General features: G+C 51.4%; 94 protein-coding genes and 1 tRNA gene. 70 read left to right on the plus strand and 25 right to left on the minus strand.

What is annotated here, in order from left to right; translation table 11 throughout:
• Positions 1–484, minus strand: a 484-nt coding sequence (locus TH19_RS18240; RefSeq protein ID WP_147250790.1) for a GAF domain-containing protein, incomplete at its 3' end; no start/stop codon positions are given.
• Positions 485–750: 266 nt separating this feature from the next.
• On the opposite strand from TH19_RS18240, the gene TH19_RS18245 reads away from it, so the two are divergent.
• The 5 genes from TH19_RS18245 to TH19_RS18265 are packed head-to-tail and all read left to right on the plus strand — an operon-like array spanning position 751 to position 6,085.
• Complete coding sequence (locus TH19_RS18245) at positions 751–1,770, plus strand: ABC transporter substrate-binding protein (RefSeq protein ID WP_114103802.1); 1,020 nt, start codon at positions 751–753, stop codon at positions 1,768–1,770.
• Between the two features lie 13 nt (positions 1,771–1,783).
• Positions 1,784–3,262 carry a sugar ABC transporter ATP-binding protein gene (locus TH19_RS18250; protein WP_114103803.1) on the plus strand — a complete coding sequence of 493 codons (1,479 nt, stop codon included), beginning with the start codon at positions 1,784–1,786 and terminating at the stop codon, positions 3,260–3,262.
• Positions 3,259–4,185, plus strand: coding sequence for an ABC transporter permease (locus TH19_RS18255; protein WP_114103804.1), 927 nt, complete (start codon positions 3,259–3,261; stop codon positions 4,183–4,185). The genes TH19_RS18250 and TH19_RS18255 overlap by 4 nt, the downstream gene beginning before the upstream one ends.
• Complete coding sequence (locus TH19_RS18260) at positions 4,182–5,183, plus strand: ABC transporter permease (protein WP_220151757.1); 1,002 nt, start codon at positions 4,182–4,184, stop codon at positions 5,181–5,183. Before TH19_RS18255 ends, TH19_RS18260 begins: the two co-directional genes overlap by 4 nt.
• Positions 5,180–6,085: an SMP-30/gluconolactonase/LRE family protein gene (locus TH19_RS18265; RefSeq protein WP_114103805.1), complete on the plus strand. Its 906-nt coding sequence runs from the start codon at positions 5,180–5,182 to the stop codon at positions 6,083–6,085. The genes TH19_RS18260 and TH19_RS18265 overlap by 4 nt, the downstream gene beginning before the upstream one ends.
• 24 nt (positions 6,086–6,109) lie before the next feature.
• On the opposite strand, the gene TH19_RS22950 is transcribed toward TH19_RS18265, so the two are convergent.
• Positions 6,110–6,442 (minus strand): substrate-binding domain-containing protein, encoded by a 333-nt coding sequence (locus TH19_RS22950; RefSeq protein WP_220151758.1) that lies wholly within the window; start codon positions 6,440–6,442, stop codon positions 6,110–6,112.
• A complete protein-coding gene (locus TH19_RS22955; protein WP_220151759.1) occupies positions 6,432–6,887 on the minus strand; it encodes a type 1 periplasmic-binding domain-containing protein in 456 nt (151 codons plus the stop codon). The genes TH19_RS22950 and TH19_RS22955 overlap by 11 nt, the downstream gene beginning before the upstream one ends.
• Positions 6,888–6,890: 3 nt before the next feature.
• Here TH19_RS22955 and TH19_RS18275 point away from each other — a divergent pair, with 3 nt between their 5' ends.
• From TH19_RS18275 to TH19_RS23280, 3 genes are all read left to right on the plus strand, one after another.
• The gene (locus TH19_RS18275) at positions 6,891–7,094 is read left to right on the plus strand and encodes an HlyD family efflux transporter periplasmic adaptor subunit (protein WP_114103806.1); all 204 of its coding nucleotides are present in this window, start codon (positions 6,891–6,893) and stop codon (positions 7,092–7,094) included.
• Positions 7,095–7,185: 91 nt separating this feature from the next.
• Positions 7,186–8,133 (plus strand): IS630 family transposase, encoded by a 948-nt coding sequence (locus TH19_RS18280; protein ID WP_114103807.1) that lies wholly within the window; start codon positions 7,186–7,188, stop codon positions 8,131–8,133.
• 16 nt (positions 8,134–8,149) lie between these two features.
• Complete coding sequence (locus tag TH19_RS23280; RefSeq protein WP_473774334.1) at positions 8,150–8,386, plus strand: beta-barrel domain-containing protein; 237 nt, start codon at positions 8,150–8,152, stop codon at positions 8,384–8,386.
• 530 nt (positions 8,387–8,916) lie between these two features.
• On the opposite strand, the gene TH19_RS18285 is transcribed toward TH19_RS23280, so the two are convergent.
• The 4 genes from TH19_RS18285 to acnA all read right to left on the minus strand — a co-directional run bounded on the left by TH19_RS18285 (position 8,917) and on the right by acnA (position 14,336).
• A complete protein-coding gene (locus TH19_RS18285; protein WP_114103808.1) occupies positions 8,917–9,144 on the minus strand; it encodes a hypothetical protein in 228 nt (75 codons plus the stop codon).
• Between the two features lie 454 nt (positions 9,145–9,598).
• Entirely contained in the window at positions 9,599–10,501 is a 903-nt protein-coding gene (locus TH19_RS18290) for a GntR family transcriptional regulator (protein WP_114103809.1), read from the minus strand.
• A gap of 15 nt (positions 10,502–10,516) precedes the next feature.
• Positions 10,517–11,665 (minus strand): 2-methylaconitate cis-trans isomerase PrpF family protein, encoded by a 1,149-nt coding sequence (locus tag TH19_RS18295; RefSeq protein WP_114103873.1) that lies wholly within the window; start codon positions 11,663–11,665, stop codon positions 10,517–10,519.
• Between the two features lie 10 nt (positions 11,666–11,675).
• Positions 11,676–14,336 carry an aconitate hydratase AcnA gene (gene acnA / locus TH19_RS18300; RefSeq protein WP_114103874.1) on the minus strand — a complete coding sequence of 887 codons (2,661 nt, stop codon included), beginning with the start codon at positions 14,334–14,336 and terminating at the stop codon, positions 11,676–11,678.
• A gap of 325 nt (positions 14,337–14,661) precedes the next feature.
• On the opposite strand from acnA, the gene TH19_RS18305 reads away from it, so the two are divergent.
• The 4 genes from TH19_RS18305 to TH19_RS18320 all read left to right on the plus strand — a co-directional run bounded on the left by TH19_RS18305 (position 14,662) and on the right by TH19_RS18320 (position 18,570).
• Positions 14,662–15,651, plus strand: coding sequence for a Bug family tripartite tricarboxylate transporter substrate binding protein (locus TH19_RS18305; RefSeq protein ID WP_220151760.1), 990 nt, complete (start codon positions 14,662–14,664; stop codon positions 15,649–15,651).
• Positions 15,652–15,719: 68 nt separating this feature from the next.
• The gene (locus TH19_RS18310) at positions 15,720–16,151 is read left to right on the plus strand and encodes a tripartite tricarboxylate transporter TctB family protein (RefSeq protein ID WP_114103876.1); all 432 of its coding nucleotides are present in this window, start codon (positions 15,720–15,722) and stop codon (positions 16,149–16,151) included.
• 11 nt (positions 16,152–16,162) lie between these two features.
• On the plus strand, positions 16,163–17,698 hold the full coding sequence (locus tag TH19_RS18315) for a tripartite tricarboxylate transporter permease (protein WP_114103810.1): 1,536 nt from the start codon (positions 16,163–16,165) through the stop codon (positions 17,696–17,698).
• A 143-nt stretch (positions 17,699–17,841) separates the two neighbouring features.
• Positions 17,842–18,570 (plus strand): transporter substrate-binding domain-containing protein, encoded by a 729-nt coding sequence (locus tag TH19_RS18320; protein ID WP_114103811.1) that lies wholly within the window; start codon positions 17,842–17,844, stop codon positions 18,568–18,570.
• Positions 18,571–19,252: 682 nt separating this feature from the next.
• Here the strand turns inward: TH19_RS18320 and TH19_RS18325 are convergent.
• A complete protein-coding gene (locus tag TH19_RS18325; RefSeq protein WP_114103812.1) occupies positions 19,253–19,987 on the minus strand; it encodes a response regulator transcription factor in 735 nt (244 codons plus the stop codon).
• Positions 19,968–21,173 (minus strand): sensor histidine kinase, encoded by a 1,206-nt coding sequence (locus TH19_RS18330; RefSeq protein WP_114103813.1) that lies wholly within the window; start codon positions 21,171–21,173, stop codon positions 19,968–19,970. Before TH19_RS18330 ends, TH19_RS18325 begins: the two co-directional genes overlap by 20 nt.
• A 443-nt stretch (positions 21,174–21,616) precedes the next feature.
• Between TH19_RS18330 and TH19_RS18335 the strand changes: the two genes are divergently transcribed.
• From TH19_RS18335 to TH19_RS18355, 5 genes are all read left to right on the plus strand, one after another.
• Positions 21,617–22,729, plus strand: coding sequence for a substrate-binding domain-containing protein (locus TH19_RS18335; protein ID WP_114103814.1), 1,113 nt, complete (start codon positions 21,617–21,619; stop codon positions 22,727–22,729).
• Positions 22,730–22,803: 74 nt separating this feature from the next.
• Complete coding sequence (locus TH19_RS18340; RefSeq protein WP_220151761.1) at positions 22,804–24,369, plus strand: sugar ABC transporter ATP-binding protein; 1,566 nt, start codon at positions 22,804–22,806, stop codon at positions 24,367–24,369.
• Complete coding sequence (locus tag TH19_RS18345; RefSeq protein ID WP_114103816.1) at positions 24,366–25,391, plus strand: ABC transporter permease; 1,026 nt, start codon at positions 24,366–24,368, stop codon at positions 25,389–25,391. The genes TH19_RS18340 and TH19_RS18345 overlap by 4 nt, the downstream gene beginning before the upstream one ends.
• Before the next feature lie 9 nt (positions 25,392–25,400).
• A complete protein-coding gene (locus tag TH19_RS18350) occupies positions 25,401–26,402 on the plus strand; it encodes an ABC transporter permease (protein WP_114103817.1) in 1,002 nt (333 codons plus the stop codon).
• 39 nt (positions 26,403–26,441) lie between these two features.
• Positions 26,442–27,413 (plus strand): SMP-30/gluconolactonase/LRE family protein, encoded by a 972-nt coding sequence (locus tag TH19_RS18355; protein ID WP_258548034.1) that lies wholly within the window; start codon positions 26,442–26,444, stop codon positions 27,411–27,413.
• A gap of 28 nt (positions 27,414–27,441) precedes the next feature.
• On the opposite strand, the gene TH19_RS18360 is transcribed toward TH19_RS18355, so the two are convergent.
• Entirely contained in the window at positions 27,442–28,494 is a 1,053-nt protein-coding gene (locus TH19_RS18360; RefSeq protein ID WP_220151762.1) for a LacI family DNA-binding transcriptional regulator, read from the minus strand.
• Positions 28,495–28,793: 299 nt separating this feature from the next.
• Between TH19_RS18360 and TH19_RS18365 the strand changes: the two genes are divergently transcribed.
• The 13 genes from TH19_RS18365 to TH19_RS18425 all read left to right on the plus strand — a co-directional run bounded on the left by TH19_RS18365 (position 28,794) and on the right by TH19_RS18425 (position 44,010).
• Entirely contained in the window at positions 28,794–29,774 is a 981-nt protein-coding gene (locus TH19_RS18365) for an NAD-dependent epimerase/dehydratase family protein (protein WP_114103818.1), read from the plus strand.
• Positions 29,775–29,822: 48 nt separating this feature from the next.
• A complete protein-coding gene (locus TH19_RS18370; protein ID WP_114103879.1) occupies positions 29,823–30,806 on the plus strand; it encodes a substrate-binding domain-containing protein in 984 nt (327 codons plus the stop codon).
• Between the two features lie 12 nt (positions 30,807–30,818).
• Positions 30,819–31,895 (plus strand): Gfo/Idh/MocA family protein, encoded by a 1,077-nt coding sequence (locus tag TH19_RS18375; RefSeq protein WP_114103819.1) that lies wholly within the window; start codon positions 30,819–30,821, stop codon positions 31,893–31,895.
• Positions 31,896–32,029: 134 nt separating this feature from the next.
• Entirely contained in the window at positions 32,030–32,977 is a 948-nt protein-coding gene (locus tag TH19_RS18380; protein ID WP_114103820.1) for a sugar-binding protein, read from the plus strand.
• 99 nt (positions 32,978–33,076) lie between these two features.
• Complete coding sequence (locus TH19_RS18385) at positions 33,077–34,594, plus strand: sugar ABC transporter ATP-binding protein (RefSeq protein WP_114103821.1); 1,518 nt, start codon at positions 33,077–33,079, stop codon at positions 34,592–34,594.
• 3 nt (positions 34,595–34,597) lie between these two features.
• Positions 34,598–35,581 (plus strand): ABC transporter permease, encoded by a 984-nt coding sequence (locus TH19_RS18390; protein WP_114103822.1) that lies wholly within the window; start codon positions 34,598–34,600, stop codon positions 35,579–35,581.
• 64 nt (positions 35,582–35,645) lie between these two features.
• On the plus strand, positions 35,646–36,386 hold the full coding sequence (locus TH19_RS18395; protein WP_114103823.1) for an ATP-binding cassette domain-containing protein: 741 nt from the start codon (positions 35,646–35,648) through the stop codon (positions 36,384–36,386).
• A 26-nt stretch (positions 36,387–36,412) separates the two neighbouring features.
• Positions 36,413–37,408 (plus strand): ABC transporter permease, encoded by a 996-nt coding sequence (locus tag TH19_RS18400; protein WP_114103880.1) that lies wholly within the window; start codon positions 36,413–36,415, stop codon positions 37,406–37,408.
• A 1,021-nt stretch (positions 37,409–38,429) separates the two neighbouring features.
• The gene (locus TH19_RS18405) at positions 38,430–39,065 is read left to right on the plus strand and encodes a TnsA endonuclease N-terminal domain-containing protein (protein ID WP_147250791.1); all 636 of its coding nucleotides are present in this window, start codon (positions 38,430–38,432) and stop codon (positions 39,063–39,065) included.
• Complete coding sequence (locus tag TH19_RS18410) at positions 39,062–41,149, plus strand: Mu transposase C-terminal domain-containing protein (protein WP_114103825.1); 2,088 nt, start codon at positions 39,062–39,064, stop codon at positions 41,147–41,149. Before TH19_RS18405 ends, TH19_RS18410 begins: the two co-directional genes overlap by 4 nt.
• On the plus strand, positions 41,142–42,092 hold the full coding sequence (locus tag TH19_RS18415; RefSeq protein WP_181846472.1) for a TniB family NTP-binding protein: 951 nt from the start codon (positions 41,142–41,144) through the stop codon (positions 42,090–42,092). The genes TH19_RS18410 and TH19_RS18415 overlap by 8 nt, the downstream gene beginning before the upstream one ends.
• Complete coding sequence (locus TH19_RS18420) at positions 42,079–43,632, plus strand: TniQ family protein (RefSeq protein WP_181846473.1); 1,554 nt, start codon at positions 42,079–42,081, stop codon at positions 43,630–43,632. The genes TH19_RS18415 and TH19_RS18420 overlap by 14 nt, the downstream gene beginning before the upstream one ends.
• Positions 43,633–43,722: 90 nt before the next feature.
• Positions 43,723–44,010: a type II toxin-antitoxin system TacA family antitoxin gene (locus tag TH19_RS18425; protein ID WP_114103828.1), complete on the plus strand. Its 288-nt coding sequence runs from the start codon at positions 43,723–43,725 to the stop codon at positions 44,008–44,010.
• Between the two features lie 47 nt (positions 44,011–44,057).
• On the opposite strand, the gene TH19_RS18430 is transcribed toward TH19_RS18425, so the two are convergent.
• Positions 44,058–44,312, minus strand: a complete 255-nt coding sequence (locus TH19_RS18430; RefSeq protein ID WP_114103829.1) for a type II toxin-antitoxin system prevent-host-death family antitoxin — start codon at positions 44,310–44,312, stop codon at positions 44,058–44,060.
• A 182-nt stretch (positions 44,313–44,494) separates the two neighbouring features.
• Between TH19_RS18430 and TH19_RS18435 the strand changes: the two genes are divergently transcribed.
• From TH19_RS18435 to TH19_RS18445, 3 genes are all read left to right on the plus strand, one after another.
• Positions 44,495–44,572, plus strand: a tRNA-Ile gene (locus TH19_RS18435).
• A gap of 296 nt (positions 44,573–44,868) precedes the next feature.
• Positions 44,869–45,807, plus strand: coding sequence for a GGDEF domain-containing protein (locus TH19_RS18440; protein WP_147250792.1), 939 nt, complete (start codon positions 44,869–44,871; stop codon positions 45,805–45,807).
• 218 nt (positions 45,808–46,025) lie between these two features.
• Entirely contained in the window at positions 46,026–50,657 is a 4,632-nt protein-coding gene (locus TH19_RS18445) for a CHASE domain-containing protein (RefSeq protein WP_114103831.1), read from the plus strand.
• Positions 50,658–50,749: 92 nt separating this feature from the next.
• Here the strand turns inward: TH19_RS18445 and TH19_RS18450 are convergent, their stop codons facing one another.
• From TH19_RS18450 to TH19_RS18465, 4 genes are all read right to left on the minus strand, one after another.
• Positions 50,750–52,801 carry a response regulator gene (locus TH19_RS18450; RefSeq protein WP_114103832.1) on the minus strand — a complete coding sequence of 684 codons (2,052 nt, stop codon included), beginning with the start codon at positions 52,799–52,801 and terminating at the stop codon, positions 50,750–50,752.
• Between the two features lie 33 nt (positions 52,802–52,834).
• Complete coding sequence (locus TH19_RS18455) at positions 52,835–53,341, minus strand: hypothetical protein (RefSeq protein ID WP_147250793.1); 507 nt, start codon at positions 53,339–53,341, stop codon at positions 52,835–52,837.
• A 661-nt stretch (positions 53,342–54,002) separates the two neighbouring features.
• Positions 54,003–54,857, minus strand: a complete 855-nt coding sequence (locus TH19_RS18460) for an N-acyl homoserine lactonase family protein (protein ID WP_114103834.1) — start codon at positions 54,855–54,857, stop codon at positions 54,003–54,005.
• A 1-nt stretch (position 54,858) separates the two neighbouring features.
• On the minus strand, positions 54,859–56,046 hold the full coding sequence (locus TH19_RS18465; protein WP_114103835.1) for an MFS transporter: 1,188 nt from the start codon (positions 56,044–56,046) through the stop codon (positions 54,859–54,861).
• A 184-nt stretch (positions 56,047–56,230) separates the two neighbouring features.
• Here TH19_RS18465 and TH19_RS18470 point away from each other — a divergent pair, with 184 nt between their 5' ends.
• Both TH19_RS18470 and TH19_RS18475 read left to right on the plus strand, forming a co-directional pair.
• On the plus strand, positions 56,231–56,800 hold the full coding sequence (locus tag TH19_RS18470; RefSeq protein WP_147250794.1) for a TetR/AcrR family transcriptional regulator: 570 nt from the start codon (positions 56,231–56,233) through the stop codon (positions 56,798–56,800).
• A gap of 41 nt (positions 56,801–56,841) precedes the next feature.
• Positions 56,842–57,768, plus strand: coding sequence for an AraC family transcriptional regulator (locus TH19_RS18475; protein WP_114103837.1), 927 nt, complete (start codon positions 56,842–56,844; stop codon positions 57,766–57,768).
• Between the two features lie 70 nt (positions 57,769–57,838).
• Here the strand turns inward: TH19_RS18475 and TH19_RS18480 are convergent, their stop codons facing one another.
• The 4 genes from TH19_RS18480 to TH19_RS18495 form a co-directional block, all read right to left on the minus strand.
• Positions 57,839–58,192 (minus strand): carboxymuconolactone decarboxylase family protein, encoded by a 354-nt coding sequence (locus tag TH19_RS18480; protein WP_437128966.1) that lies wholly within the window; start codon positions 58,190–58,192, stop codon positions 57,839–57,841.
• Between the two features lie 190 nt (positions 58,193–58,382).
• On the minus strand, positions 58,383–59,654 hold the full coding sequence (locus tag TH19_RS18485) for an MFS transporter (RefSeq protein ID WP_220151764.1): 1,272 nt from the start codon (positions 59,652–59,654) through the stop codon (positions 58,383–58,385).
• 59 nt (positions 59,655–59,713) lie between these two features.
• Positions 59,714–60,472, minus strand: coding sequence for an SDR family oxidoreductase (locus tag TH19_RS18490; RefSeq protein WP_114103839.1), 759 nt, complete (start codon positions 60,470–60,472; stop codon positions 59,714–59,716).
• A gap of 77 nt (positions 60,473–60,549) precedes the next feature.
• Positions 60,550–61,440 (minus strand): SDR family NAD(P)-dependent oxidoreductase, encoded by an 891-nt coding sequence (locus tag TH19_RS18495; protein WP_258548035.1) that lies wholly within the window; start codon positions 61,438–61,440, stop codon positions 60,550–60,552.
• Positions 61,441–61,464: 24 nt separating this feature from the next.
• Between TH19_RS18495 and TH19_RS18500 the strand changes: the two genes are divergently transcribed.
• From TH19_RS18500 to TH19_RS18580, 17 genes are all read left to right on the plus strand, one after another.
• Positions 61,465–62,451 carry a GlxA family transcriptional regulator gene (locus TH19_RS18500; protein WP_258548036.1) on the plus strand — a complete coding sequence of 329 codons (987 nt, stop codon included), beginning with the start codon at positions 61,465–61,467 and terminating at the stop codon, positions 62,449–62,451.
• A gap of 135 nt (positions 62,452–62,586) precedes the next feature.
• Positions 62,587–63,294, plus strand: a complete 708-nt coding sequence (locus TH19_RS18505) for an SDR family oxidoreductase (RefSeq protein WP_258548037.1) — start codon at positions 62,587–62,589, stop codon at positions 63,292–63,294.
• Between the two features lie 148 nt (positions 63,295–63,442).
• On the plus strand, positions 63,443–64,174 hold the full coding sequence (locus tag TH19_RS18510) for a glycine betaine ABC transporter substrate-binding protein (RefSeq protein WP_114103841.1): 732 nt from the start codon (positions 63,443–63,445) through the stop codon (positions 64,172–64,174).
• Between the two features lie 59 nt (positions 64,175–64,233).
• On the plus strand, positions 64,234–65,187 hold the full coding sequence (locus TH19_RS18515) for a DMT family transporter (protein ID WP_181846474.1): 954 nt from the start codon (positions 64,234–64,236) through the stop codon (positions 65,185–65,187).
• 131 nt (positions 65,188–65,318) lie between these two features.
• Positions 65,319–66,212 (plus strand): LysR family transcriptional regulator, encoded by an 894-nt coding sequence (locus tag TH19_RS18520; protein WP_220151765.1) that lies wholly within the window; start codon positions 65,319–65,321, stop codon positions 66,210–66,212.
• A 157-nt stretch (positions 66,213–66,369) separates the two neighbouring features.
• Positions 66,370–67,392, plus strand: a complete 1,023-nt coding sequence (locus tag TH19_RS18525; protein WP_473774333.1) for a zinc-binding alcohol dehydrogenase family protein — start codon at positions 66,370–66,372, stop codon at positions 67,390–67,392.
• Positions 67,331–68,533 carry an L-dopachrome tautomerase-related protein gene (locus TH19_RS18530; RefSeq protein ID WP_220151766.1) on the plus strand — a complete coding sequence of 401 codons (1,203 nt, stop codon included), beginning with the start codon at positions 67,331–67,333 and terminating at the stop codon, positions 68,531–68,533. The genes TH19_RS18525 and TH19_RS18530 overlap by 62 nt, the downstream gene beginning before the upstream one ends.
• A 17-nt stretch (positions 68,534–68,550) precedes the next feature.
• Positions 68,551–68,862, plus strand: coding sequence for a putative quinol monooxygenase (locus TH19_RS18535; protein ID WP_114103843.1), 312 nt, complete (start codon positions 68,551–68,553; stop codon positions 68,860–68,862).
• Positions 68,863–69,041: 179 nt separating this feature from the next.
• The gene (locus TH19_RS18540; protein ID WP_181846475.1) at positions 69,042–69,494 is read left to right on the plus strand and encodes a c-type cytochrome; all 453 of its coding nucleotides are present in this window, start codon (positions 69,042–69,044) and stop codon (positions 69,492–69,494) included.
• 229 nt (positions 69,495–69,723) lie between these two features.
• Entirely contained in the window at positions 69,724–70,185 is a 462-nt protein-coding gene (locus TH19_RS18545; protein WP_114103845.1) for a (2Fe-2S)-binding protein, read from the plus strand.
• A 3-nt stretch (positions 70,186–70,188) separates the two neighbouring features.
• Complete coding sequence (locus TH19_RS18550) at positions 70,189–72,360, plus strand: xanthine dehydrogenase family protein molybdopterin-binding subunit (RefSeq protein ID WP_114103846.1); 2,172 nt, start codon at positions 70,189–70,191, stop codon at positions 72,358–72,360.
• 97 nt (positions 72,361–72,457) lie between these two features.
• Complete coding sequence (locus TH19_RS18555; RefSeq protein WP_114103847.1) at positions 72,458–73,456, plus strand: XdhC family protein; 999 nt, start codon at positions 72,458–72,460, stop codon at positions 73,454–73,456.
• A gap of 11 nt (positions 73,457–73,467) precedes the next feature.
• On the plus strand, positions 73,468–74,037 hold the full coding sequence (locus tag TH19_RS18560; protein WP_181846476.1) for a nucleotidyltransferase family protein: 570 nt from the start codon (positions 73,468–73,470) through the stop codon (positions 74,035–74,037).
• A 414-nt stretch (positions 74,038–74,451) separates the two neighbouring features.
• Positions 74,452–76,242: a PAS domain-containing sensor histidine kinase gene (locus TH19_RS18565; RefSeq protein ID WP_181846477.1), complete on the plus strand. Its 1,791-nt coding sequence runs from the start codon at positions 74,452–74,454 to the stop codon at positions 76,240–76,242.
• A gap of 47 nt (positions 76,243–76,289) precedes the next feature.
• The gene (locus tag TH19_RS18570) at positions 76,290–76,895 is read left to right on the plus strand and encodes a response regulator transcription factor (RefSeq protein ID WP_258548038.1); all 606 of its coding nucleotides are present in this window, start codon (positions 76,290–76,292) and stop codon (positions 76,893–76,895) included.
• 95 nt (positions 76,896–76,990) lie between these two features.
• Entirely contained in the window at positions 76,991–77,365 is a 375-nt protein-coding gene (locus TH19_RS18575; RefSeq protein WP_220151767.1) for a response regulator transcription factor, read from the plus strand.
• A gap of 349 nt (positions 77,366–77,714) precedes the next feature.
• Positions 77,715–79,445: a methyl-accepting chemotaxis protein gene (locus tag TH19_RS18580; RefSeq protein WP_181846478.1), complete on the plus strand. Its 1,731-nt coding sequence runs from the start codon at positions 77,715–77,717 to the stop codon at positions 79,443–79,445.
• Between the two features lie 807 nt (positions 79,446–80,252).
• Here the strand turns inward: TH19_RS18580 and TH19_RS18585 are convergent.
• Positions 80,253–80,939: a transporter substrate-binding domain-containing protein gene (locus TH19_RS18585; RefSeq protein WP_114103853.1), complete on the minus strand. Its 687-nt coding sequence runs from the start codon at positions 80,937–80,939 to the stop codon at positions 80,253–80,255.
• A 117-nt stretch (positions 80,940–81,056) separates the two neighbouring features.
• Here TH19_RS18585 and TH19_RS18590 point away from each other — a divergent pair, with 117 nt between their 5' ends.
• Complete coding sequence (locus TH19_RS18590; RefSeq protein WP_114103854.1) at positions 81,057–81,710, plus strand: GntR family transcriptional regulator; 654 nt, start codon at positions 81,057–81,059, stop codon at positions 81,708–81,710.
• 20 nt (positions 81,711–81,730) lie between these two features.
• Here the strand turns inward: TH19_RS18590 and TH19_RS18595 are convergent, their stop codons facing one another.
• From TH19_RS18595 to TH19_RS18605, 3 genes are all read right to left on the minus strand, one after another.
• Entirely contained in the window at positions 81,731–82,768 is a 1,038-nt protein-coding gene (locus tag TH19_RS18595; protein ID WP_114103855.1) for an AbrB family transcriptional regulator, read from the minus strand.
• A gap of 102 nt (positions 82,769–82,870) precedes the next feature.
• Entirely contained in the window at positions 82,871–84,844 is a 1,974-nt protein-coding gene (locus TH19_RS18600) for a tripartite tricarboxylate transporter permease (protein ID WP_114103856.1), read from the minus strand.
• Between the two features lie 86 nt (positions 84,845–84,930).
• On the minus strand, positions 84,931–85,998 hold the full coding sequence (locus TH19_RS18605; protein WP_181846479.1) for a Bug family tripartite tricarboxylate transporter substrate binding protein: 1,068 nt from the start codon (positions 85,996–85,998) through the stop codon (positions 84,931–84,933).
• A 605-nt stretch (positions 85,999–86,603) separates the two neighbouring features.
• Between TH19_RS18605 and TH19_RS18610 the strand changes: the two genes are divergently transcribed.
• From TH19_RS18610 to TH19_RS18645, 8 genes are all read left to right on the plus strand, one after another.
• Positions 86,604–88,199 carry a thiamine pyrophosphate-binding protein gene (locus tag TH19_RS18610; protein WP_114103857.1) on the plus strand — a complete coding sequence of 532 codons (1,596 nt, stop codon included), beginning with the start codon at positions 86,604–86,606 and terminating at the stop codon, positions 88,197–88,199.
• An 11-nt stretch (positions 88,200–88,210) separates the two neighbouring features.
• Positions 88,211–89,593 (plus strand): MmgE/PrpD family protein, encoded by a 1,383-nt coding sequence (locus TH19_RS18615; protein WP_114103883.1) that lies wholly within the window; start codon positions 88,211–88,213, stop codon positions 89,591–89,593.
• A gap of 161 nt (positions 89,594–89,754) precedes the next feature.
• Positions 89,755–91,143 (plus strand): FAD-dependent tricarballylate dehydrogenase TcuA, encoded by a 1,389-nt coding sequence (tcuA, locus tag TH19_RS18620; RefSeq protein ID WP_258548039.1) that lies wholly within the window; start codon positions 89,755–89,757, stop codon positions 91,141–91,143.
• Positions 91,127–92,257, plus strand: coding sequence for a tricarballylate utilization 4Fe-4S protein TcuB (gene tcuB, locus TH19_RS18625; protein ID WP_220151769.1), 1,131 nt, complete (start codon positions 91,127–91,129; stop codon positions 92,255–92,257). Before tcuA ends, tcuB begins: the two co-directional genes overlap by 17 nt.
• Positions 92,258–92,503: 246 nt before the next feature.
• Positions 92,504–94,180, plus strand: a complete 1,677-nt coding sequence (locus TH19_RS18630; RefSeq protein ID WP_220151770.1) for an FAD-dependent oxidoreductase — start codon at positions 92,504–92,506, stop codon at positions 94,178–94,180.
• A 37-nt stretch (positions 94,181–94,217) separates the two neighbouring features.
• Positions 94,218–95,996: a thiamine pyrophosphate-binding protein gene (locus TH19_RS18635; protein ID WP_114103884.1), complete on the plus strand. Its 1,779-nt coding sequence runs from the start codon at positions 94,218–94,220 to the stop codon at positions 95,994–95,996.
• 28 nt (positions 95,997–96,024) lie between these two features.
• On the plus strand, positions 96,025–96,393 hold the full coding sequence (locus tag TH19_RS18640) for a cupin domain-containing protein (RefSeq protein ID WP_114103861.1): 369 nt from the start codon (positions 96,025–96,027) through the stop codon (positions 96,391–96,393).
• 20 nt (positions 96,394–96,413) lie between these two features.
• On the plus strand, positions 96,414–97,226 hold the full coding sequence (locus TH19_RS18645; RefSeq protein ID WP_114103862.1) for an IclR family transcriptional regulator: 813 nt from the start codon (positions 96,414–96,416) through the stop codon (positions 97,224–97,226).
• 31 nt (positions 97,227–97,257) lie between these two features.
• Here TH19_RS18645 and TH19_RS18650 read toward each other — a convergent pair whose 3' ends face one another.
• A complete protein-coding gene (locus tag TH19_RS18650) occupies positions 97,258–98,262 on the minus strand; it encodes a LysR substrate-binding domain-containing protein (protein ID WP_114103863.1) in 1,005 nt (334 codons plus the stop codon).
• 173 nt (positions 98,263–98,435) lie between these two features.
• On the opposite strand from TH19_RS18650, the gene TH19_RS18655 reads away from it, so the two are divergent.
• The 9 genes from TH19_RS18655 (at position 98,436) to TH19_RS18695 (ending at position 111,704) form a co-directional block, all read left to right on the plus strand.
• Entirely contained in the window at positions 98,436–99,707 is a 1,272-nt protein-coding gene (locus TH19_RS18655) for an ABC transporter substrate-binding protein (RefSeq protein ID WP_181846480.1), read from the plus strand.
• Between the two features lie 90 nt (positions 99,708–99,797).
• On the plus strand, positions 99,798–100,676 hold the full coding sequence (locus tag TH19_RS18660) for a branched-chain amino acid ABC transporter permease (protein WP_114103886.1): 879 nt from the start codon (positions 99,798–99,800) through the stop codon (positions 100,674–100,676).
• Positions 100,666–103,209 carry a branched-chain amino acid ABC transporter ATP-binding protein/permease gene (locus TH19_RS18665; RefSeq protein ID WP_258548040.1) on the plus strand — a complete coding sequence of 848 codons (2,544 nt, stop codon included), beginning with the start codon at positions 100,666–100,668 and terminating at the stop codon, positions 103,207–103,209. The genes TH19_RS18660 and TH19_RS18665 overlap by 11 nt, the downstream gene beginning before the upstream one ends.
• Before the next feature lie 20 nt (positions 103,210–103,229).
• A complete protein-coding gene (locus tag TH19_RS18670; RefSeq protein WP_220151772.1) occupies positions 103,230–104,687 on the plus strand; it encodes an aldehyde dehydrogenase family protein in 1,458 nt (485 codons plus the stop codon).
• 45 nt (positions 104,688–104,732) lie between these two features.
• A complete protein-coding gene (locus tag TH19_RS18675) occupies positions 104,733–105,455 on the plus strand; it encodes an SDR family oxidoreductase (RefSeq protein WP_114103866.1) in 723 nt (240 codons plus the stop codon).
• A gap of 570 nt (positions 105,456–106,025) precedes the next feature.
• Positions 106,026–106,943, plus strand: coding sequence for a sugar ABC transporter substrate-binding protein (locus tag TH19_RS18680; RefSeq protein ID WP_181846481.1), 918 nt, complete (start codon positions 106,026–106,028; stop codon positions 106,941–106,943).
• A 32-nt stretch (positions 106,944–106,975) separates the two neighbouring features.
• On the plus strand, positions 106,976–107,989 hold the full coding sequence (locus TH19_RS18685; protein WP_114103868.1) for a TAXI family TRAP transporter solute-binding subunit: 1,014 nt from the start codon (positions 106,976–106,978) through the stop codon (positions 107,987–107,989).
• 25 nt (positions 107,990–108,014) lie between these two features.
• Complete coding sequence (locus TH19_RS18690; protein ID WP_114103869.1) at positions 108,015–110,183, plus strand: TRAP transporter permease; 2,169 nt, start codon at positions 108,015–108,017, stop codon at positions 110,181–110,183.
• Between the two features lie 87 nt (positions 110,184–110,270).
• The gene (locus tag TH19_RS18695) at positions 110,271–111,704 is read left to right on the plus strand and encodes a hypothetical protein (protein ID WP_147250795.1); all 1,434 of its coding nucleotides are present in this window, start codon (positions 110,271–110,273) and stop codon (positions 111,702–111,704) included.
• A gap of 121 nt (positions 111,705–111,825) precedes the next feature.
• On the opposite strand, the gene TH19_RS18700 is transcribed toward TH19_RS18695, so the two are convergent.
• Complete coding sequence (locus TH19_RS18700) at positions 111,826–112,704, minus strand: amidohydrolase family protein (protein WP_114103871.1); 879 nt, start codon at positions 112,702–112,704, stop codon at positions 111,826–111,828.
• Positions 112,705–112,851 lie beyond the last annotated feature (147 nt).

Consider the following 112,851-nt stretch of genomic DNA (forward strand, 5'->3'; position numbering starts at 1 on the left):
AAGCATAGAAATAGGGGGCCAGCATGTCTGCCAGTATACGGATCTGTTCCAGATGGCTCTGGTTATAAAAATCTTCCTTTTTGGAAGAACAATTCAATGAGCCAACCACCTCGCCAAGGACCTTCATCCCGACGCTGACGCGACTGCGAAGTTCATGGTCGATAATCGGGGCACTTACCGCACCGGGGAAAAGGAAACGCTGGTCCTGAAGCGCATTTCCCGTCAATAGATGGTCCGTCTTACCCAGCAAAATGTCGCGAATGGGCGCTCTGTGCACGTTCGAGCGCATCTTGCTCCAGGCCGTTTCGACACCGACCTCATAGGCCGTTGCCCACCTTTTGTCGGTATCAATCAGGCATACATCAAGGTGATCAAACTCGATAATCTTCTCGATCTCGGTTTTGACTGAACTTAAAGCCGAGTGAATATCGAGATTGCCCGCAAGTAAATTGGATATGCGAAGGTAATGAGCAAGATCCGACATGGGTGGTTTCCTCCAGCGCGTCGATAATATTCACACGTATTTCCCTTGTCTTGCGGGAACCCGCAGATCTTATGTGTAACCCCGCATCACAGGTGCGGCCATCGCCCTTTACAGTTGATAATCTGTTCCTGATAATCACCGCACAAAAAGAACAATGCTAGAATAAGAAACGATCTTCGCTGAGAAGGGCAAAGCCCAAAACTCTAAAACGAAGAATGATAACAATCATACACATGACGTGATCCTCATCACGTCAGGGAGGAAATATGAAGATCAAGTCAATGCTGCTCGGCGTTGTTGCCGGGGCTATTATCACGACGTCCGGAAGCACCGTTGCCTTTGCTGATACATCAGACAAGCGGATTGCTCTTTCCAATAACTATGCCGGAAACTCCTGGCGTCAGGCAATGCTTGAAAGCTGGAACAATGTCGCATTTGCTGCAGTTCACGAAGGCGTGGTTGATGCTGCAGATGCGTTTACGACATCTGAAAACCAGGCAACCGAACAGGCTGCGCAGATTCAAAACATGATCCTGCAGGGATATGATGCGATTGTAGTGAACGCAGCATCTCCGACCGCAATCAATGGTGCGATCAAAGAGGCCTGCGATGCCGGGATTACCGTTGTGTCTTTTGACGGTATCGTGACTGAACCCTGCGCATGGCGTATCGCCGTCGATTTCAAGCAGATGGGGCGTGACCAGGTCAAGTATCTTGCAAGTCGATATCCAGAAGGCGGAAATCTTCTAGAAATTCGCGGACTTGCAGGTGTTTTTGTTGATGACGAAATCAGTGCTGGTATCCACGAAGAAGTTGCAAACACCAACTTCGAAATCGTTGGTTCTGTTCACGGTGACTGGGCCCAGGATGTAGCACAAAAGGCGGTTGCAGGCATCCTTCCGAGCTTGCCTGAAATCAAGGCCGTCGTCACCCAAGGCGGTGATGGGTATGGTGCCGCGCAAGCCTTCAAAGCTGCTGACCGTCCGATGCCGACGATTGTGATGGGTAACCGTCGCGATGAGCTGCAATGGTGGTTGGAACAGAAAGAAGCAACTGGCTATGAAACGACCTCTCTTTCCATTGCACCGGGGGTAAGTACATTGGCCTTCTGGGTGGCACAGCAGATTCTTGATGGTGCTGACGTGCCAAAAGATCTTACCGTTCCCTTCCTCCGCGTTGATCAGGAAAGTCTCGAGGAGATTGTCAAGGAAACACCAAACGGTTCCGTAGCCAATGTGGAATACAGCCTTGAAGACTCTAAAAAAGTGATCCAGGCCGCGAAGTAAGGCAAGCAGGGTCATGATTCAAAACAAAAAAGTGATCGGCACCCATGAGGTGCCGATCATAACCTTGGCGGAAGTCGCTGTCTCATTTGGTGCCGTTAAGGCACTGAGCGATGTGGATTTCAGGATAATGCCCGGCGAGTGTGTTGGCGTCGTCGGACATAACGGGGCTGGCAAATCAACGTTTGTGAATGTCATCAACGGGCGGTTGTCACCAACAAGCGGTATTGTCAACTATGCTGGTGATAATGCTCAGGCAGACTTCAGAAATGCTGACCGAGCCAGAACTGTCGGAATACGTAGCGTATTTCAGGAACTATCGTTGTGTCCAAACCTGACAGTGTTGGAAAATCTGCGCATTCCGTATCGGAACATGCCGTTAAAGAACTGGCGGAAAGAGGCCGGACAGGTCGTTAAGAAATCGCTTGATGAGATATTCCCGGGCAACGGTATCAATCCTTATAGTGTTGTTGCTGACCTGCCGATTGCCGAGCGTCAGATGGTTGAAATTGCAATTGCTTTTTCCCAAAGGGATATTGACGCACGATTGGTGATCCTGGATGAGCCAACATCCTCCCTTGATGGCTCTATTGCAGAGCAATTGCTTAGTTACATCAAAAGGTTCTGTGAGGAAGGTGGGTCAATTATCTTTATTTCCCATATGCTTGGGGAAATTTTTGACGTAGCAACCCGTATCGTAGTTATGAAGGATGGCCGTATCATCGACGATAATTTGGTCTCCAAATTTTCTCGCGATACGCTTGTTGATGCGATGGGACATGTTGTCCCCGATACGCCGGAAATTCAGGTCGCCAAAAAGAACAGATCATTTGGTGAGGAAGTTCTGCGCATGGAGAATGGGCTTAGCGCGCGCAAGGGAGAAATTATTGGTCTTGCCGGTCTTGCAGGTCACGGACAAGCAGAAGTTCTGGCCGCATGCACCTTGGCGCGGTCATCAGACTGGCTGGCATCACGTAATCCACAGGTTGTATTCGTTGCGGGTGATCGTGCCCGTGATGGTCTGATGCCACTGTGGTCTATCATGCGCAATCTGAGCTTACAGACACTTGTTGAATTCAGCCGTGGTTTTTGGATCAACCGTATCAAGGAAGCCAGCCTGGCTGATCGTTGGCACAGCAAAATTGGTATCAAAACCGACAACCTCATGAACCCGATCCTGTCACTTTCTGGCGGGAATCAACAAAAGGTTCTGTTTTCACGGGCATTGGCCTCGTCCGCTCCAATTGTGGTGATGGACGATCCGATGCGTGGCGTGGATGTCGGAACAAAGATGGAAGTTTATCGTATGATCCGCAGTGAAGCGGAGAAGGGGCGGACTTTCCTTTGGTATTCAACGGAAACCGATGAAATTCTGGAATGCGACAGGGTATTTGTTTTTCGGGAAGGGGAAATCGTAAGTGAGCTTACGGGCGATGAAATCACCGAAGATAACCTGCTTCGTACGTCGTTTGCCATGCAGGAGAGTATTCAATGAACCGGGAACACTTGCGGGCTCTTTTACCATTTATGTCCTTGGCCATCCTATTGGCGGCTGTTTTCTACATGCAGCCGCGTGCCATGAGTTATTTCGGTCTTAATCTGCTGTTTAATCTCGCAATTCCCGTAGCCTTGGCAACTGTGGCACAAATGATGATCCTGATGATCAACGACATTGATTTGTCGATCGGCACCTTCGTCAGCTTCTGTGCCTGTGTCACCGCCACATTTGTGCAAAGTGATCCGGTTATTGGCTATGCGATTCTAGCAGGTGCCATTCTTGTTTATGCAGGTATGGGGGCAATTATCCATGTGCGCAAACTTCCGGCAATTGTTGTGACACTCGGCATGTCATTCTTCTGGGCGGGGATGGCAATCCTGATACTGCCGTCGCCGGGTGGTTCTGCACCTGATTGGCTGCGCACCATGATGACTGCGAAAACACCATTTTTGCCAGTGGCAATCATTGCACCGATCATTATTGGCCTAAGCATGCATTATTTCGTCAAGCGTTCCGCACTTGGGGTTTTATTGCGCGGTGTTGGCGGCAATGAACAAGCGATCGAAAGATCAGGGTGGTCGGTATTGCGTCTGAAGGCTGTCGCCTACGGAATTGCCGGGCTCTTATGCGTTCTGTCAGGAATGGCTCTTGTTGGTTTAGCAACCTCCGCAGATGCCAATATCGCTTTGCGATACACGTTGTTGTCAATTGCGGGGGTGATTCTTGGTGGTGGTGAGTTCACAGGCGGCAGAGTTTCACCGATTGGTGCCGTGGTTGGTGCGCTGACTCTTACGCTTGCGGCCAGTTTTCTGTCATTCCTTCATTTGTCGTCTGATTGGCAAATCGGTGCCCAAGGCGCAATCCTTATACTGGTTCTTGCTGCAAGACTTATCTTCACGCGGCGCGAGGCGACTATATGAAAATGATAGAAAATAAGATTGATGCGCATGCAACGCATTCTGCTCTCGTGCGTGGGCTTGTCAGTTTTGCTAAAAAGCAGTGGATATGGGCCTATTTTGCAGCAGGCGCGACCTATTTTGTCACATTGCTTGTTGTCCCGACGGGCGGCGGTGCGGGCGCATTGCTTTATGCCGCACTAACCTTTGCGTCCTTTGCCGTCATTGTGGGTGTCGGGCAAATGTTTGTCGTAACCTTGGGCCCAGGAAACGTCGATCTGTCCATTCCGGCGACAATGACACTGGCCGGGACGCTGGCACTTAAATTCATGGACACTGATAGCAGTCTCGTTGTTCCGGGTATTTTGATTGCCATTGGTGTCGGCCTGGCGTGTGGATTGTTTAACTTTTCTCTGATTCTGGTGCTACGTATTCCGCCAATCATCGCGACCCTATCTTCGTCATTTTTGTTTCAGTCATTGGCGATCTGGTCGAACCGGGGACTTCGTATCAAGCCACCTGAGGTGCTTGCGAACTTTTCGACCGGCGGCTTTGGCGGCGTTCCAAACGTTGCGATTATTGCTGTTCTTGTTTCGATTGTCGGCTGGTTCGTATTGGAACGAGCGATTGCCGGGCGTTGGATATCTGCGGTTGGACAAAATCAACGTGCCGCTCGACTGGCCGGTGTTCCCGTTAATGCCGTTAGACTTGGTGTCTATACCGGTTGCGCGGTACTGGCGGGACTTACTGGTTTCATCCTGGCTTGTTTTTCTGGCGGCGCGAACCTCAACATGGGAACAGAATACATGTTGATGTCTATTGCTGTAGTGGTAATTGGCGGGTCCTCAATTGCAGGGGGTAATTCAAATGTTCCTGGGATTTGGGGCGCAGCATTGTTCATGTTCCTGATTGTATCGATGTTGAACTCGTATGGGCTTGGTGCAGGTGTTCGCCTGATGCTGACCGGTTTGATCATCGTTTCAGTCGTAGCATTGGCCAGCAGGACAGGAAGGCGGCCATGAACGGACCATACGAGATTGTTGATAGCCGGTTTCGTGACCTTGTTCTGGCAAATGTAAGCTTGCGCAAGCTTTCCTCCGGGCATCTCTGGACAGAGGGCCCGGTTTGGGTCCCTGCGCATCAATGCTTGCTGTTTTCCGACATCCCGAACCAGAAAATCTATCGTTGGATGTGTGACGGATCGGTCAATGTTTTTCGCGACCAGTCAAACTTTGCCAATGGCAACACGATTGATTTGAATGGCCGTCTTGTGACTTGCCAGCACGGCACAAGATCGGTTACCCGCACGGAGCATAATGGTTCGATCACGATGCTTGCGGATGGGTTTGAAGGGTATCGGCTTAACGCGCCGAATGACGTTGTCGTCAAATCCGACGGATCAATCTGGTTTACAGATCCGACTTACGGGATATTGTCGAACTACGAGGGGTATAAGGCGGCACCAGAGCAGAAATACAACAATGTATTTTGTCTTGATCCGGCCACGGGCACGTTAACCAGTGTCACATCGGAGTTTCATCAGCCAAACGGGCTGGCATTTTCCAATGATGAAAAGCTGCTTTACATCGCAGAATCAGGAAGCAGCCATGACAGTTCAATTCCGGCGGTCATTCGTGTGTATGACGTTGTGAACGGCAACCGGCTTGAGAACGGTCGTGATTTTGCCACGATCGATAAAGGTTTGCCGGACGGGATCCGAATTGATTGCCATGGAAATGTTTGGAGTTCAGCTGCGGATGGTGTGCATTGCTTTGATCGCGCAGGCATGTTGCTTGGCAAGATTCTGGTGCCGGAAACTGTATCGAATTTAACGTTTGGCGGCGCGCGCGGAAACGAGATACTGATGACGGCAACGACAAGCGTTTACGCCATCCACGTCAATAGCGAGGCATTGGTTCGATAGGTTTTCCAGGTGCTGCAACCAGGATCAGCCGTTTTGTTTTGGGTTTTCAACGGAGTCGCGTTCGACCATCAGGCATTCAACCTTGATTTGGTTTGGTGAGGCCAAAAGATCGCCCACGCTATCGATCAGGAGTTCGGCACTGATTTCACCCATTTCGTAGTGGGGTAGAATCAGAGTCGTCAGGGCAGGGTGCGTGTGCTGGGCAATTTCGCGGTCGTCAAAGCCGATCACGGCTACATCGTCCGGGATGCTTTTCCCCAATTCGCGCAGCGCGTCATAACAGCCCAGCGCCATAAGGTCATTGGCGCAGAAAGTTGCGTCTGGCGGGATATCCAGTGCCATGAGTTCATGAGTCATCGAATAACCTGGTTGATGGTTCCCAGTTCCCCGGACGGACAAGAGTTGGGTCAAACGGTATATCGTTGCTGGAAAGTGCCTGGCGGTATCCTTTGAGACGGTCGCGCGAGGCATCGACACCTTTCTGGCCATTGATGATCGCAATACGTTTGCGACCAGCTTGTATCAGGCGTTCAGTTGCTGCCCGTCCCCTTGCAAGTCGCCCGGCAAAACTCCGTGCAGATTGCGCTTTAATCAAGGCCAAAATTGCCAAAAGTAGGGAGCTCCTGCCGCTTCTGGTCGAGAGGAAGGATCTATTTCCGGACTCATTTCGGACGGGATCAGCACCAAGCCGGTCTGGCTTGAGGTCAAACAACAAACACTCGAAGAACTTCTGGATGCGCGCAACAAGTTCGAAACTGCGGTGATTACCCTGCGCAAAGCCGAAAGCCGCTAAGATCGCCATCAATTGCGCGCCCCGGTCAGCGGCACGATTCGGCAATTGGCGGTCCATACCGTACGCGGCGTTGTCTCGCCAGCCGAGTGTCTGATGGTGGTGCCCGACGATGTGGAACTCAAAGCGGTTGCCAAGGTGCAAAATAAGGATGCCGGTTTTGTTGCGATAGAGCAGGAAGCTGTGATCAAGATCGATAGCTTCTCCTTCACTCGCTAGAGCGTTTCACGGTTTTTCCGAATCGATATGGGATTCCCAAGAGGGTTGAATTGTGATTCAAGATGAATGCTGGGTAAGGAGGCCAGCATTCATGACCCGTCCTTATTCGAATGATCTTCGAGAGCGTGTTGTTTCTGCGGTTCGAGCCGGAGAAAGCTGTCGGGCAGTTGCAGCCCGTTTTGGAGTTGCGGTTTCAACTGTGGTGAAGTGGCACCAGCGTTACCGTTCCACCGGAAGCGTCTCACAGGGCAAGATTGGCGGCCATCGCAAACGTGTGCTTGTCGAGCATCGAGACTTCATTCATGAGCAACTCAAACGAACGCCACACCTGACACTTCATGGGCTTAAAGACATGCTTGCCGAGCATGGTGTGACTGTCTCGCATCAGACCGTATGGCAGTTTCTCAGAGATGAGGGACTACGCTTCAAAAAAACACTGTTCGCCCTTGAACAAGCGCGCTCCAGCGTTGCCCGCCAGCGTCGGCGCTGGAAGTCCTTGCAAAGAGTGATTGATCCGGAGCGGCTGGTTTTCATTGACGAGACCTGGATCAAAACCAACATGGCTCCGCTCCGGGGATGGTGTCCCAAGGGACAACGATTGGTCGGCTATGCACCACATGGGCACTGGCGAACAATGACCTTCATTGCCGCCCTGCGCCATGATCAACTGACAGCCCCTTGCGTGTTTGATGGGCCGATCAATGGCGCAAGTTTTTTGGCCTATGTTCAGCAGCAACTGCTTCGGGGACTGCGCCCGGGTGATATCGTGGTCATGGACAATCTTGGTAGCCACAAATCTCGCGCCGTCCGCGACAGCTTGAAGGCAGCCGGTGTCCGCTCATGGTACCTGCCACCTTACAGCCCCGACCTTAATCCTATAGAGCAAGCCTTCTCAAAGGTTAAGCACTGGATGAGAGCTGCTCAGAAACGAAACATTGAAGATACCTGGCGTCATCTCGGGCAAATTGCTGGAACCTTCTCACCTGACGAATGCGCCGCTTACTTCAGGAATGCCGGGTATGGTTCCGTGAAAACATGAAGTGCTCTAAGGAAAGATTGACGGCAAGGTCAAAAGCATCTCGCGCGATGCCATTCAGGACGAAGATCTGGGGCTGGTCTATGAGGTCCGGGCGACCCTTGATGGCTCGAAAATCTTCGCTGATGGACGGATAGTCAAACTGGTACCGGGAATGACGGCCTCTGTTGAGGTGAAGACTGGGAAACGACTGATTATTGAGTTCCTACTCTCGCCTGTGATGAAGTACGGGGATGAGGCGCTTCGAGAGCGATAACTCTTGGTGCACAACATCTCTTGGCATTGAGACGCTACAAATTCTGAAAATGTCACCTTTTCTGTCAATTTTGCAGTTTTTTGTCAGCTTATGTGTCAATCCATGTCAACTTATCTGGCAATCTGAAATGCTAAGCGATTGATTTCTCTGCATGTCGAAAGTCATCTTTTATGGCACCTGACATCCTCCCAAAATCCGCAAGCGCTTGATCTCGCTTTGCATCGGACTTCTCCAAGTTCGGTGGATCACCACATGGTTAGACTGTATCTTTGGCTTATCTTTGTCAAAGGATGCGCGATACACGCGATTTGGTCAGACACTTTGGCTGTGCTTCTGTGGGCGGTCAAGTAAGGGATGTGGCGGCAACGTAAGATCTTATAAAGCAGCTTCTGCCTTTCTCCTGCGCCAAGTGAATGAGGCCACGCCGCCGGTATTGTTGATGGGTGTACCAGCGGCGTGCAAACATGTTGTTGCAGTCGGTGCAGATTTTCAGGCGCCATTTACTGCATCCTTGTGTACCGAACAGCACCTCACCAGAAATGGGGCATTGGCCATCGATCCGGGAGCGGAACCAGATCATTCCAGTCCGCGCCTTTGAGGATGTGGCGAAGATAGGCGCGCTCGAGCGTCCGCATCGGTTTGTGAACACGAAATTTGCGCCATTCTGTGTTAACGCCATCCGGGAAGCGCGGCCGCGGATAGTCGCAATGACGCTCGGCGATCTTCTGTCCCTTCTGCTTGCGATAGGTACGTGACATCACGCGTCTCCTAAGTTGAACCCTAGAAGACGTCGAGCAGCAGATAGAAAAAGCCGGCGGGTGATATGGTGCAACCCGAGCACATACAAACACCCGGTTCGCACAAGGACGTTCCGGGAGCATTGAGGGGCGCAGGCAAAGCGATGTCAGCTAAATTTTTGAACCGTTACTATAAGCGTGATGTGACCCGCAGACAAGCGGTCGGCTGTTGGCAAGGAGCATGCGACACGCGTTTACGCAGGTCCGGCGGCGTACCGATCGTTTCGGGGCTGATTTTGTCCGTTAATTGAGGTTTCCAGACAAAGTAAACCTGAGCTCCTGCAAGAAAGTGGATTCATGCAGCAACCGCCCAAATTGTCATAATTCGGGGTTATCGATCTACAACGTCTATTTCTGGTCATGCGAAGCAGTCGTAGTTGATGACATGTGCTAACTTGGCCGTTCTAAGGCATAATCAGGAGCGCGATGAAAAGATGTTTGGCTGCGCTTTCTCTTCCGATGCACCTCCTATATGCCGCCTGAGAAGTTCCGCAGCCTTCGTATTGTTGCCGGTCAATAGGGCGTCAATAATCTCAAGATGCTGTTCCGTTTGCCGTTTGACGCGTGCACGATCAATCGTCTGACGATATTCAACAAGACGTCTAAGTTGGTTTTGTTTGGCAACTGATTGTGCAAGAAACCGGTTACCTGACATCTCAGCGAGACTTTCATGGAACTGCGAGTTGGCCTCAAACAGTTCAATTTGCCCGAGTGTTTCAAAGCCCTTGTCGTGAATGAATTCTTGCTGGGTTTTTAGGTGCTTCAAAACCGTAATATTTGCTTTGAATCCTTCCGCCTGTAAGCCTGCTGGTTCAAGAATCTGACGAAGTGCATAGCTTTCCCGATAGGCTTCGACCGAGTCAATCATTGGTAGAAACAACCAACCGTTTCCGGCCTTGCGTTCAATCCAGCCTTCGGATGAGATACGTCCGAGGACGCGACGCAAGCTATATCGCGGAACGTCGTAGCGCCGCATTAATTCGGCTTCGGTGACTTTTTCCTCCAGGGTTGACGCAAGTCGATCTGCCGCGATGGCAAGATATATGCGTTCATCATCTGCTTCTGGTGCATCTGAAATGCGATCCAAGGCATCGTTAGGTACAGAAAGCAGAAAGAACCCACGATTTGGCCGTTTCTCTAAAAAGCCTTGATCTGAAAGATAGTTGAGCGCCGCGCGGATCGGGCCGCGCGACGTTCCTAGCAAATGTTGTAAGGATGTTTCGGTGAAGTGATGCCCTGCTTCCAAGCCGGATGTACGCGCAAATAGTAATATACGTTGCGCAAGTTGAATATGTAGCTGATTTGGGACAACACTCATGAATGCCTGCTTTATTTATTGATCGGCCAACCGTGCCGGTACTGCAACGCTTCCTTTCATTAGGCAGCGTGCTGTTCGGAATACACTAGCATAGTCAACGCTCCAACCATCAACTTGATCGACCTTCGCACTCACCCCGACAACCCCGGAAGGATTGCCAACACGAATCTCTGCGGTGTTGGGCGTGCTTGAGGACATGGCATGGGGGATCGTTCCTTTAATTAGAGAAGCAACACCGGCACACATCGCACCTGTAAGGGTAATGGCCTTATGGGCGCGTTCCATTGAAAGCATGTTGATGCCAATGTCATAGTCGTTCTTGTTAAAGGCCGAACTATCGAGTGCAACAAACGCATTAGGGCGCGACGCAATAGCGATTTTGGGATTTGCCAGTCCTGCGGTTCCAGGTGTGTTTGCAAGCCCCATCAAAACAGCAGCCTTCCGCCTGATGTCATCAAGAGTTGCCATCAGACCAGGTAAAGTTTCTATCTCGTCGGGGTGCCGTAGACCTTGCAGGTTAAGATCTTCTGCTGCAACAAATGCAACCGGGTTACTCGCATCGATCATGGAGATACTGAGCTTACGTCCGTTATCCATGACAATTTGGTCAACGACGTTTCCCGTCGGGAGCAGGCCGGATGTAATCGACCCGCCGGGAGACTTGAAATCAAGTCGAATTCTCGCCCCGCTGCCAGAGACTCCAGCTATTGCCAGTTCTCCCTCAACCAGCGGCTTGCCATGTCGAACAGGAACCTGCGCGTGAATTATTTTACGCGTATTGACCTGATGAATTCGGACCGATGTTATGCCGTCTGTTGCAGAAATTAAGCCTTCCTCAATCGCGAATGGACCAACAGCAGAGCTCAGGTTGCCACAGTTCGCGCCGCGGTCGACAACAGCCTTGTCGACTGCAACCTGGGCAAAAGTGTAATCGATGTCGGCATCCGGGTGAGTTGAAGGGCCGATGATCACTGCTTTTGACAGAGATGAGACACCACCACCCATACCGTCAAGCTGTCGACCGTTCGGATCAGGGCTCCCCATTGCTGCGAGGAATATCTCATCCTGTCGTTCAATTTCTGCAGGTAGGTCTTTGGCATGAAAGAACAGGCCCTTGCTAGAGCCGCCGCGATAAAATGAAGCTGGAATAAAATACTGGTTCATGGCGTTTTCCTCAGGCGTTAACCGTTGACACATATTCGCGCCAAACAGCAGGCAAAATGCCGCCCTCCAGCCAATATTCGAGCTCTTCTTCAGTCTCGATACGAACAGTCAGGTTGATGCTGGACGTGTCGCCGTTCTCTCGGTGAACAAGGCATTGTAGGGTTGAGCGAACTCCAACTGATTGTTCGAGATTGAGCAAATCAAACGTTTCAGTTCCATCAAGGTTCAGAGCATTTGCATTGGTGTCGGCAGGCAGTTCTAGTGGAAGAACGCCCATACCAACGAGGTTGGTGCGGTGAATCCGCTCAAAGCTCTCCGCGATAACTGCTTTGACGTTTAGGAGCGCCACACCTTTTGCTGCCCAATCTCGGGAAGACCCACATCCGTAATTCTTGCCGGCCACAACAACAAGCGGGACATTTCTTTTCTTGTAGATTTCAGCGGCATCGAAAACCGACATTTGTTTGCCTTCAGGCATCAGTTTAGTGATGCTTCCTTCTGTACCTTCGACGATTTTATTCTTGAGGCGGATGTTTGCGAATGTCGCCCGAACAGCTATTTCATGGTTGCCGCGGCGCGTGCCATACGAGTTGAAGTCTCTTTTCTGCACACCCTTACCAAGCATGAAGTTCGCGGCTGCTGAATGATCGGCAATCGCACCGGAAGGTGAGATATGATCTGTGGTGATAGAATCACCCAGGATAGCCAGTGGTCGCATTCCCTTGATGTCTATCACCTCATTTCGGTGTGGTGAGAGCTCGTCAAAGTACGGTGCCTGACGGATGTAAGTGCTGTCCGCCTTCCAGGAGAACTGGCTTCCCGGCTTCTCAGACAATGAAACCCATTTATCATCGCCGTCAAAAATCTCATTATATTTCTCAACAAACAACTTCGGGTCGTAGGCTGTCGAGACAATCGACGAAATTTCTGTCGCTGACGGCCAGATGTCAGCAAGGAAAACAGGGGTGCCGTGACGATCTTGACCTAGCGGTTCGGTCCGCAGGTCTATATTGAGATTGCCAGCAATTGCATAGGCAACGACCAAAGCTGGGGACGCCAAATATGCGGCACGAACGTTGGGGTGAGTTCGTCCTTCAAAGTTACGGTTACCCGACAGTACTGCTGTTGCGAGAATCTTCTCGTTATCAATGGTCTCGGCCAAGGCTTCATCAATTGGCCCAGACATGCCGTTGCATGTTGTGCAGCCAAACCCGACAACCTGGAAGCCAAGTTTGTCGAGGTGAGATTGCAAGCTAGTGTTTTCTAGGATCGCGGCAACAACTTGGCTACCGGGTGCTAACGAAGTTTTCACCCAAGGCTTGACGGTTAAACCTAGCTCTGCTGCACGTTTTGCAAGCAAGCCCGCACCGATCATGTTGATTGGATTGGAGGTGTTGGTGCAACTGGTGATTGCGGCGATGACAATGTCCCCGTCCTTCAAGCTATAGCCTTTTGAAGGGATATTTGTTTCTGCCTGCAGGTCACGGTGAGAGTTTATTGACTTCTGGAGTGTCTGGAACGCTTGTTTGGCATTGCTCAAAGAAATTCGATCTTCTGGCCTCCACGGTCCCGCAATCGAGCTTTCAACTTCAGAAAGATCAAATTGAACGACTTGCTCAAAGACTGGTGCGGAAGATTTGCTGTCGCGCCACATCAATTGTGCTTTGGCATATGCTTCGACCAAGGCAATGTGTTCTTCCGTGCGACCGGTCATTCGCAGATAGTCTGAAAGACGCTCATCTGGCGGGAAATACACGCAAGTTGCACCAAATTCCGGTGCCATATTTGCAATCGTACCGCGGTCTGCAACAGGCAAGCCATCAAGGCCTTTGCCAAAGAATTCAACAAACTTTCCGACAACACCTACCGCCCTTAGGCGCTCGGTAATTGCCAGGACAATATCTGTTGGCATAACGCCTTCAGGAATTGTGCCGGTGATTTCGACGCCAACTACTTCGGGAATCGGAAGTGAAACAGCGCGTCCGAGCATGACGGCTTCCGCTTCGATGCCGCCAACACCCCAACCAAGAATACCCAAACCATTAATCATTGTTGTGTGGCTGTCTGTGCCAACAAGGGTATCGGGGTATGCCCAAGTGCCATCATCGGTCTCATCAGTCCAAATCACCTTGCCCAGATACTCCATGTTGATCTGGTGCATGATGCCTTTTCCGGGCGGGACAACACGTAGCTTGTCGAAACTGGTTTGGCACCAGCGCAAGAAACCAAAGCGTTCTACGTTGCGCTCATGCTCCAGTTCGAGATTAATTTTTCGTGCTGCATCACTGGCAGACACATCGACGCGCAATGAATGGTCAATGACCAGGTCTGCCGCAACGCGTGGGTTCACATCAGACGGATTGCCGCCAGCCTTGGCGACCGCATCTCGCAGAGAGGCGAGATCAACCATCAACGGAACACCAAGAAGATCTTGCAAAAACACTCGAGCGGGGAAGAAGGGAATCCCTTCTCCTATCCTTCGGTTTACTAGAGAATCGATATTTTTCGCGTGATCTTCGTGCCGGTGTGCGTGCCGTAACTGGTTTTCCAGTACGACTTTCAGCGCTATGGGCAAGCTCTCGCAGCCTGCAATTTCTGAAATCGGCATATAGAGGTACCGCTTTCCAGAGACATCTAACTCTCTGTTTTTATGTGGATTTGTGCGGGACATGAATTCCTCCTTGGTCAAATTCTGAAACATGATTGTCATATGTGTTGACATAAAACAAGTCATATGTTTTCACTTATGACAATAAGAGCAAGCGAACGATATCTCGGAATGAACCGAGAAATCGCAGCAGCTGCAGCAGAGAGCGACCAAGAAACGAGGAAGAGGCTTGGTGTCCGTCCATGTCGTCAAGTAACCGAAGTGTCTTGTATCGGATGAAGTCGGTACTTCCCGTTTCACCAAACGATAATCAGAGAGTCGGATCCGTGCCGTGAAATGAACGGGTCTGGAAAAGGGAACGCTTTTGTTCCAATTCATCGGGAGGAAAATGATGAAATCAATTCGAGCTTTGTGCGTAACTGGTCTCATTGCCTTTGCCAGTGGCGGGGCAACGACGGCTTTCGCATTCGAGCCAGAAAGCCCTCAATGTATTGCTCCGTCAGGTGCTGGTGGCGGCTGGGATTTCACTTGCCGCCAAGTTGGTAAGGCGATGCAAGATCAGAAGCTTATCTCAAGCACGATGCGTGTTGTTAATGCTGCAGGCGGCGGCGGCGGAGTTGCCTATGCCGAAGTTGTCAACAAAATGAATGACGACAATGATCTGATTGTTGCAGCTTCTTCTGCTACTGCCACGCGTCTCGCTCAAGGTGCATATCCTGGAAACACGATGGACCAGGTTCGTTGGGTAGGAACAATCGGCGCTGACTACGGTGTTATCGGTGTAGCTGCCGATTCTCCGGTTAATTCGTTGACCGAGCTAATGGACCAGATCAAGCAAGACCCATCATCTGTTAACTTTGCGGGCGGCTCAGCTGTTGGTGGATGGGATCATCTCAAAGTTCTTCTTGCTGCCAAGAAGTCCGGAATCAGCGATGTACGGAAAGTAAAGTATGTTGCGTTTGATGGTGGTGCAGAAGCTGTGGTTCAGATCATGGCTGGTACTGTCCAAGCCTTTACCGGTGATGCCTCTGAGGCAAAAGGTTTTGTTGAGTCAGGGGACCTGAAAGTTCTCGCCATTCTCGCGCCAGAACGTCTCGACGGTGAATTTGCTTCGTTCCCGACTGCAAAGGAACAGGGCATTGATGTTGTTGGTGCGAACTGGCGTGGTTTTTATGCGCCATTGAATATGTCTGAAGAGGCGTATGACTTCTGGGTGAACTCTGTAGGCGAAGTTTATGCATCCGCAGAGTGGAAGAAAACCATGGAGGCAAACGGATTGGCTCCACTGGATCTTCGCGGTGCCGAGTTTGAAGACTTCGTTCGTGCTTCGGTCAACGATATCGAAAGCCTCTCGAAAGAGATCGGCCTGATCAAGTAATCCATCTACCGCGCTAGCGTCCGCCAACTTGCAAGTTGGCGGACCACTCTACAACAGGAGTAAAATTCGTGAGCGATCGCGTGTTTGGCGGAATTGGACTGCTTTTGGGGGTTTTCTTCATCTGGCAGGCCACACTCATTCCGCTCAGTTTCATCTCTGACCCAATTGGGCCCAAGACATTCCCAATCATTCTTGGCGTAGTGCTTTCATTATCCAGCGTCGCGATCATGCTTCTGCCCGGCGGCAGCGCAGACTGGCCGGGAATGAGAACCTTTGCCGAACTTTCAGCGGCAGTTGCCGTATTAATTGCGTATTCGTTTGTCTTGCCACTGGTTGGTTTCGTCGTCTCGACAATCTTTGCCGCATTCTACCTTTGCCTGCGTCTTGGAGCTCCATTGAAAGGAGCTGCCATTGGGGGAGTATCGATCTCTTTGGGGATTTATGCACTTTTCCATTTGGTGCTAGGCCTATCACTAGCGCGAGGCCCCTGGGGCTTTTGAGGATTGGATAAATGTTAGAAACTCTCTCGTCTCTCGCTGACGGCTTCGGTGTTGCATTGACATTCCAATGCCTCGCTTTGGCTTTCCTCGGTTGTCTCTTGGGTACTGTGATTGGTGCATTGCCGGGCTTAGGTCCATCTAACGGTGTTGCTATATTGATTCCTCTGGCTTTTAGCCTAGGATTGGCGCCTACACCGGCACTCATCCTTTTGACCAGTGTGTACTACGGCGCAATGTATGGCGGACGAATTTCGTCAATATTATTGAACATACCCGGTGACGAGCCTGCCATGATGACCACACTGGATGGTGTTCCAATGGCACGTAAGGGCCAGGCAGGCGAAGCTCTCGCATTGTCTGGGTTTGCTTCGTTCTTCGGCGCTTTCTTTGCGACTTGGGGATTGGTGTTTTTGGCGCCATTGCTGGTTAAGGTTGCGCTTCTTTTCGGACCTGCAGAGTATTTTGCCCTCTTCGTGCTTGCGTTCGCCACACTGGGCGGCGTGGCCAGTACTAATCAGGCCAAAGCCGCATTTGCAGCAGCGCTTGGTCTGGCGATTGCAATGATTGGTGTTGATAGTCAGACAGGTGTACCCAGGTTCTCGTTCGGGCAAGTACACTTTTATGACGGCATCGACTTTCTTGTTGCTATTGTTGGCCTTTTTGCGCTGTCAGAAGTGTTTGTTTTCCTTGAACACAAGTCTTCGCTGAAAAAAAGCGACACGTCTGGTATCAAGCTTGGCAGAATCACGCCGCCTTTGTGGATGCTAAGAAAAACGTTTCCCACCATGTGCCGCAGCACGCTATTTGGTTTCTTTGCTGGCGTGCTTCCTGGTGCTGGAGCATCTCTGGGGTCGTTCATTTCCTATAGCTTTGAAAAGCAACTCGTTGATCGCGAGAACACATTTGGAAAAGGCGATCCACGTGGTGTTGTTGCGCCAGAAGCAGGAAACAATGCTGCGGCAGGTGGTGCACTGGTCCCGATGTTGGCTCTTGGCGTGCCGGGCTCGGGAACGACAGCTGTTCTGCTGGCAATGCTTCTTGCATTGAACATCACACCCGGACCTTTGCTCTTCCAGAACAACCCTGATGTTGTTTGGGGTCTAATCGCCGCACTTTTCATCGGCAACTTTATGTTGTTGGCGCTTAATATTCCGCTTGTTGGAATGTTTGTTCGAGTGCTGATGATTCCGACGCATTACCTCATGCCAGGTGTTGCTATGATCTCATTTGTTGGGATTTACGGTATCTCGGGATCAACATTTGATCTGATCGTGATGGTGGTGTTCGGTGTCGTCGGTTGGGTCCTGCGTAAACTGGACGTGCCACTTGTCCCTGTAATTCTCGGTGTACTTCTCGGAAACCTGATGGAGCAGAACCTTCGGCGAGCGATGACAATCTCCGATGGTGACTGGGGTATCTTGTTTGCGTCCCCGCTATCAATTGGGATTTGGACCGTGGCGGTCGTTGGTTTCATCCTGCCTATTTTTATGGCGCGTCGCCTGCGCAGAAAACTGGAACGAGAAGTTACCGCATCAGACGTTGACTAAACGCTCGAAAAGGATCCCACAACCTTCTCGGGTAGGCCGCCTGTACCGACGTGATCGATGGATTGTTACGCCCAACAAACCACATTGCGCCTTACAGGCGGCCATTTTTTTAGCCGTTGTTCCACATCAACTGGATTGGTCAGATGAAAGAGATTAAGCAATCACTTGCTCCTTATGGAACGCTAAGAGCAGCAATTAACCTTGGTAATAACGTTTTAGCAGAACAAGGCGATGAAAATGCTCCCCCGTCCGGGATATCTGTAGAGCTTGTCCGCCAAATTGCATCGGACTTCGATCTCCCTGTTGAGTATGTCATTTTCAATTCTGCACGTGAGGTTGTAGAAGCTGCCGGGCAGGATGTCTGGGATATCGCATTTCTTGCACGTGATCCCAAACGCGCAGAAGCGATCTGGTTCTCGGAACCTTACCTTTTAATTGAGGGTAGTTACTTGGTTCGAGAAGAGTCGGACTTTCAGAGTAACGCCGACGTTGACCAGCCCGGTACACGGATCGCTGTTGGCAAAGGAGCAGCTTACGACCTGTATCTGTCTCGAACGTTAGAGTTTGCGACCCTGCTGCGTGCCTCGACGACACCGGGTGCGGTCGATCTGTTTATAGAACAGAAACTTGAGGCTGCCGCTGGGGTGCGTCAGCCCCTACAAGCTTTTGCGGAACAGACACCAGGGTTTCGAGTTTTGTCTGAGAGTTTCATGACCATCGAACAGACGGTTGCGCTGCCGGTTCGATACGCAGCATTGGAAGTGGGAATTAACCAAATTATCTCGGAAAACCTCCAGAGCGGTTTTATCCATGCACTTGTGGATCGGTTCGATAAAAGGCAGGCCATTGTACCAGAAACATTTGGTACTTAGTCCCCATCGTTGCAGATGTTGTTGGAACTCGCGGCTATCGGATGCAACAGAAACTTCAACGGCTTATAAAAACAGTAACGTGGCTCGAGAAAACGCCAATCAAACCAAGGTGGTTAATACAATTGTTGATGAAGAAATTCGGGTGCTGGGGAGATGTTTGCAGTCAAGATCCAGAAAAAAATGCGGAATTTGTCGAAGCTCTTAAACGTGGTTGAAGTAGTGTTCCCAGTTTGATCGTCTGTTTTGGGTTGGGGGCCATGCCAGAACGCAAGTTGTAGTCGAACATAGGAACATGACTGGCGTACACAGTGCGACGGTCTTTTTTTGAGCTTTGAATATAGAATTGAGAGAGTTGTCATCTTTTCTGTCAAGCTATGTCAACTTATGTGATAATCGGAAGCTCTAAGTATTTGATTTTTCTTATGTCGAATGTCATCATTTGTGGCGCCTGACAGCGGAGCAGTGATTGCAAAGGTAGTCACTGCTCCATCGCTTCACAAATTCCTGCCTCAAATCAGTCAGAGTTGCTTTCCGCCCGAATTGTCATAATTCGGGGTTAATGAACATCAGTTGGGCTATAGCGCGAGGCTCAGGACTCAATGGGCCGAAACCGAGCTCACATAGTGTTCTTTATCAATCTGACGAACCACTTTTAACCAGAAAGGTGGAATGGGTTCTGAGCCTAACGTTGAGAAGCAGGAGCGCGCGCAAGCCAGTCGCCAAGCTCTTTGTTGGCAGCAATCAATCCTTCGCGATTGATCACCTTGCGTGCAATGGCACTGGAGACAGCGCGTGTTCGTTTGTTCAGCACAATGCCCATTTCGTTCTGGTCCTGCGACTCTACTTCGAGTTTGTCATAGAGAGATAATAAACGGTTCTGGACAGTACGGAGCGACAGTTTCCGGCGCGCGGCAATAGCCTTGTCAGGCAGCCCTAGCGCCAAATCAAGTAAGATCAGATATTCAAATTCTGTCAGAGCACTGCGGGAGCGCATTTGCTGGGCCTGTATCTGGTGGACTTCGCGATCAACCACAATCTGGGCTTCGACAAGGACGGCGCGCAAAGCCAGTCGCATCTTGTCCTGTGTCGCGGTTTTCAGAACATATCCATAGGCCGCCTGATCCGGAACAATTCGCGTAATCCCGCGCAAATATGCCTCATCAGAATAGTTTGACCAGAACAGAATACGGGTGTCAGGACGTTCTGCCCAAATGGTTCGCGCGGCTTCGATGCCGTTATGTTCCTTCATGCGCAGGTCCATCACGACTGCCGAAATTTGATGCCGGTGGGCTAGGGTTTCGGCCTCCTTGCCGTTATGTGCAACAAGGATTTCATCAAATTCTGGCAAGGCTTGTTCAACGATTTCCATCAGGAAATCTGCATGCATGTTGTCATCTTCAACCAGCAATATTTTCATTCATCTTTTCTCCTTCTTGTCTGGTCGGTTGATGCAACTGAATTGTTACCTGTGTGCCGTCCGAGGTTGAAAGGTCATACTTTGCACCGATCAGGCGGGCGCGCGTTTTCATATGTTCCAGGCCACTGGGGGGCTTTCTCGGATGTGGCTGGAAGTTTCCGTTGTCCGAGACCTTGATGGTCAGGCAACCATCAACACTTTTGGCAATCGAAACAGAAACAAGAGATGCATTTGAATGCAGGACCGCGTTATTGATGGCTTCCTGACATATGCGAAAGACCGCGATACGTGTTGTTTCAGGCAGCAGGTCAATCGCGCCGTCTGTCTGATCATCCACTTTGAACTGCATGACGCTGTCATAGCTTACGGCGCGTTCGAGATGCGTCTGGACAGCATGATGGAAGCCAAACAGGTCAAGAATGGAGGGGATAGAGGTATCAATGATATCGCGCAGTCCCTGGATCATGTTTTGGACTTGCTGTTGCAATCTTAAGTACTGTGCTTCGCTCAGGCCGGGGCGGAGGTCGCGGGCGATGCGTGTCAGATCGGCCAAAGTTTGATCATGCAGATCCATCCCAATGCGCTGGCGCTCGGCTTCGAGTGCGTCTGTAAGGCTTAGTGCGCCTAGACGCAAGCCTTCTTCACGGGCAAGGATTTCGGCACGAATGATGGCTTCCTTGTTGGCCTTCTCATTGGCACGCAAAGCATAGAAATAGGGGGCCAGCATGTCTGCGAGGATACGGATCTGTTCCAGGTGGCTCTGGTTATAAAAGTCTTCCTTCTTCGAAGAACAATTCAACGAGCCAACGACTTCTCCCAGAACCTTCATCCCGACACTGACGCGACTACGAAGTTGATGGTCAATAATCGGGGCGCTTACCGCGCCGGGGAAAAGGAAGCGCTGGTCCTGAAGGGCATTTCCCGTCAGTAGATGATCTGTCTTACCCAGCAAAATGTCGCGGATGGGGGCTTTTTGTACGTGCGAACGCATTTTGCTCCAGGCTGTTTCAACGCCGACCTCGTAAGCCGTTGCCCAGCTTTTGTCCGTGTCAATCAGACATACATCAAGGTGATCAAACTCGATAATCTTCTCGATCTCGGTTTTGACCGAACTTAATGCCGAGTGAATATCGAGGTTGCCCGCTAGTAAATTGGATATGCGAAGGTAATGAGCAAGATCCGACATGGGTGGTTTCCTCCAGCTCTTCGATAATATTCACAGGCGTTTCTCTTGTCTTGCGGGAACCCGCAACCTGGATGCGTATCACCGTATGCGTTCTGCGGAAACTGCTCTTTACGATTTAATCAGACAATATGATGATTGCGCCATGGTTTTGTGTTTGCCGATGAAGGCATTTACGGGCCCTTGCCGTTCAACGGCACAGAAGTAAACAAAAGAAATAAGTCACATGCTGACATCAGGGGGGGGAATGCCCGGTCCGCTCAGGTCCTGAGTGAGAACGAGTTCTCTCTGACAACCATTTGAATTTCCGTCATTTCTGTTCGTTGATCAGAAGTGTCTGATCCGGCATGCGGCAAACGAGACGTCAAGAACTTGCACAATGCGGGCAGGGGCGCTGACCTGCTTAGGAAGCGATAAAGAACAGCGTATCCAACGGGAGGACTACCATGAAAAAACTACTGACTATGACGACCGCCGCTGTCGCGTTGATGGTGGCTGGACAGGTTGCGTCTGCCGGCCCGAATACCGTTGCTGGTCCCGGTGCCGATCCGTCGTGCTTCACGCCGGTGTCCGATGATACAACCTATTTCCAGTGGCCTGCACGTGAAGGGCCTTACAAAATTGCACTTGTGAATGGCTTTATTGCCAATGACTGGCGTGTTCAGATGATTGCGGTGGCCAAGGCCTATGCCGCACAGCCGGAAGTTGCTGCCGAAATCGAAGAATTCAAGGTTGTTTCTGTCGGAGAAGACATCGCGGCACAGATTGCAGCCGCCAACAACTTTATCGATCAGGGCTTTGACGCAATTATCATTAACGCCAACAACACCCGCGCGTTCGGATCGGTGGTGCGTAAGGCCAACGAAGCCGATGTCGTCGTTCTGTCGTTTGACAATGTGATTGATGATCCCAACCAGATTGCGATCAATGTTGATCAAAAAGGTCTGGGCATGTCGGCCGGTAAGTTCCTTCTTGAGCAAAGCGGTGATGGCCCTGCCAAGTTCCTGCATGTGCGTGGTCCGGCAGGGCAACCTGTAGATATCGCACGCAATGAAGGTTTCCTTGAGGTCATCAAGGAATCCGGACGCGACATCGAAGTCGTTGACGTCGTCGGAAACTGGGCGCCTGGTGATGGCCAGAAAGTGACGGCAGATGCCATTGCTGCGGGCGGTATTTTTGACGGGATTTATGTTCAGGGTGGTTCGCAAGGTGTTGCGACAGCGATGCTTGATTCAGGTGCTTTCAAGGCCCCGATTTCCGGGGAAACCGAGAACGCGTTTCGTCAGCTTTGCAACAGTGCAGGTCTTGCCTGCCAGTCAGGCGGTACAGGCCCGGCACAATCATCTGTGACGATTAAAACCGCGATTGCGGCCCTGAAAGGTGAAGTGGTTCCATCCGGAATTGCCCTGCCGACGTCGATTTCCTATTCACCCTTCAAGGAGGGTGTCGAGATGTTCCCGAAACTGCCGGGTAGCTTCTTTGCAGGCAACAATTTCGAGGCTTGCAACATTGGCTTTACGGCAGAAGAGATCGCGTCTCAGACAGGCGAGAACAACTAACAACAATAAAAGGCCGGATACCGTCGATGTCAGGTTTGGCATCGACGGTGTTCAATAACGTTAGGAAAACTGCCGTGTCAGAGCGCAAATCTCCTTATCTATTATCCATGTCGGGCATAACCAAACGCTACGGCGGTGTCCGGGCACTTGAAGATGTTAGTTTCGATACGCAGCGTGGATCAATTCATGCGCTGTTGGGTGAAAACGGGGCTGGGAAGTCGACCCTGATCAAGATCCTTTCGGGCGTCGTGCAGCCAGATAGCGGCACGATAGAAATCGATAGCAAACAGGTGAGCTTTGCAAATCCGCAACAGGCCAATGATCTTGGCGTGTCATGCATATTTCAGGAATTGTCCCTGTTGCCGGACCTGACCGTTGCCGACAATATTGGCATCACTCGTCCGCCACGTAAATTCGGGATGATTGATTACCGCGCTCAGCGGCGTATCGCCGAAGAGGCGCTTGCGCGGGTCGGGGGCGAAAACATTGACCCGATGGAAACCGTCAGCAATTTGTCGCTTTCCCGCCGTCAGATGGTGGAAATTGCCAAGGCACTGGCCCGTAATCCCAAAATTCTGATCCTTGACGAAGCGACATCCGCGCTGACCGCGGCCGATGTCGAAAAGGTCTACAAGATGCTTCATCGGCTTCGCGATGAAGGGATGGCGATCATCTATATTTCACACCGCATGCCCGAAATTGCCGAACTGGCAGACACCTGCACTGTCTATCGCAATGGTACCAAAGTCGAGACATTCAAGAACGGTACGAAATCGGACAGTGCCGTTGTCGAGATGATGATCGGTCGCGAATACAGCAGTGTCTATCCAGCCAAAAGTATCAGACCAGTTGCCTCCGAACCAATTCTGAAGGTGATGGACTTTTCATGGAACGATGAACTGAATGGCATCAATCTGGAAATGCGGCCGGGTGAAATCGTTGGGCTTGGCGGTTTGGACGGGCAGGGACAACGTCAACTGCAATTGGGGCTGTTTGGCACCCTGATAGGGGCAACCGGGTCGATGGAGATCAATGGTGATCCGGTAAAACTGAACAGCCCGAAAATGGCGAAATCAGATGATATTGGTATTGCGCTGGTGCCTGAAGACCGCAAATACGAAGGCCTGATGTTGTCAATGACCGTGCGCGAGAACCTGTCCTTCGCTGCGGTTGAAAAAATGAGCCGGATGGGCGTTGTGGATACACGCGCAGAAGAAAACGCAATCGACGAGATGGTCGAGCTTCTCAAGATCAAGGCAGACGGCATTGACGGACCTGTCGGGGCGTTATCCGGAGGGAACCAGCAAAAAGTCGTGATCGGCAAGTGGCTGATGACCAAGCCACGCATCATTCTGTTGAACGATCCGACACGTGGAATCGATGTTGGCACCAAGCAGGAAATCTATCAGCTTTTGCAGAAATTGGCGGCAGAAGGGTGTGCGATTCTTTTGTATTCCACCGACTACGATGAGCTGATTGGTTGCTGCGACCGTGTGCTGGTCATGTATGACGGCAGGATTGTTCGAACCCTTGCCGGAGATGATCTTAACGAAACAAATCTGGTTTCAGCCGCGCTTAACCTGCCGGAACAGGCAGCGACCCGACCTGAACCAAAAAAAATACAGGGAGCGTCGCTATGAATGTGAGCTCAGAACCAGCAGATCTGGTTTCTCGACAAAGGTATTTCGGCTGGGTTGGCCGCTTGTCCGCGGCGCAACGCGGTGTTCTGATCGCAATGCTGATCTTTGCCGCGATGTTCATTGTGTATGGATGGAAGCAGGCGGCGGGCCTTACGCCGAACATGATAAATACTGCGGCCAACAAAGGCGCATTGCTGGCACTTGTTGCCATGGCGCAGACCTTGCCGGTCATTACCCGTGGACTGGATTTATCGGTGGGCGCGACTTTCGTTCTGGCAAACTGTCTGGCATCAACGATTGTTGTTGGCGGACCGGTGGCAACCACGTTCGGCATATTTGGTGTGCTGTTGCTTGGGCTGGCATGTGGTGCGGTAAATGGTGTGATTATCGTTTATGGACGGTTGCAGCCCCTGATCGCGACGCTGGCCACCAGTGCGGCTTATTTCGGTATTGCGCTTGCCATCCGGCCGCAACCGGGCGGGTTGGTAAATTTTGAACTTGCCGACTTCATGACCCGTTCGACATTTGCCGTGCCGCATACTGTTTTGCTGCTGCTGGCTGTCGTTGTGTTCATCTGGATTCCGTATCGCCGATCGGTTCTGGGGCGAGCGGCGTTTGCCATCGGTTCATCCGAGCAGGCGGCATATATGTCGGGCATCCCGATCAATCGGGCAAAGATGCTGGCCTATACACTGAGCGGCTTGTTGGCATCCATCGGTGGCATCCTGTTGACGGCGCTGACCTATTCCGGGGCGGCGAAGATGTCAATTGCCAACGAGTACACGCTTAATTCCATTGGGGCTGTCGTTATTGGAGGCACGTCATTGTTTGGCGGTGTTGGCAGTGCTGTTGGCTCGATTTTTGGTGCGTTTGTGATGCGGACTGTTGGTGATCTGCTGATCGTGTTTGACATCAACCCTGTCTTGCAGCCGCTTTTCGTCGGCGTCGTACTGCTTGTTGCGGTCAGTCTCGGTTCGCTGCGCGTCCTGAGAATCAAGAACAGACTAGATATTTATCGGTAAGGCGGAAAAATGAGTGTTTCAGGCGTAATCGCAAGGCAGTTTGATCGGGCAACGCTTATTGCGTTTGGTTGTGTGGTTGTTTTGCTTCTGATCGGGGCCATGGTTGAACCGGCCTTTCTGTCTCCGAAATATTTGATCCAGCAGCTTCATACCGCATCCTTCCTTGGTGTGGTGGCAAGTGGTGTGATGCTGGTTATTCTGTTGGGACATATCGATCTGTCCATTCCCTGGACCATCGGTGTGGGGGGCATGATGGCGACTGGTGCCACCGGGTTTCTGGGGCCGGAATGGGGCGTTACACTTGCCGTTCCATTTGGTGTTCTGTGTGGTGCGCTGATCGGGACGGTTAATGGGCTGGGTGTGGCCTATCTGCGGGCGCCGGCCATGATCTTTACACTTGGCATGAATGCGGTCGCGCAAGGTCTTATGGTTTATCACACCGGTGGTTTTGCACCGCAGGACCGCGCAACTGAATTCATGCGTGAACTGGCCGTCGGACATTTCATTCCTGGCATTCCCAATCCGCTTCTGATCTGGATTGTTTTGGGGGCTGCGATTGTTTTCATGCTGAACCGGTCGGTTCTTGGTCGACGGATTTATGCAGTAGGAAATCAGGAACGGTCCGTCTTTTTGAGTGGCGTTGATACGCGCAAGGTCATTCTGGCGTGCTTTATTTTTTCCGGTGCGTGTGCTGCGCTGACCGGTGTCTTGTTGGCAGGATGGGCAAACCGGTCCTATCAGGCCATGGGTGATCCGTACCTGTTGCCGACGATTGCGGCGATTATTCTTGGTGGAACCAATGTTTTGGGCGGTCGTGGCAAATATGTTGGAACGATTGCAGGCGTGATCTTGATTACAATCTTGCAATCGATGCTGTCGGTGGTTCAGCCACAACGGTATTTCGCCCAGCTCGGTGTTGATATTCCTGCCGATACATTCCGGCAGGTGGTCTTTGGCGTGGTGATCATTGGAATGTTGTTGATCTATGGTCGGCAACAGTTGGTGCGCTGATCGCTTGATGGCATTCAGACACTGCTTTCTTGTTACAAATTGAATTTGGCAAAGGAATGTCTCTTGGCTAGCAGTGCCGCAGATAAATTTGGTGATGTGATCGGTATGTTCGAGCCCTATCAGGTTCTGGACTGTCGGTTTCGCGATCTTGTTCTGGCTAATGTACGTCTCAGGAAACTGTCCGGCGGGCATTTATGGACGGAAGGTCCTGTATGGTTTCCGGCTCATCAGTGCCTTTTGTTTTCGGATATTCCGAACCAGAGGATTTATCGCTGGATGTGCGACGGATCGGTCAATGTGTTTCGGGACAGGTCGGATTTTGCCAATGGCAATACTGTCGACAGGCTTGGTCGGTTAATCACCTGTCAGCATGGGACAAGATCGGTTACCCGTACCGAACATAATGGGGAAATTACAACTTTGGTCGCCGAATTTCAGGGAAACAGGCTCAATTCACCCAACGATGTTATCGCCAAAACAGACGGAACGATCTGGTTTACCGATCCGACATACGGGATTTTATCGGACTATGAAGGTTACAAGGCAACGCCGGAACAGGAATACAACAATGTCTTCTGCCTTGACCCGGAAACCGGAATTGTAACGAGTGTGGCGCGGGATTTCACCCAGCCGAACGGTCTTGCGTTCTCCAATGATGAGAAACTGCTTTATATCGCTGAGTCCGGCAGTAGCCATGATGACAAAATCCCGTCAGTCATTCGTGTTTACGATGTTACAGGCGAGAACAGATTGGAGAATGGACGTGATTTCGCAAGAATTGACGATGGGTTGCCCGATGGGCTGCGTGTAGATTGCTATGGCAATATCTGGTGTTCCGCGAAGGACGGGGTTCACTGTTTTGCCGCGGACGGGACATTGCTTGGTAAAATATTTGTTCCCGAAACAGTCTCAAATCTAACGTTTGGCGGTGCGCGCGGGAACGAGTTGCTGATTACTGCAACTACAAGCCTTTATGCAATTCATGTCAATAGTCACGTGATGTTCCGATAGCAAACCCGGCAAAGGCGAGGTGGTGCGCCTATGCGTTTTTTGGTGGTGCCTCAACAGAATCGCGTTCAACCATCTGGCATTCGACTTTGATCTGGTTCGGGGTCGCAAGCAGGCCGCCGATACTGTCGATCAACATCTCTGCCCCTATTTCCCCCATTTCATATTGCGGGAGAACCAGGGTCGTCAGGGCAGGGTGCGTGTGCTGGGCAATTTCGCGATCGTCAAAGCCGATCACGGCGACATCGTCCGGGATGCTTTTCCCCAGTTCGCGCAGGGCGTCATAACAGCCAAGTGCCATCAAATCATTGGCGCAGAAAATTGCGTCTGGCGGATTGTCGAGGGCCATTAGCTCATGAGTCATGGAATAACCGGTTGATGGTTCCCAGTTTCCTGATCGCACAAGGGTCGGGTCAAAGGGAATATCGTTACTTGTAAGTGCTTGCCGGTAACCTTTGAGGCGATCACGCGATGCGTCGACACCTTTTTGGCCGTTGATGATGGCAATGCGTTTGCGGCCGGCATGTATCAATCGTTCTGCCGCAGCCCGCCCCCCCAGAAGGTCGCCGGGCAGGACAGACGGAAGGGTGCGGGTACTGTCATAGCAATTGACCAGAACAGTGGGATTCTTCGAAAATTCCACCGGCAACTCAACCAGACGGGTCAGAATCGTACCATAGATAAATCCGATAACATTCGAGTCCGCCATCTGGTTGACGATACTTGCCTCGATCAATGCGTTCCCGTGGCTGACTGCAAGGCAAACATTGATTCCGTACTCAAGAGCCTTGTTATGGGCGCCTTCAAAGGCAAGTGCCATCCACGGGTCGGTGCTGATTTCGTCTGCTATGAATATGATTGTCGAACGCGCTTTGTTGCTGGGCGGTACCTGGCTGTCCCGACGCACGAGCTGATAGCCAAGTTTGCTGGCCGAATCGATGACACGCTGCCGCGTCGCTTCGGTCAATTTGGCAGGGCTGCCATTCAGCACCAGCGATACCGTAGCCTGGGATACGCCGGCCATCGAGGCAACATCCATCATCGTGGGCCGGTTTTTGCCACCGTAATGTTTCTTTTGCGACATGAATTCGATCTGCCTTTGGTCTTTGGCCCAAACAATCTTTGGCGACGGTTGAGTCAGATGACCCGAAAACTGCGGTTCAAAGTGCTGTTAATTCTGCGAGTTGAATGGTTCGGCACATGCATGCCGCACCAATTCGATATTGGTAATACCTTTTCAGCTTCTTCAAAACAACCCGTCTAGGCGCGGCGGCGGAAGAATTATTAATGATCGAAACGCGACATTGATTCGATCACCATGCTGAAGGTCTCTTGACTAAATATTATTAATTAATATTATTAATTCAATAGGGAGGGGGATTAATGAAGATTTTAGTCACCGGTGCGACGGGAAAGGTCGGTAGGGCTTTTCTAACAGCATTTCTTGATGACGACCGCTATGCGTCTGCGAAGGTTGTGGCGCTTTGCCATAATCGTGGACTCGATGCGGGGGATAGAGTTGAAGTTGTCTCCGGCTCGCTTTCTGATCCGCAAGCTGTTGCGCACGCGATGGACGGCGTGACGCACGTTCTTCATATGGCGGCCGTGAAAGAAAGCCCGGATCTGGTTATTGATGTCGCAATCAAGGGCATGTTTTTACTGCTTGAGGCGGCGCGTCAGTCGTCAACCCTGAAGCAGTTCGTTCTGATCAGCGGGGATTGTACGGTCGGGCATATCTTCAAAGAATATTCCGCGCCGATTAATGAAGTCTCGCCGCGGAAGGCCTATAGCGGTTGTTACGCGCTGACCAAAGTGCTCGAGGAAGTCATGATCGAGCAATATCAAATTCAGTACGGCCTGAACGGTACAGTGCTGCGTGCGCCCTGGATCATGGAAAAAGATGATTTCAAATATGCCCTGTCATTTGGCGAGGAGCAATTTGGCGGGCCTGCCTGGAGCGACTTGATAGGTGCAGACAAGGCGATGCGCCTTGCCAGGGGGGATTTTGTCCCGCTCATGCGTGACAGAACGGGCGCATCTCTTAAGCGTAACTTTGTGCATGTGGATGATCTGGTTATGGCGCTTATGGCCGTTTTGGATCATGCCGGTGCAATGCAGGAACTTTTCAACATCGCGATGGACGAGCCGGTCGATTACGCGCAGGTCGCCGAATATCTTGCGCGAACGCGTGACATGGAAGCTGTCGAAATACCTACGCCGTTTCATAGCAACTGGCTTGATAACACAAAGGCGCGGCACGCCTTAGGTTGGCGGCCGCAAGTAGATTTCGAGGAGATGATCGAGCGGGCCTGGGCATATGAAAGAAGCCCGAGCGATCCTCGGAAAATCTGGTATCCGGGGTAATCAATTCCGGGCCAGACCAACTAGGGAGAGCTAAACGTGAAACATAAAATGTTACTAACTCTCACATCTGCGCTCATTCTTGCGACAGGTGTTAGCACTGCAAATGCCGATGGGAAAAAGACATTGGCTATTGTGGTGAAAGGCTTGGATAACCCGTTCTTCGAGCAAATCAACCTGGGTTGTCAGAAGTGGATGTCGGAGAACATGGACTCTGAATACGAGTGTTTGTACACCGGGCCCGCATCCAGTGCTGATGAGGCTGGCGAGGTTCAGATCGTCGATGATCTGTTGACCCGCGGTGTTGCCGCAATCGCAATTTCGCCGTCAAATGCGCCGGCGATGGCAAACCGAATTCGTCAGATCAACCCGAATGTGCCAGTGATGACGATTGATGCCGATTTCCTTGAAAAAGATCGCGACTTGCGTGCGACCTATCTGGGGACTGACAACTATCTGATGGGTGTCAAAATGGCCGAAGAAGCCATGATGCTTAAACCGGATGGGGGATCGGTATGTTTGCAGTTGGGGAACGTTGCGGCGGACAATATCAACGCGCGTGCTTCTGGCTTCCGCGACACGATTTCAGGGACTAAGGGCACGGAGCGCCTTGCGAACAGCAATGGCTGGACGGAAATTGAAGGGTGTCCGGTCTTTACCAATGACCAGGTCGATCTTGCTAACCAGCAGATGGCCGACACCTTCACGGCAAATCCCGATCTTGATGCCTTTATTCTGATTGGCGGCTGGGCACAGTTTGCGCCGCAAGCCTATGCCCAGGTTACCGATCAGGTCATGGATCGGCTGAAATCCAAGGAACTGATCCTGGTTGCGGGCGATACGCTTCCTCCGCAAACCCAGGCATTCCGCGACGGGCGCAGTCATGCGCAGGTCGGTCAGCGTCCGTTTGAGATGGGGTATCGGGCACCTGACGTGATGATCGAACTGATCAATGGCAAAAAGGTAGATGATCCACTCTATACGGGACTGGATGTTTGCAATCAGTCGGATCCGGGCTTTTGCGCGGATAACTAATACCAATCCTTGATGAACTGGGCCGGATTTGTTGATCGGATCCGGCTCGATTTTTATCCGGACTTACACAGGGCCGAAGACAACGTGACAAAAACAAAAATCAACTGGGGCATTCTTTCGACGGCCAATATCGGCGTGGAGAAAGTTATTCCGGCAATCAAAAAATCACCCTCGTCGAATGTGCTGGGGATTGCATCGCGCAATGCGGGGCGATCGGCGAGGGTGGCCAATGACCTTGGAATTCAGAAGTCTTATGCGTCTTACGAGGCGTTGATTGCTGATCCGGAAATTGATGCGATTTACAACCCGTTGCCAAACCATATGCATGTCGACTGGACGCTGGCTGCAGCACAGGCGGGTAAGCATGTGCTGTGTGAAAAGCCCATCGGACTAAATGCACGCGATGCAGAACGGCTACGCGCGTGTCCGAAAAATGTGCTGGTCGCAGAGGCCTTTATGGTGCGCTACCACCCGCAATGGATACGTGTGCGCGAGATGGTCAGAAGCGGCGAGCTTGGTGAGGTCAGGGCGATCCAGGCGGCATTCAGTTACTTTAACGATGATGCTCAGGATATCCGCAACAGGCCAGAGGCCGGCGGCGGTGCCGTCATGGATATCGGTTGCTATCCGATCACGGCGGGCCGTTTTTTGTTCGAAGACGAGCCGGTGCGCGTCATGGCCCTGATCGATCGAGATCCCGTATTCAAAACCGATCGGATGGCGAGTGTGGTTGCGGACTTCGGCGGCGGTCGGCAATTGTCATTCATGGTTTCGACGCAACTGTGCCCGTATCAGACCTTGAATGTGTTTGGCACGAAGGCGCGGGCCGAAATCATGATCCCCTACAATGCGCCGGCAGATAAAGAAACCGCCCTGATTATCGATGCGGGCGAGAGCCTGGATGGCAGTCTGGCTGGCTGCGAGATCGTGCCTGCGTGTGATCAGTATACCGAACAGGCGGAAATGTTTGCGCAGGCCATTCTGACAGGAAGAGGTTTGCCATACGGCATCGAGGATTCGATTGCCTCCATGCGTGTTCTTGACGCGGTTTTTGCGAGCGAAGAGCAAAAAACGTGGGCCAATCTGTGATTAAAACCATCAACTTACGCAACCGGGGGTGAAAAACGCTTGATCCATAATTATTAATGATATTATTAATTATGAGCCGCACAGATAATTTATAAATACAGTCGTGCGGATTGTTAATCGGGAGGATTAAACGCATGAAATTTGCAACAACATTCGCAACCCTCGGTCTGTCAATGGTTCTGGCTGGCGGGGCGTTCGCACAAGAAAAGCAGCAGCTTGCATTCGTGGTGAATGCTGCTTCGGACTTTTGGAAACTGGCAGAAGCAGGGGTCGAGGCCGCACAGGCAGAACTCCCCGAATATGAGCTGCAGTTCCGGTATCCTGCACAGGGAACGGCAGCACTTCAGAATGCGCTGATGGATGATTTGGTTGCCGGGGGGACTGATGCGATCATGATTTCGTCTGCCGATCCAAAGAACTCTATTGATGCGTTCAATCGCATTGCGGCCCAGGTGCCGCTCTTTACCACCGACAGTGATGCCCCGCAAAGTGATCGCATCGCCTATCTTGGATCATCCAACACTGCCGCTGGCGTGCAGGCTGGTGAAATTGCCGTGAAAGCACTACCAAACGGTGGGAAATGCATGGGCTTTGTCGGGTTCCTTGGCGCCGACAACGCGATTGAGCGTATCGCCGGTTTCCGTCAGGCGGTTGAAGGCAGCGGTATCGAGCTTGTCGATGTGCGTGGTGATGATGTTGATTTTGCGCGTGCGCGATCAAACGTCGATGACGTGCTTGCGGCAAATCCCGACATTGATTGCATGGTCGGGTTCTATTCCTACAACCCGCCGAAAATTTACGAAGCATTGCAGGCTGCTGGCAAATTGGGGCAGGTGACCGTTATTGCCTTTGATGAAGACCCTGTAACGCTTGGCGCGGTTCGTGAGGGCAGCTTTGCTGGCACTGTTGTTCAGGACCCGTACCAGTGGGGGTATCAGGGCATGCACCTGATGGCGGATTATCTTGAGGGCGATATGTCGAAGGTGCCCGCAGATGGCTTGATCATCGTGCCGACCCAGGTGATCGACAAATCCAATGTCGATGAGTTCGAGGCTGTCGTTAAGGAAAGAATAGGCGGGTAATTTTCTTCCCCCTGCCTAGCGAGCGGGCGTGTGAAATCTGCGAGTGCGCCTGCTCGCACCTTTCCAACGATGTCGAATGGACATTGGGGAGCCGAATATATGAGTGCAGTGCATGGGCTTGATCTGCGACTTGAAGGTGTCACCAAGGTTTATCCCGGTGTGGTGGCCCTTAATGATGTTTCATTGCAGATCAAAGCTGGCGAAGTTGTTGGACTTCTTGGTGAAAACGGGGCTGGTAAATCAACCCTTATGAAGATTCTCGGTGGGCTGATTGCGCCGACATCCGGGAAAATTATTCTTGATGGTCAAGAGTATGATGCGTTTGACGTCAAACAGTCCCAGCAAGCAGGGATCGCGTTTGTTCATCAGGAACTGAATGTTTTTGATAACATGGATGTGACGGCTAACATCTTTCTTGGCCGTGAGAAAGTTCGCGGGCCGTTCCGTCTGACCGATCATCGGGCAATGCAGGACTTGGCAAAGCCGCTGCTGGATCTTGTCGGTGCACGGTTCAAACCGGATACGCCGGTTTCATCCTTGTCACTGGCAGAACGTCAGCTGCTTGAAATCGCAAAGGCGTTATCGATGAATGCAAGGCTTGTCATCATGGACGAGCCGACTTCCAGCCTTACGCTTTCCGAAACCAACATGTTGTTGAAGGTCATTGCCGATCTGAAAGCGCAAGGAATTGCGGTCGTTTATATTTCCCATCGGCTAAGCGAGGTTGAAGAATGCGTGGATCGTGCAGTCGTGCTGCGAGACGGGCATAAAGTTGGTGCCCTTGAACGCGATGAAGTTACGCACGACGCGATGATCCGCATGATGATCGGGCGGGAGCTCAAGGCGCTTTATACGCCACCCGCGGTCGCTGCGACCCGACCTGTGCTTGAAGTCAAAGACCTTTCGACCAAAGGCAAACCGGACCGTCCGGCCAGCTTCGAGTTGAAGGCTGGCGAAATTCTTGGTGTCGCCGGGCTCATCGGTGCCGGTCGGACGGAATTGGCGGAAGTGATCTTTGGCGTGGGGGAAAAGCTCGGCGGCAAGGTGCTGATTGACGGCCTTGAGGTGAAGGTAAATAGCCCTGCGGATGCAATCGCAGCCGGGCTCTATCTGGTGCCGGAAGATCGCAAACGGGCCGGGCTGATTCTGGAGTTCCCGACTTTGGAAAACGTCACAATGGCCAACCTTCCAGCCTTCACTTCGCGCGGGCTGGTCTCGCGGGAGAGGCAGATCGAGGTCGCGGAAGCGCAACGGGTGGCCCTGTCAATCAAGACCCAGGATGTGCGCCGTGCAGCCAACGAGATGTCTGGTGGAAACCAGCAAAAAGTCGTTCTGGCGAAATGGTTGTCGATGAATCCGAAGGTCATCATTTTCGATGAACCCACGCGCGGCATTGATGTGGGGGCGAAAGCCGAGATTTATGGATTAATGCGATCGCTGGCGGATCGCGGAGTTGGGGTGATGATGATATCGAGCGACATGGAAGAGGTGATCGGAGTGTCTGACCGCATTGTCGTCATGAAAGACGGCGTGATCACAGGGGAATTGCCCAGATTGAAATTTTCCGAAAGCAACGTGCTCAATCTTGCCGTTGGCAAAGTGCTGGAAGAGGCCTGAACAATGCAAAAAAAAGATATCGGTCTTGGCGTGCTGATTATTGTGGTTGGTGCAATCGTTTACATGCAGAACCCGTTATTCCTGTCGCCGATCAACCTTGGAAATACCGCGAACCTTATTGGTTTGTTTGGTCTTTTTGCGATCGGACAGGGCTTCGTCATTATGACCGGTGGTATTGATCTTTCGGTCGGTTCAGTGATTGCCCTTCTGGGGGTTTTGTTTGTCGATATGGTCGGGAAATTTGATGTCGCATGGCCAATAGCTGTTGCGATTACAATAGGTCTGGGCGTGCTGATCGGGTTGGCCCACGGGATTTTGATCACCCGATTTAGGTTGCAACCATTTGTTGTCACGCTATGTGGTCTTTTGATCTATCGCGGCATTGCCAGGGGGTACACAGCAGAGTCTACAGCCGGGTTCCCGTTCGGTTCGAGCTATCCCCAGTTGGAATGGTTGACAATTGGGCGGAGTTTTGGGGTTCCCCATTCCTTTATTGCCATGCTGATTGTTGCGGCTGTGATGTGGGTTGTGCTGCACCATACCGTATTTGGGCGGCACCTGTGTGCGGTTGGGAAAAACGAAGAAGCAGCACGGTTCTCAGGGATAAATACCCGCTTCGTTACAATTGCCGCATATGTCATTTGCGCGGTTCTGGCCTCCATTGCGGCGATCTATTTCGCAATGTTCACAAAGTCCGTGCAACCGTCTTCGCATGGCAATTTCTATGAGCTTTATGCAATTGCTGCAGCGGTGCTTGGGGGATGTTCGCTTCGTGGCGGAGAAGGATCGGTCATTGGCATTGTTCTGGGTGCGGTATTGCTCCAGGAACTTCAAAACCTTGTCAATCTGCTCGGAATTCCGTCTTCGCTGAACTTCGCAGTGATGGGGGCGGTGATTTTGCTGGGTGTTCTGGCGGATCAGCAATTTGCAGCCTATCGCACCAGAAGAAATACCGAAAGGGCGCTGGGTTTGCTGCAAAAGCCATAAACCACAAAAGAAAACCGTCTGCTTGTTACCACATTAGGTGGATCAGCAGATATGGGGGGTGTTCATGAATGTGCTTGAACTTAAAAATATATCCAAACGTTATGGCGCCATACAGGCACTTGATAGCGTGTCACTTGCCATTGCGCCGGGCGAAGTTGTCGGACTTATGGGCGATAACGGTGCGGGGAAATCCACCTTGGTCAAGGTGATTGCGGGCAACTTTGCCCCGACGTCGGGCGATATCCTTATTTCCGATAAGAAAGTGGCGTTTAACAAACCGTTGGATGCACAGAAAGCCGGTATCGAGGTCGTTTATCAGGATCTGGCGATTTGCAACAATCTGAGTGCAGCATCGAACGTATTTTTGGGGCGTGAACCGACCCGCAGGATAGGGCCGATCAAGGTTGTTGATTATGCCTTCATGCGCAGCAAATCCGCCGAACTGTTTGCGCGCTTGAAATCGGAAACCCGTCCCCGTGATCTGGTGCACAAAATGTCCGGCGGGCAGCGTCAGGCCGTTGCAATCGCACGAACCCTTTTGAGCGATGCCAAGATCGTCTTGATGGACGAGCCAACGGCTGCGATCTCCGTTCGGCAGGTGGCGGAAGTCCTCAATCTTATCCGGCAGCTTAGTGATCACGGTATCGCCGTCGTTCTGATCAGCCACCGAATGCCCGATGTCTTTGAGGTCGCAGACAAGGTTGTTGTCCTAAGGCGCGGCGAACTTGTTGCAGACAAAAAAGCATCGCAGTCTTCGCCAGAAGAAATTACGGGCCTGATTACTGGCGCGATTGAGCACGCATGAGTGGACATGAAAAAGGAACAATGAACATGGCAACGCCGACTCTTGCTGAAGTCATCAATCGTTCTCAGCACCACGGGCTGATCGCGCGGATCACAAGCCAGCAGATTTTTTGGGTGTTTATGGCGGCTGTTTTTGCCTGCCTGGCATTGACGATCCTTACCGACAGTTTCGCAACAGAGCGCAACCTGTTCAATGTCACCCGCAATTTTGCGTTTGTCGGGATCATTGCGCTTGGCATGACGGCGGTTATTGCCTCCGGCGGGATTGACCTTTCTGTTGGCTCTACGCTGGTGATCTCTGCGATGACTGTCAGCGTCATCATGTCCGCAGGAATGCCGTTTTGGCTCGGTTGTATTGCCGCACTTGGCATCTCGTTGCTTGTCGGGGCGGTTAATGGCGTGCTGATTGCCTATGCGAAAATGCCGCCATTCGTGGTGACGCTTGGCATGCTGTCGGTTGCGCGCAGTCTGGCAATGGTGCTTTCTGATAACAAGATGATCTATGAGTTCGGGCCGGATCACGACTTCTTGCTTTGGCTTGGGGGCGGTTCGACGCTTGGTCTTCCGCATCCGTTGATCATCATGGTGATTCTGGCGTGCCTGACGGCGTTCGCGTTTAGGCATTTACGTTGGGGCCAGCATTTGTTCGCGATTGGCGGTAACGAAAACGCAGCGGTTCTGACCGGTATTCCCGTCGCGCGCATCAAAGTCAGCGTTTATATGTTTTCGGCCCTGATGGCAGGTATTACCGGGGTCCTGGAAGTTGGCTGGCTCGGTGGGGTTACGACCAATCTTGGTCAGGCGATGGAGTTGACCGTCATTGCCGCCGCTGTCATTGGCGGTGCCAATCTTGCGGGTGGTGGTGGCACTGCGTTTGGTGCCGTGGTCGGTGCTTTGTTGATTGAAGTGATCCGCAACAGCCTTATTTTACTTGGTATCAGCACGTTCTGGCAGGGAACGTTTGTCGGATCGTTTATTGTGATAGCCGTGGCATTTGATCGCTTTAGGCAGAGAAGGTCGTAGACTTACAAAAGTGCTATTAGAGAAATGTCGCCTTTTCTGTCAATCCTGCAGCTTTTTGTCAGCTTATGTGTCAATCCGTGTCAACTTATGTGGCAATCGGAAATTCTAAGTATTTGATTTTGCTGTATGTCGAATGTCAGCTTTTGTGGCACGTGACAGTCACGTGCCAGAAAAGCTGACATTTTCGCCAGAAAAGCTGACAATCTTGCCAGAAAAGATGACACTGGTCGCATGCAGACTCTGGTGAGGCGTACTGTTCGGGATAGCTTTTCTTTTGAATAGACCCGTTTCCCACTTGACGAAGTGTTCTGTGATACTGCAGGCGCTATCTCACACGTACAGTCTGTTCAAAAGCTGCGAATAGTCAGCTATTCCATCAGGCGTTAAGTTCGTAGAAAACACTTCCAACGCAATCATTCGACTTCAAACATGAAGCCTTGCTTGAATGTTAGCTGTCGAGTCCCAACTCGAGGCCGAGCAGGTAATAGTTTCGAAGCCGAAAGATCTGATGCGGTCAGAAAAATAATTTAATCTAATTTGGCTTTCTACTCGACAAGATAAGATTCGATTTTGAAGTATTATTAGAGAGCTTAGAGGAGAGGGAATTACACAAAAAACATTGTGTTACCCTCGGCCATTGGCATGAGAATTTGCTGGGTATTGGTCCCTGTATTTTCATTTTGCAAATTTTACATTGTATTAGGCCCTCGCTTGAACATCTTTTTGGGAGCACCACAATACCACGATGTTCGAGACCTTATTTCTGAACAGAGGAAGTACTCTTGGTATGGGGGGCTTGACCTTTAGGTGGTCAGTCGGAAACATTCTTTCCAACGAAAACAACTCATGAGGCCCAAAACGCAAAAACCGCCCCAGAATGTCTGAGACGGTTGGTTACGTCGCTAACGCGATAAGATGTGAGAAGTCTCTCCTTTAGCACGTTTCCTTCCCCTCAGGCAAGCACTGCGTGTCAAGCACGCCACAGGATCACTTTGCCTAAATTCAGCCTGAGGAGAGAAATATGCGTGAACCAGCACGTCGGGTTGTAACCCCGAGTAAAGGCCGTGTTGTCGGTCGTTTTTTTAGTGGAAAGAACAAACGCCACGTTCCGTGGGAGTCCCAGCTCGAGCGGGACTGTATGCGGGTCTTGGACATTTTGCCGGAAGTGGAAGCCTACTGGTCCCAACCTTTTGGGCTGATGTACGAGCATTATGGCAAGGTAAAAACCTACTATCCCGATATTGAGGTGAAAACCCGGACAGGCCGCAAGATTATCGAAGTGAAGCCAAACAGTAAGCTCATCAAGTCCGGAATATTCGATCGGTTCGAGGTGATACGAGATCTGCTTCGCGAAAAGGGATATTCCTTCGAAGTATGGACTGAAGATCAAATTCGCCCGGAACCTTTGCTCTCAAACGTCAAGCTATTGCAGCCCTATCGGCTTCTGGGGGGAACATTATATTCCGTCATCGCGATTGCGCGTGCATTTGAAGGAAAAGAGCGCATTACCATTCGAGAGCTTGCTCGAAAAATTAGCGCGGATGAAGCTTTGGAAGCCGTGTTGCCTTACATCGCTGAGGGTAAACTTTGTGTCGATCTCCACCAGCCGATTACTGAGGACAGCCTCGTCTGGTTTTTCGAGGAGGCGGAGCAATGACATCGATTCATATCCCAATGAACACACGAATTCGATTGGAGGAGTCGGTTTACAAAGTCACATGTCATACCGAGGGAGGGGAACTGAACCTAACCTGTTGTCAAACAGGGGAGCCTCGTTTGATATCCACACATGAGTTGGTCAGAAAGATTATCGACGGTGCGGCTTCGATAGATCAGCAAGTTCCTGAAACGTCGATCAATGTGAAAGATCAGCATGAAAAGCGGTTTGATGCATTTAATGAGCGGGATAAGGCAGTTGCCCGAGAACGGCTGAGTTACGTCGAAAAAGTGGACGAGCACCTTTTCGAAAGCAACGTAACAACTGCAATAAATGACGTAATCCGAGATGCACAGCTGTCTGGTATTACTGTACCCCCAAGTTTCCGGGCAATTTGGAGGTGGTATGATGCCTGGATCAAGGGCGGGCGGAACATTACAGCTCTCCTTCCGCGGCACCATGTGAAGGGACGACGGCAGTCATCTCTATGCAACCGATCATTTGAAATACTTCAGGAAGTTATTGAAGACCACTACCTCATCCGTACACCAAAGACAAAACTCAGCGTTTTCAGGTTGTTTAAAGGCCGGTTGGTAAAAGAGAACAAGCTTCATCCAGAAGCTGGGCGCATGCATATACCTTCTGCGCGAAGTATCTATCGTTTTCTTGCAGGCCTAAATCCCTACGAAGTGAAGGAGGCTCAGAAAGGGCGAAAAGAAGCTGACAAAGTTTTTGCCCCTATCGGAGCGGGCGTCGTCGCGAGATTTCCGCTGCAGGTTGTCCAGGTCGATCACCACCTGATGGACATGATCCTCGTACTACAGACGGGGAAGGTTATAGGGAGGCCATGGTTAACATTGGCCTTGGATCTATTCAGCCGCATGCCTGTTGGGTTCTACATTAGCTTTGAAGCGCCGAGCTATGTTGCGGTGATGCATTGCTTGAAGCATGCAATCTTGCCAAAAGCGGATTATCTCAATCACGTGTTGTCACAGATCAAAGGTCAGCCGGGTACCGTAATAGACGCCAAGTTCTCTTCAGACTGGCCGTGTTTTGGCTTGATGGACACTTTGGTGCTCGACAATGGTTTGGAATTCCACTCGCAAGATTTGCAAGATAGTTGCAGCCAACTAGGCGTTTCTTTGGAGTACAACCCGGCTCGGACACCTCACTACAAGGGAGCAGTTGAACGTTTCTTCGGGACGTTAAATTCCAAGCTGATCCACACCCTGCCAGGCACCACATTCTCCGATCCTCGACAGAGAGGAGACTATCAGTCTGAGAAGGCAGCTTGTCTGACGATTGAGGATCTAGAGTTCCTGCTAACTAAATTCATCGTCGATGACTACGCTCTTACAACTCACTCGACGCTGGATCAGCTTCCGCTAAAGAAATGGCAGGATGGCGTGCAGAAACATCCAGTTCGCTTCATTTCCGATCAGCAAGACTTAACTGTGTTGCTATTTAAGATGAAGGCCAGAAAATTGACTAGGGCTGGCGTCAAGATCATGGGATTGAGCTATCAGTCAGAAGCCTTGCAATTGCTTAGGCAGCGTCTGATGCAAAATGTATCGGGGAAGCCGGCTAACCCGGATGTTCGCGTCAAATTTGATCCCGAGGACTTGTCGACGATCTTCGTCGAGGATCCACATGCGAAAATTTTCCTTCCAGTCAAATGTATCTACGAGACTTATGCGTCACAACTATCGATTTGGCGTCATCGCCTTGTCCGTAGGGCAATGCTCAAGCAAGACTTAGATCTGCGAAGATCGGCTGAGGATGAATTTCTTGAAGTCCGCCAGTCACTGTTCGACGTAGCTGAAGACATCATTCAAAGCGGACAAAAGCGGAAACGTAAGGCTGCGAACCGGGTTCGTAACGAGGAGAAAAAGGCTGGCAACGATAATGGCCCGCTGCTCGCTTCCAATCAGTTCATCGACGATAGTGAAGACGTCATCCCAGATGCTGAATTTACTTCACCATTTCAGTCGCCTGAGGAACTTGAGGAAGAATTAAAGCGACGAGGTTGGAAAACTTCTCGAGCAGGCATGCAGCGTCTTGATGAGGGTGAAGCTAATGAATGAGTTCGAAAGGCGCCTTACCGCAAAGCAGGCTGTCAAAATCGCCGCATTTCGCGACCGCAGGATTGCACATGACGCGTTTCAGGGGGCATTGACCAAGATTGCCAATTTCCACCAGTCCGGGCGCCATGCTGCCCGTCCGGGGATTCTCACAATGGTTGGTGAAACAGGAGCTGGTAAGACCTCCATTATTGAAGATTACTGCAAGCTTCATAACAAGGAGGGGAAGTTCAAGAAGGTCTTGTTCATTATTGTGCCTGAAAACTGCACTGTGAAGAACCTTGCGGCAAGCATGTTGATGGCACTCGGGGACCTTTCGAGCGTTAAAGGCACGCGGCAGGACATGGAGCTCAGGATCAAAGACTATATTGATCGTACAGGTGTTGAGATGTTGATCTTTGATGAATTTCAGCATTTGACAAACAGAGGAAGTGCGAAGCGGCAGTACGACGCAGCAGACTGGTTGAAAACTCAAGTTGAGATATTGCGCAAACCAATCGTATTTGCCGGGTTACCTGAGGTTCACAATATATTTGCCGTAAATCCTCAGCTTGAGACCAGGCGAAACGGAAAGATTGGCATATTGCCGTTCGATGTTGAGACAGATGAAAGCCGCAAGTCCGTATTCCTGTTCTTTCACATGCTTAACAAGCACTTGCCGCTTCCGAAGCCGGAGCTTTCAGCTCTCAATGACCCAAAAGCAATTAAGTATGTTGTTACCGAAAACAAAGGGCTTCTCGGATATATGATGCGAACGGTGCATCACGCCGCGGAAATGGCTTTGATCGAAGGTGAGGACACTTTGCATTTTCGACATCTTCACAGTGCAGTTCAGGAGCTAGGAGGTGTGGAATTCGAGGTTGGTCAAGCGACAATCCGTCCCGGAAGACGAAGCTCTTTGACAGGGCAAAGCAGAGGAAAGGATATCTATCGTGACATCCTCTAAAACTCTGCTTTTCCAATCGCCGCCCATTCAAAACGAGAGCCTGATAGGTTATCTGACCAGAATCGCTGAGCTTAACAGGTATCCCCAAATGTCTTGGATTGGTAATTTGGCACGTGTTGACGTTAAGGATGACTCCTTAGCAAGAATGAGTAGGAGCTTGAACGGTCTAGCTAAGATTATCGGGGTATCATCAGCAGAAATGAAATCGCTCTGCTATTATGCGAGTGCCAACGGAAACCACTCACATGTTATGCTCTCAATGGGCGAAATTATTCCGAGGCGCTTTCTCCAAGGTCCAAATGAACGTGTCTGTTTCACATGTTTGCATGAAAAAGGTTTCGTTTCAGGTTTGTGGGACCTCAAGGTCGTTACGCATTGTCCAGAGCATGGAGAAAAATTGCGAACAAAGTGCCCATCTTGCAATGAGCCAGTTGTCTTCAATAGAGGGCGATTACTCCCCTGCCTGCCGGGGTGTGGGTATCGAGGAAGTGGAGAGAAATGTTCTGATTCAGTTCTTGGATTGATGCAGCTAGTTTCTAACAAGTTCTTGGGTAGTGGCTTTGACGTGAGTAAACACGGCTTTCCTCGGCAACTTGAGGACAGTGACCTCTATTCATTGATACAGACCATCTCATTTTTGGGAAGCCGAACATGGCGTGAAGGTAGTGTGGTCGATCGTGGATATTTGGATTTCATGCCAGAGTTGACGCCTGAGAAAATGGAGCATGTTGCAGGGGCGCTTCGTGATTGGCCCAGTGGATATTTCAAGTTTCTCGATGGTATCTGTGCGGGGAAGGATGCCCCGGGTGGAGCAATTGCAATGCATTGGATGTTTGGAGGGTACTACAAATGTTTGGTCGAGGCGCAGAAACGGCTGCACTTTCTATTTGATGGTCTTCAGGATTACATGAACGAGAGGCTGGACGGGTACTTGTTAACAGGAAGAGGAAATCCTGCTGTCCTGAAAGTCCGCGATCGAAGGCGCTACATTCCGGGTTTTGTTGCGCGTAAACAGTTGAGGGTCGGGCGCCAAGAGTTTACGCGACTTGTCGACCGCGGCTTCTTGCAGAGCAGAGTGTTTCGCACCAGCTATGGAGATGTTGCCTGCGTTCATAGAGATAGTGTTCGAGAATACGCAGAGGTCAAGCAGCGCCTGGTTGGGAGACGGCAGCTCAGCGAGGAGCTCGGCATATCTTTGCATGCTCTATACAGCCTGAGCGTTGGAAACGTGCTTAAACCATTCCATTCACCTCAGAAGGACGGATGGCCGCAGTGGTACTATGACCGAAAGGCAGTCGATGAATGGTTGAATGATCTTCGAGCTTTAGCTCAGCCGATATCTGGAGTGAAACAGTCATTGAGTTTATCTGAGGCCGTTGCAGCTTTTAACAAGCAAGGCGTCAGTTATTGCAGTTTGTTTCATGCAGTTGGTGAGGGCACTTTGAAGCTTTATCGACGGCAAAAGGACAATGAAAGCTCGCTGAACTGTTTTCACTTGAGTAGATTTCAGCTCAAGAGCTGGTACCCTTCTCTATCTTAGAGGGAATTTTTCATTGGTCACTACTGTTTTGAAAAAGTTGGAAGTTCCGAATGAACTCTGGCATTTCACATTTGTGGGGAGAGGTATTCGATGAGCGAAGAAAATGAAACTTCAAGCTTGTTTGGTCAAGTAACTGTCCAGCTGCAGGTGGATGAGGAATTGGTTATCCGTCAAGCGATGAAACTTGCGGGAACCGAGAGCGTTGTAGAGTATATCATTCAGGCCTCAATAATGCAGGCGACGCGAGATTTAGCGGGCCAAACGGTGTTCTCGCTGGACAAGGACAAGGCTTCGGAGTTCTTGGCAGCTCTTGATCACCCACCGGAACCAAATGACGCTTTGAAGGAGCTATTTGCACACAAAACCATCATTGAGTAACAAGCTCGTTGGTTAATCGGATAGGCAGATCACAAGCTAAACGAACTTTATTCGCGGTCCTGAGTTTTAGGCTCGATGTCGAGCTTTTCAGGTTCAAATTCGATTTCCTCTGCACCCGGATAGTAGAAAAGCTTGGCTAGTGTTTGGTTCCCTGCCGACAAATCTTGATAGCGATCAATGGTCATCACGACATGAGTGGGACGTCCATCAGCTGTTATAATCACTGGTCCTGACCGAGCTGTTTTTAAGACCTTGGGGAGATTGTTTGCCGCGTGCTCAAGTGGAATCAATGTTTCGGTCATCGGTAGAGCCCTCCGTGATTTTGGCGATACCAAGACGCTTTCTCAGCTCACCAGTCCGACATGTCGTGCCCGATTGACCATCGTGCAAAGTATGATCGATATTGCGCTTGACCAACAACGAAAAATCGCTAGTTTCGCGAGCTGCATAGGGCGCTTGTTCAGACAGCGTAAAGTCTTATGTAGGGCCTGTAGCTCAATTTGGTTAGAGCCGACCGCTCATAACGGTCTGGTTGCGAGTTCAAGTCTCGCCGGGCCCACCACCTCCTCCCAAAATCTGCAAGTGCTTAATCGCAACTGTGTCTGTTACTCGGTTCAAGCCGAATTGTCATAATTCGGGATTGTCGAGTGCCAGAGTGCATGCGGATATAGCCTGAAGTTATCAAGATGATCTATGTTGTGCCATCTGGTTTACAGTGACTGGCACAAATCATTCTGAGTTGTTGTAATATGAAAGCTATCTGAGTGAGAATTGACTTTAAGATTTGTAGTCACAATATCTAAAGCCTTACCATGCTGATGTAGCAAGGTTCCCCTCCTTCCCCGGAGATTTCCCAGAGTGTCTACAGGATCAGATTTTCCAAACCTTGTTTCTGGTTCCAACCAACAGAACAAGGTCCTCGTAGCAGATGACGATCCTATGATGGGGGAATTCCTTGGAGCAATTCTTGAGCAGATTGCAGATGTCACAGTAGTTTCATCCGGCGAAGCAGCGCTTAAAGCGCTTGAGACAGATGCATATGATGTCGTATTGCTGGATGTCGAAATGCCCGGAATGGGGGGGCTGGAAGCTTGCAAAGCAATTAAGTCTTCACCGGATACGTCGCACATCTCTGTCATTATTGTGACAGCTCGCATCGGCGACAAAATGGAAGTCGATGCCCTTGATCTTGGCGCAACAGATTTCATTGTGAAACCATTTGTTGCAAAAATCGTGCTGGCTCGCGTTCGTAACCATTTGATTATGCAAGCACAGGCACGTCAGCTGCGCCTGCTCTCGATGAGTGACGGGTTGACGGGTATCGCAAATCGGAGATGTTTCGATCAAACATTGGAAAATGAATGTAGCCGGGCAGCCCGGACAAATACGCCATTATCTTTACTGCTGATCGATGTCGACAGGTTCAAGCAATACAACGATCATTATGGCCACTCTCAAGGTGATGAATGCCTGAAAAAAATCGCGAAGGCATTAACGCTCTCGGCACGCAGGGCGGGCGACCTTGTGGCACGGGTCGGGGGCGAAGAGTTTGCTTTCATCTTTCCCAACACAGATAAAGATAGCTTGATTGCTATTGCCCAAAGCGTGTCCATGCACGTGTCTGAACTTGCTCTTTCTCATATTGATGGTATCGACGGCAAGGTAACCATCAGCATTGGGGGAACAACGTTAGATGGCACCAATCAACCCATTTCTGGCAGCGCAATCTATATGAAAGCCGACGAGCTTCTTTACAAGGCAAAGGAAGCAGGTCGCAATTGCGCCGTTATTGAATAACCTTGCCCGCAAGGTTATTCGTTTCGTTGGCTCTGCGATTGCAGCTTAAGCTTCTTTGCCGTGTCTCTTGTGCCTGTGTTAATCAAAGGTGCCGTGAGCGATAGCCTGCCAAGAGTATGTGATTACAAGAAAAATTTTCCCGCGGATTCAATTGCAACCCTTGTTTGTAAACGTATTCCTCCTAACATAATCTGAGTCACAAACCCGGGGGACGAGCGTTGGTTCACAGATTCCAGGAAGCTGCGGGCGAAGATGTCGCAGAAGGCAAGCCTGAAGTTACAAAGAGCAAGGCAAAACGTGGTAGCATAATCGTTTTGCCTTCAATCGTATTCGCCTTCGGTTTGCTGATAACGATTGCGACAAGCTGGTACTGGAATGTCAGCAATGAAAAAGCCGTCTCTGGTCAACTTGAGGAAATAACAAATCTCGCAGAGAGCTCAGTCAAAAACAGGTTTGAGCTTTATGAATATGGCCTGCGCGGCATGAGAGGCACAATCCTCGCAACCTGGCCGGATCGTCTTAATCGTGGTGTTATTGAACGATATATTGCAAGCCGCGAAAACCAGCGAGAGTTCCCCGGAGCACGCGGTTTTGGCTTCATCAGATTGGTCCCACCAGAGGGATTAGAAGAGTTTTTGAAAGCTGCTCAGGCAGATGGAAGGCCCAACTTCGCCCTCCGCGAGCTGAATCAAAACGACGGTGATCGCTTTATCATTCAATACATTTATCCGGAAGCTGGCAATGAAGGCGCAACCGGATTGGATATTGCGTCAGAAACAAACCGAAGAACTGCTGCAATGGATGCTGTCCTGAGCGGTGATGTTCGGCTCACTGAGCCGATTACGCTGGTTCAGGCCGATGGTAAGGTTGGTCGGGGATTCTTGATACTTTTGCCCGTGTACGAGGGCGACTTCCCCACAAATAATCCAAGTGAGCGACAGAAAGCCGCAATCGGCTGGTCCTACGCCCCCCTTGTCGTTGACGAGGTGTTGGCGAATTTGGGTGTTGGACTGGAAAATATTAGACTTTCCCTGACTGACAGCGCAGAAGACCATCCATTTTTCATCTCCGACACACATGAACAAAAGGCAATAACCTCTCAAACGGAAACACGCCGCTTACAGGTTCTTGGTCGTGAATGGATGCTGCAAGTAAACGCGCTCCCCTCTTTTTATCAATCTCTAAACCTGCTGAGCGCATGGACTTTGGGGCTGATCGGAATGCTGCTATCAGCAGCCAGCGCCGGATTGACATGGTGGTATCTTCTTGCTCGGAAAGGGCACGAGGGCACCGAACTCGGGCAAGATGTCAGTTTTCGATCTTTTGTCCGTGACCCGCTTGCAAGATCCGTAATTTTGTTTGCTATCGTATTTGTAACGGTCGTCAGCGGAACAGCTTGTGCGTATATTTGGCAAAACAAATGGCAGAAAACTGCAGATCAACTGACAGCCCGGACATCAGAAGCAACAGTAAGCTATCAAAATCAAATAGCAGACTACCAGTTGGCTTTGCGCTTTCTCTCTGCCAGCATTGAGGCATCTGATTTATTTCGGACAAAAGTCGCACAGGGGCTGGCCTCAGAAGAGGAACTTGATGACTGGAGGCAGCAAGTCGAGAATTCCTTGTCTGCATTCATGCTGTCGTCTTCGCCTGTTTTTCAAGCACGGGTAATCGGGTTCGCTAACCAAGGCAAGGAACTGGTCCGTGTCGAGTATCAGGATGGTAAACTCATAACGGCGCCGGAAGAACGCCTGCAGAAAAAGGGCCAAGAGCCTTATATGCAGACGGGTCACCAACTTAATCCGGGCTCTATGTGGACCTCGGACGTTACACTCAATCGGGAAAACGGTCAGATCGAGGAGCCCGAGCGACCCACTGTTCGCTTTTTCACTCCGATCTTTGCTGCGTCAGGGGAAAGGTTCGGTATTGTAATCCTCAATGTGGACTGGGGTAACTTTCTAAGTGAAGCACACTTAACAAGTGGCGATGTGTCCAGCTTCATCTTGAACGTCAGGGATGACTTTTTACTTCATCCGGACCCAGCGATGAGTTTCGCGTTCGAACGTTGGTCAGCACCAAGTTGGCGCAATATTTTCCAACAGTCTGGTTTGCCGTATGGCGCTCCTGAGAGCTTGGAGGGCTGGACGGATAACTCAGGTGCAGAATGGTTAACATCAAGCAGCACAATTGCGCCAAACGGCAATGAAAATCCGGGCGAAGTCACTCTGATTTATGCAAAGCCTCTGGGGGACATCATAGCGGATTTCCTGCGAGCAGCTCTGTTGAGTGTATCGCTGGTAACGATTTTTGGTGTGCTGTCTGTACTGGCGTATTTCTTTAGCTGGAAGAGAGGGCAGCGAGATCAGCTAATTCGACGTCAAATTGCAGCTACCCAAAGGTTAAGGTCGCAGGAGGGATTGCTTCGTGACATTCTTGGCTCTGCACCAGAGGCAATGATTGTCTGCAATCACGATGGTCGCATTGTTTTTGCGAACCAGAGAACTTCAGACCTGTTCGGTTATACACTCGATGAGTTGACAGAGCTGCCGAGCGGTGCCCTCATCGCGGATGATTGCATCGCTCAATTCCGGAAGGATTTCGACAGCTACTTGAAAACCTCCGCTAACGTTTCTACGGCAGAAAATTTGGAACTGGACGCTGTAAGGAAAGACAAGACGGATTTTCCTGCAAAGGTTCAAATGGCTGCTGTCGATTTCGAAGAGAAGTACCTGCTTGTATTGTCAGTCCGCGACCTGACCGAAGAGCTGAGAGCGAAAGAAACGTTGACTGTTGCGAAAGAGGCGGCTGAGCAGGCTAGTGTTGCCAAGGGTGCGTTCATGGCAAATATAAGCCACGAAATTCGGACACCGCTAAATGCGATTTTAGGGCTGACCACCCTTCTGATCGACGGAAAAGCTTCAGACGAACAACGCGATTTTCTGAACAAAATTAATCTTGCTGGCCGTTCGTTGCTTGGCATCGTGAATAATGTTCTTGATCTTTCAAAGATTGAGGCAAACGAGATGGCACTCGATGAGGTCATTTTCTCGCCGCGAGATCAGATCGGTGATCTAATTACAATCTATGAGACACAGGCGTCAGTCGCCAATCTCGAATTCAAAGTGGATATAGCAGAAAACCTGCCAGAGACGGTTTTGGGTGATAGCAACCGCCTTGGTCAGATTCTAACCAATCTTGTCGGGAACGCTATCAAGTTTACGGAGAAGGGCTCTGTAACCCTTCGGGCAGAACTGCTGCCAACTGAGCGAAATGAGGGTAATCATACGGTCAACCTGAGATTTTCAGTGATTGATACTGGTATTGGTGTGCCTATTGATAAGCAGGAGAAGCTGTTTAAGCCATTCTCCCAGGCTGACAGCTCGACATCGCGAAAGTTCGGGGGTACAGGGCTTGGCCTGTCAATTGTCAATCAATTTGTTGCCTTGATGGGGGGGCGGCTTGGATTGGACAGCGAAGACGGAAAAGGCAGCAGGTTTTGGGTGGAATTGCCGTTCCGGCGCGTCGCCGAGGGTACCTTGTATCCGCCGGAAAAATCATCAGCTTCTCTTCTGGTCTTCCTGGTTGAAGATAATGAAACAGAGCGATTGAGATTAACCAATTTGATCATATCGCTTGGCTGGGACGCTGTTGCAATGACAACAGGTACGGAGCTTGTTGATGAATATCTCCGTCGAGTATCCGAGAACATCGTGCTTCCCGATGTGTTGATTGTCGACTGGCAATTACCGGAGCTGGATGGCGTCTCCGCACTGAGCCGGTTGGCTGAGCAATTAGGTGAAAGCAACCTGCCCGCTGCCTTGATGATATCGGTATTCGATAGCGAGAAAATTGCAGAAATCGACACAAAACATCTCGCAGATCAAATCATTACAAAACCCATTGATGGATCAACGTTGTTCAATGCAGTGAACGACATTGTTTCTGCACGCACTGGCCGTAAGGATCACGTTCTGGAAATTACCAACACAGAAACGCTAGATGCCAACTGGCTGCCCGATATCAAAACGTTGGTGGTGGACGACAGCAAGTTAAACTTGGAGGTTGCGACCCATCTTCTATCAAATTCCGGTGCAATTGTGACTGCGGTCGAAAGTGGTGAACAATGTCTTGCCCTGCTTCGTGCGCAACCGGAAAAGTTCGATGTCGTTCTGATGGATGTACAAATGCCGGGGATGGATGGGTACGAAACGACCAAACGTATTCGGACGGAGTTGGGCTTGCACACCCTGCCGGTTTTAGCACTGACTGCCGGGGCTTTGCTTGAGGAAAGAAAGCTGGCGCTTGCTGCCGGTATGAATGATTTTCTGACAAAGCCAATTGAACCGCGCCAACTCATTCAGCGGGTACGGAAAGCAGCGGAAAACGCCAATGGCAGCACGATTCCGGTCACGGCCCGAGCCAGTAAAAATGATGTGATCATAGCTGCCGACGTTGCGCAAGAAGTGATCTCATTGCCAGAGAGCAAGGCGATCCCAGAAGACACTTCTGAACTTCCGATTTGGGATCGTAATCATGCCTTGGATCTTGCCGGAGGCAATGAACCGCTATTGAAACGGCTAGCCGAATTATACCCTCCTCAGGTCCGGCAACAGATCATCGAAGTGCAGAATGGCGTTGCCGACAACGACACTGACTTGGCAGCAAGGAGCTTGCATATCTTGCAGGGTTCATCGTCTCAGATCGGTGCGCAACGTGTCGCTGATCTTGCAAGGAACCTCGAAAAAACGACAAGAGAACAGGGTATTAGTGAATTGCTACAGCAAATTGAATATCTGAGTAAACTTGTCGAAGAAACAGCAAGTGTGATTGAAAAAGCTTTTGCTGATTAGTGTCAAAGATAAGTTCTAACAATTAGATAGAGCGAGCTACTGAACATGCTGCGGGCTACTGTTGCAGATCTTGGCCCGCGGTGAGCCGAGCATCAGTATGGCTTACTAGTCGCTTCAGTTAGTACATAGCTGCGCATCAGATGTATGGCTTTTACCGCTTCATCAAATCGCGGACCAAACTCCTGCAGTGCGTTCTTGGCAGCTTGTGAAAGCTCTTCCCCCGGTGTGGCAAAATCCAGAACTTTGACCAGCTTGTCAATTTGCTGAGCTGTTTTAGAATCTCCAAGCAGCCCCAGCATGCCCCCAACCATCTGTAATTCGCGCCGCAGATCATCGGTTATTGATGTCTGCGCCTGTTCTCCAAAATGGCCTTTGATCCGTTCTGCTTCTAGGAGAAAGCTGTCGAGTACATTGATATAGCTATCAACATTCCCATCAAGTGACTTTAACGACGCGTTGATATCCAGACCCAGTTCGTTTGCGAGTTCCGTGACACGCCGAGACAAGTTCAGTGTTTCCGATGCGGAGCGCATGATGCTTCGTTTCCTGATTTGCAGTAACAGCGTGTCGATCAGTTCCCGGGCCAAGAAAGGTTTTTGTACGACATCCATTGCGCCAGCTTTGAAGCATTCCCGGCGAATTGCTTCGGACGTATTAGCTGTCATCAGAACAATCGGAAGATTTCGATAGCCGAGTGAACGAACTTTAGAAACAGTGGTGATGCCATCCAAATCAGGCATTTGGATATCCATCAGAACCATATCAAGCACTTCGCCTGATGCCTGGATTGCCGCAATCGCGGCATAGCCGCCGGTTGCAGTATTCACAGTGGCGCCGTGAAGAGACAAAAGTTCTCTGGCCACCTCCAGATTTATCGGGTTGTCGTCAACGACAAGAATCTTTTTCCCTGCAAAGCCGTCAATTTCATCCACGGACGCGTTTGGAACTGTTTCTGTCACATCGGGTTCGTATTGATGAGCCGTTGCATCAATCACTGCATCTAGAAGCATTGAAAGGCTGATTGGTTTGGTGATGAAGCCGTTCAAGACCTCATTCCGCTCTTGGTTGCTTTTTGAGAGATATTCATGATTGTGCGCCGAGATCATCACGATAATCGGCAGGTTGCCTCCAGCGATTTCTGATCGAATGCGCTTGCTGGTTTCCCAGCCATCCGCATCTGGCATCCGCCAATCAACAAGCACGATGTCATAGGCCGCATGTAGTCCAGATTTAAACTTCATCATATGGATTGCAGCTTCGCCGGAGGCCGCAACATCCGCTTGCCAACCAATTGTATGCGCAAGTTCCTGAAGCACTTCACGTGAAACAGGGTTGTCATCAATGATCAAGGTGCGCAGATTTTTGAGATAGCTTGGTACGACATACCCAGATACAAGATCATCAACGACAATCTGATCGGTGGAAAATCTGAATCCTGTGCCGCCTCCGGGGAATTCACCGATTTCGAGGTCTGCCTGAACTGTTTTTGCTAGCCGTCGGGCAATTTCTAGATCCAGACTGATGTTTTTCTTGTCATACGACGAAGTATATTCCTCGCGGTCATTCCCGGTCTTGCGCCGCGACACTTCAATTACAAGCATCGGGTCTTTGTTCGAAATTTCTTCAATGCGTGTCTTTACTACGATGCAGCAATCATGGCACGCACGGATGATATGATTCACCAAGTGGAAAATAAGTTTTTCGAGAACATCTCGTGGGAAAGAAATAACCCGTGCAATTGTGTGGTCGGTATCATAGAGCACCTCGAAGGTGTCAGTGTCCGAACGCATATTCAGTTTGCGCGATATGCTACTAAGCAATTGATCGATGCTGAATTTTTGGACATCAAGCCGAGCTGTATGTTCTTCGAAATCAAAGAAGCTTATTAATGTGTCTACGGTGGAAATGACACGCTCCGTTGAAAACTCAAGGGTGCCCATGTATTTTTGCTGTTGTTCGAGACTTGATGAGGATTTCAATAGTTCAATCATCCCCAGCAGGCCTTGCAGCTCTGTGCGCAATCCGTGATTAAGGTCCTTTAACAAGGAACGATCATCGTCATGAACTTTTGACGCTTCAATCAGGCCCAGTCTCTGAGCTTCAAGTGATTTAACCGCGCCCTGTGTGTCAGCAATCTCGATCAAAACTGACCGCTCAAATTCGCTTGGGTAAGGGAGCTAGGTGAAGTGGAATGTTCCGGTGCTCTTGACCTCTCCTCTAAGGAGTATGTCACCCGTTCCATACATCGATATGCCGATGGGTACTTCCTGAACGCTCTGGCTCCACAGGTCGTCAAGCACAGAGTTTTCACTGAAGGCAATGTGTCCATCGATGAGGCGGGTTATGGATATGCCCCAAAGGTTTTCTAACGCAGTGTTTGCGTCCACAACCCGACGTGCGCCATTGATCAACAAGCAAGGTGCAGTGACGGTATGGATGTACTCACCAATAACTGAAGGACTGTAAGTGTTATCAAGTGGATTAACTGCCAGCGCCTCAGTTGTGGGCTCTGATTTCCGATTGGAAAAGCGGCCAGAAATGTAGGCCAGAACCCAGATCATCAGAATAACGATCAAGGATAAGACTGGGTTGTCATAAATCCAGTTTGGCATAAGAAACGCCAAGGCTGCCGCAACGATTGCGACAACCGCCCCGAGCGCTAATCCTGGGTGGCCAAGGAGCACTTCTTTCTCCACTTCAATAACTTACGAGTATCATATTGTAGTGGATTGAGGCTGTTCAAGCCATACTACTCTTCGGGGTAGTATGGTTTCTGATTGCAGTGTTTTAATGCGGTGCCAAATCTTTCAGGAAGCATGACAGCGCGCGTACAGTGATTGAATGTAATCGTGCAAAAAATATTTGAAATATGACTGTGCTAAGGAAGAGATAGTTGGGTTGGTTGGACATGAGTTAGAGAGATTATCGGCTTTCAATTCACGTCGATATATCCCTCTGGAGTTAAAGGCGTTTCAATTTATTAGCAAGTTTTGGCAGAGATAACGCACTCTCCGATTGCATGTGTCTTATCTCTGCTCTCAACTGAACCGATTTTTGCCAGGTTGTGCCAATCAAAATTATTAATGCATTGATTTCTTCGGAATTTGAAGGCAACTTTTGTGTTGCCTGACAAGTACTTTCTGCGTTTGCTCACAGCTATATTGCTTCTATTTTCCGAACCAACTTCAACTTCCGTACTTACTGCTCACCTTGGCGTAGTTAGCGATTATAGCTCAGTTTGAATTGTTGTAGAGATTTTAAAAAATTGTAGAGATGGTCGATCGTGTTCAGATTAAGGGCCGATCAAGTTGATTGTGTGATCGGCCTTTGTGTTAGACGTTTCTACTAATCCAAGAGTGTGTAGTTTTCAGCCTTGGTAACGTCGGCATGGCGGTTGTCGATCGCAGTAGGATAGAGGCCGATTACCTTGCCGCCTTGGATGAGAGCGGGAACATCATGGCCAACCAAGAGGAATTTGCTGTCTGAAAGCGCTTTTTTAATCGCGGTTTTTTCCTGCAGAGTTGTCATGGCCCTGTTCCCGGTGATGGTTGGTTCAAGCAGAGCCTGATCAAGTAGCGGCGAGATAAGTTGGTCCTGAAGATTATAGGCAATGTCGCCCGCAATATTGACCATACCTTCCTCGGTTTCGACGAGAACCGAAATTGATCCAGGTGTATGCCCCCCGGAAAGACGCACAGCTACGCCGGGAATAACTTCTTCTTCAAAGCTTCCGTCCACGTCAAACAAGCGGATGGCGCCGGGTGTATAAAGCCGGTCAATCAGGTGCTTCGTATCCGCCGCAGCGTACATAGCAGGCCCCATAAGGCCAGACGCAGCAAATTCAAGTTCGCGTCGTGCTAGTGCAACCGTCGTTGTCATGGGAAACAGGTCATCACCGCCGACGTGATCAATATGCGCATGGGTATGAACAATATATTTGATGTCGGAACGCTTTAGTCCGTGCTGGCTTAGATGATAGTCGATTGTCATGGAGTCCTCGAGGATTCCATGCATGTTAAATGGTTGAAACTGCTCCATGTTGCGAGGGCCTGTGTCGACGAGGACGGGGGCATCTCCACCCAGGATCAGAAATCCCAGGAACGGAATGGTTACTTTGGTGCCTGGGTTGCGGAAAAGTACCAGTCCGCTGGCATCCATCGTCAGTTCGCCGATCGTAATGGGATACACCTTTAGAGTCATTTTAGTCTCCGTGTGGATTGTTCGTAGTTGAGGAAATTGAACGTTTGAATGATATGTAAATAACTAACAGTGACATTATCGATACAGATAACGTGATGAAGTAGATTGCAGAGGAGACATCGAAGTCTTCGGATATTTTTCCGACCGCAATTGAGGCAAATCCGGTGAATAGATAGGCAAAGACAAGAATTGTGTTGATTGTCTTTGAGTTATTTTTTTCTGTTGATTTAAGATTTATTATAGATATTGATCCGGAAAATTTTAGCGCATAGCCAATTCCAGATGAAAAACTGGAGGCGCCATAAAGAAAAATGCTTTGCTGATTTGCCGCAGCCACAAGAAGAGCCATTCCGAAAATCGAAAAAACTGCGCCAATTCGGATGGCGGGAAAGCCGTCAAATTTTCTTGCGAAAAATGCACCCGCACCAATGGAAATGGCAAAGAAGCCAAGCACGAAACCGTTCAGTAAGCTGTTGGTTGACGCAAGCAACTGTTTGGCGACAGTGGCACCAAGTGCTGTGTAGGTGACGCCGTGCATATAAGCCGTTGTTACAGTAAGGATCAGCAATGGGAGCAATGGCTTGCTTATGTTCGACTCATCCTGGCCTGATTTTGCTTGAGGGTATTGAGGGGGGCTGTTCGTCGTGAGGATATACAAGGCAAAAACTGCAAGCAGGACGATGAACAAGAAAACAAATGGGTAATGCGCGGGCTGAACGGTGAACTCCACAAAGGCGCCACCAGCAATAAAGGATGCAGAAAACCCGACTGATTGTGCTGCGATCGTGATTGTGCCAGCGCGTTGTTTGTTGGGGGACAACTCGATCAGTTCGGCCGCAGAGTAACCTGCAGACAAACCAACGCCGACACCCATGAAAACACGACCAACGAGTAGCCAGGCAAGGCTGTCTCCAATCGCAAACAGGAAAACACCAAGGGTCGATGCACCTAAGCCAATGCTGACGAGCTGTTCTCTTGAGAAGCGTTGCAGTGCGAAATTACTCAGTAACAGCAAAACACCGACGACAATCGGGTAGGTCCCGAAAACCAGCATCGTCTGCGTATAACTCAGATTCCATTGATCAATGTAGATCGGATAGACCATTGCCGGTGCTGCACTGGTCCAAAGCGTGTGTGCGACCACAGCTGCCGTGATCCATATGCGATATTTTGTGACGAGCCTGTCCATCTGTTTGTCCGTGGCTAGGAGGCGGCATTTATTTTGAACTGTTCGGTTCAAAATAAATGCATCGGAACCTTTTTTGTCAAGATCATTTTGAACTGATCAGTTTTTTAAAGGTTGTTTTTCGAGATGTTTTCGCGGAGTATACGCTTCCGTATCAGGCGCGAAAAAAAGCAGTGAGGACATTATTGTGGCACGTCCAAAGCAGTTCAATCGTACCAACGTGTTAGATAAAGCTATTCCGGTTTTTTGGATGTACGGCCTTGCGGGCGCAAGTCTCAGCCAACTTGAACAGGCCACAGGATTAAACCGGTCCAGCCTTTACGCAGAATTCTCAAGCAAGGAAGAATTGTTCAAAGAGGCGCTTAAACGATACGTAAGTTCTGGGCCTGCGCGCGAAATCCTGCTTGCAGAGCCGTTGGGCCTTAGCAATGTCGAGCGCTTTTTGAACGTTGCTCAGTGGTTTTCGGAAGATGCGCGCGGATGCTTCTTCGTGAACTCTGTTCGTGATCTTGCCGAATTGCCCGGTTCAGTGGTGTCGCTGATCGCAGAGCAGGTAAAAGCTTACCAGTCTTTGATCGAACCAAACCTTCAGAATGTATCGACTTTTGTTTCGCCCAAGACATTGAGTGAAATTGTTTGGTCATACTTCGCAGGACTCATGCTCAAGGACAATTTTGCAAATACCGATCCGCAAACAAGGTCCGACGAAATACGGGCATTTGTTGATCTGCTCGCAGGGCATGAACGCAATCAATAGATATAGGGTTCTGGCTTTGTTTCATCAAAAGAGTAAAAATTGTGGTCGATGCCGATATCTTTCGTGAACTCTCGGAATTCCTTCGGGTTCGTCCCGTCCTGGATGATTACTGTCTTTTTGGCGGAGACTGGCGTGCATTTCACGAACATGATTTGGAAGGGTGCGCGTATTTCCACTTGGTATTGGCAGGAAATTGCTTTCTTGAACGCCGGAACTGCGATCCAATTGCCTTATCGAAAGGCGATATTGTTTTGCTGCCGCATGGATCTGAACATTCCCTGGGTAGCGGAACTGATACAAGCAACAGCACCGTCATTACCGATGTCCGCCAAGATATCCGCATCAAAACAATCGAGGGCAGTGACGTAACAACGAAACTTGTTTGCGGACGGCTCTTTTACAGCACCGGGGCAAGTGACTTTCTTGTCCGGCTATTGCCCGAAGTTGTTATTTCAAAAACAATTGCACTGGACACGGAGTGTCGGCACGAATGGATTGTCTCCAATATCGCGACAGAAATTCAGGAGGGGCGCCCGGGCTGGTCAATCGTTGCAGCCAATTTTGCATCGGCACTTTTCACCATGGTTTTGCGCGATCATTTTGAAAGACATCCAGTTGCTGAAGGCGTTTTTTCTCTCCTTGCCAACAATCAGACCCGCAAGGCTGTGATTGCTATGTTGCACAATCCAGCCCATCCGTGGTCGCTTGACGAGCTGGCGGCTGCCTCTGTGACGTCAAGAGCCTCTCTTGTTCGTGCGTTTTCCAGAGCTGGCAACATAGCGCCGTTTGGTTTCCTGATGCGGCTCAGGCTCGGCATTGCACGTCAAAAGCTGTCATCTGGAAGTACTTCACTGGGCCAGATTGCCGAGGATGTCGGCTACCAGTCCGAAGCCGCATTCAGTCGGGCGTTTTTTCGGGAGTTCGGTGTTCGCCCGGGCCAATGGCGCGAATTTTCATCCAAAGCCTGATCTTTCCGTATAAACCGAAGGGCCGGTCATTCCAGAATGACCGGCCCTTACGAACGAAAACGGTTTTCCGTCAGTCCCGCGTTTCAGTAACCGCATCGAATGCGTCAAGAGTGCGTGTTGTGTAAACCAGTGCAGCACCAGCATTGACACTGATCGCGACGCTTAATGCTTCGGCGATTTCTTCTTTGGAAACGCCGAGTTTGGCAGCTTCGGCGCTATGAACTGTAATACAGCCGTCACACCGCAGGCTGATCGCAACGGCCAGGGCAATGAGTTCTCGTGTTTTGGCGTCCAGGTGACCTGTTTTGGCGCCGGCGCCGCCAATGGTGGCATATCCTTTCACGGTGTCCGGGCTCAGTTTGGCTACTTCTCCGACGCCAGACAACACTTGACCACGATATTCGTTCCAGTTGTGCATATGCATAATGTTTCTCCAGATTTTGGATGTTTAACCGTTTGATGGAGAAAAGATATCTGACGAAGTGCATCGGGAGAATGTCCGGGCGGATCATGTTTATGGCTGTGCGGATCAAAAAGAAATCAGCAAGACTGATATGGAAAAAAGGCCTTACTCCGGTGGAGCAAGACCTTTGATGCGCAGGCTGCGTGCAAGCTTAACTGGTGCGCCGGGTTCCGAGGAATATTGCTAGTGCCACTATTTCCGATATGGCTGCGACAGCCCCGATTTGCCAGCTGTTTCCAGCGGCAATGACAATCGAGCCTATTGCACTCCCAAGCGAGAAGCCCGCATACATCACCGACGTGTTCAATGAAAGCGTCACAGAGGCTGTTTGTGGCCCGCCGGCATTGATCAGGTTTGCCATTTGCGCAGGGAAAAACGACCAAACCGTAATACCCCACAACGAAATCGCGGCCAGAACAGGAATGAATGCGATGTCTGGTGTAAGGGCAAGGGCGCTAAATGCTATTACGACAAATGCCAGGGCCAGTAAAAGCAACGATGGCACAATGACGCGTGGATAACCGATGCGATCTGTCAGCTTACCACCGATCAGGACACCCACGGCAGCAGAGGCTCCCCAAAGGCTGACCGTTGCACCAATACCGGTTTCTGCAAAATTCAGAGTTTGTGAGAGATATGGCGCGATAAAGGGGTAAGCAGTATATGCCCCCATTGCCCAGAATGCAGTGACGAAAAGCGGTTTCAGAACTGCGGGCGACGTTGCAACTTTCACTCTTTCGGCAAGGCCCGCGACGCGAATCTCGCGACCTGCATCCTTATTGACGCCCGCATATATCCCCGCAGCAGCAATCAGGGACATTCCGCCGACGGCAAAAAATGTTGCTCGCCATCCAAGAGCATGTCCGATCAGTGAACCGAGCGGCAGGCCGAGCGCAATCGCAATTGTCATCCCGCCACTGACGATTGCCAGTGCCTGTCCTCGTTTCTCGGGTCCGGCGATCGCGCCAGCCAATGCATTCGCGTTGGGCACATAAAGCCCGGATGCGATTGCAAGCAGTATTCTTGCGATCATCAGGCTCGAATAATCGCTGGAAAGCCACGCAAAGATATTGCCGGCAGTGAAGAGTGCCATTGACCAGAGCAAAACATTCCGGCGGTTCAGGTTTGCTGTTAGCACCGTCATGACGGGTGAACTAAGCGCAAGTGTGATTGTAAATACAGTAACCAACTGGGCAACCGTTGAAACGGAATGGCCAAAGTCGACAGCCATTTTGGGTAACAGCGGAGCGATCATGAAGCCTTCTGTGCCGATCGCGAATGTTCCCAATGCCATGCAGAGTATCGGCATCAATTCCCGGAGGGTGGCGGATCGCCTTTTCTTTTCGGAAAGATTTGAGACGCTTGCGGAGCTTGAATTTGCGGGGGCAAGTGATTTTGATGTGCAAACAGATTGATGTGTCATGGGGCGTATCCAACTAAAAAGTCCGGATTGGCCGACAAAGCCAACCCGGAACTGGGACATCAGACAGGGATCGGTTCGGCAATGAGTGCAGCATTGAAGTTATGCACGAACTCATGCTCATCCGGTCCGACGTTGGCGCGGAAGGCTGCTGCGGCCTCGACCACCACTTCTGGTGTTTCTGTCGCCAGTCCCAGCATTGTTTGTTCGATGAAGCTTGTAAGATCCATTGCGCGCGGATCGTCGCTTTTCTTGATCAGATCGGTGTTCACCCAGGGCGGTGCAATTTCTTGTACACTCACCGATGTATCTCTGAGCATGAAGCGCAGCGACATCGAGTATGAGTGGATTGCAGCCTTTGAAGCCGAGTAAACCGCATTTCCTGCCAACGGCACGAAAGCGAGTACTGAGCTGTTATTGATGATTGTTGCGCGTTGCTGCGTTTTCAGATGTTCGACTAGTGCTGAGGTCATTCGCACAGGGCCGAGTACATTTGTCGTCAGAATCTGTTGGGAAACCGTGTCATCAACTGGTCCAGATACATCATCAAATGGCATGATACCGGCATTGTTGATGAGCACATTCAGGTTCGGATACTTGTTGATCAATTGCTTGGCAGCAGCATCGATACTGGCAATATCGTTGATATCGAGTTCGAGAGCATCCATGCCCGGGTTGGCTTTGGTGATTTCGTCTAAAAGACCTTTCCGCCGACCTGCGATGATTACCTTGTTGCCCAATTTGTGAAACGCCTCTGCCAGTCCGCGCCCGATACCGGATGTTCCGCCAGTGATGAAAATCGTGTTGTCGGTCATATGCATTTGCTTATTCCTTCGGAGTTTGTGCCCGACTTGAGCTGTTAAGCCGGTATTGCGTGATTATCCTGATTGACCTGGGGTCAAATTGCCGGGGTCAGTGCTTTTTCGCGGTAACGAGCACCCGGAGTGCTATGGGCAAACTTTTGGGAGAGGCTCTTGCGAGACGCCTCGAAATTGTCCCAGTCAATGCCACTTTGCAGTGGGGGAATTGTTACGACTTCGCCTTGGTCAAGTCCGGCCAGGGCTGCATCGACCATCACATCCGCACGCATGACCATTTCGTCAGGCATATTTGAGTGATGCATACCGGAGATTTCCCAGAATTCTGTCGCCGTTGCACCGGGAAGAACTGCTTGTACGCGGACGCCTTTATCGGCCAGTTCGTGATGCAGGGACTGCGTCAAAGCCAGTACATAGGCTTTCGTCGCACCGTATACGCCGTTGAGAATCTCAGGGCCAATCGCAACAATTGAAGAGATGTTGATAATTGTCCCTTCATTGCGCGAAGCAAATGCCGGAGCAGCAGCATATGTCAGTCGTGTAAGTGCCGTGACATTCAGGCCAATCATTTCCTCCATGCGGTTGATGTCGGCCGACAGAAGGGGGGCTACCGATCCGAACCCTGCATTATTGACGAGTACGGAGATGCTGCTGTCTGTCTTCAGAATGTGCTCAACATGTGCGGTGTCGGATTTTTTGCTCAGGTCTGCAGGCAGAACGTGAACGTAACGGCCGGTTTCCTCAGAAATGCTTTTTGCAATTGCATTAAGGCGATCTTCGTTACGAGCAACCAAAACAAGGTCATAACCACGCTTAGCCAAACGGTCAGCGTAAATCGCACCAATACCTGCCGATGCTCCGGTAATCAGTGCAGTTCCTGCGGCGGATGAGTCAGACATTTCAAATTCCTCTGCGAAGTTGGTTTCGATGAGGATGACGATAAGCTTGATTTGTGATGTCTTGAATGTCATATTAACGTCGTTTTAGGACATAATTTGTCCGTTTTATCAATTTTACGTCTTTTTATGCCATCGGAGGATGCGATGCTCAGTTTGGGGTTTATTCTGCACAGTGATTTTTCACCGATGGGACTTGCGGCCCTCACTGCGTTCGAACTGGCCAATGCACAATCGGAAGAAAAGCTTTATGACGTGTCAATTCTGTCCGCGAATGGCGGACCGGTAAAAGGGTCAATAGGGTTTTCGATAGATACTGAATCTGTATCCGATCGATACTTCGATTTGTTAATTGTCAGCGGCAGTATGCAGCCACCAGGCACCGAAGTTGTCGATTTTCTTAAGACGGCGCCACGCTTTAGTCGCAGGATTGCTTCAATTTGTACCGGCGCATTCGTGCTTGCGGCGGCCGGTCTGCTTGACGGCCGACGTGCTACGACCCACTGGGCATATGCACAGCAAATGAAAGAAAATTATCCCAAGATCAAAGTCGAGGAAGACCTGATATTTATCAAGGATGGGCCAATCTGGACGTCTGCTGGAATGACGGCAGGGATAGATTTGGCGCTTGCGCTTATCGAGGAAGATTTCGGAGCAGATCTTGCGCGCCTGATTGCCAAGAAGCTGGTCATTTATCATCGCCGTGCCGGAGGACAGACGCAGCATTCTACGTTGCTGGAGCTGGAACCAAAGTCAGACCGCATCCAGAAAGTGCTCACTTATGCGCGGCGCAATCTGGAAAGCCGTCTTGACGTTGAAGAACTGGCCGGCGTTGCAAATCTGAGCCCAAGACAGTTCAGCCGTGCCTTTCGTACCGAAACCGGACAATCTCCTGCGAAAGCAATTGAAAATCTCAGGTTGGAGGTTGCACGCAGCTTGATGGAAGACACCAATCATTCAATCGATGAGGTGGCACGTCAAACTGGATTTTCAGATCGTGACCGCATGCGAAGGGCGTTCCTACGAGCATTTGGTCAGCCTCCGCAAACCATTCGCCGCGCGACCCGTACCGCAGCTGGCATATAAGGTTCCCTCCCTGATCTGCCAGGTTTCCGATGTCTGACGGACTGGCAATATAACGTGCAGATATGACCCGCATTCAAAAATGAATGCGGGTCATTCAGTGTTGGCTGTTTGCACGTTTGAACACTCGATCAATCATTGCCGAATTCACTTCGATCGTTTCGGAAATATGAGGAAGACATGAGTGATTCAATGCGGACTGTTATTTTGGGCGGCAGCACGGGCATCGGCAAGGCCATCGCCTCTGCACTCTCGCACCGGGGAGGCGATGTTTTTTCTCTTGGCAGGTCGAATGGTATAGACGTTGCAAGTGCGGCAAGCATCGAGGGATGGTTTCTTGCCAATGGTGAGGTTGATCATGTGATTTTTACCGCGGGCTCGCAGGCGCCAGCGGGTATGGTTACAGGGCTGGACATTGACGCTGCCAAAGCAGCTTTCGACGTAAAGTTCTGGGGGGCGGTACGGGTGGCGCAGACAGCTGCAAAATACATCCGCTCCGGTGGGACCCTTACTTTGACTTCTGGATTTCTGGCACGCAAAACGGTTCCGGGCACGTTTGTTAAGACGACGATGAATGCCGCATTGGAAGCAGGTGTGAAGATCCTGGCACGGGAACTTGCGCCTGTTCGGGTCAATATCGTTAGCCCCGGTCTGACAGACACCGAAGCCTATAGCGGAATGGCAGCAAGTGATCGCGAACAAATGTTTGCAAGTGCAGCGAAATCGCTGCCGGTCGGCCGTGTCGCGTCACCAAATGACGTTGCCAAAGGGTATCTGTTTGTAATCGACTGTGATTCGGTTACCGGGGCCGTGATTGATATTGACGGTGGCGCGCTCGTTAGCTGAACGGACGCAATTCCCGAACCCCGGGTTCTAGATTTCAATTCAGAGAGAAGACTGTTCCTGTCCGACGTTATTTTGGGTTTCGGCACTGTTTTCTCTCGCAGGATTCCAACTTGTCAGGATCGCCTTTGGTGGTGAGAAAGGAAGCCGCATGGCCAAGTCATTGACCGTCGGGCACATCGATTTGTCGTTTCACAAGGCCAGCTGCCTTGAAGTGGAGAAAGTTCTCAAAAGGCATGGCTTTGAGGTTCAGCGACGGGCTGCCCCTCATGAAGACATGTTTGAATTGTTGAAAAATGACGAGATAGATCTGCTTGTGTCGGCATGGTTACCGGCAAGTCATGATTTATATCTTCGTCCAATTGCAGACAAGGTTAGCAAACTCACGGTGCTGTATGAGCCATACTGCATATGGGGTGTGCCGGACTATGTCAGTGAGCTTGAAGTTCGCTCGGTAGATGATCTCAAGAAACCAGCATCTCTCGACAGAATGGATAAGCTCATCCAGGGGATCAATCCGGGAGCCGGGATCAGCCGTTTTTCAGAAAAGATGATTGATAGCTATGGCCTGCGCCAATTTGGTTACCGCTTTAATGCGGGCTCTGAAGCCGATTGTTTCGACAGGTTTGAGCAGTTCTATGCAGCTCAACGGTGGCTTGTCATTCCGCTCTGGCACCCACAATACCTTCACAACCGATACAAGATCCGTGCACTTGAGGAGCCACAAGGTCTGTTGGGCGGTTCAGATCAGGCAACATTAGTTGTCCGTAATGCCGCAAAGGACAAGATCGGGCATTCCGCGCTTAAGGCGCTTTCCGCGATGTATTTGGGAAATGCGAAAGTGAGCGCGTTGGACGATCAATTGCAGCGAGCACACGCATAAAGCAACCGGCTGCTTCCGGTTTTACCCAAAATTCCAATGCGTCAGGACACAAGCCAGTCATGTCCCAAATCCCAAATGCAGCATCTTGTGACACACCATTTCCGCAGCAAAAAACCAACAGTACAATGTCTTATACGGGCCTCTTTGGTCTTGTTCTCGCGATCCTGATCTGGGGGGCGAATTGGCCCGTGATGAAAACCGGACTGGAACATATAACGCCGCTTTGGTTTTCCAGTTTGCGTTTTCTGACTGGTGGTCTTTGTTTGTTGGTCTATCAACTGGCCAAAGGGGATGTTCGTGTGCCACGAGCAGCTGATCTGCCCTTCCTGCTTTCCGTAGGCTTGCTGCAAATGATGTTGTTTACGGCGCTCGGTGCGATTGCGATGACCCAACTGAGTGCGGGGCGCTCTGCAATGCTGAGCTATACAACGGCTGTCTGGGTAGCACCTATTTCCTTCTTTGTTTTTGGCGAAAGAATAACCACGCGAAAGCTTGCTTCGCTGCTGCTTGGTGCGCTGGGAGTCATCGTTCTCATGAGTCCTGCTGCGATTGACTGGTCAAATTCAGCAGTCCTGCATGCCAACATGATGCTCCTGGCCGGAGCCTTGTGCTGGGCAGTATGTATTATTCATCTGAGATACTTCAGAAGTCACACTTCCCCATATCATCTGGCACCTTGGCAGATGCTTTTGGCAGGCACCGCCTTATTGTTTGTCGCCTTGATGTTTGAAGGGCGATATTCGGGAGACGGCAGTAATACGCTGTGGCTTGCCTTGTTCTTCGTGGGGCCTTTGGCGACTGCTTTTTGCTTTTGTGCCGTAAACTTGGCGAGTACGCGTTTGGCCGCCAGCACCATGTCCACGGCAATGTTGGGAGTGCCTGTTACAGGCATTCTGGTATCGGCAATTGTTCTTGGTGAAGCAATCGGGAGCAGTCTTGTTTTTGGAGCTGCGGCGATCATTTCTGGCATCCTGATCAGTTCTGTGCCTCTGAGGCGGCGCAAAATCGTATAAATTCTATGCGCAATTATCCCGAGATATGATTGAATTGTTACTCCGCGTAAGAGTAGTACTAGGCAGGACGGAAGGTCGGATGACTGTGCCATCTTCTAGCATATCCGAATTCAGATGAGGCTGCGTGGCATATGGAAAAACTCGATCCAGCGCTCTTGGACTGGGATGACCTAAAGGTGTTTTATTACGTTGCCCGTGAAGGATCCCTCACGGCCGCAGCACCATTGTTGAAGCTCAGTCAGCCCACACTTGGTCGTCGGCTTAGGCATTTCGAGGACCGGTGTGGGTTTTCACTGTTTCAACGCAGTGCAAATCGCCTGACACTTACAGACGAAGGCGAAGTTGTTTTCCAGCATGCAAAAAGCATCGACGAGGAATACATGGCTTTGCTACGGCAACTTGCCGGCACAGCCGAGGATTTGGAGGGCACGCTCCGGCTTTCAGCTTCCGACTGGTTTTCAAACTGCGTTTTGTCCGAACCGGTCACCCGTTTTTCTATCGCGAACCCACTGATCACGGTGGAAATACTGACCGACTTCAGGCTGCTAAACCTTGATCGAAGGGAAGCCGATTTATTATTGAGGTTTGTTAAATTTACTTCCCCGGGCATCATTCAGCGCAAATTCACGCATGTCCGTTACGGGTTGTTTGCCAGTCAGCATTACATTGACCGTGTTGGTTTTCCGAACGTCAAGGATGGTGGTGCCGGGCACCAACTGATTACGATGGATAGCCAGTTTGACGAGATCGCGGACCTCAAATGGCTTCGCCATCATCTGCCGAACGCGCATCTCGGTGTGAGAAGCAACAGCCGGGAACTTCAAGCGCTTGCATCAAAGCAAGGTGCCGGACTAAGCGTTTTGCCGGTGGTTTTGGGGAATTCCTCAGGCCTTGTGGAAATAGAGCTTTTCGGAAGGCCTCCGGGGAAGGATATCTGGATGGGGTACCATGCAGACCTGAAACGTCTTGGGCGCCTTCGCCTATTGATTGATCATCTGATAGAAGCCGTGCCTGCCACTATTTGACAGGGTCAAACTGTCATTGTTTGCACGCTGACACGTGTTGGCGTTCCTGATGCTCGACAGCATTCAAAAATGTATGACGCGTATACAAGCTTGGTTCTGTTAGGGGCCACCAAGACGGGCAATCATCTCTCTATCAAGTTTTGTTTTGTGGAGATGCATGATGAAAGCCGTTGGTTATTATACTGCTGGTGATATTGCGCGAGACGATGCGCTTGTGGATATCGAGCTTCCTGTACCATCGCCCGGTCCAAAAGACCTTTTGGTTCGCGTCAAGGCGGTTTCGGTAAACCCGGTTGATGTGAAAGTGCGTGTGCGTTCACAGCCGGCCGAAGGTAAAGCCGCAGTTCTTGGCTGGGATGTTGCAGGGGTTGTAGAATCCGTAGGCTCGGACGTCACAATGTTCAAACCAGGCGACGAGGTCTATTACGCAGGTGATATCACGCGCCCTGGCGCCAATTCGGAATATCACATTGTTGATGAGCGTATTGTTGCTCTGAAGCCCAAAACCCTCAACTGGTCAGAAGCGGCAGCCGTGCCGCTTACCGCCATTACGGCCTGGGAACTGTTGTTTGACCGTCTTGGCGTGCCGTATGGGCAAAAGACCGGTTCAGGTGCCATTCTGATCATCAATGGTGCGGGCGGTGTCGGATCAATTCTGACGCAGATCGCCCGCCGTCTCACCGGGCTGACTGTGATTGCAACAGCATCTCGTCCTGAAACCATTGAGTGGGTTAAGGCAATGGGGGCGCATCATGTCATCAATCACCACAATCCTCTTGATCAAGAGCTAAAAGCGATTGGTTTTGATGAGGTGGAATATGTCGCCGGTCTGACTTCAACCGAAAAGCAGCTTCCTTACTTCCCGCAGATTATTGCCCCGCAGGGTAAACTTGCGCTTATTGACGATCCGGAAAGCTTCGATATCGTCTCGCTAAAACGCAAAGCGATCACCGTGGTCTGGGAGCTCATGTTCACCCGTCCCATGTTTGCAACGAAAGATATGATTGCTCAGCATCAATTGCTGACAGAAGTTGCGCATCTTATTGATGTGGGTGTTCTCAAAACAACGAAACGGGAAGAACTGGCGCCGATAAATGCGACCAGCCTTAAAGTTGCACATGCGCGCCTTGAAAGTGGTAGCGCAATCGGCAAGACCGTTATTACAGGTTTTGAGGGTTGATCCGATGCATTTCAAACCCCTGTTTTTGGCCGCAGTGATTTCACTGTCGAGCAGTTTTCCGACCGTTGCATATGCACGTCAACAATCCGAAGTCGTTGCGGAACTCTATGGTGCGATGCCCACAGGTATCACAGTCGCGCCCAATGGACGCATTTTCATAAATTACCCGCAATGGGGAGATGGGAGCGAATTCACCGTTGCAGAGCTGATTGATGGCAAGGCTGTTGCCTATCCATCACAGGAAATGAACACGTTCAATGCTGCAATTCCTACCGAGCGGTTCTCCAGTGTTCAGAGTGTTGTGGCCGACGGCGAAAATCGTTTGTGGGTTCTTGATACCGGGTCTCCAGGTTTTCAGTCACCAATCATGGGTGCAGCGAAACTTGTTGCAATCGACCTGACAACGGATCGGGTCATCAAAACAATCGTGTTCTCGTCAGAGGTTGTTTTACCGACCAGCTATGTGAATGACCTGCGACTGGATCTTCGGAAAGGTGCAGAAGGTGTTGCCTATATCACGGATAGTTCTCTGAGTGGTCCGGGTGGGATCATTGTCGTTGATCTTGCCAGTGGCCAGGCGTCACGGCGCTTGAGCGGTGCCAGCTCAACGATGCCAGATCCGTCTTTCGTGCCGGTAATTGAAGGGGAAGAGCTGAAAGTCCGTCTTCCCGATCAGGAACCTCAACCCTGGCTCGTTGCAAGTGACGGCATTGCCATTTCAGCTGATGGAGAAACTCTTTATTACTGTGCATTGTCGAGCCGCCATCTCTACAGCATTCCGACTGCTGCGCTTCTAAACTCCAGTCTGAGCGACGCCGATCTTGAGGGGCTTGTAACTGATTTGGGGATCAAAGGCCCGTCTGACGGTCTCAGTGAAGATACTGACGGTAACATCTATGCCGGTGATTATGAGAAAAACGCAATCTTGCGTCTGGGGCGTGATGGAAAATGGGAAACCGTTGTAGAAGGCCCGGAGGTACTTTGGCCTGATACTTTGTCGATGGGGACTGACGGATACCTGTATTTCACTGCGAACCAGCTTCACCGACAGGCAGCTTTTCATCAAGGGGTCGACTTGCGTGAACAACCTTATCAGGTCTTGCGCGTTAAAGTGGATGCCCGTCCGGTCTATCTGAAATAAGCAGTGGCGGGGTTGTCATGACCAAAGACCAGAATCACGAAATCCGTTTGCTTGCTTATCTTGTTCCCAAACCGGGCAAACGGGAAAAGTTGCTTGCCGAGATTCAGGCGATTGTTGAGCAAACGAAGTCCGAAGAAGGGTGTCTTGAGTATGCCCCTCACGAGTTGATCGGTTCGTTCGGTACCATTGTTATGGACGAAAGATGGCTGAACCAGTCTTGTCTGGATGCCCATGCAAAAAGCCGCCATTTCAAAAAACTGGCCGAACAATTTGACGAGCTGTTGGCAGAGCCACTGAAGCTTCATTTCCTGGAGCCGCTGGCTTCATGATCACGAGGTGCGGAGAGCCGGATTGTTGAGTGTTTTCCGCACCTCATCATCAGTTTGCTCAGTTTCGAAATACTCTTTTCGCCGGGCGATGAGGGTTTCATCCGTAGGTATTAAACATCCACCGGGATGTCTTATGGAAAACGCCCCGCGGTTTTCTGAAAATGCCGGAGACCAAAAAATTGAAACGCCAGACCGCTCAAAAGGCGGCCTTGCTGGCGCAGTTATTTCAGGAGAGATCGATGGTGCGTGCATCCCTGTGGCTCGTGATGGCCGCGACGATGACTATGATTGGCGTATTGCTTTCGTCCTCGATCGCCTTTGCATCGGATGATGTGCAAAGAGGCGAAAAGTTGTTCACGCGCTGCCAAGCTTGTCATTCCCTGGTGCAAGGCGTCAACAAGTCTGGTCCTTCCCTGTTTGGGATCGCCGACCGCCCATCTGCTGCTGTCGAAGGGTATCGATATTCAAAAGCAATGGAAGGTGCTGGTGTTGTGTGGAACGAGGAGAACCTGAAATCGTTCTTGGCGTCCCCTCGAAAATTCATACCTGGTGTGAAGATGTCTTTTGCCATCAGGAAGCAGGAAGAACTTGATGATCTGGTTGCCTTCTTGCGGGCCCAATCACACGAGTAGCCATTGTCCGCCATTGTGCAGCCAATTGTCTCGAAAAGACGGTTTTGTGACATTCGGGTCTCGATCTGAAGGTCCTATTCTATCAAAGCACACAGACTGAACGAGAAGCGGGACCACTACCCGCATTGGGGATCCAGGGGATATGGCGTGCAGTCTCGCTAAGGTGCTGCCGTGCGAAACCCGCATCCCTTCCAGCGACTGGGATTGTCAGACAGAGAGAGCCGAACAAATGAAATATCAACTTAAGATCAATGGTGAAATCCGCAGTGTCGATGTTGAGCCCGGCACGCCGCTGCTTTGGGTGCTGCGTGACGAGCTCGGGCTGACCGGCACCAAGTTTGGCTGCGGTGTCGCCTATTGTGGCGCCTGTACGGTTCATATCGATGGCTATCCCTCGCGCTCATGTCAGACCTTCATTGAAGATGCGGTAGACAGTGAGATCACCACAATAGAAGGGGCCACAGACCGCGTTGCGAAAGCAGTCCAGGCAGCGTGGCGAGAAAAAGATGTTGTCCAGTGCGGCTGGTGCCAGTCAGGGCAGGTGATGTCGGCGATCGGTCTTCTGACCGAAAACCCGAAACCGTCTGATGAGGAAATCAAGGAATACATGTATGGCAACGCCTGCCGTTGCGTGACCTATCTTCGGATCAATGAGGCCGTCAAACTGGCGTCCCGAAAGCTGGAGGCCTAATTCATGACGGTTCAGATTTCTCGCAGAGGGTTTTTGATCGGCTCAGCGGCAGGAAGTACTGCGCTTCTTGTAGGGTTAGGTTCCAACGGAGTTCTGGCGGCAGCGGGCGAAGCAAAACTGGCGGCTGCTCTCAATCCCTTTGTCCGTATTGATGCCAGTGGTGTTGTAACGGTTATTCTGAAGCATTTTGAAATGGGCCAAGGAACCAGCACGGGTTTAACGACTCTGGTCGCCGAGGAGCTCGATGCGGACTGGGAGAAGGTGGATACCGAGTTTGCTCCTTCGGATGGCAGTCGGTACGCAAATCTGATGTTTGGCCTTCAAGGAACCGGTGGGTCGACCGCGACAGCAAATTCTTACATGCAGTATCGTGAAGCGGGTGCTGTTGCACGTGATTTGCTGGTGCGTGCTGCCGCGCAAACCTGGGGGGTCGACCCGGACAGCATTACGATTGAACGCAGCATCCTGACATCGGGGCCGCATTTCGGGCATTTTGGTGAATTTGTAGAATTGGCATCAACGCTCGAAGTCTCCTCGGATCCGGTTGTTAAAACGCCTGATCAGTTCAGATTGATCGGCAATCAGCGTCTTCATCGAAAAGACAACTCGAACAAGACGGATGGCACCGCCGTCTTTGCCATGGACATCAAGTTGCCCGGGATGATTTATGCGGCAATTGCACGCAGTCCAAAGTTTGGCGGCTCCGTGATCTCCTTTGATGATCGTGATGCCAAACAGGTCGGCGGGTTCATTGCTGCCCAAGTCTTGCCAAACAAGGCAGGGGTTGTTGCCTTTGCCAAAAACACATGGTCGGCATTTCAGGCACGGGACGCTTTGTCTGTTGAATGGGATTTTGCGAATGCCGAAAGCCGCAGCACATTCGAAATTGTTTCTGCTCAGAAGGCTTTGCTTGATCATCCCCAGTTTGACGTCAACCATGACATTTCTCTGTCTTCGGTTGCCTCAACCATTGCTTCGGCACCCCGCAAGATAGAGGCAGAATTTACGTTTCCATTTTTGGCTCATGCGCCACTTGAGCCGTTAAATTGTACGATCGCACCCACCAAGAGCGGTGTGATCATGTATGACGGCTGCCAATTTCCGGGGCTGTCACATCCGACAGTAGCCGCAATTCTTGATCTCGATCCGTCTCAGGTTGAGATCAAAACCCTATATGCAGGTGGTTCGTTTGGTCGACGTGCAAACCCGATGTCGGATTACAATGCAGAAGCTGCGATGGCCTTTGCCGTCTCCGGACGCAAGTTGCCGGTAAAACTGGTATGGAGCCGCGAAGACGATCTGCGAGGCGGGCACTACCGATCTCAGACAGCACATCGCGCAACAATTGCGCTTGGTGCTGAAGGTAACATCACAGCCTGGGATCACCGGATTGTCACAAAATCGATTATGAAAGGCACGGCGTTTGAGCCGGTTCTTGTTCGCGAAGGTATTGATAGTACGTCCGTCGAGGGGATAGCGGAAGGTCTGTACGATATCCCAAATCATGCGGTCGGACTAAGCGATTTTGAAACCGCAGTGCCTGTCCTGTGGTGGCGTTCTGTCGGTCATACCCACACCGGTTTTGTCATGGAAACACTGCTTGATATGGTTGCAAGCGAGACCCGACAGGATCCGATTGAAATGCGCCTTGCAATGTTGGACCCCAAGGGCACAAACCAGGCTCGCATGATCTCGGCAATCAATCTGGTGCGTATGATGTCGGGGTGGGAAGAAGGGGATAAGCGCGGATTTGCTTGTCACTATTCATTTAATACATGCGTTGCGGTCGTCGCGGACGTGTCGGTTAACGGCAAAGACGTTCACGTAAACAAATTGTATATGGCCGTTGACTGTGGGGTTGCCGTCAACCCGGATATTATCCGTGCACAAATGGAAGGCGGAGCTGGCTTTGCTTTGGCCGCTATTTACCGAGGCGAGATTACGCTGACTGACGGTGAAGTCGATCAATTCAACTTTCCGGACTATGAGCTGCTGCGCAATGGTGAAATGCCCGAAATCGAAGTAGGGATCGTGTCTTCGAATGCCGCGCCGTCGGGTGTTGGCGAGCCGGGCGTTCCGCCAACGGGGCCCGCTGTTGCCAATGCCATTTTTGCGCAAACCGGCACACGGATACTCAATCTTCCAATGACCAAGGCTGGCTTCAATTTTGTTTAAGCCGTCGCGTGCGGGAAGCGATACCCGGTGTGTCGCTTTCCAGCACTCTATACTGCAAAGCGCGGATTGCCGGCGACCAGAACGGGGCGTCTGACCAATGAACAACCACCTGTCATCCATGCTGTCAGATTGGCAGAAATTCAGGACCAGCACCCAATGGGTGTTGGGGACTGTGTATCTTACCGAAGGGTCGGCTTACCGAAAAGCAGGCGCAATGATGCTGGTAAATGGTAACGGTCAGCAATTCGGTCTGCTGAGTGGAGGCTGTCTCGAAGCGGATATCATGCGCAACGCGCGCAAGGCCATGGTCACAGGCAAAGCTGTGATGCTGGTATATGACGGGAGTGACGAAGACGACCTGTCATTCAGGCTGGGAATAGGATGTGGTGGTCGCGTACACATCATGTTGCAACCGCTTTTACCGGGCAACGATCTTGGCCTGGCGGACTTGCACGCTTCGTTGCAACGGCGTCAGAAGGGAAAGTATTTTCAGAAGATTGGCGATGTTTGCGCCTATTTCGAACCTGACAGCACAGTTTCTTTAGAGCACGCCTCCATTGAAAAGCGCCCGGATGGTGACTGGCTGGTCACCCCGATTTTGCCCGAGCCCCATTTATTGATCATTGGCGGTGGCATGGATGCGCGTCCTGTCATCAGTTTGTCGCATCAACTGGGGTGGAAAACGACACTTGTCGATCCCAGAGCCGCCAATGCCCGGCGTGAGCATTTTCCAAATGCGAATGTGATCCTGCGTCACCTGGATGACAGCCTCATTGCGTACATCCATGAAAACAGTGTGGATGCCTCTGTCCTTATGGCTCACAGCATTTCACTGGATGCGAAGGCGCTGGAATTGCTGTCACGCAGTTCTGTTCGACATGTCTCGGCCTTGGGGCCCAGGCACCGGTTTGCGGAGCTGTTGATGCAGGCGGGCCTCAAAGAGGTGGATCTGCCATTTGATGTTGCCAGCCCAGCTGGCCTGGACATTGGGGGGCAGCTGCCCGAAAGCATTGCCTTGTCAATTTTGTCAGGGATTCATGCGGTGCTTTTCAGGAAACATAGTGCTGCGGTTGCCCGGCTTCAGGCCGCGGAATAATGGAGGATCAAATGATGATTGCTGCAATTATTCTGGCTGCGGGACAAAGCAAACGGTTTGGACGCTGCAAGCAGCTTGCAAACTTTAACGGAAAGTCGCTTCTCAATCATGCAATTGACGAGGTGCGCCAAGCGGTTAGTGGACCGATCTACGTCGTTTTAGGTGCGTCACGAGATGAAATTGCCCCAACAATTACAACGGTTGTTGAAGTTGTTGTGAATAGCAACTGGACATCGGGAATGGGCAGTTCTATCGCGGTTGGTGTTGCCTGTGCCGCGCGGCAAAATGACCTGGATGGCATATTGATAGCTGTTTGTGACCAAGTCAGGGTGACGCAGCAAGACTATCGACATCTGACCGACCGTTTTGACGGCCGTTCTGTGATCTCGGCGCAATATGGCTCTGCGAATGGTGTGCCTGCCATTTTTCCTCGATCAATGTTTTCCGCACTTGAGAAACTGGATGGGGAAATTGGTGCGCGGCGAATTCTGAACAAAGAATCCTCGCCTGTCACAAAAATACCTATGGATCATGCGGGGTTTGATGTCGATACGCCACTTGATCTTTGCGTGGCGACATAGCGACGCGGTCAAGAAGTCGTCCTGATGAATTTCGATAGCACATATGTATTAAACGGTGAACTGAAGGTGTGATTGAATTAAATCGGTGGTGGAGTAGTTTGTTTGGGTGGCCGACTGATGATCTATTTATAGTAGATATCATCGGTTTCATCAAAGTACTTGAATGATTTTTTGAAGATTCTGGAAAACATGGTGATGAAATTGACTTTTATCTTGATTTTCAGTTTTTGCTTTAAATTTCTTCAAGTAATCCGGCGTTGACGTGGTGGGGATTTTCGCCTCGCCCTAACCCCCTCCGCCCCCGAGCGCCTCCCGCGTCAACGTCTGCTGCATCGACAAACCGCGTGCTCAATACCGTCGTTTATCGACTGCCCGATCATGGTTGGGCCTTACTCAGAGGGGGATGAGTTGCACTTGGAACTGGGGCTCGGAAAACATAGGTTTTTAACGTGTTTCCTGATCTTTCTATATGTGGCGTTTGTCTTTTACTTGGACAATCTGAGCGATTCCGGAATGGCGGTCGCTGTCATGTATGTGATTGCAGTGTTGCTCGCTTCGGGCTTTGCCTCCGCAAATGTAATTCGGGCAACAGGTACCGTTTGCGTCGTGCTGACCGTATCGGCGTTTGTCTGGGGACATTACGATGATTTGTTCGATGACAGCCTGGCGCGCTGCATATTCAGTGTTGCAGCAATTGCGATTACCACAGTGCTCGCCGTTCGGAACCAGCGCGGAACAGATGTTCTGGCGCAACGTGCAGGTTTGTTGAACCTGAGCAACGATGCCATCTTTGTTCGAGACTTGGAAGGCGCCATACAGTTCTGGAATCGTGGCGCGGAAAAGCTCTACGGATACCGATCTTACGAGGCCATCAATGCCGTAAGTGCGGAGCTTCTCAATACCAAATTTGACGTTCGGCATGCCGAGGCGATGGCGTGCCTTGTCGAAACCGGCCGATGGGAAGGTGAACTTGTCCAAACGAAAAGAGATGGTTCACAACTCACTGTCGCAAGCAGATGGTCGCTAAGTCGGGATGAACGCGGACGGCCGCGGGCAATTCTCGAAACAAACACCGACATTTCAGAACGAAAACGCACCGAAGTAAAACTGCAGGAGCAGGAGCGGGAGCGGCGGGTCATTCTCAACACTGTTCCGGCATTCGTCTGGACAAACCTGACAGATGGAACGGTCGATTATCTCAATGAGCGCTGGACCGAACTTGGAATTGATCTGTCGGGGATCTCGCGCCGGCTCGAAAACCTGATCCATCCGAGTGATTTGCCGCGTTGGCGGGACCTTTGGGCGCAGGCCGAACAATCGGCGGAGATGATTGAAACAGAATGTCGCCTGAAAACCGGTAGTGGCGTCTATCGGTGGATGCTGATGCGGGGCTCTCCGCTGATGAGCAACGCTGGCGAGGTTGTTCGATGGTACGGGGTTATGAACGATATTGATGCCCTGCGACAAACGGAAGAGGCCTTGCAACAGGCACATGCCGATTTGGCACATGCGACCCGCGTAGCAACGCTCGGAGAACTTGTGGCATCCATTGCCCATGAGGTGAACCAGCCGTTAGGGGCCGTTGTTACCAATGGTGAAGCCGCGTTGAGATGGTTGCATCGTACGCCGCCCGAAATCTCAGAAGTGCGGGATGGGCTCGACCGTGTGATCGCCGAGGGCCAGCGAGCAAGTGAAGTGGTCCGACGCCTGTTGTCACTTTCCAAAAAGGGCGTTCCACTCAACAAATCTGTTCTCAACTGTGCGGAGCTGATTACCGAAAGTCTTGCACTTGTTCAGCGAGAATTGATGCGTCACGACATTGCTGTTGATGTTGATATCTCCGCACCGGATGTGAAGGTTCGCGGCGACAAGATCCAGCTCCAGCAAGTGTTGATCAATCTTTTGATGAATGCACATCACGCTGTTTTGGAAGTTCAAAACGGCGCGCGCAATATCCGGATCAGTTTGAAGTTATCTGTAACTTCGGATGTGCTGATTGTGGTGCAGGACAGCGGTCATGGCATTTGCCGAAAGCATCAAGAACGCCTTTTTACAACCTTCTTTACGACCAAGCGCAATGGTTTGGGGATGGGGCTGTCTATTTGCAGATCAATCATCTCTGCGCATGGCGGAAGAATTTCATTGCAATCTGAAGAGGGAGAGGGGGCGATTTTCACGATTGAACTGCCCGCTTGTAGCACGTGATAAAAAAATTAGAGTTATCAGATATTGCGCTGAATGGATCGGTGTATGTGATCGACGATGACGCTGCCATCCGAGATGCCGTCAGCAGTTTGTTGCGTTCAATCGGCTTTGCTGTATCGGTCTTTGAAACAGTACCGGCCTTTTTGGAAGAGACGTTGCCGGACAATCCGGCGTGCCTGGTACTTGATGTTCGTCTGCCGGGAATTGGTGGGCTGGATTTTCAGGGTAAATTGAAAGAGCTTGGCGTTTCGATGCCAGTGATCTTTATGACGGGCTTCGGTGATGTGCCGATGAGCGTTAAGGCAATGAAAGCCGGCGCAATCGATTTCCTTTCCAAACCGTTCCGTGATCAGGACCTAATTGATGCGGTTATCGTTGCTTTGGACCTGGACCGAAAAAGACGCATTGATTTGGCCAGCTTTGAGGATCTGGTTCAAAAGTTCAACTCGCTGACCCATCGTGAGCGCCAGGCAATGATGCTTGTTTCGGCAGGGCTGATGAACAAGCAGATCGCCGGAGAACTCAACCTGAGCGAAGTAACGGTCAAAATCCACCGTGGCACAATGATGAAAAAACTGGAAATGCGGTCGGTTGCGGACCTGGTTCGAACCGTCGAGCTTCTCAAGAAGCATGGTGTCATCGAAGATGATTAATCCTTTGATATGATTTTGTTTACTGCTCGGTAGGTTCATATTGGTTGGGTCACACCAGTGCAGAAATCTTGCGCTGAACAAAAGGGACCCTGAAATTGAAAAAATTGCCGATGGTTTCAATCATCGATGATGACGAGTCCGTTAGGTCGGCAACTGCCAGCTTGTTGCGTTCACTTGGCTACAATGTGCGTACATTCAGCGAGGCAAGATCATTTCTTGACCATCCGGAACGTGACGATACCACCTGCATCATCACTGACATTCAGATGCCTTCCATGACGGGATTGGAGTTGCAGCAGGTTCTTCTGGCTGAACATTCACAAATTCCGATGATCTTCGTTACAGGTTTTCCAAACGAACAATCAGAAAAAGTGGTTCGCAGGAATGGGGCAAAAGGTTTCTTTGCAAAACCGTTTCAGGCGCAGGAACTCATTGATTGTTTGGAAGATATTCTTTCCCGATCAGATTGACCGATCTTAAGCGCTCATACTTTGGTATTGCGCGATCATTTCCATGTGCAATGGAAGGACAGGCCCCTGTCAGTCATGCTTCCGGACATGCTGCTACTGTGACCCCGACCAGCAAGCAGCGACCGCCGGAGTGGCCCCTCCGGCTGAAAAAGTAATTTGCTTGTTCCACGTCTGGCAACAGATCTCTCTCCTCCCTGGAGATCATGAAACAGAGACGGATCCGCAAACATTGCAAATTACCCTTCCTGGCTGCCGGCGCGAGACATCAAGTTCGTTTTCAACAGCGAAATCCTCGTGTCGGCAGCCAGCTTTTTTAGTGTCGGTGTTTTTGGAATACAAAGGATTCAAGATGTCGACGTTGCACTTTCGCGACTTGAAAATTCAAACCAAGATCATGTTGCTCATGGGACTGATTGTAGCCGGTTTGGTCTTGCCAACGGTTTTCGAACTGAAATCTCTCAAAACGGCTTTAATTGATGAGAGAAAGGGAGAGTTGCAGCAAGCAACTGAGATCCTTGAAGGGATGTTCGCAAACTTACAGGTTCAGGTCTCCCAAGGTGAGAAATCTCTGACAGAGGCACAGACGGATGCGCTGGGACTGATCCAGCATCTTCAATACGGCAAGCACGGTTACTTCGTTATTCTCAATGCAAGTGGCAAAGTCTTGTTTCATCCTTTTCAGGCCGATCTGGTTGGTAAGGAGACAGATCAGGTCGTCGATGCAAACGGTCGGCATTTTCTCAGTGAACAGGCGGCAGTCGCCCGCAATAGCCAAGGCGGGTTTGTGACATATCTCTGGCGAAAGCCCGAAGATGCCAGCATATCTTCAAAACTCACATATTCCCGGTTTTTCGAGCCTTGGGGCTGGGTTCTGACCACCGGGGCATATATTGACGATATTGATCAAAGGTTTTGGAATAGGGCGCTGCGAGATATCTTCTTCGCAGTTGGTGTGCTCGTCATCATCGCCAGTTTCGGATGGCTGGTTGGGCGCGGTATTTCGGACCCCATTCGTCAGGTGACGTTCGCAGTGAATAAGTTGGTCGCCGGTGATACAGCGGACAATCTATATATTCGCGACAGGAAAGACGAGATTGGTGAACTCTGCAAAGCACTGAATGTTTTTCGACGCAATAAACTTGAGGCCGACCGGTTACATCTGGAACAAACGGCCACTCAGCGAGCTCAATTGGCGCAGTCAGCCCGGATCGAAGGATTGGTCCAAGAGTTTCAAAGCACGGTGGAAGAGAACCTGACGGTCGTACAGGCCGCCATTACCCAGTTGCGCAGTGCTGCCGGTGACATGGCAGACCAGTCAGACCAAGCGACCAGTCAGACTGAACTGGTTGCGGGTGAGACGCAGAAGTCAGTTGGCAATGTTGGAACGGTTGCATCGGCGTCAACTCAACTGACATCTGCAATCAAGGAAATTGCCCAACAGGTCCATCGTGGGTCCGAAATCGCTCAGACCGGGGCAGAAGAAGCGGTTCTCGCCAATCGTGTGTTTGCTGATCTTGAAGGTGCTGTTGACGCAATCGGATGTGTTGTTCAGTTGATTCAGGGGATTGCAGAGAAAACCAATTTGCTGGCGTTGAACGCAACCATCGAGGCTGCACGCGCCGGAAGGGCCGGCAAGGGATTTTCGGTTGTTGCAGCTGAAGTCAAAACCCTGTCGACGCAAACCACACGTGCTACGGAAGATATTTCAAACCAGATCGCACATATTCAGGCTTCAACACGATCGGCAACCTCGACGGTGACGATGTTGTCGAAGCGAATGAGCGAAATTAGTGCAATTTCAAGCGTGATCTCGGCCGCGGTTCATGAGCAGGATAGTGCGACCAGTGAAATCTCGCGCAATATGTCAGAAGTGGAAGTTGGTACCCAGAAAATACTTTCGAGCTTGGAAGGTTTGAGAAAAGCCGCGCATCTTGGGCGTGTGGATGCGAGCGAGGTCTGGCAGGCCGCGGAAAATCTCAATGAAAAATCGACCAGTTTATTGACGAATATCGAAGAGTTTCTGGCTGATGTCAGGGCGGCTCAACAGTTAAAGCTTGCTGACTATGCCTTTCGGACATGACAAGGTGTCGTTGGGGTGAAACCGCGCGCGATGTCCGCAGCAAATGACACCTTGCTTTACACTGTTATTGATCGTGCAAGTGCAGTCATAAACGCCAAAGTTCATGAATGACGGTTGGTGAACTTTTTACTGAAAGAAGACGCATATAGGAGACGTGATCACCCCTTGGTGGGCGCGGAGCACCTTTAGAATAGCCCGGGATATCCTGCTGCGATGATACCTTTGAGAGTGAGCTGCAGTTCTTTGGCGTGGTCTGCCTTTAGTGCTCCTTCGTCTTTTTTACGATCTGCCAGAATGCCGTTTTTGCCGAGTTGATCGCAAAACTGATCGGTAGTCCAATAATGGTATCTTTCTGATGAACAAGCTCGACCGCAGTTTGTTGGAATATTGTTGGCTTCTGCCTCTGTAGGCTTTGTGTTCAGGAAATCCCGAACATTGGAAATGTTGACAGTTTCCTTGGCTGGCTAAAATTTAAAAGTAAAAGCGCAAATTAGGAAGAACCGGCCATAGGACGGGCGCAATGTCACAGAGCTCGAAATTAATTTTTGGAGAATTGTCAGCTTTTCTGTCAATTCTGCAGGTTTTTGTCATCTTTTGTGACAATCGATGACAACTTATCTGGCAATCGAAAATGCTAAGGCATTGATTTCGCTTTATGTCGAATGTCAGCTTTTGTGGCACCTGACAATGGAGCAGTGTTTACAGCGTGTACTCACTGCTCCATTGCCTCTAATTTCCGAATGAATCCCGACTAAGGTATCTGCAACCCGAATTGTCATAATTCGGGGTTATGAAGTAGTTTGCGTATTAAGAAGTTTCGCAAAGTTTCTTCAGGCGTCCGGACTTGCGAGCGTCCTCAAGATAAGCTTTTATAAAGTCGGCGCTTTCCCTGTTTTGTGCAGGTGTTGCGATTGCCTGTTTGATATGCATGAACGGATCAGGCAGGAGCCTTAAATTCGTGTTGCTGGCGATGTGACTTTCAAGGGATTGTCGAATTCCGGCTGCAACGTCGATCCCGTTGTCGATAAACATGTCCATCACCGATTTTGTGCCGTCGGTCCGGATGATTTCGGCATGTTGAAGATGTCGGGTTAAATACAGATCATAGGCAGCCCCCTTGCCAACCGCGACAGTGACGCCAGATTGATCAACTTCCCTGTTTGATGTGATCTGAGAATCCTTGCGCACCAGATAGTTGCCTTCGATCAGGAAATAGGGGGCGCTAAAGGTGATGCTTTCGGATCGTTTTGGATCCCGGGCGATGAAGGCGAAGTCCCAGGTGCCTCGAGAGACAGCTTCGACGACAGCGCGGGCGGATGTATAAATTTCGAGCTTGTAGGGCAGGTCGAGTTCGCGGGCAATGTCGCGGGCAAGGTTGACGGTGATGCCGCTGACTTCACCACTTTGAGGATCGAAACGGGTTAAAACACTGTTGCCGATATTGATCGCAAAGCGAAGGGTTCCGGATGGAGCAATCCTGCTTTGAAGTGACATTCAGATTTCCTCCCCTGAGTTTTGAAAAAGCAGCGAATTCGGGTTGTATGCTATTGAGTCCAAATGTATCTATTTGTGAGTTGTTCTGAACATCCATCACAACCCGAAGGCGGAAAGATGAGCAAGAAACAGGAAAAGCCGAGCGGATCGAGCGTATATGACATGCTGCTTGATGCGATTGACTGTGGTGATCTTTCGCCGGGCAGTCGTCTGCGCGAGGTGGAAATTGCCGAACGCTTCGGGATTAGCCGCACACCGGTGCGTGAAGCCCTTAAACGGCTTGAACAGCAGGGGCTGGTTACGCACGAGCCCCATCACGGTGCCGTTGTAACCGTTCTTGATTATCGCGAGGTCGGGGAGCTTTACCTTGTGCGCGAGGTGATGGAAGGAACAGCAGCGCGTCTGGCGGCTCTTCATGCCACGGATGTCGAGATTAATGTTCTGCGTGAAATGGTCGAAGCCGATCGGGAATTTACCGACAATCCTGGCGAATTGATGCGCAGAAACAAGCTGTTCCATCGACAAATTCATCTTCTGGCGCGCAACCGGTTTCTTGATGATCTGCTTGAAAATATGCGGGTTTCGCTTGTGCTGTTGGCGGGGACGACCCTTGCCATTCAAAACCGTGGTGCCCAGTCGCTTGACGAACATCAGGAGATTGTTGATGCCATCGCCCGCCGAGATCCAGATGCGGCGGAAAAGGCGGCACGTGCCCATATCAACAACGCCTATCGCGCCCGCATCAGATTGCAGGCGGAACTCGAACAGTAAGCAGTCCCGGCGATATTCTGTCATAGATATCGCTGGGCAATCGGTGCCCCGATGACAACAATGAACACTCGACACACGTGATGGAGCGATACAAAGGCGGCATCAGCACCGACGATGATGGCCAGAAGTGTCATTTCGGCTTGGCCACCGGGGGCATAGGCCAAAATGGTGTCGAGGAAATCGATATCGCCAAAGATTGAAATCACCCCGGCAAATGCCGCGGCGAGCATAAAGATCAACATGCAAAATCCGACAGCCGCCGCTGCTGCAATCATGATGATCCGGCGGTCCGCACCGGCATAACGGCATCCGATGGAAATCCCGACGACGAGCTGTGCAATGATCATGATTTCGACTGGTGGCCGATGGGAGATTAAGCCGGTCATGCTCATTACTGCGGCGGTCAACATCGGGCCAATGATTGTTGCGCCCTTTACCCGAAGTTTGGCCGCGATCAACCAGCCACCAAATGCGCAGGTCAGGATCAGAAACTCTTCCTGAAGCGGGATGTCCGCCCAATGGCTGCCAACGGACTGCCCGCGTGAAAATTCGATGCCGAGGGCTAGGCTGAGAAACAGGGGCAGGATGACGACAACCGCAAAGGCGCGGGTAGCCTGAACAATTGACAGAATGCGCACATCTGCGCCCGCAGCGGCCCCGAACGCAATCATGTCGGGAAGACCGCCGGGCATGGTGGAATAATATGCGGTCGGCTTGTCAAACTTGCAGATGCGATGAAAAAACGGAAAGCCGATCAGCGCCAGAACAGCCAGATAAACCGGAATGAAAGCGAGGCTGAAAGCCATTTCATCAATCCTCCCCAGCAAGGCCGGTGTGAAAGATGCGCCGATGGCAACACCCAGAAACGTACGGGCGGGAGCTAGAACGTGTTTGCTGCTTGATGTCCTTAGACCGGCAACACTGGCGATGGCGGTCGTCGCAAGCGGACCAAGCAACCAGGGTAAAGGCACCGCGAGTTGTTCGGCGCTGATGCCGCCAACAATGCCGATCAGTAATGTCAGGAGGAGACTGGGTAGTTTTTGGGGCAATTTGATCATCGGGTACCTGTCGCAAAGCAAAGAGGTCTTTGGCGGTCGTCGCTGATAAAAAATGCCCCGCTACTCGTGGCGTGTAGCGGGGCAGGTGTTCCCGGGTGCTGGTTATGCGAGCGGGAACGGGAGATCCCAGATTTCCTGAATCAGTCCGCGCGGGAAATAGAGATGCAGCAAATAGGACATCAGCGATACGGCAGCGAGGACACCACCGGCAACCAATGCCGCACGCGTCCAGCTAAGACCGGAGCGCAGGGCAAGGAAAGCCAGCAGGAAGACACCGATTGCCAGCCAGTATCCCAGCAAGGCAGCCGTAATAAGCAATCCGGTAATCCAGCCCAGATGAAGCCAGATGCCAGACTTGTATTCAGAAACACCATCACCGGTCGGAAGATCGATGTCTTCCATATCCGGATTACGCAGTCCACCGCGCGACATTCGCCAGATCAGAAGCATGGACAGGACCAGCATGGGAATTGCGATAACCTGGGTAAAGATATTGCCTTGCCAGGTCAGGTCCCTGGTGAAGAACAGGGCAAAGATCGCGAGCCCTGCCATGGTTAGTGCCATCAGGTATTGCGCCGGGTTGGCTTTTGTCGTCGGGTTGTCCTGTGCAGCAAGGTTTTGCTTTTTCAGCAATCGCAAACCACCAAACAGGGTGATGGCACAGATCGCCAGCAGGATCAGGAATATCGGTCGTTCGAATACCGACCATCCATAGAATTGCGAGGTCTGGTAAAAGTTGGTTTCAACCCCGTTTGACAGCACGAAACCAATCATAAGGGCCGGGCGCGGATATCCGAAACGGCGCATGTAGATGGCAAAGATACCAATAGCCATCGCGAAAATCAGATCGCCCCAGCTGCGCGATGACTGGTATGTCGCGAAGATCAACAGCACAATCAGAAACGGTGCAAGAAGACGCACATTAACCCGGGTGAGCTGGGAAATCGGTTGGGCCAGCATGACACACAAGGCCGCCCCGATCAGGTTGGCAATCGCAAGCGACCAGATGATTACGTAAACTGTATCAATCTCGTACTTGATCATGTTCAGGCCGGGTTCGACACCGAGCAGGATCATCCCACCCAGCAAAACGGCGGTTGCGCCTGATCCGGGAATGCCAAAAATCAGGGTCGGAACAAGTGATCCGCCTTCTTTGGCATTGTTGGCAGATTCCGGTGCCAGAACGCCGCGGATGTCGCCCTTGCCGAAATTCTCCTTGTCCTTGGAACTTTGCACCGCGTGGCCATAAGCGATCCAGTCAACAACCGATGCGCCAAGGCCGGGCAACATACCGACAAGCGACCCGATGCCAGCACAGCGCAAGATCAGGAACTTGTTGCGCAAGGCATCCTTGACCCCGGTAAGCCAGCTGCCCGACAGTCTTGTTTCCTGTGATACAGATGTGTCACGTCGCAAAAGATCGACAATTTCCGGGATGGCAAAGATGGAAATGGCAATCACCATCAACGGTATGCCATTGGACAAATACAGGACGTCAAAATCCATCCGGTATTCGTTTGATGTTGGTGTCATGCCGACCATGCCCAGAAGAAGTCCAAGCATCGAGGCAATCAATCCCTTGATAAAGGATCGGCCTGCAAGCAACCCGACCATCGAAAGGCCAAGGGCGGCAAGCATCAACATCTCGCCAGTGCCAAATGACAGAACAACCGGTCGGGCAATTTGGATGATGGCGGTCAGAATGACAGCGCCGATTAATCCTCCGAACAGCGACGCGGTAAAGGCCGCCGCAAGCGCGCGTCCGGCCTGCCCCTGTTTGGCGAGTTCATAACCGTCAAGAACAGTGGCCTGAGACCCGACAGACCCCGGTATGCCGATCAGAACGGCCGGGAATGTATCGGCCGTGCAAATCACGGCCATCACGCCGATCATCAGGGCCAGACCGGAAACCGGATCAAGTCCATACACAAAAGGCAAAAGAATTGCGAGGCCGACGGTGCCGCCAAAGCCGGGAAGAACCCCGACCACCAGACCCATAATTACGCCGCCAACGAGATAAAGTATCGACGCGCCGCTGAAAATTTGCAGAAACGCGCCGCCAAGTGCCTCGACCATAAGTGTCGTCCGCTCCCAAGGTTTATTCTATACGGGAAACCCGATGCCACATGGTGGCACCGGGTAGAGAGCCGCTTTGGTTCGGGTTAGTTCGAGAAATTGTATTTCTCTTTGAGCCAGTTGGTGATCCACGCCTGAGCTTCTTCGGGAACCTCGGTCGCGTCTTTCATCGCCTGGACAACCTGATCGCCAACAATGATTTCATAGTTGCCAAGTTCGTCCTTAAGGATCTTTTGCGCACGCGGGTCTTCAGCAACTTCTTTCATTGCGGCACGATAGGTATCAATTACGTCCTGATCGCTTGATTTCGGCAGAACGATGAATTTCTGGGTGCCGTAACCCGCAGTGAAGAATGCCTTCCAGCTATCCCATGCCGGGCCGGAAGGCTTTTTGCCGTGAACCTTTTCATAAACTTCCGGGAAGCTTGGAACGTCCGGGAAGGTAGGGTCGCGACCGATGGAGCCATCCGCCTGAAGGGCTCCAAGAGACATGAAGGGCACCATTTCACCTTCTTCTACCAGTGGCACCACGTGCTTAAGGTAGGTTGGGGTGGTCTGGTAATCGATATTGACTTCGTTGCGCTGGATCGCCTGACGGGTCAGAGCCCGGCTTTTCATGCCGAATACGGCCTGGACATCAAGGCCAAGCATTTCAAAGGCGAGCAACGGTACGAGATCAAGTGTCGAAATGGCCTGTGAGCCAAAGACCAGTTTCATGTCTTTGAGCGTGGCAAAATCATCAACGCTTTTAACGCCGCTGTCGGTACGCAGATATACCATGCCACCGATAGGTGAGGCCAGAACAGGGGCCCAGTCGGCATAGTCATAACGAACACGCTTGTCGCCCAGCAAGAACGGGAATTGTACCGAGCCGGTGGTGCCGAAAATCATTTCACCACCAGGTTTCATCCGCCGGTGAAATTCGTTGGAGCCACCAATGGCGCCGCCGGTTGTTTCGTTGACGATAATCACGTCCGGCTTACCCGGAAGTTTTTCGGCAATGAAAGGTTGTAGCGCGCGGGCCCAGGTGTCGGTCCCGCCGCCTTCTTTGAAAGGTACCCAGAATTCGATTGTCTTGTCGGTGTAGTCAGCAGCAGATGCCACCGTTGGAAGCAAAAGTGCGCAGGCAAATGCTGCGGACATCAGCTTTTTCATGTTCGTTCCTCCGTGACCAGTTCAGATGCCAAGAGGCGCTTTTATGTGCCGCGCCGGCCTTGGCATTGCTGGTCTGTTAAATCCGCCGCTGATTGGTTTTGTTTTTGCGTCGGAAACCTGATTTCTGTTTTCCGTGTGATTAACGCGCAGCCGAGTGGAATTCCTGAACGGGTCGCTTTGGAAACTCTGGATGAAGGACAGCGGGTAGACAGATTTGGGTCGTGCTATCGGCGCCAAGGTTTCCGCACGGATAATGGCGGTGCGTCAATCTTCAACCTCAGGCTATGGATAGGCCGTGTGGATAGGAAATTGAACAAGCGGTAACATCTATTGATTTTTTCTATAGATATTACAATTCTTTGGGAATTTATGAACGATCGGCATTAGGGTTTTCCCATGTCAATATCAGTGGCTCTTGAATAAGTCATTGTAAATAATTAATAAATTTACTTCATAGGGGCTGAATTTCTGTTTTTGAACATTGTTTGGACGAGGGGGGCTGTCTAATTGCTATTTGAAATGTGAAAGAAATCACTTGATTCAAAATTGGATGCAGTTGTATGCAATTTTAAAATTCATAAAATGAAAACCGGAAGGATCGATCCATGAATATGTCCGAGGTTATGGCACGCTATCTTCGCGCGGCAGGTGTTGACGTCATATTTGGTTATCCGGGGGACCCCAGTGTGGAGCTTCTTGAAGGATGCCGTAATGTGGGCATGGACTTCATTCTCGGTCGTCGGGAAGGCACCGCAGGTTTGATGGCCCAGGCATACGGGATGCTGACCGGTAAACCCGGTGTTGCATTGTCGACCTTGGGTCCGGGGTCGACCAATCTGGTGAATGCGGTGGCAAATGCGTATCTTGACCGGACCCCGATGATCGCGATTTCCGGGCAGATCGATACCAAACGTTTGCCGACCTTTACCCATCAGGTAGTCGATCAGCACAGCCTTTTTACCCCGGTATCAAAATGGGCAACCGAAATTGCCCCTCATACCGTTGGTCATGTCATGCGCAAGGCACACCGTATTGCCATGGCTCCGCGTAAAGGTCCGGTGCATTTGACCACACCGGCGGATTATGTCGGTGCCACTGCCCTTGATGATGAAATCAAGCTGCCGCCGGTTGATGGTGTCGGTTATGGTGTTGTGGTTTATGGCGAAGATACCGACCCGGTGGGCTTGATCAATGGTGCCAAGCGCCCGGTTGTTCTTTATGGTATTTCAGCAATGCAGGGAAATGCCGGTGCCGAGATCGCGGCGCTGGCCGAGAAGGTCGGTGCGGCACTGGTATCATCGCCGATGGCAAAGGGTACGGTTGCCGAAACGCATCCGCTGTTTGCCGGTGTGCTTGATATGGCATGTAATGCCCAGATGTGGGATTTGGTCAGGTCGGCCGATTTGGTTATTGCGGCCGGGTTTGACGGTGTTGAGTTGATCAAGGCATGGGATGTGTCTGCCCCGGTTTTGCACATCGACAATGTTCCAAACACCGATCAGATCTATGAAAGCCCGGTCGAAATGGTGGGGGCAATCAGTCATATCCTGGCATCCCTGACCGCAGATGTAAAAAGTGCTGATGGATTTGGCACCAAGGCAATCAAGGCGCATCGGGATGCACTTATGGCGGCCTATGAAGATGGCCGTGTTTCGGGCGTTCTTAACCCGTCTGATGTAATTCGTGTTGCCAAGGCCGATGCGCCAACCGATACGATCGTGACCGCCGATGTCGGGTCGCACAAGCTTTTGGTCGGGCAGGGTTGGACCACGCATAATCCGCGCAGTTGTCTGAATTCCAATGGCCTGTCTTCGATGGGCTTTTCATTGCCAGCGGCAATGGTCGCCAAATACCTTAATCCGGACCGCAATGTGATTTGCTTTACCGGGGATGGCGGGCTTGCAATGGTTCAAAGCGAACTGCGTCTTGCGGCATCGCTTGGCCTGGGGCTTAAGGTCGTGGTGTTCTGCGATAATTCGCTCAATCGGATCGAACTTAAGCAAATGGCGCGTCAATATCCGTCAACCGGCACAGTCATCGAAGATACCGATGTCGTCAAAATGGCAGAGTCAATGGCATGCGACGGTATCATGGTCGAGACAGAGCAGGCGCTGGCAGATGCATTGTCTCGTCCGGTTTTAAACACCCCGCTGGTGATCGGGGCTCGGATTGATCCGAAACAATACTGGACACAGTTCTGATTATGGTTGCCATGAAGCCCCCGTCACCTTCTCCGATTTGCGGATTTTCGTCCTATCTGGCCGATATGAGGCAAATGGAAATCAGTGACCATGTCCTGCATCATGCAAGACGGGTTTTGATTGATTACATGGCGGCCCTTTTGGCCGGTGCGGACAAGGAGCCTGCGACCAACCTGATCCAGGCGCTGGATGCGGAAGTCGGGATCGGACGGTGCAGTGTGACCGGTCATTCCATGATGGCGTTACCGCGTGCGGCAGCCCTGATTAACGGAACTGCGTCACATATCGTCGAGTTTGACGATATTTTTCGCGATGGCATTTATCATCCCGGATGTCCGGTAATTGCCGCCGCGATTGCCGCCTGCGAACAGGTTGAGGCAAGCCAGGACACTTTGCTTCGATCCATTATTGCCGGATATGAGGTTTCAACACGGATTGCCGCCGCCATTCAGCCGTCACATTACCGGTATTGGCATACGACCGGAACTGTCGGAACGTTCGGGGCCGCAGCCGCGGTTTCGGTTGTACTTGATCTGAATGTGGAACAGGCGGCGCATGCCCTTGCGACTGCGGGAACCTTCGCTGCCGGATTGCAACAGGCGTTTCGATCCGATGCAATGAGTAAACCCTTGCATGCGGGGCGGGCTGCCGAAGGCGGCTATCTTGCCGCTGTTTCTGCAAGGTGTGGTGTGACCGGTGCCTTGGATGTGCTTGAAGGCGAGGCCGGTTTTGGCGCTGCGATGAGTACGGATGTTGATTGGCAAGCTGCACTGGATGGTTTGGGCAAGACATACAACATTGTGCATATGACGGTTAAGAATCATGGATGTTGCGGCCACACATTTGCGGCGATTGACGGGGCATTGTATCTGCGTGATCGGCATGGGCTTTCAGTTGATGATATTGAGACCATTCGTGTCGGCACATATCAGGTCGCATTGAATGTGACGGGTAATCCGCGCCATAACACCCCGTTCGAGGGCAAGTTCAATTTGCGTTATGTTGTCGCGCATGCGCTGGTTTTCGGATCGGTACGCCTGAACGCGTTTGATGCCGATCATCTATCAAATCCGGTGATCACGCAGTTGGTCGACAGGACGGAACTGTTTTGCGATCAGAAAGCAGAAAGGGCATTTCCCGCTGCACGCGGTGCCCGTGTTTCCATCAGGCTTAAGAATCAACAGACGTTTGAGCATTACCAGCCCACCAGAATCGGTGATCCGGATGCGGCGTTAAGCGACCCGCAGCTTGAAGCCAAGTTCATCGAGCTCGCCGAAGAATGTTTGACGGGTAGTCAGGTGCGCGGTCTGCTTGACCTGCTTTGGCAGGTTGGTGGGGGTAGGTCTTCTTTGGAAATAGGGGATTTTATTAGAGCCTGTCAGGCATCCGGGTAAGCGTGCCTGAGCAAACTTGATCAATCAAGTGGCAGTCATCCAGCAAGAAATAATTTGATCAGTGTAACGCTTTGAGTTGACAGACGAGCGTCGGGCGTACAGTTATAGAAAAAATTGTATGCAACAGTATGCAATATAGAGACGGAGAGGGAAGCATCGACGTGAAAACCCACCATGACCATTATGATGTGCTTGTTGCCGGTGGCGGACAGGCCGGGCTGATCGCGGCAATTGTTGCGGCGGAAAAAGGGGCCCGTGTTTGTGTGCTTGAAGGTGCGCCACGTACGCATAGGGGCGGCAATACGCGTCATACGCGTAACTTGCGCCCGATGCATCTTGGGCCGCTTTCGGTCCTGAGCGGTACTTATGACGAAGAAGAATATTGGGAAGACCTTCTGCGTGTGACCAAGGGCAAGACCAATGAAAAGCTTGCCCGCATGACACTGCGAAAATCGACCGAAGCCGTCGACTGGCTTGAAAGCCGGGGTGTGCAGTTCCAGCCCCCTTTGGGCGGGACCCTGCATCTGGGCCGTACCAATGCCTTCTTTATGGGCGGTGGCAAGCAGCTTCTCAATGTGCTTTATCGCCATGCCGAAGGATTGGGTGTCGAAATTCATTATGATGCAATGGTCACCGGGATCGACATTGAAGATGGTGCGTTCAAGGGCCTGAACGTTGGTGAACATCGCGTAACGGCGACCGCCTTTGTTGCTGCTGCTGGTGGGTTTGAGGCCAATATCGAATGGCTGAAAGAAGCCTGGGGCGATGTTGCCGAGAACTTTCTGATCCGCGGGACCCCGTACAATCGGGGAACGTTGCTGCGCATGATGCTTGATGCAGGTGTGCAGCAGATCGGGGAGCCTGACCAGTGCCATGCTGTGGCGATTGATGGTCGTGCACCGAAATTTGATGGCGGCATCTGTACCCGTGTCGATTGTGTGTCACTGGGTGTTGTGGTGAATGAAAACGCCGAGCGTTTCTATGACGAAGGCGAGGATTTTTGGCCGAAACGCTATGCGATCTGGGGGCGACTTGTTGCCGATCAGCCCAATCAGGTCGCCCATGTGATCATTGATCAAAAGGCAAAGGGCGGCTTTATGCCCCCGGTATTCCCGGCTGTTGTTGCGGACACAATCCCGGAACTGGCCGAGAAGGTTGGCATTGATCCGGTTCAGCTTGAAAAAACCATCACGGAATATAACGCCGCGGCCCAGCCGGGCAGCTTTGATCATACAGAACTTGATGGTCTGCATACCGAAGGGCTGGCGGTTAACAAAACCAACTGGGCGCGGACAATCGATCAGCCGCCCTATAGCGCCTATTCGCTACGACCGGGGATCACGTTTACCTATCTCGGTGTTGAAGTCAGTGAAAAGGCACAGGTTCAGATGGCGTCGGGCAAGGAATGCCCGAACATTTTTGCCGCGGGTGAAATCATGGCGGGCAACGTTCTGGGGCAGGGATATCTGGCCGGGATCGGCATGACCATCGGAAATGTATTTGGACGAATTGCAGGAAGCGAGGCTGCGGATTATGCGCTCAACCGATAAAACAACTGAAGCTGCACGGGTGATGTCGATCTGCAATGCCTGTCGCTATTGCGAGGGACATTGCGCGGTGTTTCAGGCAATGGAGCTTCGGCTTGAATTCAACGCCGATACGGTCGATTACCTGTCTAACCTGTGTCACAACTGCGGTGCGTGCTATCACAATTGCCAGTATGCGCCGCCCCATGAATTTGCCTTGAATGTTCCCGCCGCAATGGCAGAACTTCGTCAGGAAAATTACGGCGTTTATGCGTGGCCGGGTTTCATGGGCAAGCTGTTTGCCAATAACGGTTTGTGGGTCAGTGCGCTTTCGATTGTTGTGATTGCTGTATTCTTTGCTGCAACAGCGATCCTGAGTGGTGCGGACTTCTTTGCCGTGCATGAAAACGCGTTTTACGGCGTGATTTCGCACAATGTCCTTGCTGGAACTTTTGGCGCGGTCGGATTGTTTGTTCTGATCGCGCTTGGGGCGTCAGTTACCAAGTTCTGGAAAACCATGCGTCTGCCCGGCCCGTTTGTCCTTGATTACGGGCGGGTCCTGCAAGGGGTCAAGGACGCGCTTAGTCTTAAATATCTTGATGGTGGCAATGGGCAGGGATGTTCATACCCCGACGACAAGCCGTCAATGGCGCGTCGCTGGTTCCATCAGATGACCTTCTGGGGCTTCATGCTGTGCTTTGCAGCCACCTCGGTTGGTACGGTCATGCATTACGGTTTCAATCTTCCGGCACCTTATGGATATGTCAGCTTGCCCAAGCTGTTTGGCATTCTGGGCGGTATCGGCTTGATTGTCGGCCCGATTGGTCTTCTTGCGCTGAAAGCAAAGGCCGATCCAGCGCCCAAAGGCAAAAGTAACAAGGGTATGGATGTCAGTTTCCTGTTCCTGCTTTTGATGACCAGCGTGACGGGGCTTGCATTGATGCTGGTAAAGGAAACGGCTTTTGTTGGTGTGGCATTGAGCATTCATTTGGGTGTTGTCATGACCCTGTTTCTGTCCATGCCCTATGGCAAATTCGTTCACGGTTTCTATCGCCTTGTCGCCTTGATGGTCTTTGCGGTCGAAAAGAACGATCACAAGGCCGTTGTCGGCGTGTGCGAGAAAAAGAAAGCCGCCTGATCAACGTAACCAGAGTCGGGGATTGCGGGCGCATTTCGCGCCATCAGTCTCCGGTCTCCTGCCTTCGCTGTTGCTGTTTGCAGTTTTTCTCCTGTGGTGTCTTCCCGAAATAGCAAGGGTTTCCAATAGGTTCTCGCCACACAACATGAAAAACATCTGCATATAATTTGACATTATGAAAATTGATTTCATAATAACAAAAATATTAGGGAGGTTCTGGTGTCGGTTTCCAATCCCGGAAATGCTTTGCCAGCAAAAACAGATCTGATCATTCTGGGAAGTGGTGTTGCCGGGCTTACCGCTGCGTTGACCGCTTCGCTGGCGGGATTGCGCTGTGTTGTGCTGGAACATACATCGGGGATCGGTGGCACAAGCGCGCGATCATCTGGCACCGTTTGGGTGCCGGGTAACATGTATATGCGCGATGCCGGGATTGAAGACGCCGAACTGGCAGCGCGTTATGTCGGGACGCTGGTGGGGAACCGCGGACCGGAACCGATGTGGCGGCGGTTTCTGGAAGTCGCGCCGCGTATGCAGCAAGATCTTGCCGAACGTGCCAGGATCGATTTTCGCCCGTTCAAAACCGCCCCGGATTACCGACAGGATGTTGAAGGTGCTGCATCGGGATGGCGTCCGTTGGAACCGTTGCCGTATGACGGTCGCAAGCTTGGCGCGATGTTTGACAAGCTTGCGCTGCCGATCCCGGAATTGATGCTGTTTGGCAAATTGATGATTACGCGGGCAGAGGCGCAAAGCCTTCTGAAGGCGGATCGATCAATTGGCAGTGCATTGCTGGGGCTGCGTCTTCTTGGGCGCTATGCTGTTGACAGATTGAAGTATCGCCGTGGCACGCGGCTTGTTCTTGGCAATGCTCTGGTTGCACGTTTGCTTGCGGCTTGTCTTGAAAATGGTGTGTCGGTTTTCACCGATGTATCGGTTTCCGGTTTGGTGCAGGAAAATGACCGGATCACCGGCGTTAGCATTGGCAACATAGATCAATCCATTATCGCAGATAAAGGCGTGGTGATGGCTGGTGGCGGTTATCCGTCCAGTGCGGCCTGGCGAGATCGGGAGCTTCCAAAACCTGTTGCCGAGTTTAGCCCGGCTGCACCTGGATGTGTTGGCAGTACGATTGCACTGGCCCGGAAAGTTGGTGCAGTGTTGGGCACAAGTGGCATTGATAATGCCCTTTGGTTCCCGAGTTCGGTCATGACCCGACAGGATGGCAGCAAGGCGGTTTATCCCCACATCGTTCTGGATCGTGCCAAACCGGGAAGCATCATCGTCAATCAAAGCGGCAACCGCTTTGTGAACGAGGCCGTTTCCTATCACGAATTTGTTCGTGGCATGTATCGGGCCAACGGGACGGAAACATGCATTCCGGCATGGATGATTTGCAGTCGCAACTTCATCGCCAAATACGGGCTTGGTCTTATTCGGCCGCGTACGCCGTTCCTTGGGAAGTATATCAAGTCCGGCTATTTGATTGAAGGCGGATCACTGTCCGAACTTGCCGATAAAACAGGAATGCCGGTGGATGCGCTTGAACAGACAGTCGCGCATTTTAATGCCATGGCAAAGAACGGAAAAGACCAGGATTTTGGCCGTGGTGAAACAATTTATGACCGCAGCAACGGCGACGCGACACATATTCCGAACCCATGCCTAGGCGTGATTGAAAACGGTCCGTTCTATGCGGTGAAACTTTATCCAACCCCATTGGGAACCAGTCGTGGACTGGCGACCGATACACAATCCCGGGTGCTTGATGACACAGGCAACCCGATTGATGGCCTGTATGCGTGTGGCAACGATATGCAATCTGCTTTTGGCGGGGAATATCCCGGTGCTGGCGCGCAACTGGGTCAAGCGATGACATTTGCCTGGATTGCCGCACATCATGCGGCAGGTCAGGAAATTTGACGAAATTTGCGAAAAACCCACGAAGGACTTAAAGAACATGGTTAAGAAAAAGGGTGGCGAGATTATCGCTGAATCGCTGGTCAAAGAGGGAATTGACCACGTATTCGGGATTTGCGGCCACGGCAATATCGGTTTGCTGGATTGCCTTTATGATGTGCGCGACGAAGTGCGTCTTGTATCTCCGCGCCACGAACAGACCGCGGTACATATGGCAGACGGCTATTTCCGCGTTTCGCACAAGCCTGCTGCAACGCTGACCTCGACCGGCCCGGGCTCGGCCAACCAGATCATGGGGCTTGCATTGGCACAGACCGACAGTTCTGCGATCTATTCGATCACGGCCAACGTTCCGACGTCACAGTTCAACCGTGGCCCATTCCAGGAACTTAACCAAAACCATCAGGCCGATTTCAACAATGTGGTCAAGCCGGTCGTCAAGCGCAGCTATCAGCCAAGCCGTGTCGAAATGCTGCCTTTGGCCATGCGTCAAGCGGCAATGACAATGACCACAGGCCGCCCCGGCCCGGTCAATATCGATATCCCCTATAACCTGTTTCAGGAAGAAGCCGAAGTCACCGAGGAAGTCGCCGGTTCAAGCTTTGGCAAGCGTCGCAGTGGTGCCAGCAACGATGATGTTGCCAAGGTCGTTGACGCCTTGCTGGCAGCCGAACGCCCGGTAATTTTCATCGGTCATGGCGTGACCCTGTCCGAAGCATCTGCTGAACTGACCGCCCTTGCCAAGCGTCTGAGCATTCCTGTCATCAGCTCGCCGAACGGTATGGGCTGCATGAATATGTCCGATCCGCTTTCCCTTGGCTTTATTGGCCGAAATGGTGCGTATCAGGCAAACCAGGCAGGCCGTCATTCCGATGTCGTTCTGGCAATCGGGGTGCGTTTTGATGACCGTTCGGCATCGTCCTGGCGAGAAGGCTATTCGTGGAATTTCCCGAAAACCAAACTGATCCATGTTGATGTTGATCACGCCGAAATCGGTCGTAACTATCTTCCCGATATGGCGATCCTGGCCGATGCAAAGGCCTTCATTACGCAGGTCCTGTCAGAGCTTGATCGTCGTTCTGTCGGCGAAGGTGGCCGTCTGGCAGGATGGCATAGTGACATTGCAGGCTGGAAAGCACAGTGGGACAAGTTTATCGCCCCGGGCTTTGAAACCCATTCCAGTCCGATCCGCCCGGAACGTATTGTTGCGGATTGCCGTAAGGTTCTGCCCAATGACGCGATCATCTCGCTTGATTCCGGTATTCACCACAACTGGTTCATGCAGTTCTGGGAAGCACGTCAGCCGCAGACGATGCTTAATACCTGGGGCTATTCCGGGATGGGCTTTGGGCCCAGCTCGATCCTGGGTGCAAAACTTGCGGCACCGGACAAGGTCTGCGTCTCGGTATCGGGTGATGGCGGCTTTACAATGGTGCCGCATGTCTTGTGTACGGCTGTTGAATACAACATTCCGGTCGTCTGGGTGGTGTGGAACAACTTTGCCTGGGGGGCGATCCGCGATCTGCAATATGCATATTTCAATGGTCGTGAATATGGCACCGGCTTCTATGAAGGCGACAATAAGACGCCGTATAACCCAGACTTCGCTGCATGGGCGCGCGCATCGGGCGTTGCGGGCTATACCGTGACCCGTTCGCAGGACTTTGCCGCAACGCTTGAAGAAGCCGTCAAGCTGAACAAACCGGCCCTGATTGATGTGCATGTCGATGCCAACATTCGTCCGCCATCAACAGGTTCGTGGGAACTGCCGCCGCTGAAGCCGAAAGAGCCGGTATTCGGTGAACCTTGGAAGCCGTGATCAGACACAAACACCCTGGGAGGACGTCATGACGAAGGAACGCAAAACCTGTGTTCGAAACATTGCCGAAGAACCGTGGCAACAGTACCCCGGACATTTCGGGTCCGCATTGTCGAAGGCGCTGGTAGCGCCCGAGACAACCGGATCACAATTGATGGATTACCGCATTTCGACCTATCAGCCGATGGGCTATGTCGAACGCCATGTCCATAAGGTTCAGGAACAGGTCTATCATATTCTGGATGGTGAAGGCCTGATGGAGATTGATGATGAAAAGCGTGTTGTTCGCAAGAATGACGTGATCTTCATTGCGCCGGGCACCTGGCATTCAATCGTCAATAGTGGTCTAGGCGACCTGACATTCATCGTGGTAACAACACCGATCAAAGACGAATAATCGATCAAGGCGGATCAGGAATGGCGGTTTCGACGAAAACCAAAAAGAATGCCGATGATAAACCGGCGGAAAAAGGCGGCATCCAGTCACTTGAACGTGCCTCGATGTTGCTTGATCTGGTGGCGTCAGCCGGGCCGGACGGAATGCCGTTGACGGAACTTAGCGAGCGTTCCGGTTTGCACAGCAGTACGGCCTTTCACCTGATCCGTACCCTTGAGAATGTCGGGTTCCTGACCAAAAAAGATGACAGCAAACGGTATCTTATCGGCAGCAAGATTTTCATGCTTGCTGCCGGTGCTATGAATGAAAATGCTTTGCTGCTTGAAGGCACGCCGGTTCTTGCCGCGCTAAGTGACAAGACCGGCGAGGCCTCTCACCTTGCCGTACGATCAAACAGTGAGATTGTTCTGGTGGCCCGCATGGCCGCCAAGGGCATGTTGCAAATGTCGGAACGGACCGGCGCGGTGCGCCCGGCCCATGCCACGGCAATTGGCAAGATATTGTTCAGTCAGTGCAATGAAGCAGAACTGGAACAACTTTTGTCGGATATCGATTTTCGGGCCTATACCGACAATACCCTGACGAGTGCTGCCAAACTGCGACGTGAACTGACTGATATAAGAAAAAACAATGTCGCCCATGATCGGTGCGAACTGGACCCCGATGTGCGTTGCATTGCAGTTCCGGTCTATGATTTTGCCGGACGGTGCGTCGCGGCTATGGGGGTTTCCGGGCCGGTCTGGCGCATGTCCGAAGACATCATCCCCCAACGTATCGAAGAACTGAAAACCGCTGCGGCCACGCTTTCCAAGGCGCTTGGCGCGACTTTCTAAATTTGTCAGTTATCACAGGGGTTTTGGTTCGTCAGGCAGATGCTGACGAACCTTTTGCCTGTCCATTTGCCGCGCGGTCATTGCCGAGCTTGGCTTGATTAGGGAACGGTTCGAAACCCTTGATCGCCGGATTATCAATCAGGTCCTGAACGGCCGCTTTAAGCTCTGCTGCGACAATGTTTGTTGCCGGTGTCATGGATTCCGGGGGCAGGGAATACAGGAAATTGCTGCGTCTTAGATGCGCGTCAGAAAAGGCAAGGCATCGCCACTGTCGACCGCCGTCTGCTTCCTGCATGATGGCACCACGCGGTTTGATGGTTGCGGCAATATCCTGATGCACGCAGTTCATCAACAGGGCGAGCGAGTCAATTTCTGCCACAACATTCACACCCAACCCGTATTTGGAAAATTCGGTTTCAATACGGCGGCGCAGGCCGTGGCTGCTTGTGGGGACGATCAAAGGCAATGCTGCGGCCTCGGCCACGGTGACAGTTGTCTGATCGGGAGGCAGCAACTTGCTGTCTTCCGACAGGAACAGAAACAGTTCTTCGACCATCAGCGGTTCAATGATCAGCTCATCATCATGTTCGTCATTGAAAAGAACGGCCAGATCAAGCTGATTCTGGTGAATTAGCTGGGCGATATGGCCGCTCATGGCTTCGACCACATTGATCAGGATTCCCGGGTATTTTTCGCGCAAACGTTTGATCAGATCCAGACCGACGGCGGCGACTGTGGTTGCCGGGAGGCCGATGGAAACCATTCCCTGAACAGTTTCGTTTTCAGCTTTGGCAATCGAGATCGCCTGATCGAACTGCCGCAACACCAAACGGGCATGATGATAAAGCGCCTGGCCGTTCTGGTTGGGTTTTACCCCCTTTGATGAACGGATCAAAAGCGGTTTTCCGACATATTCCTCAAGCTTGGAAATCTGTTGGCTAAGGGCTGGTTGTGCAACGAACAACTGCTTGGAAGCCTTTGATAAGCTTCCAGTTTCCACGATTTTGACGAAGTATCGGAGTTGGCGAATATCCATTGAAATCCTTGACCGGGTTACTTGGCTATAAGGTAGCCTTATACAGGGTTCACTAATCGGTATTTTTCCCGGTTCCTCTCAATGGCTAAGAATTTACATGGGCGAAAGATTTGTCAATCGCGGGATGTGAATTGACGGCAAACAAGATTGTGCCCGCATTAGGGAGGAAAACCATGAATAACGATGACTTGAAGACGAAGTCGGGCTTTGGGACGGTATCGCGCCGTTCAGCTCTGAAAATGGGTGTCGGTCTTGCAGCTGTTTCTGCGATTGGCATGCCGACAATCCTGCGTGCGCAGGAAGGTCCGATCCGTATCGGGCATCTGACCCCGATGACCGGCTTCCTCGGAACACTTGGCCAATGGGCGGTCGAGGGTATCCAGATGGCAGCCGAAGAAATCAACGCGGCTGGCGGCATCAAAGGCCGCATGCTTGAAGTTAGCTCGGAAGACTCGATCAACCCGGAATCAGCCGCGACCAAGGCACAGCGCTTGCTTGAACGTGACAAAGTTGATTTCCTGATGGGTGAAATCAGCTCTGCTTCGGCGCTGGCAATTTCCGAAGTCGCGACGCGCAACAAAAAGCTGTTTATGGCATTGGGCCCGCGGTCGGATGTTCTGCGTGGTGATCGTTGCAGCCCCTATATGTTCTGCACCGATATTCCCAATACCGTGATGGTCAATGCGGTTGGCAGTGCACTTAAACGTGATGGCATGGTGGATGGCAAAAAGTTCTTCACCATCACTTCGGATTACGTTTTTGGTCATGACCTTCTGGCGGCGGCAAAGAACTTCCTGAGTGCCAATGGCGGTGAACTGATCGGTGATGAACTGGTTGCAACCGATGTCACCGATTTCAGTGCCTTCATCCTGAAAATCCGTCAGGCGCGCCCGGATGTTGTTTGTTTGAACCTTGCCGGTAACCAGGTGACCAACTTCGTTAAACAATATGCCGAATTTGGTCTGCCGTTCCCGACCGTTGGCTTTAACCTGAATACTGCCGATGCTTGGGCCGCCGGTGTTGGCAACCTTGCTGGAACCTGGCCGACCGTGTGGTATGACACCCTTCAAACCCCGGGTTCGCAGGCATTCGTAAAGGCCTTCCAGACCAAGTATGGCAAGACCCCGGAAAACCATGCCTGGATCGAATATATCGCGCTTAAGATCGCAGCGCAGGCCATGACCGAAACCGGTGGTGCCAATACTGCCGACATGGTCAGCTATTTTGAATCGGGTGCGAAATTCGACATCCTGAAAGATCGTCCGGCTTATTTCCGCGCCGCAGACCATCAGCTTATTCAGGAGGCCTATCCGTTTGCGGTCAAGCCGTCGGGTTCCTATAGCGACGTCCATGACATGATGCAGCTTGGTGCAGCCGTGCCGGGCCCGAATGAACCGCTTGAGGCGATCTATCCGTCGACCGATATGGCGACGTGTAAGGCCTGATGACGTCTGGTCGATCCGACAACATGTCGGGTCGGCCAACTTTCGCATTGCTCCTGCTGTGTGCGCGCAGCCCATAACCCTGGAAAACCGATGGAATACGTTTTCTTACTTGAACAGGTCGTAAACGGCCTGGTTCAGGGCGGTTACTACTTGCTTATTGCGTTGGGTCTCTCGCTGATTTTTAGTGTCGGCGGGATCGTCAACCTGTCGCACGGCGCGTTCTATGCGCTTGGTGCCTATTTCTCGGTAACACTGGTCAACATGTTCGGATTTGGACCGGCTGTTATCATGTCACCGATCCTTGTGGCGTTTCTCGGGATTGCATTTGAACGTTTTATCCTGCGCCGTTTTTACCGCGAAGACCCGATCCTGAGCCTTTTGGTTACCTTTGGCCTTGCAATGGTTGCCGAACAGGCGATCCGCATGATCTGGGGGGCGGCACCGTTGTCGGCGGTATTGCCGCAATGGGTCAAGGGTTCGGTGATTGTCGGTGACTTCCTGTTCTCGAAATATCGTTTGCTGATGTTGCTGGTTGTTACCCTGATCCTGACCGGGCTTTGGTTCCTGATGCATCGCACATCGTTTGGACGTGTGGTGCGCGCCGGGATTGAACAGCCAGATATGGTCGCTGCACTCGGTATCCGATTGCAGCCCTACATGACCGCAGTGGTGATGCTGGGTGTTGGCTTGGCAGCGCTCGGTGGTGCCCTGTTTGCACCAATCACCATGGTGCATCCGGCTATGGGCGCGGAAATCATCACGATTGCCTTTGTTGTGGTTGTAATTGGCGGTCTTGGCAGCTTTTGGGGCGTGATTGTAGCGGCCCTGCTGGTTGGTGTTTTGCGCGGTGTGACCGTGCATTTCCTGCCCGCCGCATCCGAGGCTTCGATGTATGTGCTGATGCTGCTTGTCTTGCTGTTGCGCCCGCGTGGCCTGCTTGGCGAGGCCATCCAGAAGTTTGAGCGGTAATGATAAAATGATCCTGAAATCACGTACATTAATTGTCGGATTGGCAGCCCTTGTTATTCTGCCGGTCGTGCTGCCGATGATCGGACTGACGCTGAGTGCCGCAACCATGGTTGTGATATTCGCGATTGCCGCACTCGGCCTGAATATGATGATGGGCTATACCGGGCTGGTGTCCTTTGGTCATGCCGCATGGTTTGGCATTGGTGCCTATGCCGCCGCGTTATCGCAGCGTCACTGGTTCGACGGGCAGATCATTCTTCCCCTGATCTTTGGCATGTTGTTTGTCGGTGTGATGGCAACCGTCCTTGGCGCACTAATGCTGCGTCGTCGTGGTGTCTATTTTGCCCTGATGACCTTGGCCTTGTCGGCTTTAACATTCTCGATTGCGTTTCGCTGGACCGAAGTGACCGGTGGCGAAGATGGTCTTGGCGGTATTGAACGCGGGGCCATTGGCCCGTTCGATCTGGCAGATAACCTGAACTATTATGTGTTTGTTGCGGTTATCGGATTTTCCGCCCTTTATTTCCTGCTGCGTGTTGTCCAATCGCCATTTGGCCATGTTCTGGTGGCGATCCGCGAAAACCAGCAGCGGGCATCTTTCCAGGGATATGATGTCCAGAAATACAAACTTGCGGTGTTTGTGCTGTCTTCGATGGTCACGGCACTTGCCGGCGGATTGTCCGGGTTCCAGCATTACATTGTGACGGCTGAGTCTACCTCGATTGAGATGTCGGGCGAGTTGCTGGCAATGGTGGTGATTGGCGGCATGCATGCCAACATCCTTGGCCCTGCCGTCGGTGTTGTTTTCTATGTCCTGTTCCGCGAACTGTTTTCGGAATGGTCGTCTGACTGGCTGTTCTGGTTCGGCCTGACATTCGTCGCCTTTGTGATGTATCTGCCCGGCGGTCTGGTCGGGCTTGGTGAAAAGCTCCTGCGTATCTGGAAGCCACTGCCCGAAGAAACAGCGGCAATGAGCCGACGCAAGATTTACGAAGGTTTGTCTTTGCCGGAATATCTGCGCCCGAAACCGGCCAGTGACACGGTTCTTGATGTTGATGGAATCTCGAAGAATTTTGGCGGGATCAAAGCGGTCCAGAATGTCAGCCTGAAGGTCCGTCCGCGCGAGATTCACGCATTGATCGGCCCGAACGGGGCAGGCAAAACCACCCTGTTCAATCTTGTGTCCGGGCAGCATGCGCAAACCGAAGGCAAGGTCACCTTGCTGGGACAAGAAATTCAGGGCAAGGATCCGGCTGCAATCTGCCATTCCGGCCTGGCGCGATCCTTCCAGATTACCAACCTGTTCGAAGGTTTGACGATTGAAGAAAACCTGCGCCTTTCGGCACAGGCCAAGCACGGTGCGCGGTTCAATTTCTGGCGCAACATCGATGAATTTGATGACATCAACAAGGACACGGCGGAACTTTTGAAGTTCCTTGGCCTTGAAGGTATCGAGGACATCCGTGCCGGTGATTTGTCCTATGGCGGGCAACGTCTTGTTGATCTTGGGATTGCGCTGGCAAGTCGTCCGCAAATTCTGTTGCTTGACGAGCCGCTTGCGGGGCTTTCGGCTGCCGAACGTGAACGTGTGGGTCGTCTGATCCAGACGATGGCCGAAAACATTCCGATCCTGATTGTTGAACATGACATCGACCGTATTCTTGGCTTTGCCAATGAAGTTACGGTGATGAATGACGGCCAGCATCTTGTGACAGCACAGCCAGCCGAAATTCGTGCCAATGAACATGTTCAGGAAATCTATACCGGATCGGGTGCGGCAGCGATTGCAGCGATGAAATCAACCTTCCCGGCAAAACCGGGTACGGTTTTGAAGGTTGAAAACCTCAATACGTTCTATGGCAAAAGTCACATTCTTAATGATGCCTGCCTTGAAATCGGACACAGCGAAATCGTTGCTTTGCTGGGCCGAAACGGTGCGGGCAAGTCAACCTTCCTGAAAACCATTTGCGGCCTTGTTCAGGCAAAGTCCGGCTCGATTGATTTCGAGGGGCAGGAACTGGTCGGGGTGGAAGCCCACATGGTTGCCCGCATGGGCGTCGGATATGTGCCGCAAGGGCGGGGGCTTTTTGCAGGCATGACCGTCGAGGAGAACCTTGCGCTTGGCCGATTGGCCCGTGACACCGATGGCAGCAACGGGACGGTTTGGACGCTTGAAAAAATCTACGAGATTTTTCCGCGTCTGAAGGAACGTCGTACCAGCCACGCAGATTATCTATCGGGTGGTGAACAACAGATGCTGGCGATTGCGCGCGCGCTTTCAGGCAATGTCCGTTTGCTCCTGCTTGATGAACCGTTCGAAGGATTGGCACCGGCTGTCGTCGAGGAGCTTTTCCTCGTGCTCGACAAGCTGCGCGAGCATCTCCCGATACTGATTGTTGAACATAACCTTGATCTTGTTCTTGCATTGGCTGACCGGGTGTTTGCGCTCGAAAACGGCTCGGTCTTCCACGAATGCAAAGCGGAAAAACTTTTGAATGACCTTGAATACCGAAAAGAAGTTCTGTGGTTGTAGAGATGAGGAAGGATAAGAAATTGAGCACAGTAAGCGTAAAGAATGCTGAGGCCAGCTCATCAGAAACGTGCCACTTGTTGATCAATGGCGAATGGGTTGAAGGTGCGGCAGAGTCCGTCACTGTTCTGGACAAATATTCCCAAAACCCGATTGCGGTTGCCAATTCGGCGTCGGATGCGCAGATTGCCGAGGCGATTGATGCTGCTTATGCGGCTTTCAAACGCGGTGCCCCGGATAATTACGAGCGTGGTGCAATCCTTGATCGGGCGGCTATCCTGATTGAGGAAAACCGTGACGATCTTGCCAGAACCATTCAGGCCGAAGCCGGGTTTACCCGTTCTGATGCCAATGGCGAGGTGTCGCGTTGTTTGCAAACCTTGCGGTTGTCAGCCGAGGAGGCCCGTCGTCTGAGCGGGGATGTCGTGCCGATCCAGGGCGCGCCGGGTCAGGCGCATCGACTTGCCTTTACCATGCGCGTGCCGTTGGGCGTGGTTCTGGCTGTGACGCCCTTCAACTCGCCGCTTAATACCGTCATGCACAAAGTTGCACCGGCATTGGCCGCGGGCAATGCAGTGATCGTCAAACCATCCAGTAATACGCCAATCACCGCATGCAAAATGGCAAAAATCCTGATGCAGGCGGGGGTTCCGCAGGGGTTCCTGTCGGTTCTGCATGGTGGTGCGCGGGTTGTGTCCAAGGCATTGGAAGATCAGCGTATTCGGTTTATTGCCTTTACTGGCAGTACGGAAGTCGGCCGCGCCATTCAGTCAAAGGCAGATTTGCGGCGCACCCAGATGGAATTGGGATCGATTGCCTTTACCATCATCAATGATGATGCCGATCTTGATGTCGCCCTGCCCAAAGTCGTGTCCGCAGGTTTCCGCAAAGCCGGTCAGGTTTGCACATCTGTGCAGATGTTGATGGTTCAGCGATCTGTGTATGACGAGGTCGTGGCGCGGATGACCGATCTGGTCAAGGTTGTTCCATACGGGGACCCGGGTGATGACAATACAGTTACCGGCCCGCTGATTACGGTAGATGCGGCGATCCGTGTTGAAGAATGGATCAAGGAAGCCGTTGCAAAGGGTGCCCGTCAGCTTGTCGGGGGCGTGCGCGAAGGGGCAGTGGTTCCGCCGACCCTGCTTGTTGATGTGTCGCGCGATATGCGCGTGGGGTGTCAGGAAGTGTTTGGGCCGGTTGTATCGATCATTCCGTTTGATGATCTGGATGAAGCAATCGCGCGTGTGAATTCAACGCCATATGGCTTGGCCAGCGGCATTTTCACTAATCGGATGTCGGATGCTTTTGATGCGGTGCGTCGTCTGGATGTTGGTGGTGTCCATGTCAACGAAACGTCCAGTTCGCGCGTCGATCTGATGCCGTATGGCGGCACGAAGGAAAGCGGGTTTGGCCGTGAAGGGCCGCATTATGCCATCCATGAACTGACTGAGGAACGGGTTGTCTCGATCACCGCCTGATCGTGCCGGATCACCCAAGAAATCAAACGTAAACGGAAGAAGATCATGTCAAAGAAAACAGCAATTGTATTTGGCGGTTCCCGCGGTATCGGTGCCGCAATCGTCGCGGCTTTGGCCAACGACGGATACAACGTCGCGCTGACCTATGTCAGCAATCAGCCCAACCCGATGCCACAGGTCGCAGATGCGACCATCAAGGCCTATCAGGTTGATATCCGCGATCCCAAGTCGGTCTCGGATGTGTTTGAAAAAGTTTCAGCAGATTTTGGCGGGGCACCGGATTGCGTTGTGGCCAATGCGGGTATCAACGTGCCTCCGGGACCGCTGGGGCAGTTCAGCGATGAAAAGTTCCGCGATCTTGTCGAAGTCAATATTGTTGGTGCTTACAATATCCTTAAAGCGGCATCGGCCAATATCGCAGATTGCGGAACGATCATTGGTTTGACGACGTCGCTGGTTCGTTTTGCTGCACCGGGCCTTGGTCCGTACAGTGCCACCAAGGCCGCTGTCGAATGTTTGTTGCGCTCGATGCAAAAGGAACTGGCAGGTCGTGGTGTGCGGGTCAATGGTGTGGCACCTGGACCAGTGGATACTGATTTGTTCCGTTCAGGCAAAGACGAAGCCGCTGTTCAGCGCTCTGCTGCGATGAGCCCGTTCAACCGTGTAGGTCAGCCAGAGGAAATCGGCGCTGTTGTGGCCTTCTTGGCGTCTGAAAAATCATCCTGGATTGCAGGTCAGATTGTTCAGCCGAATGGCGGTCTTGTCTGATCCGGTTCGCAAATATCCGGACTGAATTTCATCTTGTAACGGGCGGTCAGAAGCATTTTCTGGCCGCCCGTTCTTTTTGGAAATTACGGGCAAATATCAGGAAAACTTATTGCCAAGTTGCCGTTTGGTGTTTGCGTGTTTAGTCGCAAGGAAGATCTAGAAATATACTGCTTTGGATTGGTTGGTTTCACGGTAATAGGCTGAAAATAAACAATTAACATTTTATGTATTCAATATTTATCACATTCTGAAGTTGAAGGGGTGTTGGGATGGTAAACGTATTGGCGTGTCCTTTTGGAGGGGGCGGGATTCTCTTCATATTGGTGAATATGGAGGGAATCTGGGAGTTTGACCGATCCCGATCCCCGAAAAATCCAGGGAAATCAAAGTTTTTGCTACCGCGGTATTTTAAAAATCACAATTAAAACAATGATTTATATATTGTTATAAGTTTGATGTATGGCTGTATTCATATTTCATGTTTCCTTTCTGTGCATTCCGTCATGTAGCGTCCATTCATCGAAAAATAAGGATGCAAAACGCATCCAGAATTGCGCAGGGAAAATGACGTTGTCCGAGAATAGTCCACGCCATATTTATTGTGTTACCAAGAATGGAACGAACCCGGCTTATGAAGGTGCCCGCGTTGGCGTTCGACGGGTTGCCGAAGATGCAGGTTTCGTTGTCACCAGCGTCTTTCCGCAAAAACCGGATGATCCCGTCGAACAGGCCGAACTGGTTGAACAGGCAATCTTGCAAAAACCTGATGTGGTTCTTCTGGCCCCGGCGCATCCGGGCGCACTGGATCCGCAAATCACCAAGCTGCAAGAATTGAACATCCCGGTCATTTCCTTTGTCAGTCGTTCCAAGGCTCTCGCGCCGGAATGTTTCGTGACCTCGGACAACTATGCCCTGGCCTATGAAATCACCAACTACCTTCTTGATCATCTTGGCGGGAAGGGGCGTTTGATCATCATTGAAGGCAACCCGAATTCGGAAACCAGTGCTCCCCGGACTGTTGGTTTTGAAGATGCGATTGCCGCCAATCCCAATGCACAAATCGTTGCGCGCGGTATCGGCAATTACCAGCGCATCGATGCTTTTGAAGAGATGACCAAAATTCTGGCAACGAACCCGGAATTTGACGGGGTTCTTGTTGCCAATGACTTCATGGCACTTGGTGTCATTGAAGCATTGGAAAATGTCGGACACAAGGTCCCGGTTGTCAGTGTTAATGCAATGCCGGACGCCATCGAAGCGTTGAAAAACGGATCGCTGCTGGCGACGGCTGCTTTTGATGCCATGAAAATTGCCTGTGCATCGGCGCAGGCCGCTATTCGGATCGTACGGGATCAACCGGTCCCTGCCGAGATCAGTTTGCCGGTCTCTATTGTGACTGTCGATAACTGTGACGAATACGACCGATCATACGAAGAACGGGCGCTGCCAACGTGGGAATCTGCGATTGGCGCCAATAATAACGCCTGATCTCCAAAATGTTCTGAGGGAGGACAAGTCTTATGAAGCTTAAAAGCAAATTGTTTGCAGCCATTCTTGGCTTATCGGTCGTGGGTGCCGCTTCTGCGCAGGCAGAAACACGTGACTATCTGATTTCGACCGCGGGTACGGGCGGCTCATTCTATCCGGTTGGGGTCGGTATTGCGACGCTGGTAAAGCTGAAACTCGGCACCCGTCCGGAAAACCAGATCAACCTGTCGGCGATCACGTCGCAGGGATCGTTTGACAACGTGAATATCCTGTCTGAAGAGCGTGCTGATTTTGCGGTTGTTCAGTCATTGATGACGGATTTCGGTTATTTTGGTACCGGCGATTTCGAGGGAAATCCGAAGAAAAATCTGCGGGCAATCACAGCCCTGATGTTCAATACCAAACAGTTCATTGCTCTGAACGAACTGGCACCAACCGGGACGATGGACGACCTTAAGGCTTACAAGGGCAAAAAGGTTGTTCTTGGTGCACGTAACTCTGGCGGGCTTCTTTCCTTCCAGATGTTCATGCGCAAGATTGGCATCGATGATCCGGAACATTTCGTCGATCAAAGCTATATGGGCTTCCGCCAGCGCGCCGAAGCACTGATCAACGGAAACCTTGATGGCATTAACCTGACATCGGGTGTTCCGAACTCGAGCGCGACCCTTGCCATGGCATCCATGGAAGGCAAGGTCAAAATGCTGAGTTTCACGCCGGAAATGCGTGCAAAGGTCACCGATGGTACGGTTTGGGGCCCTTATACGATCCCGGCAAACACCTATCCGGGGCAGCCTGAGCCGATTGAAACCGTGGCGCAGCCGAACCTTCTGATCACCGGTGCGCATGTGCCTGATGATGTCGTCTATGAAATCACCAAGACGATGTTTGAAAACCTTCCTTTCCTGAAAAGTGTGCATGGTTCGTTGAACGACATGGACATCGAAACCGCCCTGAAAGGCATTACGGTTCCGCTGCATCCGGGCGCAGTTAAATACTATCAGGAAGTTGGCATCGACATTCCGGCCAAGCTCATTGCCCAGTAATCCAATTCCGAAGTGACTTTCAGATATGCCAAATCAAAGTGCAGGTAACTATCTGGCGAAAGAAGAGCGGCTTGAACGTCGCTCTTCTCATCGTCTTGTTGTGATGCTTTTTGCAATCGCAGCTCTGACGACGTCAGCAGTTCATATTTATTTCAACTCATTCGGTCTGATATCCGAACTGCGTTTCGCAGCAATCCATTTCGGGACGTTCGGTTTCCTGTGTGCGTTGACATATCCGTTAAGTCAAAGTCATGCAGACCAGACGCCCTGGATTGTATTCGATGTTCTGATCGGATGCGTGGCGCTGTTTTGCGGTATCTATTTCCTGTTTAACGACGTTGCCTATTGGGACCGTGGTGGCAAGATGACGAACATGGATTGGGCTGTGGCCTTTACGTCCGTCCTTGTCGCACTTGAATTGCTGCGTCGGACGATGGGGTGGTTCATTCCAATCCTGATCGTTATTGCACTGAGTTACGCGGCATTCTGGGGTGAACATATCAGTGGTATTTTCCGTTTCCCGGGTATCTCGTTTGAAGAAGTTCTGGCGCGGTCCTATTTTGTCGATCTTGGTCTGTTTGGCGATATTGCCCAGATATCAATGACCTATGTATTCATGTTCGTGATGTTTGGCGCATTTCTTGTGAAATCCGGGGCGGCCGAGTTCATTATTGATCTGTCCCGCGCGGTCGCACGCCGTGCCATTGGTGGTTCGGGAATGGTTGCCGTTTTCGGATCGGCACTGATGGGGTCGATTTCCGGTGCGGCTGTGGCCAACATTGTGACCACGGGTGTTGTGACCATCCCGCTTATGAAAAAGTCCGGTTACAAGCCGACTTTTGCAGCCGGTGTTGAAACAGCGGCCTCGACCGGTGGGGCGTTGCTTCCGCCGATCATGGGGGCGGGTGCCTTTATCATGGCAAGCTACACCCAGATTTCCTACATGACGATTGCTGCAATGGCTTTGTTGCCAGCACTGCTCTATTTCGCGTCGGTCATGTATTATGTCCGTATGGAAGCCATCCGGCTTGACCTGACCGAGTTTGAAGACGAAGAAGCCCGTTCTTTGATGCAGGTTCTGCGCGAAGGCGGTATTAGCCTTCTGCCGATTGCGTTGCTTGTTGCCCTTTTGATCTATGGTTTTAGCGCGACCTATTGTGCGGCCGCTTCGATCATTGCAACTGTGGTGTGTTCCTGGCTTAGTCCGCGTCATCGCATGGGGCTTCGCGATATTTACGAAGCCGTCATTATGGGCGCACGGAATGCAATCCCGACATCCATTCTTCTGGTGTCCATCGGTCTTTTGATCGGAGTGATGGGGACGACCGGTTTTGGGCCGACTTTCTCGTTGATGATTATCGAATGGGCAGGTGGCAGTTTGATGATCATGCTGGCCCTGATTACCATGGTGTCACTGGTTCTGGGCATGGGGCTTCCTGTGACGGCGGCCTATATCGTGCTTGCGACCATTTCTGCACCGTCACTTGCTGATCTGATCACCACCAATAATGTGGTCGATATTCTGGTCAGTGGTGATATCCCGCAAGAAGTCCTTATGCTGTTCCAGCTTGTTGACCCGGAACTGCCGGCCAAAATTGCTGCAGGGCTGAGTGCGGATCAGGCTTTTGACATGATCACGGCCCTGCCGATTGAAATGCGTGCGGCCTTGCGTCCGATGATGCTTGATCAGGAACTTCTTGTGACGTCGCTTTTGTCGGCGCACATGATCCTGTTCTGGGTTTCCCAGGACAGCAACGTGACCCCGCCGGTCTGTCTTCCGGCCTTTGTGGCTGCAGCAATTGCCAAAAGTCCGCCAATGCGCACCGGCTTTGCCGCCTTCAGGATGTGCAAGGGCCTATATATCATCCCGCTTTTGTTTGCCTATACGCCGTTACTTGGCGGGAACTGGAACGAAATGCTGGTGATCTTTGGTACTGCCCTTGTCGGCCTGCATGCACTGACCGGAGCGATGACCGGGGTGATTGAAACACGGATCGGAATTGTCGGACGATTGGTTGCGGCGCTGTTCGGGGCAGTTTTGTTGTGGCCAATGCCGATTGAATACAAGGTGCTGCCTTTGGCTCTTTATGTGTCCTATGTGGTGTTTGACTGGCTAAGGCGCCGACGCCTTGCGCAAAGCCCGTCACCGGTTGCCGTGTCATCAACAGGTGCCGAAACAACCGGCAAAGCGTAACCATATTGATTGGCGCTTTTGAAAATCGACAGACCCGGGTTCAATACCCGGGTCTTTCCATCTTGGGATGCCTAAAAGGGGACAGCCTTGAAAGATCGTGATATATCAATTGTAGTGCAGGGGACGGTTCAGACACCATCGACCCAGGGCACCTATCGCAACATTGATCTTGTTTCCGGCTGTATCTTTTTCCTGATTGCGATCCTTAGCGTTGCAGCCGAACTTGCAGCAATGCCGATGTTGCGTATGCCCGCAGTCTGGTTGCTGGGGCTGTTTCTTGTTTTACAAATTCCCTTTGTGTCCAAGCCGCAAAAGGTTGCGGGGATTATTCTTGTTTTGCTCGGCGTGGTGATTTCCTGGCGTGAAAGCCAGATTGTCTCCATCATTGCCGGTGGGCTTGAACGAACATTACCGTTTCTGTTGATCTTTGCATCGGTCGGGTGGCTTCAGACCGCAGCCCGCCAAAGTCCTAGCATCCTTGCATTGCGCGATCATGTTCTTGCACTTGGTCCCGGACGCCGGTTCGCAGCCCTGGCGGCAAGTGCGCATGTGCTGGCATCAAGTTTCAATCTTGCCGGTATGGCGCTTCTGGTGCCGCTTCTTGATGATCAGAAAAGCCCGCAATCAAAAAAGCGACTGGCGTGTTCGATCATGTGGGGCTTTACCGCTGCTACCTGCTGGTCGCCATTCTTTGTCGGCACGGCGGTGGTTCTTGATGTTCTGCCGATGGTGGTCTGGGCCGATATCCTGCCGATTGGTCTTGCCTTTGCCATTGTGATCCTGATTTTGGCCTGGGGATTTGACCGGGCCTTTGTACGTGATGGTCCATCATCTTCAGTACAGGCATCTGTCAAAACGGACCTGACGATCAAGCGTGCGGTAGTCGGGGTGGTGACCGCGGCGGCAACGCTTTTTGCAGTTGCGATTATATTGGTTGATTATGTGGGTTTGCGCTTGCCGGTTGCTGTTGCGGTTGCCGCCCCCTCGTTCTCGCTAGCCTGGATGTGCCTGACAGCGAAGCAGGCCGGTTTGGCCGAAACAGGCAAGGGGTTGATCGCCGATGCCCAAGGGGTGATTTGTCGCTATCCGCAAATGCGCAGCGAGACCTTTTTGTTTGTTTGCGCAAATGTGTTTGGTGCGGCGATGTCGATCCTGATCGCGGACCCGGATGGGTTGCCAGATATTGGAAGTTACTTGCCGCAATCAACTGCTCTGGCGGGAATTATCCTTGTTGTCGGATATCTTGTGGTCTCGGCACTGGGTATTCACCCGATTGTGTCGCTTACGGTGTTTGCAGCCCTTTCATCCCCGGAAAACTTGCCGATTGCGCCAGAGTTTCTGGCGGTCTTGATGATGGCGCTGTGGGGGATTGGAACAGCGATTTCACCCCTATCGGGTACGACCCTGTTTATGGGACATGCTGTTCATATTCCATCCTCAACCATCGCCTGGCGTTGGAACGGGCCGTATTATTTTTGTTGCAGTGTGCTTTTGGTTTTGGGCCTGATTATTGTGCTGTGACGGGCTTACCGTGCTGCAACGGCCCCAAAGCATGGTGGTGAAGAAGCGGCGAATTGACGATATCGGGTCGTCACATGTGCCGGTGCTCCACCACCAATGAAACATTTCCAATTCGATCTTGCTATTTAGGATCATAAAGCCGCGTTGGATTGTCTATCAAAAGGGCGCGTTGCTGTTCCGCGGTGGGCGCGACGCGCAGAACATGATCGACCAGTTTGCCGTCATCGGGCATGTGGCTTTTCATGTTCGGATGTGGCCAGTCGGTGCCCCAGATCACACGATCAGGAATGTCTTTGACGATGGCCTTTCCGAATGCAACAACATCGTCATAGGGCGGTCCGACAACGGTCAAACGTTCCGGGCAGGTGACCTTGACCCAGATATGATCATTTTCCCGAACCAGTTTGCGGAAGCGCTGAAAATCAGGGTGATTGACACCCTTGGTTACATCCGGGCGACCAAGATGGTCGATCACAACCGTGACCGGCATATCAATCAGAAATTGTTCAAGACCCGGCAGGTCAGCGGCTTCGAAGTAAACGACGATATGCCAGCCATAGGGTTTGATTTTGTCAACAATGGTCAGGAAATGTTCGCGCGGTGTGTCATCGACCAGGCGTTTGACAAAATTGAATCGCACGCCACGTACACCGGCCGCGTCGAGTTCATCGAGATGTTCCTGGCTGACATCCGGGCGCACTGTCGCGATGCCGCGATATCGGCCGTTTGATGCTTTAAGGGCATCAACAAGTGCGCGGTTATCAGCACCATGGCATGTCGCCTGCACGATTACAGAGCGGTCAATGCCAAGATATTTATGCAGCTCAAACAGCTTTTCCTTGCCGGCATCAACCGGGGTGTATTTGCGTTCCGGGGCGAATGGAAAATCTGCTTCGGGGCCGAATACATGGCAATGGGCATCCCAACTACCTTCGGGCAAGGTGAATTTCGGTTTGGACGGGCTAGGATGGAAGGGAAGATAATCAGGCGATGGGGGCATGGATAACCTCGTATGGATCCGCATCGGACACCTGAAAATCATCGCCGCTTTTAAACGGGAATATATCAGGTGCCGTCACGGGTAAGCCCGTTCAGACGGGACTGTTTGTTCCAAGCCTAGCCGACATGCTTGGCAAGAAATTCTGTT

Source organism: Thalassospira profundimaris, from assembly GCF_003326675.1.
GTDB classification, from domain to species: Bacteria; Pseudomonadota; Alphaproteobacteria; order Rhodospirillales; family Thalassospiraceae; genus Thalassospira; species Thalassospira aquimaris.

Bases quoted from the DNA above. Each gene is read 5' to 3' on its own strand.
- TH19_RS18315 (WP_114103810.1), top strand. From the start codon at position 16,163: ATGTTAGAAACTCTCTCGTCTCTCGCTGACGGCTTCGGTGTTGCATTG.
- TH19_RS18635 (WP_114103884.1), top strand. From the start codon at position 94,218: ATGGTTAAGAAAAAGGGTGGCGAGATTATCGCTGAATCGCTGGTCAAA.
- TH19_RS18265 (WP_114103805.1), top strand. From the start codon at position 5,180: ATGAACGGACCATACGAGATTGTTGATAGCCGGTTTCGTGACCTTGTT.
- TH19_RS18285 (WP_114103808.1), bottom strand. From the start codon at position 9,144: ATGTCACGTACCTATCGCAAGCAGAAGGGACAGAAGATCGCCGAGCGT.
- TH19_RS18610 (WP_114103857.1), top strand. From the start codon at position 86,604: ATGAATATGTCCGAGGTTATGGCACGCTATCTTCGCGCGGCAGGTGTT.
- TH19_RS18365 (WP_114103818.1), top strand. From the start codon at position 28,794: ATGAAGATTTTAGTCACCGGTGCGACGGGAAAGGTCGGTAGGGCTTTT.
- TH19_RS18295 (WP_114103873.1), bottom strand. From the start codon at position 11,665: ATGAACCAGTATTTTATTCCAGCTTCATTTTATCGCGGCGGCTCTAGC.
- TH19_RS18290 (WP_114103809.1), bottom strand. From the start codon at position 10,501: ATGAGTGTTGTCCCAAATCAGCTACATATTCAACTTGCGCAACGTATA.
- TH19_RS18415 (WP_181846472.1), top strand. From the start codon at position 41,142: ATGAATGAGTTCGAAAGGCGCCTTACCGCAAAGCAGGCTGTCAAAATC.
- TH19_RS18465 (WP_114103835.1), bottom strand. From the start codon at position 56,046: ATGGACAGGCTCGTCACAAAATATCGCATATGGATCACGGCAGCTGTG.
- TH19_RS18350 (WP_114103817.1), top strand. From the start codon at position 25,401: ATGAGTGTTTCAGGCGTAATCGCAAGGCAGTTTGATCGGGCAACGCTT.
- TH19_RS18305 (WP_220151760.1), top strand. From the start codon at position 14,662: ATGATGAAATCAATTCGAGCTTTGTGCGTAACTGGTCTCATTGCCTTT.
- TH19_RS18555 (WP_114103847.1), top strand. From the start codon at position 72,458: ATGAACAACCACCTGTCATCCATGCTGTCAGATTGGCAGAAATTCAGG.
- TH19_RS18525 (WP_473774333.1), top strand. From the start codon at position 66,370: ATGATGAAAGCCGTTGGTTATTATACTGCTGGTGATATTGCGCGAGAC.
- TH19_RS18360 (WP_220151762.1), bottom strand. From the start codon at position 28,494: ATGTCGCAAAAGAAACATTACGGTGGCAAAAACCGGCCCACGATGATG.
- TH19_RS18480 (WP_437128966.1), bottom strand. From the start codon at position 58,192: ATGCATATGCACAACTGGAACGAATATCGTGGTCAAGTGTTGTCTGGC.
- TH19_RS18405 (WP_147250791.1), top strand. From the start codon at position 38,430: ATGCGTGAACCAGCACGTCGGGTTGTAACCCCGAGTAAAGGCCGTGTT.
- TH19_RS18390 (WP_114103822.1), top strand. From the start codon at position 34,598: ATGCAAAAAAAAGATATCGGTCTTGGCGTGCTGATTATTGTGGTTGGT.
- TH19_RS18545 (WP_114103845.1), top strand. From the start codon at position 69,724: ATGAAATATCAACTTAAGATCAATGGTGAAATCCGCAGTGTCGATGTT.
- TH19_RS18560 (WP_181846476.1), top strand. From the start codon at position 73,468: ATGATGATTGCTGCAATTATTCTGGCTGCGGGACAAAGCAAACGGTTT.
- TH19_RS18260 (WP_220151757.1), top strand. From the start codon at position 4,182: ATGAAAATGATAGAAAATAAGATTGATGCGCATGCAACGCATTCTGCT.
- TH19_RS18380 (WP_114103820.1), top strand. From the start codon at position 32,030: ATGAAATTTGCAACAACATTCGCAACCCTCGGTCTGTCAATGGTTCTG.
- TH19_RS18590 (WP_114103854.1), top strand. From the start codon at position 81,057: ATGAGCAAGAAACAGGAAAAGCCGAGCGGATCGAGCGTATATGACATG.
- TH19_RS18650 (WP_114103863.1), bottom strand. From the start codon at position 98,262: ATGGATATTCGCCAACTCCGATACTTCGTCAAAATCGTGGAAACTGGA.
- TH19_RS18660 (WP_114103886.1), top strand. From the start codon at position 99,798: ATGGAATACGTTTTCTTACTTGAACAGGTCGTAAACGGCCTGGTTCAG.
- TH19_RS22950 (WP_220151758.1), bottom strand. From the start codon at position 6,442: ATGACTCATGAACTCATGGCACTGGATATCCCGCCAGACGCAACTTTC.
- TH19_RS18245 (WP_114103802.1), top strand. From the start codon at position 751: ATGAAGATCAAGTCAATGCTGCTCGGCGTTGTTGCCGGGGCTATTATC.
- TH19_RS18615 (WP_114103883.1), top strand. From the start codon at position 88,211: ATGAAGCCCCCGTCACCTTCTCCGATTTGCGGATTTTCGTCCTATCTG.
- TH19_RS18330 (WP_114103813.1), bottom strand. From the start codon at position 21,173: ATGTCGGATCTTGCTCATTACCTTCGCATATCCAATTTACTAGCGGGC.
- TH19_RS18530 (WP_220151766.1), top strand. From the start codon at position 67,331: ATGCGCGCCTTGAAAGTGGTAGCGCAATCGGCAAGACCGTTATTACAG.
- TH19_RS18320 (WP_114103811.1), top strand. From the start codon at position 17,842: ATGAAAGAGATTAAGCAATCACTTGCTCCTTATGGAACGCTAAGAGCA.
- TH19_RS18325 (WP_114103812.1), bottom strand. From the start codon at position 19,987: ATGAAAATATTGCTGGTTGAAGATGACAACATGCATGCAGATTTCCTG.
- TH19_RS18605 (WP_181846479.1), bottom strand. From the start codon at position 85,998: ATGAAAAAGCTGATGTCCGCAGCATTTGCCTGCGCACTTTTGCTTCCA.
- tcuB (WP_220151769.1), top strand. From the start codon at position 91,127: ATGCGCTCAACCGATAAAACAACTGAAGCTGCACGGGTGATGTCGATC.
- TH19_RS18585 (WP_114103853.1), bottom strand. From the start codon at position 80,939: ATGTCACTTCAAAGCAGGATTGCTCCATCCGGAACCCTTCGCTTTGCG.
- TH19_RS18370 (WP_114103879.1), top strand. From the start codon at position 29,823: ATGTTACTAACTCTCACATCTGCGCTCATTCTTGCGACAGGTGTTAGC.
- TH19_RS18675 (WP_114103866.1), top strand. From the start codon at position 104,733: ATGTCAAAGAAAACAGCAATTGTATTTGGCGGTTCCCGCGGTATCGGT.
- TH19_RS18280 (WP_114103807.1), top strand. From the start codon at position 7,186: ATGACCCGTCCTTATTCGAATGATCTTCGAGAGCGTGTTGTTTCTGCG.
- TH19_RS18640 (WP_114103861.1), top strand. From the start codon at position 96,025: ATGACGAAGGAACGCAAAACCTGTGTTCGAAACATTGCCGAAGAACCG.
- TH19_RS18535 (WP_114103843.1), top strand. From the start codon at position 68,551: ATGACCAAAGACCAGAATCACGAAATCCGTTTGCTTGCTTATCTTGTT.
- TH19_RS18385 (WP_114103821.1), top strand. From the start codon at position 33,077: ATGAGTGCAGTGCATGGGCTTGATCTGCGACTTGAAGGTGTCACCAAG.
- TH19_RS18580 (WP_181846478.1), top strand. From the start codon at position 77,715: ATGTCGACGTTGCACTTTCGCGACTTGAAAATTCAAACCAAGATCATG.
- TH19_RS18550 (WP_114103846.1), top strand. From the start codon at position 70,189: ATGACGGTTCAGATTTCTCGCAGAGGGTTTTTGATCGGCTCAGCGGCA.
- TH19_RS18690 (WP_114103869.1), top strand. From the start codon at position 108,015: ATGCCAAATCAAAGTGCAGGTAACTATCTGGCGAAAGAAGAGCGGCTT.
- TH19_RS18345 (WP_114103816.1), top strand. From the start codon at position 24,366: ATGAATGTGAGCTCAGAACCAGCAGATCTGGTTTCTCGACAAAGGTAT.
- TH19_RS18510 (WP_114103841.1), top strand. From the start codon at position 63,443: ATGGCCAAGTCATTGACCGTCGGGCACATCGATTTGTCGTTTCACAAG.
- TH19_RS18600 (WP_114103856.1), bottom strand. From the start codon at position 84,844: ATGGTCGAGGCACTTGGCGGCGCGTTTCTGCAAATTTTCAGCGGCGCG.
- TH19_RS18485 (WP_220151764.1), bottom strand. From the start codon at position 59,654: ATGACACATCAATCTGTTTGCACATCAAAATCACTTGCCCCCGCAAAT.
- TH19_RS18700 (WP_114103871.1), bottom strand. From the start codon at position 112,704: ATGCCCCCATCGCCTGATTATCTTCCCTTCCATCCTAGCCCGTCCAAA.
- TH19_RS18395 (WP_114103823.1), top strand. From the start codon at position 35,646: ATGAATGTGCTTGAACTTAAAAATATATCCAAACGTTATGGCGCCATA.
- TH19_RS18335 (WP_114103814.1), top strand. From the start codon at position 21,617: ATGAAAAAACTACTGACTATGACGACCGCCGCTGTCGCGTTGATGGTG.
- TH19_RS18255 (WP_114103804.1), top strand. From the start codon at position 3,259: ATGAACCGGGAACACTTGCGGGCTCTTTTACCATTTATGTCCTTGGCC.
- TH19_RS18495 (WP_258548035.1), bottom strand. From the start codon at position 61,440: ATGACATTCAAGACATCACAAATCAAGCTTATCGTCATCCTCATCGAA.
- TH19_RS18595 (WP_114103855.1), bottom strand. From the start codon at position 82,768: ATGATCAAATTGCCCCAAAAACTACCCAGTCTCCTCCTGACATTACTG.
- TH19_RS18250 (WP_114103803.1), top strand. From the start codon at position 1,784: ATGATTCAAAACAAAAAAGTGATCGGCACCCATGAGGTGCCGATCATA.
- TH19_RS18375 (WP_114103819.1), top strand. From the start codon at position 30,819: ATGAACTGGGCCGGATTTGTTGATCGGATCCGGCTCGATTTTTATCCG.
- TH19_RS22955 (WP_220151759.1), bottom strand. From the start codon at position 6,887: ATGGCGATCTTAGCGGCTTTCGGCTTTGCGCAGGGTAATCACCGCAGT.
- TH19_RS18490 (WP_114103839.1), bottom strand. From the start codon at position 60,472: ATGCATATGACCGACAACACGATTTTCATCACTGGCGGAACATCCGGT.
- TH19_RS18430 (WP_114103829.1), bottom strand. From the start codon at position 44,312: ATGACCGAAACATTGATTCCACTTGAGCACGCGGCAAACAATCTCCCC.
- TH19_RS18400 (WP_114103880.1), top strand. From the start codon at position 36,413: ATGGCAACGCCGACTCTTGCTGAAGTCATCAATCGTTCTCAGCACCAC.
- TH19_RS18520 (WP_220151765.1), top strand. From the start codon at position 65,319: ATGGAAAAACTCGATCCAGCGCTCTTGGACTGGGATGACCTAAAGGTG.
- TH19_RS18425 (WP_114103828.1), top strand. From the start codon at position 43,723: ATGAGCGAAGAAAATGAAACTTCAAGCTTGTTTGGTCAAGTAACTGTC.
- TH19_RS18410 (WP_114103825.1), top strand. From the start codon at position 39,062: ATGACATCGATTCATATCCCAATGAACACACGAATTCGATTGGAGGAG.
- acnA (WP_114103874.1), bottom strand. From the start codon at position 14,336: ATGTCCCGCACAAATCCACATAAAAACAGAGAGTTAGATGTCTCTGGA.
- TH19_RS18515 (WP_181846474.1), top strand. From the start codon at position 64,234: ATGTCCCAAATCCCAAATGCAGCATCTTGTGACACACCATTTCCGCAG.
- TH19_RS18645 (WP_114103862.1), top strand. From the start codon at position 96,414: ATGGCGGTTTCGACGAAAACCAAAAAGAATGCCGATGATAAACCGGCG.
- TH19_RS18655 (WP_181846480.1), top strand. From the start codon at position 98,436: ATGAATAACGATGACTTGAAGACGAAGTCGGGCTTTGGGACGGTATCG.
- TH19_RS18460 (WP_114103834.1), bottom strand. From the start codon at position 54,857: ATGACTCTAAAGGTGTATCCCATTACGATCGGCGAACTGACGATGGAT.
- TH19_RS18685 (WP_114103868.1), top strand. From the start codon at position 106,976: ATGAAGCTTAAAAGCAAATTGTTTGCAGCCATTCTTGGCTTATCGGTC.